The sequence below is a fragment of the Methylibium sp. Pch-M genome (assembly GCF_004136295.1).
Taxonomy (GTDB): Bacteria; Pseudomonadota; Gammaproteobacteria; order Burkholderiales; family Burkholderiaceae_C; genus Methylibium; species Methylibium petroleiphilum.
In genome coordinates this window covers 2,842,236-2,955,345 of the sequence record NZ_CP029606.1, presented here as the reverse complement: position 1 = coordinate 2,955,345, position 113,110 = coordinate 2,842,236, and the positions used below count along the sequence as shown (strand labels likewise).

Sequence of the window (113,110 nt, the reverse complement as noted above, 5' to 3'; positions counted from 1 at the left end):
GCCGCACATGATCGACCCGAGCACACTGGTCGCGGGTGCCAGCGCGGTGTATGGGGCCGAGGAAGTGGCCCGTACCTACGGCACGGTGCAGCCGGTGCCGGCCGAGCGCGTGCTCGCCAGCCACGACGGCATGGTGCTCGACCTGGCGGGCCGGCCGCTGCTGCTGATCGAGACGCCCGGCCACGCGCGACACCACCATTGCATCTGGGACGAGCGCAGCCGCGGCTGGTTCACCGGCGACACCTTCGGCCTGTCGTATCCGGAGTTCAGGACCCCGGGCGGTCGTTACGTCCTGCCGACGACGACGCCGGTGCAGTTCGAACCCGGGCCCTTGAAGACCTCGATCGCGCGCATGCTCGAGAAGCGCCCGGACTGCATGTACCTCACGCACTACAGCCGCATCGAGGAGGTCGAGTCGTTCGGGGTCCAGTTGTTCGAGCAGATCGATGCGATGGTCGCGCTCGCGCGTCCCCTCGCGAGGGCCGACGATCGCGATCGGCGACTACGCCACGGACTGGCGCAGCTCTATCGCCGGAGACTCCGGGCGGCCGGCAGCGTGCTTTCCGATGCGCAGATCGACGAGTTGCTGACGGTGGATGTCGAACTCAACGCGCAAGGCCTCGGCGTGTGGCTCGATCGCGAAGCGCGCAACGCACAGGCGCCCGCCCCCGGCGCACGCTGAACGCCGGCGGCAGCCCCTCCGTGACGGACCTCACGGAGGCCATGGGGGCAACGCTCCCCATATTGCGCCGCATCAAATGGCGGAGGCGACGCACTGCCGATGATCCGGTGCACACATCGATGCGCCAGAGGATCCCATGCGCCTGAACACCCCCGTGACCGCCAGCGAATACCCCTTCCCGGCCGGCGAGACCCTGGTCTCGACGACCGACCTGAAGGGGCGCATCACCTACTGCAACCCGGCCTTCATCACGGTCAGCGGCTACGCACGGGAAGAACTGCTCGGCCAGCCGCACAACATGATCCGCCACCCCGACATGCCGGAGGAGGCCTTCCGCGACATGTGGGCCACCATCGCCTCCGGCCAACCGTGGTCGGCGCCGGTCAAGAACCGTCGCAAGGACGGCAGCTGCTACTGGGTGATCGCGAACGTCACGCCGCTCATGAGCGGCGACCAGCCGACCGGCTACATGTCGGTGCGCACGGCCCCGGATCGCGCCGATGTCGAGCGTGCCGAGGAACTCTATGCAGTGATGCGTGCCGAGAAGGCCGCCGGACAACTGGTTCACCGTTTCGACGCCGGCCGCCTGCAGGTCGACACCTGGGTGGGCCGCCTCTCGAATGTGCTGCGCCTGCCGGTTCAGGTGAAGCTCGGTGTCGTCGCCGCGCTGCTGGGATCGGCCGGCTTCGTGACGGGTGCGGCCGTCACCGGCGGCAGCCTGCTGCAGTGGCCTGCGCTGGGCCCGGCGCTGACGGCCACCGCCACGCTGCTGCTCTGCTCGGTGGCCGCCGCCACCTACTTGAACCGGATGACCATCGCTCCGCTCGCACGGCTGGTGCAGTTCGCCAATCGCATGGCCGCCGGCGACCTGACGCAGAAGATCGACAACGAACGCCACGACCTCGTCGGCCAGCTCACGAAAGGGCTGAACCAGTTGAACGTGAACCTGCAGTCCATCGTGCGCGACGCGCGCAACGAGATCGAGCAGATGCGCGTCGTCACCGGCGAGATCGCCTCGGGCAACCAGGATCTCTCGGGACGCACCGAATCGCAGGCGAGCAGCCTGCAGGAGACCGCCGCCTCGATGGAACAGATCACCGGCACCGTGCGACAGAGCGCAGATTCGGCTGAGCAGGCCACGCGCCTGGCCACCCAGGCCACGGCCGTGACCCAGCGCAGCAGCGACGCGGTGCAGGACGTGACCCGCACGATGGGCGAGATCAGCGCATCGTCGCAGCGCATCGGCGAGATCATCCAGGTGATCGACGGGATCGCGTTCCAGACCAACATCCTCGCGCTCAACGCCGCGGTCGAGGCCGCCCGGGCCGGTGAGCAGGGACGCGGCTTCTCGGTCGTGGCCTCCGAGGTGCGGGCGCTCGCGCAGCGCACTTCGTCGGCGGCGAAGGAGGTCAAGCAACTGATCGAGGACTCGGCCGCCAAGGTCGACACCGGCAGCCGCCTCACCGACGCGGCCCGGTCGACGATGGACGACGCCTTGCGCACGGTGCAGCAGGTCGGCCAACTGATCAGCGAGATCAGCCACGGCGCGCGCGAGCAGCTGACCGGCATCTCGCAGATCAACGAAGCGGTCACGCAGCTCGACACGATCACGCAGCAGAACGCCGCGCTGGTCGAGCAGATGGCAGCCTCGGCGGTGTCGCTGTCGCAGCAATCGGGCACGCTGGCGGAAACGGTGAAGGTGTTCCGCCTCGATGGGAGCGCATCGGCCACCCCCGACGCGGTGGCGTTGCGCCGCTCGATGAAGCAAGTCGCCCGCGCCGCCTGATCCGCGCGCAGTCGCCGCGCTGTGCCGCAGCGTCGGCCGGCACTAGGGCCTGTTGACGCTACCGGAGGGCTCACGTGACCCAGGAAACGGACGCCTTCAAGGCGCACAGCGCAGCCGAGGTCGGCCCCCGGCGAGCATGGGCAACGCCGAGGGCGCCCGTTTCCTGGGATCACCCTTCGGGCCCGTGCCGCGCAGGCCGCAGGGCGGCGTTGCTCAGTCGTTGCGTGCAACAGCACGCCGCCTCCCTCGCGCCTACCCCTGCGGCCTGCGCGGCACGGGCGCGAGCCCTCCGGTAGCGTCAACAGGCCCTAAACTGCCTTCACGGAGAGCCCGCCCTTTGCGCGGGCTCTCGGCATTCGGGAGCCGGAATGAACACCGTGAACTTCGCGCTGTCGGGCCGTGTGACCGTGGTCACCGGCGCCGCTCGAGGCATCGGCGCGGCCTGTGCGGAGCGCTTCGCGCGCGAGGGCGCACCGGTCGCGCTTTGGGACGTGGACGACGAGCGCGGCCAGACGATGGCCGCGCACCTGGCCGCCGCCGGCGTGCAGGCGATCTACCGGCACTGCGACGTGTCGCGCGCCGATCAGGTACAGGCCGCGCACGCCGCCACGCTGGCGGCCTTCGGCCGGATCGACGTGCTGGTCAACAACGCCGGCATCTTCAGGGCGGCCGACTTCCTCGACGTCACCGAGGCCGACTGGGACGCGGTGATCGGCGTCAACCTCAAGGGCGCCTTCCTCGTCGGCCAGGCCTGCGCTCGCACGATGGCGGCCCAGGGCCGTGGCGTCATCGTCAACATGAGCTCGGTCAACGGCCTGATGGCCATCCCCACGATCGCCAGCTACAACGCCAGCAAGGGCGGCATCAACCAGCTCACTCGCGCGATGGCACTGGCGCTGGCCGACCGCGGCGTGCGCGTGAACGCGGTGGCGCCCGGCACGATCGCCACCGAGCTGGCCGCGCAGGCCGTGCTGACCAGCGACGAGGCCCGCCAACGCATCCTCGGGCGCACCCCGTTGAAGCGGCTGGGCGAGCCAGCCGAGATCGCCGATGTGGTGGCCTTCCTGGCCAGCGACGCCGCCAGCTACCTCACCGGCCAGATCGTCTACGCCGATGGCGGCCGGCTTGCGCTGAACTACACGGTTCAGGCCTGAACCGCGGCGGCGGCGCGGGTCGCCGGACGCGGCTCGCGAATCGGCAGGTGCACCAGCGCTGCTCCGACCGCCAGCAGGATGTCGACGATCCAGACGGCATCGTAGGCACCGGTCCACTCGAAGGCCTTGCCGCCGAAATAGGCCCCGAGGAAGCCGCCGAGCTGGTGCGCCAGCATGACGATGCCGAACAGCGTGGCCATGTGAGCCGGCCCGAAGAACTTCGCCACCAGGCCCGCGGTGGGTGGCACGGTGGCCAGGAAGGTGAGACCGATCGCGGCCGAGAACACCAGCATCACCGCCTCGGTCTTCGGTGCGATCAGGAACAGCAGCACGATGACCGCGCGGGACGCATAGAGCATCGCCAGCATCGATTTCATGCGCCAGCGCCCGCCACCGTGGCTCAGTGCCCAGCCCATCGCGACGCTGCCGACGATGTTGAACAGGCCCACCACCGCCAGCGACCACGCCCCGATCGACGGCGGCAGCTGGCAGGCGGCCACCACGCCCGGCAGGTGGGTGGCGATGAAGGCGACGTGGAAGCCGCAGATGAAGAAGCCCGCGCTCAGCAGCCGGTAGCTCGGGTCGGCCAGCGCGCGCCTGACGGCCACGCGGGTGCCTTCCACCGGCGCGCTGCCGGCCGCGGCGAGCTGACGGGCATTGCCGCGCAGCACCCAGGCCGCCGGCAGCGCCAGCAGCACCGCCAGCGCCAGGCCCTGCATCGCCACGGCCCAGCCGGCGATGGCGGTGAGCCCCTGGGCCACCGGCGCGAACACGAACTGACCGAAGGAGCCACCCGCGTTCACGATGCCGGCCGCCAGGCCGCGGCGGGCCGGCTCGATCAGGCGCGTGGTCGCCGCCATCAGCACCGCCGGCCCGGCCATGCCGGCGCCGCCGGCGGCCAACACACCGATCGAGAGGATGAGGCCCGCCGTCGTGTCCATGAAGGGCGTGATCGCGGTGCCCAGCGTGACCAGCAGGACGCCGACGAAGATCACGCGCCCCGCTCCGATGCGGTCGGCCACCATGCCGGCGAAGGGCTGCGTCAGCCCCCACCACAGCTGGCCGCAGGCAAAGGCCAGGCTGATACTTCCGATGCCCAGGCCGGTGTGGGTGTTCAGCGTGCCGAGGAACAGGCCCATCGACTGGCGCACGCCCATCGTCAGCGCGAAGGCGCCGGCCGCGGCCAACAGCACCAGACCGAGGTGTGGCAGCGCACGGGGCTGCGCGACGGCAGCGGCACTTGCGGGCTCAGGCATCGCCGTCATCCTCCTCGGCATCGTCGAGCCGGGCCAGGCAGTCGTCGATCAGCGCATGCAGCGCCACCACCTGCGCCGGACCGAGCCGCGCGTTCAGCGCCAGCTGCGCCTGCTTCCAGGCGCGCTGCGCCTCGGCGCGCTTGGCCTGCCCGGACTCGGTGGCCTCGACGAGCCGGCTGCGCGCATCGTCGCCCGGCCCGAGCGCCACCCAGCCCTGCGCCAGCAACGGCTGCAGGTTGCGCGTCAGCGTCGAGGCATCCAGGCGCATATGGCGGGCCAGGTCGCCGGGCCGGATCGGTCCCAGCCGGACCACGTGCGACAGCAGCGAGTACTGCGTGTTCTTCAGCCCGAGCGGCGCCACGTAGGCGTCGTAGTGGCGCGTCACGGCGCGACTGAGCTGCCGCAGCTTCAGGTTGGTGCAGCCCTGCGGGGCTGCGACTGCCGGACGTGAGGGTGGAGGAGGCGTCATGATTTTATTGTAGCTACAATTATTGTATCTGCAATAAAATGCACGACACCATGCATCCAACACCCTCCAACGACGACGACGCGGCCACCCTGGCGCGCTGGCAGGCCGACGAAGCCACCGTCCGCGAACGCAACCCGCGCTACGGCCTGAGCCGGCCGGAACAGGTGGCACCGCTGAGCGGCCAGCAGTTCTTCGACGCCGTGTTCGCTGGCGAGCTGCCGCTGGCACCGATCTTCGAGACCCTGGACTTCGTGCCCATCCACATGACGCGCGGCGTGGCGGTGTTCCAGGGCCGGCCGCTGGCGCGCCACTACAACCCCATGGGCACGGTGCATGGCGGCTGGTTCGCCACGCTGCTCGACTCGGCCGTGGCCTGCGCAGTGCACACGGCGCTGCCGGCCGGCAAGATCTACACGACGGTGGAGCTGAAGATCAGCCTGGTGAAGGCGCTGACCGCGAAGGTACCGCTGGTACGCGCCGAGGGCCGGCTGATCCATCTGGGCCGCAGCCTGGGCACTGCCGACGGCCGCCTGGTCGGCCCCGACGGCACGCTGTACGCTCACGCCTCGACCACCTGCTTCGTCCTCGACCGGCCCCCTTCCCCATGAGACTGCTCCACACCATGCTGCGCGTCGGCGACCTGCCGCGCTCGATCGACTTCTACACCCAGGTGCTCGGCATGACGCTGCTGCGCACCACCGAGCGACCGGCGCAGAAGTACAGCCTCGCCTTCCTCGGTTACGGCAGCAACCCCGAGCACGCCGAGATCGAGCTCACGTACAACCACGGCGTCGACCGCTACGAACTCGGCACCGCCTATGGTCACCTCGCGATCGGCGTGCCCGACGTGGCGGCCACCTGCGCCGCGGTGCGCGCGAAGGCGCAGGCGCTCGGCGGCGCCATCACCCGCGAGCCCGGTCCGGTACAGGGCGGCAGCACGGTGATCGCCTTCATCACCGATCCCGACGGCTACAAGATCGAACTGATCGAACGCGCGTAAATTGGCCGGCTTCGGCGTGGTTTTTCCCGCGATCCGCCGGCCCACCGGCGCTTGACAGGAGCGGGCTTCAGGCGGCAATCTTGTTGCCGTGCAGCAAGCCCTGGATTACGACCCCGAGCCCGCCTCCTGCGCCGTCGAATCCGGCGTCGCTTCGGTCGTGCCGCTGCGCGATCCCCAACAGATGCTCGAACGCACGCTGGCCGAGCGGCCGGCGCGGCGCGACCTCTGGATCTTCGGCTACGCATCGTTGATCTGGCGCCCGGAATTCGAGGCCGCCGAACAGCGGCTGGCCCGCGTGCACGGCCAGCACCGTGCCTTCCGCATGCGCTCGCGCATCAACCGCGGCACACCGGAACGCCCCGGTCTCGTGTGCGCCCTGGTACCGGGCGGCTCCTGCTCCGGCATGGTCTACCGGCTCGAGCCGTCGCGGGCCGACGCGGAACTGCGCCGCCTGTGGGACCGTGAGATGTTCTCCGGCGTCTACGACCCGAAATGGCTGCAGTGCCAGACCGCCCATGGTCAGGTCACGGCGCTGGCCTTCACCCTCAGCAAGCGCAGCCCCAACTACATCGGCGAGCTGGATGACGACACGCTGATCGGCATCCTGCGCCATGCGCGCGGCCGCTTCGGCAGCACGCTCGACTACCTGGTCGAGACGGCGGCCTGCCTGCGTCGCTGCGGTATCCGCGACCTCGCGATCGAGCGACAGGTGGCGCTGGCGCAGCGCGCCGGGCTCACGGCCTAGTCCGGCCCGCGCCACCGCCAGGCAAGCCTGCGGGTCGGACGCAGGCCGAAGGTGCATCATCGTGGCCCCGCAGGCACCGCCGGCCCCACCGGCCCGTTTCCGATGCAACACGATCCCGCGATCGACGACGGCTCTCCGGCCCAAGCGCCGCCTGCGACGGTGAGCCCTGCCATTGCACGACCGGTGCCGCTGCACATGCCGATCGGCGTACGCAGCCTCTCGCTGGCCGTGCTGGCGGTGCTGGCCTGCCTGGTCGCGCTGCGTTGGGCCAGCGCGGTGTTCATCCCGCTGTTGCTGGGGCTGATGTTCAGCTACGCGCTGTCGCCGATCGTCGATCGGATGGTGCGTTGGCGCATTCCGCGCTCGCTGGCCGCGGCGGTGCTGCTGCTGGCCATCCTGGCCGGCGTGGGCAGCACCGCCTACTCGCTCGGCGACGACGCCAGCGAGCTGATCGAGAGCCTGCCGGCCGCCGCCCAGAAGCTGCGCCAGGCCGTGAGGGCGGCTCGCAACGAGCCGACCAGCAAGATGGAGACGATGCAGAAGGCCGTCACCCAGCTCGAGCAGGCCGCCGAGGAGGCCGCCGCCTCGGCGGCGGGCCAGCGCGGCGTGCAACGGGTGCAGATCGAGCCTCGCAAATTCAGCATCCGGGACTACCTGTGGAGCAGCACGCTGGGCCTGGCCTGGCTGATCGGGCAGGCCACCGTCGTCTGCTTCATCACCTACTTCCTGATCGCCTCGGGCAACAGCTTTCGCCGCAAGATGGTGAAGATCGCGGGCCCGACCTTCGCGCAGCGACGCGTCACGGTGGAGGCACTGGACGAGATCACCGAGCAGATCCAGCGCTACCTCCTGGTGCAATTGCTCATCAGCGCCCTGGTCGGCGTGGCGACCTGGCTCGCCTTCCTCTGGATCGGCCTGGAGCACGCCGCCGTCTGGGGCATCGTGGCCGCGGTGCTGAACCTCGTGCCCTACATCGGCTCGATCGCGGTCACCGTCGGCTCGGCCCTGGTCGCCTTCCTGCAGTTCGGCACGCTCGACATGGCGCTGGTGGTGGGCGGCGTTTCGCTGGTGCTCCACTGCATCAGCGGCTACCTGATCACGCCCTGGCTGACCAGCCGCACCAGCCGCATGAGCCCGGTGGTGGTGTTCGTGGGCGTGCTGGCCTGGGGCTGGCTGTGGGGCATCTGGGGGCTGCTGCTCGGCGTGCCGATCCTGATGGCCGTCAAGGCCGTGTGCGACCGCGTCGAGGACCTCAAGCCGCTGGGAGAGCTGCTGGGCGACTAGTCGCGACCGCGCACGCGGCGGTGACCACGTGGTCAGTCCACCGCGGCTTCGCCGGCGTGCGCAGCGTGCAGACTGCGCAGCCTCTCCAGATCCTGCTCGGTGTCCACGTCGAGCAGCACGCCGCCGTCAGGCACCTCGACGCCGAAAGCCGGATAGCGCGCCACCAGCCGCCGCGCGCCCTCGTCGCCGCTGAGCCGCGCCAGTTCGGAGTACAGCTCGGCGGCGAACGCCACCGGATGGCCGCGCCGCCCGCGGTGCTGGGCATACACCACCGGGTGGTGCGGCATCGCGGCCGCCACGGCGCGCAGGGTGGCGGGCTGCACCAGCGGCATGTCACCGGGCAGCACCATCCAGCCGCTGGCATTCGAACGGGCCGTGACGCCAGCGGCGATCGAGTCCCCCATGCCGAACGGCTGTTCGTCGCCGCTGCCCGGCAGCACGACCACATCGCGTGCCGCAATGGTGGCGGTGACGCGAGCGTGCAGCGCCTCGGTCGTCACCACGACCACTGGCAGGCGGCTCTGGATCACGTGCGCGAGCGTCGTCTCGAGCACCGTCGAGTCGCCGAACGGCTGCTCGAGCTTGTGAGCACGCGCGCTGCGCCCGCTGCGGAAGCGCACGCCGCGCCCTGCCGCCAACACCACCACCACCGGCCCTTGTCGCACCGACATCCCCCCAGCTTGCGTTTTGCCGTCGCCAGCATTGGCGCGGTCTGTGCTGCGATCAAACCGCGACCCCGTGCAATCCGGAAGTGGGAGCTCTACCTAAGGCCTCACCCGCGGCCGGCGCGCCAGAGTGCTCCACCCGCCGCGTCTCGGCGCTCCACGGCCGGCCAACCCGGGGGCTAACCCGGACGCTTGAACGCCCACCCAGAAGGTGATCGGCCTTGCGTGCTGCTGGTCAGGCCAGCGCCTCGAACGGCAGCTTGCGCAAGCGCTTGCCGGTCAGAGCCGCGACGGCGTTGGCCACCGCCGGCGCGATCGGCGGCACGCCGGGCTCGCCCAGGCCGGTGGGCGGGTCGTTGCTCGGCACGAAATGCACCGCCACCGGCGGCGCATCGGTGATGCGCGGTGGTGCGAAGTCACTGAACTGGCTCTGCTCCACGACACCGTCCTTCAGCGTGATCGCGAAGCCCGGCTGGATCATCGACAGCCCGAATACAGCGCCGCCCTGGATCTGCGCCTCGGCCGCCGTCGGATTGACCACCTGGTTGGCATGTACGCCGGCCGTGACCGCATGCACCTTCGGTCGGCCCTCAGCGATGGACACGTCGACCACGTAGGCCACCACCGAGCCGAAGGACTCGTGCACCGCCACGCCCCAGGCATGGCCAGCCGGCAGGGACTTGCCGTAGCCCGACCGCTCGACCGCGAGCTTCAGGGCCGCCACGTGGCGTGCATGCTTCTTCGGATCGAGCTTCGCGAGCCGCCAGGCCACCGGGTCCTGGCCCGCTGCACGCGCCACCTCGTCGGCCAGCGTCTCCATCACGAAGCCGGTGTGGGTGTGGCCGACCGAGCGCCACCACAGCACCGGCACCGCGACGTCCGGGTGCGTGACGCGCAGTCGCATCGGCATCCCATAGGTGTTCTCGACCACGCCCTCGGTCATCGTGTGGTCGATGCCATCCTTGACCAGGAAGGACTCGAACGGCGTGCCCTTCACCAGCGACTGGCCGACGATCACGTGGTCCCAGCCCTGCACCTGCCCCTGCGCGTCAAGCGCGATGTCGACACGGTGCAGGTGAGCCGGCCGGTAGTAACCGCCCTTGATGTCGTCCTCGCGGCTCCACATCACCATCAACGGCGATTTCGGATCCTTGGCGTGCCAGGCCTTGGCGATGCCGGCGGCCTCGCGCAGGTAGTCCGAGCTCGGGACCGCGCGCCGCCCGAAGCCGCCGCCGGCCGGCAGCGTGTTCAGCGTCACCTGCTCGGGCTTCAGGCCCAGCGTCTGCGCGATCGCCATCTGGTCGACGGTCTGGAACTGCGTGCCGGCCCACACGGTGGCGCGATCGGCCTTCAATTCGAAGGTCGCGTTCAGCGGCTCCATCGGCGCGTGTGCGAGGTAGGGAAACTCGTATTCGGCGCTGATCTTCTTCGGCGCCGCCTTCGCGGCGGCCTCGATCGCCGCGCCGTCACCGGCGAGAGCCGTGTGCTTCGGCGCCTTGGCCTCGTCGCGGTACTGGGCCAGCAGCTTGTCGCTGCTGACCGTGCCGCCGACACCGGCCTTCCATTTCACCTGCAACGCCTCGCGGCCCTGCTTGGCAGGCCAGTAGCCGTCGGCGATGACGGCCAGCCCACTGCCGCCGCGGTCGGTCGGCACCTGGAACACATCGATCACGCCCTTGATCGCCTTCGCCTTGCTCGCGTCGAAGCTCTCGACCTGGCCCCCGAAGGTCGGCGCCCGCTGCAGCAGCGCGACCTTCATGCCCGGCAGACGGTGGTCGATGCCGTAGCGCTTCTTGCCCGACACGGAGGCGACCGCGTCGATGCGGCCCTTGCCATGGCCGATGATGCGGTAGTCGGCCGGCGCCTTCAGCGCCACGCTCGACGGCACCGGCTGCTTCGCCGCTGCGGCAGCCAGCGAGGCGTAAGTCGCCCGCTTGCGGCCATGGCGCACCACGCCGGCCTCGGTGCTGCAGGCCTCGGCGGGCACCTTCCACTGCGCGGCGGCCGCTGCGACCAGCATCATGCGGGTGACCGCGCCGACCTGACGGTACTGCAGCCAGGAGTTCGGTACCGCGCTGGAGCCGCCGGTCATCTGGATGCCGAACAGCGGATCCTTGTAGGCCTCGCCCGCCGGCGCGAGGCTGGCGCGCACCTGCTTCCAGTCGACGTCGAGCTCCTCGGCTACCAGCATCGGCAGCGCGGTCAGCGCGCCCTGGCCGAAGTCGAGCCGGTTGACGCGGATCTCCACCGTGTTGTCGGGATGGATCTTGATGAAGGGGCTGGGGTCGACCGGCTTCTTCGGCACAGCGGGTGCGCCCTCCTCGGCCGCCAGCGCGGCCGGTGCCGACCAGGTGACGGCCAGCCCGCCGCCCCCGAGCGCGCTGAGCTTGAGGAAGCCACGGCGGTCGAAATCGCCGGCGCGGCTGTCGGTGAGGGTGTCGGGGGCCGGCGACTGGCCAGCGAGGCGTTTGGCGACAAGTGCGAAGTCCATCGGGGCGTCCTCAGGCGATGCGCTTCGCGGCGTCATGAATGGCGGCGCGGATGCGTTGGTAGGTGCCGCAGCGGCAGATGTTGCCGGCCATCGCGGCGTCGATGTCGGCGTCGCTCGGCGCCTTGTTGCTCTTCAGCAGACCGGTCGCGCTCATGATCTGGCCGCTCTGGCAGTAACCGCACTGGGCGACGTCGTGCTCGATCCAGGCCGCTTGCACCGCCTTGCCAACCTTGTCGTTGCCGACGGCCTCGATCGTCGTGACCTTCTTGCCCGCGACCATCGACACCGGCGTGATGCACGAGCGCGTGGGCTGCCCGTCCACGTGAACGGTGCAGGCGCCGCAGGCGGCGATGCCGCAGCCGAACTTGGTGCCCGTCATCGCCAGGTCGTCGCGCAAGGTCCACAGCAAGGGGGTGGCCGGGTCGACATCGACGCTGGTCGCCTTGCCGTTCAGTGTGAAGCGCGTGCTCATGGTTTCTCCCGATTCTGGAAGTCACGGACTGTGCTCCGTGATGCCGGACGCATCGCGGCGGTGCGCGGAATCCTGACCGAAAGCCAAGGCCAAGTTGGCCTTCCACCAGCCGCCTACACTTTTGTGCATGCGACCCGACATTGCCGACCTCCGCAAAAGCTACGAACAGGGTGAACTCGACGAAGCCCATTCGGCCGCCGACCCGCTGCAGCAGTTCGAGCAGTGGCTCGATCAGGCGCTGAAGGCCGAGTTGCCCGAGCCCAACGCGATGACGCTCGCCACGGTCGGCGCCGACGGCCGCCCGTCGACGCGCGTCGTGCTGATCAAGGGCTGCGATGCGCGCGGCATCGTCTGGTACACCAACTACGAGAGCCGCAAGGGCCGCGAACTGGCCGCACACCCGTTCGCTGCGCTGCAGTTCCACTGGGTCGATCTCGAGCGCGTGGTGCGCATCGAAGGCCGGGTCGAGAAGGTCAGCGACGCCGAGTCGGACGCCTACTACCGCTCCCGGCCCCTCGACTCGCGCCTCGGCGCCTGGGCTTCGCCGCAGAGCCAGGTGATCGCGTCGCGGGCGGTGCTGGTGGCCAACGCGGCGAAGGTCGGCGCGCAATTTCTGCTGAACCCGCCGCGCCCACCGCACTGGGGCGGCTTCCGGCTGCGGCCGGACCGCTGGGAGTTCTGGCAGGGCCGCAAGAGCCGGCTGCACGACCGGCTGCGCTACACGCAGCAGCCCGAGGGGGGCTGGCTGCGCGAGCGCCTGGCGCCGTAGCGCCAGGCACACATCAGAACGCGACGCGCAGGCCGGCGCTGAGGCTGCGCCCCGGCAACGGCGCCAGATCGCGCACTGTCGCCACCGAGCCGGCGTTGTAGGCCAGCCGGTCGGACAGGTTGTCGAGCTTGACGAAGAACAGCGCGTCGTTGCCGTCCCAGGCCAGCCGCTTGCTGAGGGCCAGGTTGATCAGCGTGTAGCCGGCGGTGGGCTCGTCGTCATCCGGCACGCGGTCCTGCTTCTGCGCGCGCACCACCTCGCCGCGCAGCGTCCAGCCCTCGAGCCCATAGGCCGCGCCGAGCTTGACGCGCAGCGGCGCGATGCGCGGCAGGGGCTCGCCGGTGCTGCGGTTGGTGGCCCGCACCGCATCGAGCTGCGCCTCTAGGTCGACCGTCCGGGCGCCTTCCAGCACGCGCCAGGCGCCTTCCAGCTCGAAGCCGCTGAGCCGCGCCTTGACGCCCTGGAAGGCGTAGACCGGGAAGGCCTCGCCCTCGTCATTGACGAAGTCCGGCTCCCCCGTGCGCAGCAGCGCGATGTAGTTCGAGAAGTTGCTGACGAAGGCGCCGGCCCGCAGCCGGTCGTGCCCGGATTTCCATTCCAGCGCCACGTCGAGGTTGCTGCCCTTCTCCTTGCCCAGTTCCGCATCGCCGCGCTCGAAGGCGGCGGTGGCGATGTGCACGCCGTTGGCGAACAGCTCGTAGTTGGTCGGCGCGCGCTCGGTGTAGGCGAGGTTGCCGTTGAGCTGCCAGCCGCTGCCGAACGCCGGGGCCAGGTCCCACACGCCGCCGACGGCCGCGCTGCCGGCCGTGTAGCGGCGGCTCTGCGGGTCGCCGAACTTCGGGTCGGCGGCGCCCGCATCGCCTTCGGACTCGATGCGATGGCGCTCGACCCGCGCGCCGAAGCTGAGGCGCGACGCCCCCTGCAACTTCAGTTCCTCGTGCGCGAACAGCGCGAGCTGATCGCTGGTCGTGCTGGGTACGAAGGCCTCTTCGCCCAGCGCCTCGAACTTCGCGTGCTCCGCCTGAAGGCCGAACACGCCCTTCAGGTCGCCGAGCGGCGCGTGCTCGAACTCCAGCCGACCGTCGCTGCCCTTGTTCTTGAAGGTAGTGCCAACCTCGCCGGTGCCTTCGACCTCCTGGTGCTGGTAGTCGGTGGCCTGCAGGCGCGCGCGCACGCTGCGGATCGGGCCGCCGAGGTCGCGCCACTCGCCGGCCAGCGCGAGCTTGTCGCGCCGCATGCGGATCAGCACGTCGTCCTCGGCCACGATGCCGTAGTCGTTGCGGTAGGTGTCGACCGACGCGCCCAGGTAACCGTGGTCCCACTGCATCGACGCCCCGAGGGCACCGCCCTTGGCATCGCTGGCCGAGTTGACGATGCGGTCACGCCGCTCGGTACCGCCGCCGTCGACGGGGCGGTCGAAATCGGGCACGCGCAGGTCATCGGTCTTGCGTGCGAACACGTCGGCGTGGATCGCCAGGCCGTTGCCGCCGGCCTCGACCAGCGCGCCGGCCGAGCGCTCGCGGGCCGCGCCGCCGCCGCGCAGCTCGAGCGCACCGCCCACGCCGTCGATCGCGGCCTTGGGGATGCGGTTGTCGATCGCATTGACCACGCCACCGACCGCACTCCCGCCGTACAACAGTGCGGCCGGGCCGCGCAGCACCTCGAGCCGTTCGACCACCAGCGGATCGATCGGCACCGCGTGGTCGAAGCTCAGCGCCGAGGCATCGAGCGTGGCGCCGGCATTGCTGAGCACGCGGATGCGGTCGCCGTCCTGGCCGCGGATCACCGGCCGGTTGGCGTTGGGGCCGAAGTAGCTGGACGACACGCCGGGCAGGCCCGACAGCGTTTCACCCAGGCTGCTGCCGCGCCGGAGCACGAGGCCCGGGCCAGCGAGCACGCTGTTGGGGGTGGCGATGCCGTCGCTGTCGAGCGGGTTGCCGGTGACGACGACCGGCGGCAGCGTCGTGTCCGCCGGCGGCGCGGTCTGCGCCAGCGCCAGCAGTGGCGTACCGAGCAACGGAAGAAAGGCGGCGCGGAGCGCCTGGGAGAGGGAGGTGGGTGACGAGCGCATGCGTAGGCCCGCGAGACGCGGGCTCCATTCAGGAAGACGGGAATGAACAGCGCCGGCGCGGACCGCAGCCCGAACCGAAGCGCCGATGACGCAGGACCGTTCTCAGCGGCCACGGCCGCGGACGGAATCCCTGCGAACAATCGATCAGGCGATCGTCGGCGGCGGCGCGCGGGCGCGGTAGGCGAGCCGGACGGTGCCCGAGGGCAGCGTCGGCACCGGTGCCGCGAGACGGCACGGCGGCAGCGCCGGTACGGCATCGACGCCGCTGGCAGAGGCGGCATCGCCCAGCGAGAGCTGGTCGTAGAGATGACAGGCCGGCGTGCCGCGCTCGTGGCCGAACAGCGCCTCGATGCCATGCGCCGCGAACTCCCCGCCGTGCGCTCTGACTTGCACCGACGCGACGGCGAGTGCGGCGCCCGAGCCGGGCACCGCCCCGTGCACGCTGCGGTGCGCCAGCCCCAGCGCCTGGGCCCACAGCAGCGACGCGCACAGCAGCACGCCGAGCCAGAGGCGCGGGGCGGCAGGTGAACGGCGAGCGCGGACTTTCACGGAGGCAAGGAGCCGGAGCAGCGAAGACCCGTCAGTATGCGGCAGGCACCCCGGATCAAACCTTGCGGCGCGACGCGAAGGTCTTGCGGAACTTCTCCACCTTGGGCGCCACCACGAAGGCGCAGTAGCCCTGCCCCGGATGCTGGACGAAGTAGTTCTGGTGATAGGCCTCGGCCGGCCAGTAGTTGAGCTCCGGCTTCACCTCCGTCACCACCTTGCCGCGCACGCCGCCGCTGGCCTGCAGCTCGGCAATGACCTCGTGCGCGATGCGCGCCTGCTCGTCGCTGTGCGTGTAGATGCCCGAGCGGTACTGCGTGCCGACGTCGTTGCCCTGGCGGTTGGGCGTGGTCGGGTCGTGCACGACGAAGAAGATCTCGAGCAGCTCGCGGAAGCCGATGCGCTGCGGATCGAACTGCACGCGGATCACCTCGGCGTGGCCGGTCTCGCCGCTGCAGACCTGCTCGTAGCTGGGGTCGTTCAGGTGGCCGTTGCTGTAGCCGGACTCGACGGTGACGACGCCGTCGACCTCCTGGAACACGGCCTCGGTGCACCAGAAGCAGCCACCGCCCAGTGTGGCGGTCTCGAGATTCGCGGAGGTGTTCATCGCAGGACTTCCTTGCAGGTCGGCAGGCTCCGGGGCGGAGCACGGTGGAACGGCGGGGCGACGCGTGACAAATGCCCGAACCGCAGCACTAAGACAAATCCCGGCCATCATGCCGCAGAGCGGTGCGGCCCCGGCTCTCCACAATGCGTCGTCCCGACCGACGACAACTTACATGACCGGACTCGAACCCTTCAAGCCTCTGCTCACCGCGCTGGCGCTGCCACCGGTGCCCTGGCTGCTGCTGATGCTGCTCGGTGGACGCCTGATGCTCTGGCGCCCGCGCGTCGGCATGTTGCTGTTGCTGCTGGGCGCGGCCCTCATCTGGCTGAGCGCCTGCCAGGGCAGCGCCCATTGGCTGCAGTCGACCCTGCTGCCGGCTCCGCCGCCTCTGAGCGACGCTGATGTCAGCGGCCTGAAGCCGCCCAAGGCCGAGCCCGCGCCGACGACCGCGATCCTGGTGCTCGGCGGCGGCCGCATCCCGCGCGCACCGGAGTCCGGCACGGCCGACCTGCAACCCACCTCGCTGGAGCGCCTGCGCTATGCGGTGAGGCTGTCGCGCGAGACCGGCCTGCCGCTGGCGTTCAGCGGCGGCCTCGGCTGGGGCCAGCACGACGACGGCGGCCTGTCGGAAGCCGAGATCGCGCAACGCATCGCCGAGCGCGACTTCCTGAGACCGATCAAGTGGGCGGAAACCGCTTCGCGCGACACCCGCGAGAACGCCATCCTGAGCGTCAAGCAGCTGCACGCAGCGGGCATCCGCCACATCGTGCTGGTGACGCACGCCTGGCACATGCCGCGCGCACTGCGCGCCTTCCGGCAGGCCGGCGGCGACTCGGTACAGATCACTGCCGCGCCCATGGGCTACTTCGTGCCGGCCGACCGCGGCGTGCTCGAATGGCTGCCGAGCAGCGCCGGCTTCGGGGAAGTGCGCGCGGTACTGCGCGAGTTGCTGGCGCGCAGCGTCGGCTACTAGATCACCACGCCAAGAAGCAGAAACCCCTCTCCACCATCGCGGCGAGAGGGGTTAGGTGGCAGCACCACCTTTGGAGATCCGGAGGAATAGGGTCCGGGGCTCCTGGTACGCAGAGACTGCGTCCTGAGATTTACCTGCGTTGCAGGCCCCTGAAGACTAGGCGCCCGATGGGCGGGATGCAAACCGCGAGGCTCTATGACCCGGGCGCACCTGATTGCTGCCCGATGGACCGTGGGCTTCCTCAGCGCGAGCCGGCCGCCGGCATCAACGCCTCGACGATGGCCGCCACCCGCTGCTCGACCGCTGCGTCCATCCGGATCGGCCGGCCCCATTCGCGGGCCGTCTCGCCGGGCCACTTGCTGGTGGCGTCCAGTCCCATCTTGCCGCCCAGGCCGGAGACCGGCGAGGCGAAATCGAGGTAGTCGATCGGCGTCTGGTCGACCAGCGTGGTGTCGCGCACCGGGTCCATGCGCGTGGTGATCGCCCAGATCACGTCTTGCCAGCTGCGGATGTCGACGTCGTCGTCGGTGACGACGATGAACTTGGTGTACATGAACTGCCGCAGGAAGCTCCACACACCGAACATCACCCGCTTGGCGTGGCCGGGGTAGCTCTTCCTGATGCTGATGATCGCCATCCGGTAGCTGCAGCCTTCGGGCGGCAGGTAGAAGTCGGTGATCTCCGGAAACTGCTTCTGCAGGAGGGGCACGAACACCTCGTTCAGCGCCACGCCCAGCACGGCCGGCTCGTCGGGCGGCTTGCCGGTGTAGGTGGAGTGGTAGATCGGATCGCGGCGGTGGGTGATCCGGTCGATCTGGAACACCGGGAACCAGTCCTGCTCGTTGTAATAGCCGGTGTGGTCACCGAACGGGCCTTCGAGCGCGTGCAGGTAGCCGCCGCGTTCCTCCAGCGGCACGCCGAGCGCGCTGGCGCCCCGGTACCCCGGCGCCGCGACCGGGATGTGCCCCTCCAGCACGAGCTCGGCGCCGGCCGGGACCTGCAGCTTCACATCGCCCTCGCCCACGCCCGAATCGACCACCTCGGTCCGGCTGCCGCGCAGCAGGCCGGCGAACTGGTACTCGCTCAGGCTGTCGGGCACCGGCGTCACCGCGCCCAGGATCGTGGCCGGGTCGGCGCCCAGTGCCACGGCGATCGGGAAAGGCTGTCCGGGGTGGGCCAGCGCGAAGTCACGGAAGTCGAGCGCCCCGCCGCGGTGGGCGAGCCAGCGCATGATGGTCTGCCGCGGCCCGATGACCTGCTGGCGATAGATGCCCAGGTTCTGACGGCTGCGCGGCGCCGGCACCGACTGCGGTCCGCGCGTGATCACGAGGCCCCAGGTGATCAGCGGCCCCGCGTCGTCCGGCCAGCAGGTCTGCACCGGCAGCGTGGCGAGGTCGACGTCCGCGCCTTCCAGCACCACCTCCTGACAGGGCGCGCTGCGCACGCGCGCGGGCTTCATGTCCCACAGGGCCTTGCCGAGCTGGACCAGTCGACCGGCATCCTTCAGGCCCCTGGGAGGCTCCGGCTCCTTCAGGCTCGCGAGCAGGCGACCGACGTCGCGCAGCTCGGAGGCGTCTGCCGCCCCCATGCCGAGCGCCACCCGGCGCGAGGTGCCGAACAGGTTTGTCAAGACCGGAATTTTGTAACTGACTCGATCCGATACCGGATGTTCGAACAGCAGGGCCGGGCCGGCACGGCGCAAAAGCAAGTCACTGACCGCTGTCATCTCAAGCCGCGTGGAGACTGGCTCCGCGATGCGGCGGACTTCCCCTTGCTGCTCCAGGCCGTTCAAGAACTCGCGCAGATCCCGGTATTTCATACTTAATGGCTATTAAGGATCGGTTTGATAGTCTTGACTGGTTATTTGAAGCCTTCCTACACTCCGGCCCGTTCCCGTGAGGGATAACCCGCCCCGTTGGCGCGGACCCTGAATACAGGGTGGCGCCAATGCGGTGACGGGCGAATTATCGCCGTGGGGTTCGTGCTCGTTGCGAAGCCCAGCGCTCTTTGAAAGGAGAGGCATGACAGCACTCCCGTCCCACCAGTCGCTGCGCCATCTGGCCGCGGCGCTGGGCCGCCCGGTGGCGGTGTTCTTCAAGGATGCAGGCCACGGCCTGCTCGAGGTCTGCCACAACTCGCTCGCGCTGGTGGGCCTGGTGGTGGTGGCCCTGTCGCTGTTCTTCGCCGGCCGTGCCGACCTGCGGCACACGCTGGAAGAGCACGCGCTGGGCTGGCTGCAGAACCGGCAGGTGGCCCGTGTGGAAGCCGACACCTCGCTGGCCGGCCTGGCGGCCGCCCTGGTCGAGCGCGACGCGGTGGCGCGGGCGACCGCGGCCGACCCGAGCAACCTCGACCGCCAACAGGCCGCAGTGGCATCCTGGCTGGCGCGCCGCTACCGCGTCGCGCCGGAACCGGTGAGCCGCCTGGTGCAGGAAGCCTGGCAGGTCGGGCAACGGGCCAAGCTCGACCCGACGCTCATCCTGGCGATCATGGCCATCGAGTCGAGCTTCAATCCGTTCGCCCAGAGCCCGGTCGGCGCGCAGGGCCTGATGCAGGTGATGACCCGCGTTCACGACGACAAGTACGAGGCCTTCGGCGGCAACCACGCGGCCTTCGACCCGGTGACCAACCTGCGCGTCGGCGTGCAGGTGCTGAAGGAATGCATCGCGCGCGCCGGCAGCCTGGAGGGCGGCCTGAAGTACTACGTCGGCGCCGCCAACCTCGCCGACGACGGCGGCTACGCCGGCAAGGTGCTGGCCGAGCAGAGTCACCTCCGCTCCGTGGCGGCAGGCCGCAACGTCGCGGTCACGGCGCCGATCATCGTGGCGCCGACGGCTCTGCCGGTCGCGGCACCCGCAGAGGCCGCCGCATCCGCGGCGCCGGCGGGCGGCGGGGAGCCGTTTCCCGCGGCACCCGCCCAGCAGGTCGCGCTGCGCTGATTGCTTGCCTGCGTTCCGGCACGTCGTTGCCGGAGCTGCCGGCAGGGCTCCGGTAAACTGCCGCGGCAGCGCAACCGGCGATACGGCCCCCGGGGGCCCGAGGTGGATCTCCACCAGGAAGCGCTGCCGGAAGTTCTGCCTGCTGCAGACCCGTTCCGCCGCGCGCCTGGGCAGCCCCCGGCTGCATCCGCCTCCCGGATGCGCTGTACTGGGGTCTTCCTGATCGATGAGAACCGCCACCATGTTCGACCGCCAGCAATCCACCGTCGCGAACGTCGACGCCGAGCTTTGGGCCGCCATCCAGGCAGAGAACCGCCGCCAGGAAGAACACATCGAGCTCATCGCGTCCGAGAACTACGCCAGCCCGGCCGTGATGGCCGCGCAGGGCACCCAGCTGACCAACAAGTACGCCGAGGGCTACCCCGGCAAGCGCTACTACGGCGGCTGCGAGAACGTCGACGTGGTAGAGCAACTGGCGATCGACCGACTCAAGCAGCTGTACGGTGCGACCTTCGCGAACGTGCAGCCCAACTCCGGCTCGCAGGCCAACCAGGGTGCGTTCTTCGCGCTGCTGCAGCCGGGCGACACCATCATGGGCATGAGCCTCGCCGAGGGTGGCCACCTGACGCACGGCATGGCGCTCAACATGAGCGGCAAGTGGTTCAAGGTGGTCAGCTACGGCCTCGACGCCAAGGAAGAGATCGACTACGACGCGATGGAGCGGCTGGCCCACGAGCACAAGCCCAAGCTCATCATCGCCGGGGCGTCGGCCTATGCGCTGCGCATCGACTTCGAGCGCTTCGCCAAGGTGGCCAAGGCGGTGGGGGCCTACTTCATGGTCGACATGGCGCACTACGCCGGCCTGATCGCCGCAGGCGTCTACCCGAACCCGGTGCCGTTCGCCGACGTGGTGACCTCCACCACGCACAAGAGCCTGCGCGGACCGCGCGGCGGGATCATCCTGGCGAACAACGAAGACATCGCGAAGAAGATCAACAGCGCGATCTTCCCCGGCCTGCAGGGCGGGCCGCTGATGCACGTGATCGCGGCCAAGGCGGTGGCGTTCAAGGAGGCGCTGCAGCCCGAGTTCAAGGCCTACCAGCAGCAGGTGGTGAAGAACGCCGACGCGCTGGCGCGCACGCTGACCGAGCGCGGCCTGCGCATCGTGTCGGGCCGCACCGAGAGCCACGTGATGCTGGTCGACCTGCGCCCGAAGGGCCTGACCGGCAAGGAGGCGGAGGCCATCCTCGGCCAGGCCCACATGACCTGCAACAAGAACGGCATCCCGAACGACCCACAGAAGCCGATGGTCACCAGCGGCATCCGCCTGGGCAGTCCGGCGATGACGACGCGCGGTTTCGGAGTGGAACAGGCGGTCCGGACCGCGCACCTGATCGCCGACGTGCTCGACCGGCCGCACGACGAGAGCAACCTGGCCGACGTGCGTGCCAAGGTGGCTCTGCTGACACGCGAGTTCCCGGTCTACCGTTGAGCCTGCCGGCGCCGCGCGGGCTCCCCCCTTGCCGTCCGGCCTGAGCTGAGTGCGCTGCCCCTTCTGCGGCCACGAGGACACCCAGGTCGCCGAGACCCGGGAGTCCGACGAAGGCGACGTGATCCGTCGCCGGCGTCGCTGCCCGTCCTGCGACAAGCGCTTCACGACCTACGAGCGCGCCGAGCTGGCGATGCCGGCGATCGTGAAGAAGGACGGCAGCCGCAGCGAGTTCGACCGCAGCAAGATCCGCGCGTCGATGATGCTGGCGCTGCGCAAGCGGCCGGTGAGCATCGACCAGGTCGAGGCCGCCCTCGGGCGCATCGAGGAGAAGATGCTCGCCACCGCCGCCAACGAGGTGCCGTCCGCGAAGATCGGCGAGATGGTGATGCGTGAATTGAAGAAGCTCGACAAGGTGGCCTACGTGCGCTTCGCGTCGGTGTACCGGAGCTTCGAGGGCGTCGACGAGTTCAGCCGCCTCATCAAGGACATTTGAAGCCCCGCGCCTGTCACAGCCTCTGAGGCAGCGGCGGCAGCGCTTCCCTCCCCGCTTCCCCCGACCGGGCGACGCGCCACCCAGGCCGCGAGCCTAGATTCGCCTGCATCGTCACCACGATGTCCAGGAGAGGCCATGCGAACGCCGCAACGGGGATTCACCTTCATCGAGACGGGCGCCACGCTCGCCATCCTGGCGATCGCTGCGACCCTCGCGATCCCTGGCTTCCAGGACCTGCTGCAGCGAAGGCACACGGAAGGCGTGGCCACCGAGCTCGCCACCGACTTGCAGTTCCTGCGCTCCGAAGCGGTCGCCCGCAATCAGACGCTGCGCGCCAGCTTCTCCGCTTTGCCCAGCGGTGGCAGCTGCTACCTGCTGCACACGGGTGCCGTGGCGGCCTGCCGTTGCCAGCCCGACGGGAGTCCGTCCTGCAGCGGCGACGCGCAGCAGATCAAGGCGGTGCCCTTGCCGGCCGGCAGCCGCGTCAGCGTGCAGGCCAACGTGGGCTCCATCGTCTACGACCCGCGGCACGGCACCAGCACGCCGGCCGCGACGATCCGCGTCACGGGTCTGGACGGCCGCGCGGTGCATCACGTGGTGAACATCATGGGCCGAGTGCGCTCGTGTTCCCCCCGTGCCGAGTTCGGCGGTTACCGCGCCTGCTGAGCCATGGCGCCCCGCCCGGGCCTGAACGCCGCACGCGGCCTGAGCCTTGTCGAACTGGTGATCGTGCTGCTGGTCGTCGGCATCCTCGCGGTGATCGCCTATCCCAGCTTCATGGCGCAGTTGCTCAAGACCCGCCGCATCGAGGCCATCGCCGCGCTGGCCCAGGTGCAGCAGGCGCAGGAGCGCTGGCGCGCGAATCACACCGCGTACGCCGACACCCTCGCGACGCTCGGCCTGTCGTCGCCTGCATCCGGCCGCTACCTGATCACGATCGACCACGGCGCGGTCGACGGCTACACGGCCACGGCCCGTGCCGTCGGTGCGCAAGCGGTCGACACGGCCTGCACCAGCCTGAGTCTCACGCTGGGCGGCGGCACCACCCGCCACGCATCGACCGGCTCCGCGCTCGCAAGCGTCTGCTGGAACCGGTGAGCCCGCATGGCCGATACACGGATGTCCCGGCGGAGAAATCTCGCGTCCCAGCGCGGCCTGTCGCTGGTCGAACTGCTCGTCGGCTTCGCGGTCGCGCTCTTCGTCGTCATCGGCAGCATCGCCCTGCTCGTCGACCAGTTGCGCGACAGCCGCCGCCTGTTGCTCGAGGCGCGCGTTCACCAGGATCTGCGGGCCGCGGCTGACCTGATCACGCGCGATCTGCGTCGTGCCGGCTACTGGCAGCGCGCGCCAGCCGGCGGGCCGAATCCCTACGAGGAAGTCGCGACGGCCGGTCCCGAGGCCGCAGCGAGCGTGCGCTACAGCTTTTCTCGCGACGCCCTCGAGAACGACAGCGTCGACGCAGCGGAGTCCACCGGTTTCCGACTCGGCAGCGACACGTTGCAGACGCTGAACGGAGGCAGCTGGCAAGCGATGACCGACCCCGGCACCGTGCGCATCACGCATTTCTCGATCAGCCCGCGGGTCAGCGTCGTCCCGCTCGGCCAGTTCTGCATGCCGGCCTGCGCGGTCGGCATGGCGGGCTGCCCCGTACTGTCGCTGCGCAGCTACGTGATCGAGTTGCGCGGGCGCTCCGCGACCGACGCCGCCGTGCAGCGCGAGATCCGGCAGACCGTGCGCGTTCGCAACGATGCGCTGCCGATCGGGTCCTGTCCCGCCCCGGCCACATGAAGACCAGCCGCACACCCCAGCAAGGCGCCGCCGCGCTGGCCGTCGTGATGATCCTGTTGCTGGCGATGACCATCCTGGCCGCCTTTGCGAACCGCAGCCTGATCTTCGAGCAGCGGAGTTCGGCCAACCAATACCGTTCCACGATCGCTGCCGAGACCGCCGAGGCCGGGCTCGAATGGGCGCAGGCCCTGCTGAACGACGGTCGCCGCGTCGATGCGCACTGCCGCCCGGCCGCGGACCAACCCACCTCGTTCCGTGAACGCTATGTCCCGAAGTCGTCACCCGATGCCGCCATCGCGCCCGTCACCACCGTTCGTCCCGGGTGCAGCCTGGGCGCGACCGGCCTGGTCTGCCATTGCCCGGACGCCGGCGGCTCGGCCGAGTGGACCCGCAACGACCCCAGCTTCACCGTCGAGTTCGCAGTCGTCACCGGCGATCCGGAGGCCCTCCGAATCACCGCCCGCGGCTGCTCGAGCCGCGGCCCGCAGTGCGTGCCGGGCAGCGACGCTGCACGTGCCGATGCCTCGGCGGCGGCGCAGGCCATCTTCAAGCGCCGCCCGACCCTGCGGACAACGCCGGTCGCCGCGCTCACCACCGGGGGCGTCGTGGCCCTCGACGGTTGGCAATTGCTCAACACCGATTACGCCACGCAAGGCCTGCTGATCGATGCGGGTGGCGCCATCACGCTCGGCGACACGCCGCCGCTCCTGAGCACGCTGCCGGGCAGCCCGGTCGAGAACGCGCTGATCGAAGGCGACGACGCCCTGGCGCGGCTTGCATCGGCCGATGCGTCGGGCGCGGCCTTCTTTTCCGCGCTGTTCGGCAGCACGCCTGCGCAGTTCGCGGCGGCTCCTGCGACCCGGCGCATCGCCGGGTGCACGGCCATCTCCTGCGGCGCCGCCCTGCGAACGGCCTACGCAGAAGGCGACACGAGCTTCTTCGTCGATGGCGATCTGCAACTCGACGCCGCCGGCTGGCCCGGCGCTGCGGTCGGCAGCGCGGACCGGCCGCTGCTCCTGGTGGTGGGCGGGGCGCTGCACTTCAATGGCGGCTTCCCCGCCCACGGCCTGATCTACGCAGCCGAAAGCAGCTTCGACCCTGGTGGTGCCATCGATCTGCAAGGGGCGCTCGTGACACGCGGCAACCTCGCAGGCCGCAGCAACGGCCGTGTCACCTACAACGCGCCGGTGCTGCGGCAGCTGCGGTCCGCGGCCGGACCGTGGGTGCGCGTGCCCGGCAGCTGGCGCGACGGTCGGTGCGCCGACGGCGATCCCGCCCAGCCCTGCGACCTGCTGCCCTGAAGCGCCATGCGCACGCTCGGAGCCCGTCATCAGGCCGCCGGCTTCACCCTGGTCGAGGTGCTGATCGCCGTCGTCGTGGTGTCGATCGGTGCGCTCGCCCTCGGCAGCCTGCAGGTCGCACTGTCTCGCCATGCAGACGCCGCCCGCCAGCGCACCGAAGCCACCCAGCTCGCCATCTCCAGGCTGGAGGAGTTGCGCGGCTTCGAGCAGGTGCTCACCGAAGCCGGCAAGCAGGCCTATGCCGATCTCCTCAGCGGCAGTGACCAACCGCTCCTCGACAGCAACACGCGCTTCGAGCGCCAATGGCAGGTGCAGGGCACGGCCGACGATCCCTATCGCCGCGTCGACGTGCAAGTCACCTGGACCGACCGCAGCGGCGACACGAACCAGACCTTCGTCAGGCTGGGCTCGCTGATCGCTCGCGCGGAACCTGCCGACGGCGGCAGCCTGGGCCTGCCCCGGGTCGACGTCGCCGCACTGCTGCGCCCGAAGGGCCGGGCACTCGACATCCCGATCGAGGCCGAACGACTGACCGGCGCGAACCGCGGCCGCAGCGTTCTGCGCTGGCAAGGTGCCAGCGGCGGCGTCCTGGTGTTCGACGACAGCTCCGGCGCGGTGCTCGCGCAGTGCACGACGGCGCCGGACGACCACACCGACATCGCAGCCACCTGTACCCCGCTGCAGGCGCTGCTGCTGCGCGGCGATCTGTCGGGCTCCTGGGCCGCCGCCGTGACCGGCCTTTCATTTACCGCCACGCAGCATCTGCTGGCGGTGCCCGACTGCCATGTGGCCGATGCCGTCAGCCACAACGACGGTCGGCCCATCGCCGGCGTGCGCTCCTATGCCTGCCTGATGCGTCCGGGCGACCACGACACCGATCCGGGCACGCCACGCGCGTGGTCGGGGCAGTCCCGCATCGCGCCCGAGCCCGCCGGCACGCAGGTCGTGTGCCGCTACACCACCGCGCCCTCGACGACGCTCAACGAGGAGCATCCGGCCCTCTACAGCCTTGTGACTCGTTCGCTTCACCACCAGAACTTCCTGCTGCTGGACACCGGGGCCTGCCCGGCCGGGACCGCACCGCACCAGCCGTGAAGCCGAACGCGAGTGACGCCGGGTCTGCGTCACCCGACCGGCCTCGCGTATCGTCGAGGGCGTGAAGCTCACTCCCTCCGAATCCTGGGCGCTCGCGCTGCGCAACGCCAACGAAGCCATCGGCCTGTCCGACCCCAACCCCCGCGTCGGCTGCGTCATCACCGCCCCCGACGGTCGCCTGCTGGCCAGCGGACACACGCAGCGCGCCGGCTCGGCGCACGCCGAGGTGTCGGCACTGCGTGCGGCCCAGGCCGCGGGCCACACGGTGCTCGGCGGGACCGCCTGGGTCACGCTCGAGCCCTGCTCGCACCACGGCCGCACCCCGCCCTGCTGCGACGCGCTGGTCGAGGCCGGCGTGGCCCACGTGATGGTGGCGCTGCAGGACCCGAATCCGCTGGTCGCCGGTCACGGCATCGGCCGGCTGCGGGCGGCCGGCATCGACGTGACGGTGCTGGCGACCGGCGACCCGGTGGCGATCGCCGCACGCGAGCTGAACATCGGCTTCCTCTCCCGCATGCTGCGCCAGCGGCCGTGGGTGCGCCTGAAGATCGCCGCCTCGCTCGACGGACGCACGGCGCTCGACAACGGCCTGAGCCAATGGATCACCGGCGACGCCGCGCGCACCGACGGCCATGCCTACCGCAAGCGGGCCGGGGCGGTGCTCACCGGCATCGGCACCGTGGTCGACGACGACCCGCGGCTCGACGTGCGGCTCGTCGACACCGTGCTGCAGCCGTGCCGGGTTGTCGTCGACTCCAAGCTCGACATCGCGCTCGACGCCCGCATCCTCGCGCCGCCGGGCGAGCGGCTGGTCTACACGGCCAGCGCCCTGGCGCGCCATGCGGCGCCGAAGGTCCGCGAACTGGCCGAACAGGGCGTGTCGGTGCTGGCCTGCGCCAACGCCGACGGCAAGGTCGACCTCGGCGCCATGCTCGACGACCTGGCGCGGCGCGAGATCAACGAGCTGCATGTCGAGGCGGGCAGCAAGCTCAGCGGCTCCTTCGTGCGGGCGGGCCTGGTCGACGAGTTCCTCGTCTACCTGGCGCCGCTGATGCTCGGTGCCGGCCGCGAGATGGCGCGCTTCGGTCCGCTCACCGCACTGACCGAGGGCCTGGCGCTCGAGTTCGTCAGCGTCGAGCGTGTCGGGGCCGATCTGCGCCTGATCGCCCGGCCGCCGGGCCGTGCCGATTTCTGAGCGTCGGCCTGGAGCTGCGCTTGCCCCCGCCGCGGCGGCAGGGCTGCGACGCTGAGACAATCGGGGCCATGTTCACCGGCATCATCAGCGGCCTGGGCCGCCTCAGCAATGTCGCGCCGCTCGGCGCCGACCCGTCCCACGGCAAGCGCCTCACCATCGCCACGCCGCCGGGCTACCTGGCCGACGTGCAGCTGGGCGACAGCATCGCGCTCAACGGCGCCTGCATGACCGTCACGGCCTTCGACGCGGAGGCGGACTGGTTCACGGTCGACATCTCGGCGGAAAGCCTGGACAAGACGGCCGGCCTCGCCGACCCCGGACCGCTCAACCTCGAGAAGGCTCTGCGCGCCAGCGACCGGCTCGGCGGACACCTGGTATCGGGTCACGTCGATGGCGTCGGCACGGTGACGAAATTCGCCCCGGTCGGCGAATCCTGGGAGCTTTGCATCGCCGCACCGCAGGCGCTGGGCCGCTACCTCGCCTACAAGGGCTCGATCACCGTCAACGGCGTCAGCCTCACGGTCAACCGCGTCACCGACCAGGCCGAGACCACCGAACTCGGCATCAACCTGATCCCGCACACGCTGGAGCACACGACGCTCGGCACGCTGAGCGTCGGCACCCGCGTCAACCTCGAGATCGACCTGATCGCGCGCTACGTCGAGCGCATGCTCGGCAGCCGCTGACGCCGCCGCGCGCCGGCAAGTCCCCGCGCCGAGGCGACGCGCTCCCGCCCGCGCCGCTCCGACCCGCCACCTACAATCCTGCCATGGCCCTTTCCCCTGTTCCCGAGCTGATCGCCGAGCTCGCCGCCGGCCGCATGGTCATCCTGGTCGACGAGGAGGATCGCGAGAACGAGGGCGACCTCGTGATGGCCGCCGAGCACGTCACGCCCGAAGCCATCAACTTCATGGCGCGCTACGGCCGCGGCCTGATCTGCCTCACGCTCACTCGCGAGCGCTGCGAACGGCTGCAGTTGCCGCCGATGGCCGCACGCAACGGCACACAGCACGGCACCGCCTTCACCGTCTCGATCGAGGCCGCCACCGGCGTGACCACCGGCATCTCCGCGGCCGACCGCGCCCGCACCGTGCAGGCCGCGGTGGCGCGCGACGCGAAGGCCAGCGACCTGGTTCAGCCCGGCCACATCTTCCCGCTGCAGGCGCAGGACGGCGGCGTGCTGATGCGCGCCGGTCACACCGAGGCCGGCTGCGACCTCACGCTGATGGCCGGCCTGACGCCGGCGTCGGTGATCTGCGAGATCATGAAGGACGACGGCACGATGGCCCGGCTGCCCGACCTGGTGCTGTTCGCCAGGGAACACGGGCTCAAGATCGGCAGCATCGCCGACCTGATCGAGTACCGAAGCCGCAACGAATCGCTCATCACGCGCGTCGCCCAGCGCGTGCTGGTCACGCCACAGGGCCCGTTTGATTGCCAGGCCTTCCGCGACCGCTCGGGCGCCGTGCACCTGGCGCTGAGCGTGGGGCAATGGAGTGCCGAGGACGAGGTGCTGGTGCGCGTGCACGAGCCGTTGTCGGTGCTGGACCTGCTCGACGCCGGCCGCTGCGGCCATTCGTGGCCGCTGCCGCGGGCGCTGGCCGCGCTGCGGGCCGCAGAACGCGGCGTGGCGGTCCTGCTGAACTGCGGCGAGGCGGGCAACGGCCTACTGCAGCAGCTGACCGTCGGCCCCGACGCGCCGCCGACCCCGCGCGGGCAGATGGACCTGCGCACCTATGGCGTCGGCGCGCAGATCCTGCGCGAACTCGGCATCGTCCGCATGAAGCTGCTCGGCAGCCCGCGCCGCATGCCCAGCATGGTGGGCTACGGACTCGAGGTCACCGGCTTCGTCGCCGCCGAATGACACCGCGGCACGCCCTTCCACTTCGAGGTTTCGATGCAAGACGCTGACACCCAGACCACGATCTTCGGCAACACCGTCGCCGAACTCGTCGGCGAGAACCTGCGCATCGGCATCGTGCAGGCGCGCTTCAATGCCGCGCTCACCGACCGCCTGGCCCAGGCCTGCCTGGCCGAGCTGGAGCTGCTGGGCGTGTCGGCCAAGCACATCGAGCACGTGTCGGTCCCCGGCGCGCTCGAGATCCCGATCGCACTGCAGGCGATGGCGCGGCGCAAGGACTTCGATGCGCTGATCGCGCTCGGCTGCATCATCCGCGGCGAGACCTACCACTTCGAGCTCGTCAGCAACGAGAGCGGCGCCGGCGTGACGCGCATTTCGCTCGATCATGCGATCCCGATCGCCAACGCCATCCTCACCGTCGAGAACGAGGACCAGGCCTGGGCCCGCGTCGACGACAAGGGCCGCGATGCCGCGCGCGTCGCCGTCGAGATGGTCAATCTGATGGAAGAGCTTTCGTGACCCCTCAAGACACCGACGGCAGCGTGCCGTCGCCCGCTCCGGCGTCGACCGCCGCCCGCCCCGGCGGCCGCAAGCCGGCGCAGAAGTCCTCGCGCCGGCGTTCGCGCGAGTTCGCGCTGCAGGGCCTGTACCAATGGCTGGTGTCGGGCAGCGACGCCAGCGTGATCGAGGCCCACATGCGCGAACTCGACGGTTTCAAGCAGGCCGACGCGGCGCACTTCGACGCCCTGCTGCACGGCTGCGTGGCCGAGGCCGCCGCCCTCGACGCGGTGCTGGCTCGCCACGTGGACCGCAAGACCACCGAGCTGTCGCCGATCGAGCACGGCGTGCTGATGATCGGTGCCTACGAGCTCAGGCACTGCATCGACATCCCCTACCGCGTCGCGATCAACGAGGCGGTGGAACTCGCCAAGAGCTTCGGCGGCACCGACGGCCACAAGTACGTCAACGGCGTGCTCGACAAGGCCGCTGCCGACCTGCGCCCGCTCGAAGTGCAGGCGCGGCGCGCGGCCCCGCCGCGCGACTGAGCCGCGGCGCCCGCCGCCGGCCCCTGCCCTCTCGTTCCGCTGCCGACACGGATGAAGCTCGCCCGGCGCCTCGACCGCATCGAACCGTTCTACGTGATGGAGTGCGCCAAGGCAGCGGCGCGCATCGCGGCCAGCCCGGCCTGCGACCCGGCACACGGCGGCGAGCCGATGATCTACCTGAACATCGGCGAACCCGACTTCACCGCGCCGGCGCCGGTGCTCCAGGCGGCGCAGCACTGCCTCGCCGAGGGCCGCACACAGTACACCCAGGCCACCGGGCTGCCTGCGCTGCGCGAGGCGCTGTCGCGCTGGTATGCGCAGCGCTTCACGCTCGACATCGACCCGCAGCGCATCGTCATCACTGCCGGTGCCTCGGCCGCGCTGCAGCTCGCCTGCCTGGCGCTGTTCGAGGCCGGCGACGAGGTGCTGATGCCGGACCCGAGCTACCCCTGCAACCGCCACTTCGTCGCGGCGGCCGATGCCACGCCGGTGCTGCTGCCCTGCGGCCCGGCGCAGCGCTACCAGCTCGACGCCGCCGGCGTCGAACAGGCCTGGAACGAGTGCACCCGCGGCGTGCTGCTGGCGTCGCCGTCCAACCCCACCGGCACCTCGATCGCCGCCGACGAGATGCAACGCATCGCGCAGGCGGTGCGCGCTCGCGGCGGCGTCACGCTGGTGGACGAGATCTACCTCGGCCTGAGCTACGACGCCGCCTACGGCCGCTCCGCGCTCGCCCACGGCGACGACGTGGTGTCGATCAACAGCTTCTCCAAGTACTTCAGCATGACCGGCTGGCGGCTCGGCTGGCTGGTGCTGCCGCCCGCGCTGGTGGCGCCGGTCGAGAAACTGGCGCAGAACCTGTTCATCTGCCCGTCCAGCGTCGCGCAGCACGCGGCGCTGGCCTGCTTCGAGCCCGCATCGATCGCCGAGTACGAACGCCGCCGCGCCGCCTTCCGGGCCCGGCGCGACTACATCGTGCCCGCGCTCGCGTCGCTCGGCCTGCCGGTGCCGGTGCTGCCCGACGGCGCCTTCTATGCCTGGGCCGACTGCTCGGCCCACGCCGGCAGCAGCTGGGACCTGGCGTTCTCGCTCATGGAGTCGGCTCATGTCGCGCTGACGCCGGGGCGCGATTTCGGCCGGCACGGCACCGAACACCACCTGCGACTGTCCTTCGCCAGCGGCTTGCCGCAGCTCGAACAGGCCGTCAAGCGCCTGCGGCGCGTGCTGGCATGAGGGGCGCAGCGTGAGTTGCGTCACACCCTCGGCCCGGCACGTGACACGCGGTTACCACGCCGCCCTGTGCCCCGTGCCTGCCTTGGTTGAGGGGCTCCATGGCATCGTCTAAGCTCCGCGTCGTGGAAAGCGCTTCAACTCTCACGCCGCCCCCCGGCACGCTGCAGGAGGCGATCGACAACGCCGAGATCGAAGACACCGTGCTGATGGCGGAGCTGCCGTCCGAGGACGGCGCGAACCGAGGGCCGCTGCCCACCATCGGCCAGATCGGCCGCTACGCACTGAAATACCGCATCGGCGACGGGGGCCTCGGCACCGTGTATGCCGCCGACGACCCGCTGCTGTCGCGTCGCGTCGCGATCAAGACGCTGAACCTGATGCCGGCCGGCGCGCGCACCCCGCTCGAGACCGACGCGCGCGAGCCCTTCAACGCGATCTTCCTGCACGAAGCGCGCGCCGCCGCCCACCTGAGCCACCCGCACATCGTGACGGTGTTCGACGCAGGCCTGAGCCCGCAGGGCGCCTATATCGCGATGGAGCTGCTGAAGGGCAAGGACCTGCGCGCGCTGCTGAGTGACGGCTGGCGGCCGACGGTGGGCCAGGCGGTGCTGATCATCCGCCGCGTCGCCGACGCACTGGCCTATGCGCACAGCAAGGGCATCGTCCACCGCGACATCAAGCCGGCCAACATCTTCATGGTCGGCCGCACCCAGCCCAAGGTGCTGGACTTCGGCATCGCCAGCGTCGCGCACGCGCGCGACAGCGGCGGCGCGGTCGGCGGCTCACCGCACTACATGGCCCCGGAGCAGGTGCGCAACGAGCCGACCGACCGGCGCACCGACGTGTTCTCTCTCGGCGTGGTGCTCTACGAGTTGCTGACCGGGCACCGCGCCTTCGAGGGCGACTCGCTGGCTGCCATCACCGGCGCGGTGTGCAGCTTCACGCCGCCCTCGGCCGACGAGGTGAGCACCACCGTGCCGCCGGCGCTGGCCTCGATCGCCGCGCGGGCCATGGCCAAGCGCCCGGAGGACCGTCCGCGCTCGGCCCGGACGTTGTCGCGAGATCTGCACGAATGGCTGCAGGCCCACCCCGAGGCGCTGCAATCCGGTGAGGATGACGCGCCGACGGCCGAGCGCCGCTGGCCCCAGTGGGCCTTCGGCAGCCTGGCCCTGGTCGGCGCGGGCCTGATCGGCTTCGGGATCTGGCACGGCCTCGCATCGGCGCCGACCGGCCAGAGCCTGACCGAACCGACGCCCGCCGCGCCGCCGGTCCAGGTGGCCATGGCGCCGGCCGAGCGCACGGCGCCGGTCACCCCACCACCCGCATCGACGGCCGCCGCGGCCAACCCGCCCGCGACGACCATCGCCCCACCGGCCGCCGCCACGGCCGCCGCCGGGAGCGGCGTGCTGCAGCTCGCCATCAGCCCGTGGGCGGAGGTCGAGGTCGACGGCAAGGTGCAGGGGCTCACCCCGCCGCTCAACCAGCTCAGCCTCCCCGCCGGCCGCCACACCGTGACCCTGCGCAACAGCGGCTATGCGGCCCACGCCATCGCCGTCGACATCGAGGCGAACGAGAGCGTCCTCGTCAAGCACCGTTTCGGACCCTGATGATCCCTGCTGCCCCCACACGCCGGCTGCTGGCCGCCACCACCGTGCTGGCGCTGCTGACCGGCTGCGCCCAGCTGTCGCCGCCGCCCCCTCCGCCCGCACCGGCGCCGGTGCAGGCGCCGATCCAGCCGCCTCCGCCCGCGCCGCCTCCGCCCCCCCCTCCTCCCGCGCCACCGCCGCCGGTGAGCGTGGTCGAACTCAGCGCACGGCCGGCCGAGCAAGCGCTGCTCGCGGGCCTCCGCGCCTACGACGATGGCCAGTACAAGCTCGCCGAGCAGCGCCTCGGCGGCGCGCTGAAGGCCGGTCTCGCAGCCCCCAAGGACCGCGCGGCCGCCCACAAGACCCTCGCCTTCATCTATTGCACCAGCCAGCGCACCAAGGCCTGCGAGAACGCGTTCCGCGCTGCACGCAGCGCCGACCCGGCCTTCACCCTCAGCAAGGCCGAGGCCGGCCACCCGCTCTGGGGACCGGTCTACCGTCGCACGCTGGCCGCACCCTGAGTGCCTGACCGATCTTGCCGATCTCCTCACTGCCCCTCGCGTTCCGCTTCCCGGTTCGCGTGTACTGGGAAGACACCGACGCCGGCGGTGTGGTGTTCTACGCCAACTACCTGAAGTTCTTCGAACGCGCCCGCACGGAGTGGCTGCGCGGCTTCGGCTTCGAGCAGGAGATACTGCGCACCCGCGAGGGCGTCATGTTCATCGTCAGCGAGACCGCGGTGCGCTACCTGCGCCCGGCCCGCCTCGACGACCTGCTGCAGGTGAGCGTGACGATCCGCGAGGCCCGGCAGGCCAGCCTGCAGCTCGCGCAACAATGCTGGCGCAGCGATCCCGACGGCGAGACGCTGCTGGCCGAAGGCACGATCCGCATCGGCTGTGTGGACAGCGGAACCTTCCGCCCGCGTCGCATTCCGATCTCTCTCCTCGAAGCCCTGGCATGAACTCACAAGACCTCTCGATCTTCCAGCTGGTGCTGCACGCGAGCCTCGTCGTGCAGCTGGTCATCGTCGCGCTGCTGGCGATGTCGCTCGCGAGCTGGACCGTGATCTTCGGCAAGCTGTTCGGGCTCAAGCGCGTGCGCGCGCTCAACGAAGGCTTCGAGCGCGACTTCTGGTCGGGTCAGAACCTGCAGGACCTGTACGCCGACGCCGCCAAGAAGGCCGACCGCTCCGGCCCCATGACGCGCATCTTCGCCTCCGGCATGCGCGAGTTCATGAAGCTGCGCGAGCGCCGCGTGGCCGATCCGGGCGCGCTGCTCGACGGCTCGCGCCGCGCGATGCGCGCGAGCTTCCAGCGCGAACTCGACACCGTGGAATCGCACCTGAGCTTCCTCGCCTCGGTGGGCTCGGTGTCGCCGTACGTCGGCCTGTTCGGCACCGTGTGGGGGATCATGCATGCCTTCACCGGCCTGGCGAACCTGCAGCAGGTGACGCTGGCCACGGTCGCGCCCGGCATCGCCGAGGCGCTGGTGGCCACCGCGATCGGCCTGTTCGCGGCCATCCCGGCGGTGCTGGCCTACAACCGCTTCGCGCGCGACATCGACCGCATCGCGATCCAGATGGAGACCTTCATCGAGGAGTTCTCCAACATCCTCCAGCGCAACATCGGCCAAGGGCACTGATGGACGACCCCCGTTGCGGCCACGCCGCGCCCCCTCGAGGGGGCGCCGCTGGCGGACCGGCGGAGCCGGATCCGCGGCGGCCACTCGCCGGTGCGGTGACGCCGGCACGGGCACCGCGTCCTGCCGGAGAGCATTGAACCATGGCACAAGTCACTGCACGGCACGGCTCGCGCCGCCGCACCATCAACGAGATCAACATGGTGCCCTTCATCGACGTGATGCTGGTGCTGCTGATCATCTTCATGGTGAGCGCGCCGCTCATCACCACCGGCGTGGTCGACCTGCCCTCGGTCGGCCAGGCCAAGCGCCAGCCCGACAAGGTGATCGAGGTCGTGGTCGGCACCGACGAGAGCCTGAAGCTGCGTGTCGACGGCAAGGATGCGGCACGCACCTCGCTGCGCGAACTGGCCGGCCGCGTGACGGCGCTGCAGAACGGCAGCGCCAACACGCCGGTGATCATCGCCGCCGACCGCAACGTCAAGTACGAGCAGGTCGTGAAGGTGATGGACACGCTGCAGAAGGCCGGCGTGCAGCGCGTGGGCCTGGCGGTCAAGGCCACCGGGGCCTGACGCCGCGATGAACGCGACCACGCTCGACGACCTGCGCCCGCGCAAGCCCGGCGGGCTGCCGCGCGCGGCGGTGCTGGCGCTGATCGCGCACGGGCTGCTGGTGCTGGCGCTGAGCCTGAGCGTCAACTGGCGCACGTCCGAGCCGGCCGGCGTCGAGGCCGAGCTGTGGGCGGCCGTGCCGCAGATCGCTGCGCCCCGCGCCGTGCCGCCCGAACCGACACCCACGCCGACCCCGCCGCCCAAGCCGGAGCCGCAGGCCAAGACCGAGCCTCCCCCGCCGCCGCCGAACCGCGATGCCGACATCGCGCGCGAGAAGCGCGAGCAGAAGGAGAAGCTCGAGAAGCAGCGGCTCGAGGAACAGCGCAAGGAAGACGCGCTGCGCAAGAAGAAGGAACGCGAGCAGGAAGAGAAGGCGCAGGCCGAAGCCGACAAGCGCGAGGCCGAGAAGAAGAAAAAGGCCGAGGCCGAACGCCAGGCCAAACAGGAAGCGATCCGCCGGCAGCAGCTCGACCGCGTGATGGCCGAGGCCGCCGGTACCGGTGCGCCGGGCAGCACCGGCACCGCGGCGCAGAGCGCCGGGCCGTCGGCCAGCTATGCCGGACGCATCAAGGCGCGCATCAAGCCCAACGTCGTGTTCGGCGACGAGGTCGACGGCAACCCGCTCGCCTCGGTGGAGGTGAAGGTGGCCCCCGACGGCACGATCGTCGGCCGCCGGCTCGTCAAGTCCAGCGGCGTCCCGGCCTGGGACGAGGCCGTGCTGCGCGCCATCGACAAGACCGAGGTGCTACCGCGCGACACCGACGGCCGCGTGCCGTCGGCCATGCTGCTGGATTTCCGGCCGCGCGATTTCTAGCGGCGCGGCGAGCCGCCCACGCGCGGCCACCACCACGCATCGAGCGACCACTTGCCGGGGCCCCACAGGGCCAGCGCCGCCAGCAGGCTGCCCCAGAACACATGCTGCTGCAGCGCTGCCGGCGCGATCTCCTCGAGGCTGAGAACCGCCACCACGTTCATCACCGACAACCCGAGCGCGCCGAAACGGCCGAACAGCCCGAGCACCAGCAGCACCGGCAGCACCAGCTCGCCCCCGGTGCCCATGACCGCGGCCAGATGCGGCGGCAGCAGCGGCACCTTGTACTCGTCCTGGAACAGCGCGAGCGTGGTGTCCCAGTCGGCGATCTTGGTCAGCCCGGAGCGAAAGAACGCCGCGCCGACATAGACGCGTGCGGCCAGTTGGGCCGCCGGCTGCAGCGCCTCCAGCACGCGGGTGCCAGTGCGGCACAGCGCCAACGGGGTTTCAAGCCAGGTCTGGGTCATGGTGCTTCTCCTCGATATCGGCGACGAGCTCGGCCTTCCACAGCCAGCCTCGTTGCAGGGCCTGGAGCAGCCAGGCGTTGAAATCGAACTCCGGGCCGGCCCGCTGCAGCGCCTCGGCCAGCGTGCGGCGCGCTTGCAGGGCCTGCATCCAGGCGAACACTGGGGCATCGACCGGCGTCACCTCGGCCCGCCAACCGGTGCGAGCGACCACCACCGACTCGGCGTTGCCCGCCGCGAGCGCCTCGCGCACGGCGGCCACGGCGGCATCACCGTCGTGCCGATGGGCGGCATGCAGCGCAGCCACCGGCCAGCGGCTCGCAAGCAACTGCACCGCCGGCGCCAGGCGGAGCCGCAGGGTGTCGGGCGCGTGCTCGGCCAGCCAGCCGAGCGTGTCGCGATCGAGCACGGCGTCAGCCGCGCCTTCGCAACGCACGATCGCGGCGTCGAGGCGCGCGCAGTCGCCCAGGTAGGGCCATTCGGCGAGGTCCGCCTGCGCCTCGACGAAGGTCGGCAGATCCTGCCCCCATTGCGCGAGATCGCCACGCCGTGGCGGCGCATCGCGCCACAGTGCGCGGGCCAGCCGACCGAAGTCCTCCGCGCCCACCAGGGCCAGCAAGGTCGGATAGGCCGCGGCCAGCGCGCGTTCGGCGGTGGCCGCCGCATGGGCCCGGTAGGCCTCGAGCCCGAGCTGCAGCCGCGCGCCGTGCTCCGCGAGGCGCACCGATGGCACCGGCGCGGCGCCGCGCAGCGCCGCCAGCAAGGCGCTCTGGCGTACGGCCTCGGTTTGCCGTTCTGCGGAGCACGTCATGCCGCGCTCCGCAGGCCGGCGACCTCGTGCTGGCAGCGTGCCGCCTGGGCGGCTTCATCCAGCAGCACGTCGAGCGCAGGCACGTCGGTGTCCCATTCGATCAGCGTGGGCAGTGCGCCCAGGCGCGCCACGGCATGCCGGTACACGGCCCACACCGGTTCGTGCACGCGGCTGCCGTGGTCGTCGACCACCAGCGCGCCGGCGTCGCAGTAGCCGGCCAGGTGGATCTCGCCGACCACGTCGGCCGGCAGCGCGTCGACGAAGGCGCAGGCCGAGGCCACCGGATCACCGGCCGCCGGATCGGCGCGCTGCGCGTTCAGTGCGTTGACGACCAGGTTGTTGACGTCGAGCAGCAGCTGGCAGCCGGTGCGGCGGGCCAGTGCCGCCAGGAACGCGGGCTCGGACATCTGGTCGGCATCGTCGAAGGAGAGATAGGCCGACAGGTTCTCGACCAGCAGCGGACGACGCAGGCGCTCCTGCACCTGCTGCACGTTCGTGCACAGGATGTCGAGCGAGGCCGGAGTGAAGGCGATCGGCAGCAGGTCCGCAGCATGCAGCACGGTCGCCGCATCGCCCGGCACCGATGCCCGTGCGAAGCAGGCATGGTCCGACACCCGTACCGGCGCGATGCGATCGACCAGCCTGGCCAGCCGTTCCAGATGCCAGGCATCGACGCCAGCCGCGGAACCGAGCGCGAGCCCGACGCCGTGCAGGCTCACCGCATGGCGATCGCGCACGTCCGCCAGCACCGCCAGCGCAGCCCCGCCCTCGGCGAAGAAATTCTCCGCATGGACCTCGACGAAGCCGAGCGCCGGGCGGCGCTCGGCCCACTCCCGGTAGTGCGGCTGGCGCAGACCGATACCGACACCGGCCGGGGTCGAATGCGCGTCCATGGTGAGCGACGGAGAGGATCGCTGCGTCCGGTGCCGCGCGTCCTGTGTCCGTTACTTCTTCTCGGCCAGCTTGGCCTTGGCTTCGGCGGCGCTCAGGCCGCCGGCGGCCTTGCAGGTGCCCTTGGCGACGTACTTCCATTCGCCGGCGTCGCCCGCTGTCGCCTGGCCCGCACACGAGTGGGTTCCCGACAGGTTGGCGCAATCGTTCTGCCCGGCCTTGGCGATGCCGTAGCACTTCTCCTTGCCCGAGTCCTGGGCGGCGGCCGGGCCGACCAGGCCCAGCGCGAGGAGGGAAGCGAGGGCGGACGATGCGATCAGATGCTGGTTCATGCAGGGCTCCTGGAGGGTGGTTGAATGGGCCGCCGCGGAGGCGACGTGCATGTGTCGCGAAGACCGGAAGATTCTTACACTGCCCCCTGCCTCCGCTCGTTGAAACGGCCCTTCATGACCGACGTGTCCGCCTTGCTCGAAACCTTGCGCCCGCAGTTGCTGCGCTATGCGCAACTTCAGTTGCGCAACCCGGCCTGGGCCGAGGACGCGGTGTCGGAGACGATGCTGGCTGCACTCGAGAAGCCGGAGGCCTTCGCCGGCCGCGCCGCGCCCAAGACCTGGCTGATCGGCATCCTGAAGCACAAGCTGGTCGACCAAGTGCGTCGGCATGCGCGTGAGTGCTCGATGACGAGCGACGAGGACGACGGCGCCGCGCTGGAAGACCAGCTGTTCGACGAAACGGGCCACTTCCGCGACGCCCCGATCGAATGGGGCGACCCGCAGGCGATCGTGGCCCAGGATCAGTTCATCAAGGTGCTCGACGCCTGCATCGAGAAACTGCCCAACCAGCTCGGCCGCGTGTTCCTGATGCGCGAGTGGATGGAACTCGAAACTGACGAGATCTGTAAGGAACTGTCGGTCACGCCGACGAACCTCTGGGTCATGCTGCACCGGGCCCGGCTGAGGCTGCGGGAATGCCTGCAGCTCAACTGGTTCGGCGAGCCCGCCCTCGCTCTGTCTTCTGTCCCGCCCGCCCCGAAGCGCCGATGAAGCTGCCCTTCCTCATTTCATGCCGTCAGTCCGCGCGCCTGCTGTCCGGCCGCCTCGATCGCCGCCTCTCGCCGGCCGAGCGGGTGACGCTGCGCATGCACCTCGCGATCTGCAAGGTCTGCCCGGTGTTCGACCGCCAGCTCCGGCTGATGAGCCGTGCCATGGGGACGTGGAGCGCGTACTCCGAACAGGAGCGTGAGCGCTGAAGCGCCTCAGGCGCCGATCATGTGGCGCACGGCATCGCGCAGGCCGCGCTTGAGGGCCTGGCGATCGATGTCGGGCTGGCGCAGCGTGCGGAGCATCAGCCCCTCGAACAAGGCCAGCAGCAGCTCGGCGCGCGCCACCAGGTCGGCCTCGTCGACCGGCCCGCGCGCTGCGGCCCGCACCAGCTCGATGAGCCGCCGGCGCACCGTGGCGTCGGCCCGCCGCACCATGTCGGCGATCTTCGGGTTGCGCGAGGCCTCGGCCACGATCTCGATCTGCAGCGACGCGTGGTCGGCGTCGAGCCGGCGGTCGGTGCCCTCGTCGACGCGCTCGACCATCTCGTGCCGCAGGTCGGCCTCGCCCTGCATCTGCGCGGTCAGCGTGAGGAACTCGTCGATGTCGCGCGCGACGATCGCCTCGATGATCGCTTCCTTGCTGTCGAAGTAGTTGTAGATGTGGCCGGCGCTCATACCGAAGGTCTTCGCGATCTCGGCCATGCTCGCCGCATGGAAGCCGCGGCGGCGGAACACCTCGACCGCGGCATCCAGGATCTGGCGGCGGCGCACCTCGGCGTGCGCCACCTCCTCACCGTCGATCAGGCTGCACCGTGCCATCGCCGCTCTCCGCTCCGCCGGCCTCAGCCCGTGACCGCGTCGGCGCGCTGCCATCCGCCGCCGAGCACCTTGTACAGCGTCACGAGGTTGGCACTGCGCGAGAGCCGCAGCGTGATCAGCGACTGCTGCGCCGCATACAGCGAGCGCTGCGCGTCGAGCACCGCCAGGTAGCTGTCCACGCCGCTGCGGTAGCGCGCCTGCGAGAGGCGGTAGGTCTCGCCGGTCGCGTCGACCAGCGCCTGCTGGGCGGCCAGCTGCGCGTCGAAGGTGCCGCGCGCTGCCAGCGCGTCGGCCACCTCGCGGAACGCCGACTGGATGGCCAGTTCGTACTGCGCCAAGGCGATGTCGCGCTGCGTCTTCGACACTTCGAGGTTGGCGCGGTTGCGGCCGGCGTCGAAGATCGGCAGGCTCACCTGCGGCACGAAGCTCCAGGTGCGCGCGCTGCCCTGGAACAGGTCGGACAGCGAGCTGCTCGCCACGCCGGCCGAAGCCGTGAGCGCAATGCGCGGGAAGAAGGCCGCGCGTGCTGCACCGATGGTCGCGTTGGCCGCCTGCAGCTGGCGCTCGGCCTGCAGCACGTCGGGGCGGCGCTGCAGCACCTCGGACGGCAGGCCCGACGGCAGCTCGGCCAGCCGATCGATCCAGCGCAGGTCCTCGGGCTGCACGCTGCCGGGCCGCAGCTCGGCCGGCAGTGGCCCACCGACCAGCAGCGCCAGCGCATTGAGGTCCTGCGCCAGCGCGCGGGTGTAGCGTGCCACGTCGGCGCGCGCCACCTCCACGCTGGTCTGGGCCTGCCGCAGGTCGAGCGCCGACGCGACACCCAGCTCGTGGCTGCGCTGCGCCAGCTTGTACGAGGACTCCTGGCTCTCCAGCGTGTCGCGCGCCAACCGCAGCAATTCGCCGTCGGCGGTCGCCGTGAGGTAGACGTTGGCCACCTCGGCCACCAGGCTGATCTGGGTGCTGCGGCGCGCCTCCTCGGTGGCGAAGAACTGCTGCAGCGCCTGCTCGTTGAGATTGCGCACGCGCCCGAACAGGTCGAGCTCATAGGTCGAGAAGCCGATGCCGGCGCTGTAGGTGTGGCTCGTGACGGCACGGCCCGCCTGGCTCAGGTCGGCCGGCGTGCGCTGGTGCACCGCCTCGCCGCTGGCCGCGACGGTGGGAAACAGGTCGGCGCGCTGGATCTGGTACTGCGCGCGCGCCTGCTCGATGTTCAGCGCCGCGACACGCAGGTTGCGGTTGTTGCTCAGCGCCAGCTCGATCGTGCACTGCAGCGGCGCGTCGACGAACACCTCGCGCCAGGCCAGCTCGGAGGCGGCCACGCCACCGCCGGTGCCGGGTTCACCGTAGGCCTCGCCCTGCGGCCACGCGGGGGCCACGGGGGCCGCGGGGCGCTCGTAGGTCGGCGCCAGGTTCATGCAGCCCGCCAGGGCCGCGGTGGCCAGCAGCGTCAGGCGGCCGCGGCAGTGGTTCATCTTGGCGGTCCTCATGTCACCGTCCCTCCGCGACAGCCGGCGCACCCTGCGGCGCCGGGTCGACCTTGCGTGGCCTGAACAGGCGCCGTACCACCACGAAGAACAGCGGCACGAAGAAGATGCCCAGGAAGGTGGCCGCGATCATGCCGCCCAGCACGCCGGTGCCGATCGCGTTCTGGCTGCCCGAGCCGGCGCCGGTGGCCAGCGCCAGCGGCAGCACGCCGAAGGCGAAGGCCAGCGAGGTCATCAGGATCGGCCGCAGGCGCAGGCGCACCGCCTCGAGCGTCGCCTCGATCAGGCCCTTGCCGTGCTCCATCTGCTCTTTCGCGAACTCCACGATCAGGATCGCGTTCTTCGCCGACAGGCCGATGGTCGTCAGCAGGCCGACCTGGAAGTACACGTCGTTCGACAGCCCGCGCGAACTCGCCGCGATCAGCGCGCCGAGCACGCCAAGCGGCACGACCAGCATCACCGAGAACGGGATCGACCAGCTCTCGTACAGCGCCGCGAGACACAGGAACACCACCAGCAGCGACAGCGCATAGAGCAGCGGCGCCTGCGAACCCGACAGCCGCTCCTCGTAGGACAGGCCGGTCCAGTCGAGGCCGATGCCGGCCGGCAGCTGCGCCACCAGCCGCTCCATCTCCTCCATCGCCTCGCCGGTGCTCCGGCCCGGCGCGGGTTGGCCCTGGATGTTCAGCGCCGGCAGGCCGTTGAAGCGCTCGAGCCGCGGCGAACCGTAGCTCCACTTGGCCGAGGCGAACGCCGAGAACGGCACCATGTCGCCCTGCGCGTTGCGCACGTACCACTTGTCCAGGTCCTCGGGCAGCATGCGGTGCGGCGCATCGGCCTGCAGGTAGACGCGCTTGACGCGGCCCTTGTCGATGAAGTCGTTGATGTAGGAGCTGCCCCAGGCGGCCGACAGCGTGGCGTTCACGTCCGACATCGCCAGGCCCAGCGCACCGGCCTTGGCCGAGTCGATCTGCACGCTGAACTGCGGCGTGTCGTCCTGACCGTTCGGGCGGACGGCCACCAGCACCGGGCTCTTGGCGGCCAGCCCCAGCAGCTGGTTGCGGGCCGCCATCAGCGCGTCGTGGCCGAGCGCGCCGCGGTCCTGCAGGTACATGTCGAAGCCGTTGGCGGTGCCCAGTTCCAGCACCGCCGGCGGTGCGAAGGCGAAGCCCATCGCGTCGCGGAACTGCGAAAAGGCCTTCATCGCCCGCGCCGCCACCGCCTTCACGGTGCGCTCGGCGCCGGGGCGCTCGCTCCAGTCCTTCATGCGGATGAAGCCGAGTCCGACGTTCTGGCCGTTGCCGCCGAAGCTGAAGCCGGCCACGGTGAACAGGCCCTGCACCGACTCCTTCTCGGTCTCGAGGAAGTGATGCTCGACCTGGCGCAGCACCTTCAGCGTGCGCTCCTGCGTGGCGCCGGCCGGCAGCTGGATCTGGGTGAACAGGATGCCCTGGTCCTCGTCGGGCAGGAAGGCGGTGGGCAGGCGCGTGAACAGCCACGCCACCGCCAGCAGCAGCACCCCGTAGATCAGCAGGTAGCGCAGGCTGCGGCCGAGCATGCGCCCGACGATGCCCTGGTAGCCCTTGCTGCTGCGGTCGAACAGGCGGTTGAACGCACCGAAGAAACCGGTCGTCTTGCCGTGGTCGCCCTGGGGGATCGGCTTGAGCAGCGTTGCGCACAGCGCCGGCGTGAGCACCAGCGCCACCAGCACCGAGAGCACCATCGATGCGACGATGGTGATCGAGAACTGGCGATAGATCACACCGGTCGAACCGCCGAAGAAGGCCATCGGCAGGAACACCGCCGACAGCACCATCGCGATGCCCACCAGCGCACCGGTGATCTGGCCCATCGATTTCTTGGTCGCCTCCTTCGGCGACAGGCCCTCTTCGCTCATGACCCGCTCGACGTTCTCGACCACGACGATCGCGTCGTCGACCAGCAGGCCGATCGCGAGCACCAGGCCGAACATCGTCAGCACGTTGATCGAGAAGCCGGCCACCGCCATCACGCCGAAGGTGCCGAGCAGCACCACCGGCACCGCGATCGTCGGGATCAGCGTGGCGCGGAAGTTCTGCAGGAACAGGTACATCACCAGGAACACCAGCACGATGGCCTCGGCCAGCGTCTTCACCACTTCCTCGATCGACAGCTTGATGAACGGCGTGGTGTCGTAGGCGACGATGGCGTCGAAGCCGGCGGGGAAGTAGGGCTTGAGCGCATCGATCCTGGCCTTCACCGCGTCGGCGGTGGCCAGCGCGTTGGCCCCGGCCGCGAGACGGATCGCCAGGCCCGCGGCGGGCTTGCCGTTGTAGAAGGACAGGCTGGTGTAGTTCTCGCCACCGAGCTCGACGCGTGCCACGTCCCGCAGGCGCACGGTCGCGCCGCCGGCGGCGGTGCGCAGGATGATCTGCTCGAACTGCTCCGCGGTCTGCAGCCGGCTCTGCGCGGTGATGGTCGCGTTGATCTGCTGGCCCGGGGCCGCGGGCAGGCCGCCCAGCTGGCCGGCCGAGACCTGGGCGTTCTGGGCCCGCACCGCCGTCGCCACGTCGGCCGGCGTGAGCTTGTAGTTCAGCAGCTTGGCCGGGTCGAGCCAGATCCGCATCGCGTACTGCGCGCCGAACAGCGTGACCTCGCCGACGCCGGTCACGCGGCTCACCGTGTCCTGCACGTTGGCAGCCACGAAGTCGGCCAGGTCGGTGCGGGTCATGCTTGGGTCGTCGGAGACGAAGCCGACCACCATGATGAAGTTGCGCACCGACTTCGTGACCGTCAGGCCCTGCTGCTGCACTTCCTGCGGCAGTTGCGCGGTGGCGAGCTGCAGCTTGTTCTGCACCTGCACCTGGGCGATGTCGGGGTTGGTGCCGGCCTGGAAGGTCAGCGTGATCTGCGCGGTGCCGGCGGCGTCGCTGTTCGACGCGATGTAGCGCAAGCCGTCGAGGCCGGTCATGCGCTGCTCGATCACCTGGGTGACGGTGTCCTCCAGCGTCTTGGCCGAGGCGCCCGGGTAGGTCGCCGTGACGGTGATCTGCGGCGGCGCGATGCTCGGGTACTGGTTGATCGGCAGGCTCAGGATCGAGAGTCCGCCGGCCAGCATGATGACCAGCGCGATCACCCACGCGAAGATCGGCCGTTCGATGAAAAAGCGAGCCATGGTGTGGTCCCCTGTCGCCGCGCTCAGGTGCCGCTGGCCGCCGCAGGGGCCGGCGTCGCAGCGGAGGCCGCGGCGCCGGGCGCCGAAGCCGCGACGGCCGGCGCCGAGGCGCCAGCGCCCGGCACCCGCTCCACCGCCTTCACCTGCGCGCCGGGGCGGGCCTTCTGCAGCCCCTCGAACACCACCTGGTCACCGGCCTTCAGGCCCGCATCGACCAGCCATTCGTTGCCGACCGAGCGCGGCACCTGCACCGCGCGCTGCTCAACCTTGCCGTCGGCCCCGACCACCATCGCGATCGCGTTGCCGCGGTTGTCGCGCGCCACGGCCTGCTGCGGCACCAGGATCGCGTTCTCGCGCACGCCTTCCTCCAGCACCGCCCGCACGTACAGCCCCGGCAGCAGCAGTTGCTTGGGATTGGGAAAGGTCGCGCGCAGCGTCACCGAGTTGGTCTGCTCATCGACCGTCACATCGGAGAACTGCAGCTTGCCGCTCACCGGATACAGCGTGCCGTCGTCCAGCTTGAGTTTCACCGAGGCCTGGTTGGCCGCGTCGGTCTTCAGGCGTCCGGCGGCCAGTTCGCGGCGCAGTCTCAGCAGCTCGGCGCTGGACTGCGTCACGTCGACGTAGATCGAGTCGAGCTGCTGCACCGTCGCCAGCGCCTGCGCCTGGTTGGCGGTCACCAGCGCGCCCGGTGTCACGCTGGACTTGCCGATGCGGCCGGAGATCGGCGCGGTGATGCGCGTGTAGGCGAGGTTGATGCGGGCGGTCTCGAGGGCCGCCTTGGCAGCGGCGACATCGGCCTCGGCCTGCAGGGCGGCCGCAATGGCTTCGTCGGCCGCCTGCTTGCTGACCGCGTCGATCTGCACCAGCTCCTTGTAGCGGTCGGACTTGGCTTGCGCCGCCACCACGTTGGCCTGGGCCCGGGCGAGCGTGGCCTGGGCGCTGCCGAAGGCTGCGCGAAAGGGCGCGGGATCGATCTGGTACAGCGTCTGGCCCTTGCGGACATCGCTGCCTTCGCGGAAGTCACGGGTCAGCACGATGCCGCCGACCTGCGGCCGGACCTCGGCCACCAGCAGCGCGGAGACACGGCCGGGCAACTCGTTCTGCAGCGACACGGTGCGCGGCTTGACGGTCAGCACGCCCACTTCGGCCGGCGGCGGGGCAGCCGGCGCGTTGGCCGCGCCGCCGCGGCTGCAGGCCACCAGGAGGGCCGCCAGGGACAGGACGGCCATCTGCGCCCCGTGGCGCATCGAAACTCGCGGGAAAACCATCTGGCACCTCGTCGGGTCGGGGCGCGCCACGGCAGCGACGGCTCCCAGATTGATGATCAGAACGCTCTGAATAAACGTTCATTCTCACATCGGGAAAAGTCCTCTGCCACGGCTTGGGTATCTGCCGGCCACCGTCCGTGCCGACCGAGCGTCAGAGCCCGGGCGAGCCGTAGCCGCCGCCGCCGGGCGTCTCGATCACGAACACGTCGCCCGGCCCCATCGCCACCGATCCCAGCGGCCCGAGCTCCTCGATCGCGCCACGCCGGCCGTCCATGCCGGGCGCGCGCTCGACCCGGTTGATCCCCAGCGCGCCGGCCTCGCCACCGGCCAGCCCGAAGGCCGGCACGCGGCGGCCGTTGCTGAGGATGCTGGCCGTCATCGGCTCCAGGAAGCGCAGGCGCCGCACGCCGCCGTCGCCGCCCCGGTGACGGCCGGCACCGCCCGAACCGTGACGGATGGCATAGCTGTCCAGCCGCACCGGGAAGCGGAACTCCAGCACTTCCGGGTCGGTGAGCCGGGAGTTGGTCATGTGCGTCTGCACGACGGCCGTGCCGTCGAAGTCGGGGCCGGCGCCGCTGCCGCCAGCGACCGTCTCGTAGTACTGGTGGCGCTCGTTGCCGAAGGTGAAGTTGTTCATCGTGCACTGGCTCGCCGCCATCACGCCGAGCGCGCCGTAGAGCGCATTGGTCACGCACATCGAGGTCTCGACGTTGCCGGCCACCACCGCCGCTGGCGGCCGCGGGTTCAGCAGCGAGCCTTCGGGCACCACCACCCGCAGCGGCTTCAGGCAGCCGGCGTTGAGCGGGATGTCGTCGCCCACCAGCGTGCGGAAGACGTACAGCACCGCGGCCATCGTCACCGACTTCGGCGCGTTGAAGTTGCCGTCGTCCTGCTGGGCACTGCTGCCGCTGAAGTCGATGCAGGCGCTGCGCGTGGTGGCATCGACGCTCACCTGCACCGCGATCTGCGCGCCGTTGTCGAGCGGCAGCGTGTAGCGGCCATCACCGATCGTCGCGGCCAGCGCCGTGACGACGCGGCGCACGCTCTCCTCGGCGTTGTCCTGCACATGCTGCATGTAGGCCTGCACTGTCTCCAGACCGACCTGCGCCACCAACGCGCGCAGCTCCTGGGCCCCCTTCTCGTTGGCGGCGATCTGCGCCCGCAGGTCGGCGAGGTTCTGCGCCGGATTGCGCGCCGGGTGCGGCCCGGCGCCCAATACGGCCAGCAGCTCGGCCTCGCGCAGCTGCGGCGTGGCGCCGCCCTCGACGAGCCGGAAGTTGTCGAGCAGCACGCCCTCGTCGGCGATGCGGCGCGAGAACGGCGGCATCGACCCGGGCGTGATGCCGCCGACGTCGGCATGGTGGCCGCGCGAGGCCACGTAGAACAACGGCCTTTCTCCCTCGCCTTCCGGGGGAAGGTTGGAGTGAGGGTCCAGGAACACCGGCGTCACCACCGTGATGTCCGGCAGGTGCGTGCCGCCGTGGTAGGGATCGTTGAGCACGAATACGTCGCCCGGCAGCAGCCGCGGGTTGCGCGCGATCACGGTCTTGATCGACTCGCTCATCGAACCCAGGTGCACCGGCATGTGCGGGGCATTGGCGATCAGCTCGCCGCCGCCGTCGAACAGCGCGCAGGAGAAGTCGAGCCGCTCCTTGATGTTCACCGAGTGCGCGGTGTTCTGCAGCCGCAGGCCCATCTGCTCGGCGATGTTCATGAAGAGGTTGTTGAAGACCTCCAGGCGCACCGGGTCCACCGCGGTGCCGAGCGCGGTGCGCGGCGCGCGCGGTCGCACGCGCGCCAGCTCCAGCGCGCCCTGCGCCGTCACGCGGGCCTGCCAGCCCGGCTCGACCACCGTCGTCGCGTTGCGCTCGGCGATGACGGCCGGCCCGTCGATGCGCGCGCCGGGCTGCAGCGATTCGCGCCGGTACAGGCCGGCGTCCTGCCAGGCGGCGCCGGCCTCGCCGTCGGTCGCGCCGTGCAGACGCACCATGGCCAGCGGCGTTGCGATGTGGTCGGCGCCCTCGGCCACGACAGGCGTCGGCAGCGGCTCGCCGGCACCCACCGCCTCCACCGACACCGCCTCGATCACCAGCGCCCGGCCCGCCATCAGGAAGGCATAGCGCTGGCGGTAGGCCGCGTCGAAGCGCGCGCGCAGCGCCGCCTCGTCGCCGGCGGCCAGCACCAGCGCCGTGTCGGTGCCTTCGTAGCGCACATGCACGCGGCGCAGCACCTCGATGCGCGACACAGCCACGCCCTGCGCCACCAGCGCGGCTCCCGCCTCGGCCGCCAGCGCATCGAGCCGTTCGCCGGCGGCGGCCAGACCTGCCGCGTCGAGGCGGCGCTCGACCGCCGTCTCGCGCATCGCGGCCTGGTCGGCCAGGCCCATGCCGTAGGCCGACAGCACGCCGGCCAGCGGGTGGATGAAGACGCGTGTCATGCCCAGTGCGTCGGCGACCGCACAGGCGTGCTGCCCGCCGGCGCCGCCGAAACACTGCAGCGTGTAGCCGCTCACGTCGTGGCCGCGCGCCACCGAGATGCGCTTGATCGCATTGGCCATGTTGGCCACCGCGATCTGCAGCGCACCGGCGGCCACGTCCTCCGGCAGGGTGGCACGGCCGGTCGCCACGGCGAGCTGCTGCGCCAGCGCACCGAAGCGCTGCACCACGCCCTCGGCGTCGAGCGGCTCGTCGCCGCGCGGCCCGAACACCGCGGGGAAATGTGCGGGCTGGAGGCGCCCCAGCAGCAGGTTCGCGTCGGTCGTCGTCAGCGGCCCACCGCGGCGGTAGCAGGCCGGGCCGGGATCGGCGCCGGCCGACTCGGGACCGACGCGCAGGCGGCCGCCGTCGAAGCGCACGATCGAGCCGCCGCCGGCGGCCACCGTGTGGATGCTCATCATCGGCGCGCGCAGCCGCACGCCGGCCACCTGGGTCTCGAAGGCGCGCTCGAACTCGCCCGCGTAATGCGACACGTCGGTCGACGTGCCCCCCATGTCGAAGCCGATCACCCGCTGGTGGCCGGCCTCGAGCGCCGTGCGCACCATGCCGACGATGCCACCGGCCGGACCCGACAGCACCGCATCCTTGCCCTGGAAGCGCGCGGCCTGCGCCAGCCCGCCCGAGCTCTGCATGAAATACAGCGGCACGCCGGGCATCTGGGCGGCCACGCGCTCGACGTAGCGGCGCAGGATCGGCGACAGGTAGGCGTCGACCACCGTGGTGTCGCCACGCGACACGAACTTCATCAGCGGGCTGACCTCGTGCGACACCGACACCTGCGTGAAACCCAGCTCGCGCGCGATGCGCGCCGCCGCCGCCTCGTGCTGCGGGTAGCGGTAGCCGTGCAGGAAGACGATGGCGCAGGCGCGCAGGCCGGCGTCGTGGGCCGCCCACAGGCGCTCGCGCAGCGCGGCCTCGTCGAGCGGCTCGACGACCTCGCCGTGCGCGCCCATGCGCTCGGCCGCCTCGACCACGCGCTGGTACAGCAGTTCGGGCAGCATGATGCGGCGGTCGAACAGCCGCGGCCGCGCCTGGTAGGCGATGCGCAGTGCGTCACGGAAACCGCGGGTCGTGACCAGCAGCGTCGGTTCGCCCTTGCGCTCCAGCAGCGCATTGGTCGCCACCGTGGTGCCCATCTTCACGCACTCGACCTGCGCAACGGGGATGGCCGCGCCGGCCGGCAGGCCCAGCAGGCGGCGTAGCCCCTCGACCACCGCGTCGTCGTATTGCCCGGGGTTCTCGCTGAGCAGCTTGGCGGTGTGCAGGCGACCGTCGGGCGCGCGGCCGATCACGTCGGTGAAGGTGCCCCCGCGGTCGATCCAGAACTGCCACCGTCTTGCGTCCATCGCTTCGCGTTCCCTCCAGGCCTCTCCGGGCGCGTGCCGGTTCGCCGCGCCCTCCGGGGCATCCTACCGGCGAGCGGCAGATCTGCCGGCCGGAATGCCCGCTTTTCCGGCGTTCCCGTTCGCAGCGCCTCCTTACGATGCCAGGGCGACCATGCCTGTCGCCTGCACTTGCCTCACCGCCCCGCCGACCCAACGCCATGACCGATCTCTCGCTGCCGCCGATGACGCCGCCCCGCAAGGCAGGCGCTGCAGCGCCCGACAGCCAGCAGGACGCCCCGCGCGCCGGGGCCTTCAGCTGGCCCACGCCGCCGTTCGCCGGCTATCCGCAGGCGGGCGCGCCCGGACAGGCCGAGCCCTGCGCCATCGAGGGACTCAACGGCAAGCTCATCAGCGGCCGGCTGATCAGCTTCTCGCCGGCGGACGAGCTGGCGAGCGTGCAGATCCCCCCGGCACGCTCCACGATGCCGCTGAAGTTCGCGCGCTTCCGTTCGCTGATGCTGACGGAGCCGCTGGTCCCGACCGCACCACGCAGCGACGATCCGCATGCCGCCGTGCTGGCTCACCGCCCGCGCAGCCGCTACAAGCTGGAGATGAAGTCCGGCGGTCCCCTCGTCGGCGAGACCATCGGTCACGTCGAGACTGCCTTCGGCCTGTTCCTGTTCACGCCGCTCGACGACAGCGGCCGCGTCACGCGGCTGTTCGTTCCGAACGATGGCATCGCCTCGCGCGAGATCGGGCCGCGGCTCGGCGACCTGCTGGTCGAGAGCCAGGCCGCCACCGCCGAACAGGTGAACGAGGCCGCCCAGATGCAGCAGAGCCTGCGCAAGCAGAAGCTCGGCGACATCCTGGTCACGCAGCGCAGCGTCACCTCCGACCAGCTGCTCGAGGCCATCGTGCAGCAGAGCCGCATGCCGATGGTGCGCATCGGCGAGGCGCTGATCGCGCTGGGCATGATCGACCACCAGCAGCTCGACGAGGCGCTGGAGCAGCAGAAGGTGGACCGCGGCGTGCCGATCGGCGAGCTGCTGGTGCGCCTGGGCCGCGTGTCGCGCCAGGACCTGCAGACCGCGCTGGCGCGCAAGATGGGCTACCCCATCGTCGACGCCAGCAGCTTCCCGATCGAGGCCGACGCGCTGCGCAAGCTGCCCTTCCCGACCGCGCAGCGCCTCAACGCGCTGCCGCTGCTGCTGCGCGACACGACGCTGGTGGTGGCGGTGGAAGACCCGTCCAAGCGCGGCGCGCTCGACGAGATCGAGTTCGCCAGCCAGTGCAAGGTGGCCCCGGTGCTCGCGCGCCACCACGACATCCAGGCCACGCTGCACAGCGCCTACTCGCGCATCGGTGTCGAGATCGCCGGCCTGGCACTCGACGACGGCCCCGAGCCCGAGCCCGCGGACGCCGGCAAGCTGCTGGAGAGCCTGGAGCGCGAGGGCGCCGACCAGAACGCCCGCGAGAACGAGAAGCAGATCGAGCAGAGCGACAACTCGCTCGTGCGCCTGATCCACACGATGATCATCGAGGCCTACAACCAGGGCGTCAGCGACATCCACATCGAGAACTACCCGGGCCGCGAGAAGCTGAAGATCCGCTTCCGCAAGGACGGCGTGCTCAAGCCCTACCTCGAGCTGCCGCACACCTACCGCAACGCGATCATCGGACGCATCAAGATCATGTGCGACCTCGACATCTCCGAGCGCCGCAAGCCGCAGGACGGCAAGATCAACTTCGCCAAGTTCTCGGCCCAGCACAAGCTCGAGCTGCGCGTGGCCACGATCCCCACCAACAATGGCCTCGAGGACGTGGTGATGCGGTTGCTGGCCTCGGCCAAGCCGGTGCCGCTGGAGAAGCTGGGCTTCAGCGAACGCCACCTGTCGCAGCTCAAGACGGCGATGGAGCGCCCCTACGGCCTGGTGCTGTGCGTCGGCCCCACCGGCTCGGGCAAGACCACCACGCTGCATTCGGCCATCAGCCACATCAACCAGCCGGAACGCAAGATCTGGACTGCGGAGGACCCGGTCGAGATCACCCAGGCCGGCCTGCGCCAGGTGCAGGTGAACCCGAAGATCGACTGGACCTTCGCGAAGGCGCTGCGCGCCTTCCTGCGCGCCGACCCGGACGTGATCATGGTCGGCGAGGTGCGCGACGGCGAGACGGCCCGCATCGCGGTCGAGGCCTCGCTGACCGGCCACCTGGTGCTGTCCACACTGCACACCAACAGCGCGCCGGAGACCGTGACCCGCCTGCTCGACATGGGCATGGACCCGTTCAACTTCGCCGATTCGCTGCTGCTGGTGCTGGCGCAGCGCCTCGTCCGGCGCCTGTGCACCGAATGCCGCGTGAGCCGCCCGATGACCGAGGCCGAGATCGAGGTGATGCTCGACGATCACCTGTTCGTGCAGCATCACGCCGACCCGGAGGCCGTGCGCGCCACCGTGCGCGAAGGCTGGCTGGGCCGCTTCGGCCGCGACGGCCGGCTGATGCACCACCACAGCCCTGGCTGCCCCGCCTGCGGCCACACCGGCTTCCGCGGACGCTGCGGCATCCACGAACTGATGCCGATGTCGCGTGAGCTGCGCCGCATGATCCAGACCGGCGCCCGCGCCGAGGAGCTGCAGCAGTTGGCGCTCAGCGAGGGCATGCTGACGCTGCGGCAGGACGGCATCGAGAAGGTACTGCAGGGCCAGACCTCGATCGACGAGGTGCGCGCCACCAGCAACGTCTGAGGTCCGTCCGGCACGGCTTGCCGCCGCGCTGGAGAGCCCGTCCCCGGGTCAGGCCGAGCTGTCGACGCAGGCCGGCGCTCTGCCGTGCATCACGTCCTTCATGATGCCCAGGCGCGCGAACAAGCGTGCCACATCGAGCACCTGGATCATCAGGCGCCCCTCGTTGGCCTTGATCAGGTGCGACACCAGCACCGGCGCGCCCCCACCGAGCTGCGGCGCCCGAGTGATCTGCTGCGCCGCGAACGCCGGCACGCCGTGAAGCTCGCTGACCAGCAGGCCGATCTCGACCTCCTGGTATCGCAGCACCACGACCTGGCTGGTATCGCTGATCACCGTGGGCAGACCGCCCAGCAACGAGCCCAGGTCGAAAGCCCACAGATAACCCTCGACGTGCCCTTCGCGCCGACGCGCCAGCATGCCGATGCGGTGCGGCACCTCGCCCGTCGACACGGCCGTCAGGTTCCACGCCGGCAGCGCCTCGATCACATGCTCGGCCGGCAAGGCCATCAACGCCGCATCGATGAAGAAGGTGGCGAACTCGGCGCCGCTCGCGATGGTCGATCCCTCGGTCAGCCGCGTGAGCGCCCGGTGGCGCGCGGTGAGCTGCGGGGCGCGCACCTCGCCGAGCGACTGGAAGGCTACCGCCAGCACATCCTCCACGTACCCGTCCGTCCGCTTGAACTCGCGATAGCCGTTGGAAGCCGAGCAGCCGACCAGGGTGTAGCGTCCATCGCGCACGATCACTCGCGACGCACTGCCGCCATTGCCCAGCGTCAGGAACTCGGGCGGCAGGTCCAGCGCGCCGCCGACGGCGACCGACGCGTCGGTGCTGGCGATGACGTGGCCGCGGCGATCCACGAACAGCGCCGACATGTCGGACTGGGCGCCGATGCCGTCGCGCAGCATCGCCTCGAACTCGCCCGCCGAGTTGAAGGCGATGCCGATGCCGCCGACCACCGTGGCCTCGTCGTCCAGTGCACGCACCGCGGCGTGATAGACATAGGTCGGCAGCTCGTCGCAGAGCGCCGACGGACGGAACGGCGTCACGTGATAGGACTGCGAGTCGGGCAGCGCCAGCACGGCCTGCAGTGTGTCGTCCTCGATCCGGCCGTCGACGACGCTGCCCTGCCCGCGCGGCTCGCTCGCGGCGACGATGCGCCCGCGGCTGTCGTAGACGACCAGCCGCGTGTAGACCGTGTAGAGCGCGTGGATGCCTTCGAGCAGCGCGGTGAGTGCGCGGCGTGCTGGCTCGTCGAGCACCGGCCGTGCGAGCGCGCTGCGCAGCTCGGGTGTCATCGCCCACCAGCGGCAGTCGTCGGAGCGCTCGTAGAGGTTGCGGTCGAGCAGCTCGACCAGCAGCTGGGTCGTGAACTCCGCGCTCGCGAGACTGGACGCGAGCACCGTGTCGTAAAGGTCGCGGATGGAACGCGCGAACAGCTCGTTGCTGCGTGCGCCGGTGTCGCTGATCTGCTCCAGCACGGTCTTGAGGCGCTGCAGGTCACCGCCCTCGCCGGCGGCCATCACCTGGCCGTTCCACACCACGCGCCGGATGCCGTCGGCGGCGGTGACGATCTCGTAGAGCGGCGGGCAGAAGCTGCGCGCATGCGACAGCAAACCTTCGGCGACGGCCTCGTCGAGGCGCTCCAGCACGCCCCTGGCCCGGCCGCTGAAGGCGACTTCGAGCGGGACCATCACCTGGCCCTGCCAGCCGGGAGGCCCGGCGTAGCCCTGGTAGCCGTCGGACACGAAGGTCTGGACCAGGTAGGTGCGCCCGGCATGGATGCACAGCTCGGGCTGCGCCGAGCGGTTCACCGGCACCACCGTGCCCAGCGGCAGCCATTGCTCATCGGCCGACGCGATGATGCGGTCGTCGGCGTCGAGCAGCATGATGTTGGAGCGGCCGTCCCGGCCATGGCGCGACGCGAAGATGCTCGCCATTTCCTTCTCGAATCCGAACACCAGGCACAGAACACCGACCGGCTGCCCGTCGTGCGGGTCCAGCATGCGCCGCGAGTAGACGAGCGAGCGCGGCCTGCCCGGCCGCAGGTCGGTCGCACGGAAGCTTTCGACATAGGTGTCGCTCGCCAGCGACTGGGCGATCAGCGGATCGCAGCTGCCTTCGATCGGCGAATGGGCGTCGATGTGGGCCAGCACGCCGCCGCGGGTGTCGAGCAGCACGATCTCGTCGTAGACGGTGTACTTGTCGCGGTACGCGCGCAGCCGCTCGACCACGGCCTCGCGCGTACCGCCGATGCCGGCGACGTACTCGCACAGCTCGCGGTCCGTCGCGAGGAAGCCGACGTCGGCGGTGCGCTCGTAGAGGTTGCGCACGATGATGTCGATCACATGGCGCGCGCGGGTGCCCAGCTCGGCCATCACGTTGGTCACCTTCTGGTGCACGAGGCTGCTGACCAGCTCCGTTTCGAGGCGCTGGAAGCCCTCGCGCGTGGCGGCCATCATCGGCAGGATGCCGCCCGCTTCTTCGGCGCAGTTCATCTTGGCCGACGCCTCGATCATGCGCCACGTCAGGTTGAGTTCACGCAGCGATTCGTCGCAGCGCACCACGTCCCGCATGTGCGGGAGGAACCCATCTATGTCCATTCTTGTGCTTGCTGTCCAGCCCGGCAGGCCGATGCGGCGCTGCAGCAATGTCCATGCCCGGCGCGACGCGCGCCGAGCCGCGCGGGCTAAGCGGCTGCGTCCAGCGGCCGCAGCGCGGCGTCGACCGAGCGTTGCGCCTGCTGCACCGCATGCAGCAGCTCGTTCTGGCCCAGCACCAGCGCACGCGCGTAGCGCTGGCTCACGCGGGCCAGCGCGGCCGCCGCCGAGGCCCCGGCCCGTGCTTCGCGCGAGGCTATCGCGGCCGCGGCCTCGACGGCCGCGCTGGCCAGCAGACGCAGCGTGTCGGCGCGGTGATCGGGGGCGCGCACCGGCGCCTCCAGAGACACACGCCGCATCGCATGCAGCACGGTCTCGTCGAAACCCCAGTGGCGTGCGACGGCCAGGCCCAGCGCGTCGAGCTCCACGCCGATCACGGCGCAGGCCGCCGCCGCTTCGGACATGCCGCGCGCGCCGCCCGGCTCGGGATCGACCAGGCGATGGATCTGTTCGGCTTCCTCGGGAAAGTGGTAGCGCACGAGCAGCATGCCCAGGCTCTGCAGCAAGGCGAGCAGGAAGGCTTCTTCGCCGTCCATGTCGGCCGGGCACAGCGTGCGCGCCACGTGCGCCGCGACGCGCGCCTCGCGCAGGCTCGCCGCCAGCGCGACGGCGTTCGTTTCGGACAACGCACCCGGCCACGGCCGCAGGCCGTTCGCCACCGGCCGCAGGCCCTGCACGCCGAACAGCTGCACCGCGCGCCGCACGGTGGTCACGCCACCGCTCGCGTGCGCCGCGAACTGGGCCGCATTGACCTGGCGCAGCAGCTCGAAGGCCAGCGCCGGGTCCTGGATGATCAGTTCCGCCATCTCGTCGATGCGCTGCTGCTCCATCGCCACCACTGCGGACACACGGCCCAGCAGACCCGGCAGCGCCGGCAGGTGGCCCACGCTGTGCAGGCGGTCGAGCAGGAGGCCGAGCACGCCATCGCCACCGGCCGCCTGCGCGTCCAGCCAGCCCTGCAGCGCGCGCTGGAGACTGCGCGCGCCGAGGTAGCGGCGCTGCGGCTCGCGCTCGGTGGCGCGGTTGGCAATGGCCCGCAGCGCATCGGGCACCGGCTGCGGCGTGGTCCAGCCCAGGCGCACGATCTCGCGGTCGAGCCGCGCCAGCGCCGTGGGCGGGTCGGCCTCGTCGAGCGCCGGCTGGCCGGCGAGCAAGCGATGCAGCAGCAGCCCGCAGGCCTGCAGGTCGCGCGCGCCGGCATCGCGTTGCGTGCGCAGGGCGTCGGGATCGACGGCCAGCGCCGAGCCGCTGGCCGCGGCGGCCTGCGATGCCGAGGCATCGGCGCCGGGCAGCAGCAGCGCACGGCCCTGCGGATCGATGAGCACGCTGTAGCCGCCCACGTCGCCATGCGCCAGGCCGGCTTCGTGCACGAAGGCCAGCCCCTGCAGCAGGTCGCACAGCCATTGCGCGGCCTGCACCGGCGAGGGCATCTCGCCGCCGGCCAGATGGGCATCGAGCGTGAGGCCGGCCAGCGCCGGACCCGCCAGGAAGGGCCAGCGCTCCTCCACGCCGACGTCGACGATGGGCAGCAGTTGCGGATGGCTCAGGCGGGCCGCGTGGCGCGCACCGCGCAACCACGCCTCGAGCGCGGCCACGTCGGCCGGTTGCTGGCGCGGCAGCGTGAGGTAGCGGTCAGCGCCGGCCGCCGGGTCATGAGCCAGCCACAGCATCGTGCGGCTGCTCTTGCCGAGCAGTTGCCGAAGCTCGAAACGACCGAGACGCCGGCTCGTGGACGAGCCGGCCGGCAGGGCGCCGGGCGTGGTGGTCGGGGCAGCGGGCATCGGCATGGGCACAGTGATCACGCGATTGGACCCCGGAGCGCGCGCCGGCGATGCCGCGAACTGCGGGGTGCGGACGGCTCTGTTCGTGGCGCCGGGCCCGCCATTCCTATACTGGCCCGACCTGACCCTGCCCTGGAGTGTTCACCGATGAAGCTTGCCCTGCTGGGGACCGGACTGATGGGCGCGCCGATGACGCGCCGCCTGTGCGCGGCCGGCCTCGACGTGACCGTGTGGAACCGCACGCGCGCCAAGGCCGAGGCCCTGGCGCCAGCCGGTGCCCGCGTGGCCGACACGCCCGAGGCGGCGGTGCGAACGGCCGAGCTCGTGATCACGATGCTCGAGCACGGCGACATCGTGGAGGAGTTGCTGTTCGCGCAGGGTCTGGCCGACACGCTGCCGCGCGGCGCGCTGCTGGTGGACATGAGCTCCATCCGGCCGGCGCAGGCGCGTGCCCACGCCGACGCGCTCGCCGAGCGCGGCGTGGCCCATCTCGACGCCCCGGTCTCGGGCGGCACGGTGGGCGCCGAAGCCGGCACGCTGGCCATCATGGCCGGCGGCGAGGCGGCCGACTTCGAGCGCGCGCGGTCGGCGTTCGCCCCGCTCGGCCGCGCCACCCACGTGGGCCCACACGGCGCGGGGCAGCTGGCCAAGCTGGCCAACCAGATGATCGTGGGCATCACCATCGGCGCCGTGGCCGAGGCCCTGCTGCTGGCCGAACGCGGCGGCGCCGACCCGGCCAAGGTGCGCGAGGCCCTGCGCGGTGGCTTCGCCGACAGCCGCATCCTCGAGGTGCACGGCCAGCGCATGGTCGAGCGCGACTTCGCCAAGCGCGCCGCGATCACCGTGCAGATCAAGGACCTGCGCAACGCGCTGACCACCGGCGCCGAGCTCGGCTTCGACGCGCCGATCACGCAGTTGTTCGAGCAGCTGTACCGCAGCGCCGCCGACCACGGCTGGGCCGACGCCGACCACGCCGGCCTCTGGCTGGAACTGGCACGACGCAACGGCATGAAGTGAGCGGCGATCGGCTACAATCCGCCTCGTCGTGGGGGGGTAGCTCAGCTGGGAGAGCGTCGCGTTCGCAATGCGAAGGTCGGGAGTTCGATCCTCCTCCTCTCCACCATCCACCAAGTCCCGGACTTCCCGCCAAGTCCTCGACGAACACAAAAGCCCTGGAGCGCCGATGCCCCAGGGCTTTTTCATGCCCGGCTTCGCAGCCTCGGCACCCCGCTCACCTCACCGGCATGACCGCCGGCACGCCCTGGTCCTTCAGCAGGAACACGACGAACTTCGCCCGTTCGGTCTGGCTCGCATTGCGGCCCACGAGGTGGATGTCATCCGGCGCCTCGTAGAAGCCTTGCCCGGGCTCGAGCGTTACCGCGGGGCCGCCTTTCACCTGCATCACGATCGCTCCCTCGAGCACATAGACGAAGGCATGCGCTTTGTGCCGATGGATGGCGTCGGCCCCGCCCGGCGGGTAGGTCACGGTGAGCACCAGCCCTTCCTTGCCGGCCAGGTCGGCCAATGGCCTGGACATGACCTGCTCGACGCGGGCAGGCGGGGCAGCCTGGGACCGCGGCGCAGCGAGCACCGCGCTGGTGAGCAGAAGGAAAGCGAGCATCTTCGTCATGAGGAACTCCGGGACGAAATGAAAGGACTGCGCGACGCACTGCCGCGCCTCACGGCACGATGACGTGGTCGGGGTTGGCGATCGCGAAGGCGGCCTCGCGATCCGCCTGGGGCGGATAGATCCACTGCGTGTTGATCGCCTGCTTCGTGGCCTTGCCAACCTCGCGCGTCAGCTTGATCTGGCGGTCCCAGCCTTCGGTGAAGAGGGCGCCCCAGGGCCCCAGATCTAGACAGGTCACGTACTTCGGCTGGCTGTAGGGGTGGGTGGGCAGGCCGACCAGTTCGGCGGCAGCGTTGTGGCCCGCGACGCGGCCCAGGCTCAGCGCGTGCTGGCAGGACATCGCCGCGTGATGGCCCTCGTCGTCGGTGGCCGCCAGCGCGACATCGCCGGTGACGAACACGTCCGGCACACTGCGGGCCCGCAGTTGCGGATCGGCGTGCACGCGCCCAAAGCGATCATGTTCGCCTTCGATCTGCGCGGCCAGCGGGTGCGCTCTGGCACCGGCGGTCCACACCACGGTGTGGGTCGCGATGCGTTCGCCGCTGGAGAGGGTCACGCCGTCGGCGTCGATCGCCACGACCCCCGCGGAGGTCTTCACCTCCACGCCGCACTCGGCCAGGGCCGACTCGATCACCGGGCGCGGCACCGGCCCGAGATCCGGACCGATGACCGGCGCCTGCTCCACCACCACGACACGGATCTTCGCGTCCGGACCGAGGATGTCGCGCAAGCGACGCGGCATCTCGGTCACGGTCTCGATGCCGGTGAAGCCGCCGCCGGCCACCACGACCGTGTTGCGCGCGGCCGTCTCCGGCCGCTCGGCCAGCGAGCGCAGATGGGCGTCGAGGGTCATCGCGCTGGCCAGTTGATCGACGTTGAAACTGTGCTCGGCCAGACCAGGCACGTCGGGCAGGAACAGCCGGCTGCCGGTCGCCAGCACGAAGCGGTCGTAGGGCAGCGTGCTGCGCCGGCCGTGGGCGCCGGTCACCTCCACCTCGTGCCGGTCCGTGTGGACGGCCTCCACCACCCCGGCAAGGTGGCGGACACCGACCGCCGCGAACAGCGGCGCGAGGTCCGGCGCCATCTCCTCGAACGCGGTTTCGTAGAGGCGCGGGCGGATGTGCAGATGGGGCGTGGGCGACACGACGAGGATCTCCACGTCGCGCTCCCGACCGGCCAGCGACACGGCCCGGGCGGCCGACAGCGCCGCCCACGTCCCGGCGAAGCCCGAGCCTGCGATCACGATCTTCTGGGTCATTCGATGCTTTCTTGATGAGGACACAAGTGGCGAGGTTCCGGCGCTCGAAGAAGACGCGCGGGCATGCGGCGGCGCTCCCGATGGGCCGGCAGGCCTCCGGGCAAGCGGTGCCGATCAGGGGGTGGGACGCTCAGTTCACGGGTCGTGATCGCGCCGCAGCGGCGCGATCGGCACGGCCCTGGCGGAGCCGCGCGACTGGCCGCGGTCGCTCAGCCACGCCTGCACGTCCGGGCCGAAACGCGCCGGCGCCTTGCGGCCCAGCGTGAGGGCCAGGCCGGCGAGCGTTTCCTGGGCCAGGGCGTCGCGCATCGACTTCTCCGCGCGCAGCATCACGGCGTGGATCGCGCAGACGCCGCCGGTCGCCCAGCGCGGCGCATCGCCCTCGAAGACGGCGCAGCGGCCGCGGATCTCCTGGCAGTCGAACAGGGGCTTGTCGCCCTCGATCGCATCCACCACGTCCAGCACCGTGATGCGCTCCGCCGGCCGCGCCAGGCGGTAGCCGCCGCGCACGCCGGCACTGGCCGCCACGATGCCGGCCTTCTCCAGCTTCGGGAAGATCTTCGCCACGAAGCTGGGCGAGATGCCCTGCAGTTCCGCCAGGTCGCGGCTGCTCGGTTGCGTCTCGCCGGCGTCCACCAGCCAGAGCAGGCAATGGAGGCCGTATTCGACACTGCTGGTGAGGTGCGCCATAACGCAGACTATATTTGTCCGCGTTCAATGGCGCAAGCGAAATCAGCAGCGCACTGACTGCTCGCCGGAGTGAAGGCTCAACGATCGTCGCCGCGTCGGGCGACTCCCGAGTACAGACTGGTCAGCCATCTCGGCCCGGGCCGGTAGCGGCGCTGCAGGCTTTCGATCCGGAAGCCCGCCGACTCGATCAGCCCCGGCATCTCGCGGTTGAGATGGCAGCCGCCGGCCAGCGGCCTCCAGTACGGCGTGAGGCGGTCCTGCCAGCGCCGCACCGACGCGTCAGGCGCGGCTCCGTGCTCCAGGAACAGCAGGCGCCCGCCCGGCACCAGCACGCGATGGACCTCCTTCAACGCCTGGGCCGCATCGGGAATGGTGCAGAGCGTGAAGGTGGACACCACGCAATCGAAGCTGCGGTCGTCCACCGGGATGCGTTCGGCCGACAACGGCAGCGCCTGGATCTCCAGGCCTGCGGCCTGGGCCCGGCGCCGGGCCAGGGCATGCAGGCCGGGATCGACGCCGCACAGGCATTGCAGTCCGGCAGCGCGGTAGTACGGCAGATTGCGTCCCGTGCCCATGCCGATCTCGAGCACCCGACCCGAGGCCTGCGGGACCAGTTCGGCGCGCCCGCTCTCGAAGCTGGGCAGACCGCAGATGACATCGACCGCGCGCGGCAGGATGTGATCGTTGTAGAAGTTGCTCATCGGTGCGCACCGAGGATTGCGGTGGCGGCGAGCATACGCCGCAGCCCCGGTCTGCCACTACGAAAGGCAACTGACGAACCGGGCCGGCGCGGGCCTGGGCGACACGGGTCGCCGTCCCACCACGGTGCCCACGTTGACGAAGCACACGGCCTGCTCGTGCGGCTGCACGCCGAACAGGCCGCGCAGGCGCGTCGATGCCATCGCACGGCCGCTGGTCAACCCGCTGCCGAAGCCCATCGAGTGCGCCGCGAGCAGCAGGTTCTGGAGCGCCGCGCCGAGCGAGACGAGCCGCTCGGCCGCGGGAACGGCGTCGGCATCGCGCTCGTCGTCTCGCAATCGCGCGATCGCCAGGGCGATCCACGGGGCACGCCAGGCCTTGAGCCGGGCTGCCTCGATCTGGACCAGGGTCGCGCCGGGATCACGGTCGATCAAGGCCAGCGCGAAGGCCTCGGCCAGGCGCGCGCGCTGATCGGCAGGAACGATCACGAAGCGCCAGGGTACGAGCCGGCCGTGGTCCGGCGCCGTCGCGGCCGCGCAGAACAGGCTCTCGACCTGATCCGCGTCAGGACCCGGCGCGACCAGACGCTTCGGAGACGTGTGCTGCCTTGCGGCCATCATCGCCCGCAGCCCGACACCCGCGCGCGACGCGCCGTCGTGTTCGCACGCAGGCAGCGACGGCGTGCTGCGACCCCCGGTTTCTTCAGGCGCGACGAACGTCACTGCGTCCACGTCGGATGGAGACCGGTGCTGCGCCACTCGACCGGCGAGCGTGTCGCGGCCGCTCCAAGAGCCGGCCCGGCACGCATCGCCTCCCAGGCCGCCTCGTCGTCGTCCACGCCCTCGGCGAACCGGCGGCACAGCGCGAAGCGCACGAACCGCTGCCCCCGGGCGAGCGCCGCGGCCAGCGCCTCCTGAAGCTGGGGCCAGGTCTGCTCCTGCGGCAGCACGTCGTCGCAGAACACCGGGCGCATCGCAGGCAACTCCTTGACCACGACCCGTGCCCGATAGACCGAGCAACCGGCATCCGCCACGGCGCTCACCTGGATGCTGTACTCGGCACCGCGTTCGTCGGCCTCCACCATGGCGGGTCTCCTCCGGTCGGTCAGGCAGGCGCCGCCGCGGCGGCGTCTCCGGGGTCGATCAGGTAGCTGTAGCCGTGCTTGCGGAAACCCAGGCCTTCGTAGAAGGCATGGGCCTTCTCGCGATTGACGTGGCTCGACAGCACCAGCTTGTAGCAGTCTCGCGCCGCGCACAGCTTCATCGCGAACTGCATCATCCGCCGGCCGATCCGCTGTCCCTGGGCGTCCGGCGCCACGACCACGTCTTCCACGATGCACGAGTCGCGCGCGCCGTGGGAGATGCCGCCCACGAAGACCACCGAGAAGGTGCCCACGATGAGATCGTTCGACTCCGCCACGTAGATGTGGTGCAGCGGGTTCGCTTCCAGATCGAGAAAGCGCGCCCAGGCGTGCTCGATCGGCATCTCGGGCTCGGGCGTGATGTCGAGCTGCTTGTAGAACTCCAGGAGACGCGGCACGTCGGACAGCCGCGCGGCGCGTATCTCGAGGTCCTTCACGGCGGTTCTCCGGTCCGGGCGGCTAGACGCCGAGCTTCAGCACGCGCTTCGCGTTGCCGTACATCACGTCGTCGATCACGCCCTCCGCGAAGCCGAGGGTGCGGTAGTCGTTGATCGACTGTCCCATCGGCCGGAACGGGTAGGAGCTGCCGAACAGGATCTGGTGGCGCATGCAGCCGTTCGCGGCCTCGACGTAGAGCGAGCCCCCCGGCGCGAAGATGTACATGTCGGGCACGATGAACACGTTCTCCCATCGGAACGCGACGCCGATGATCTCGTTCACGTACGGATAGAAGCCGTGGTAGCAGATGATCGACAGCTTGGGGAAGGCCTTCGCCACGTGGCCTACCGCAGTGGGCGTGACCATGTCGAGGCTCGGCGCCGTGGGGCCGGACATGATGGAGACCGGCACGCCGAGCTGCGCGCAGGCGTCGTAGATCGGGAACAGCATCGGGTCGTCGGCCTTGCAGAGCGGGCTGCCGAAGCCCGGCTCGACGTTGATCGCCTTGAGGTCGAGCTGCCGCACCGCGCGCTCCACCTCGTCGATCGCCGCCTTGACGCCCCAGCGGTGCGGATCGATCGAGCCCACCCCGACCAGTTCCTTGTGGCCGCGGACGAGTTCGTGGATCTCGTCGTTGGAGTGCTTGATGCCGGGCGTGTCGCGCCCCACCACCACTGCCGCCGTGATGCGCGTCTCCTTGATGTCGCGCAGGTAGCCGTCGATGTTCTTCGAATGCGTGAAGTGCTCCAGGTCGCGCGAGCCGACCCGGCCGTTCAGCCACTTCACGACCTCGAACTCCGGCGTGCCGCGCGTCTTGCCGTAGAAATCGTGCAGGAACGCAGGGCGGCTGCGCATGTCGATCACCTTCTTGCTGGCCATGGGGGGTTCTCCTTCTTGGATGGTTCGTTCGTTGGGCGGGTCGGCGGCGCGACGGCGTTCACTCCGGCAGCTTCGCTTCGGCCGGCGCCTTGCCGGTGCGCTTGGCGTAGGCCTCGATGAAGTCCGCCGCGGCGCGGCTGCCGCCCGAGAAGGACTTCATGGCCTCCTCGTGCAGCAGCGACAGCGCCTGCATCTTGATTTCGTTGGCGCGCTCGCTGTCGAAGGCGTTGGCCAGCCTTCGCGGCCGTGGGATGTCGACCTCGAGCGTCGCTCGCACCCGCGTCGGGATGTTCGTCATCACGATCAGGCGGTCGGCGAGGAAGATCGCCTCGTCGATGTCGGTGGTCACGAAGAAATTGGTGCGGTGCGACTCCTCGTACAGGCCGGAGTAGTACTCCCACATCAGCTCCTTCGACATCGCGTCGAGTCCGCGGAACGGCTCGTCGAGGATCATCACGTCGGGGTTGTTGATCATGGCGCGCGCCAGTTCGGCACGCCGCTGCATGCCGCCCGAGAGCTGCGTGGGGTACTTGCGGCTGAAGGCCTTGAGTCCCACCTTCTCCAGCAGGAAGTCGGCCTGCGACTGCGTCTGCCCGTTCTGCTCGCCGCGCGCGCGCGGTCCGTAGAGGATGTTGTCCATGGTCGTCATCCACGGGAACAGCGCGCTTTCCTGGAACACCACGAGACGGTCCTTGCCGGGGCCGGTGATGGGCCGCCCGTCGATCTGGATGCTGCCGCTGTCGGGCTTCTCGAAGCCCGCGAGCAACCGGATCAGCGTGCTCTTCCCGCAACCCGACGGGCCGATCATCACGGTGAGCTTGTTGCGCTCGATCGTGAACGAGCAGTCCTGCACCACGGTCTTGGCGAACGGTCCGGCGCCGTAGGTCTTGGTGACGTTGCGGACCTGGATCTCGCCGCGCGTGCTGCCCGAAGGCTTGTGTTGGGCCATCGTGCACTCCTCAACGCTGTTTCAACCAAGGCGTGACCAGTCCGCCGAGCGCACGCAGCGCCTCGCTGCAGGCGAAGCCCGCGATGCCGATGCTGATCATGCCGACGACGATCTGCTCGTACGAACCGCCCACGTACGAGTTCCAGATGAAGAAGCCCAGGCCCCCGCCTTCGGCGCTCTTGCCGCCGCCGGAGATCATCTCGGCCGCCACCACCACCTCCCAGGTGATGCCCATGCCCACCGCGGAGCCGACCACGATCGACGGCAGCGTGGCCGGCAGCACCACGCGGCGGAAGATGTCCCACTGCGACGCGCCCATCGCCTGCGCCGCCTGGAAGTAGCGCACGTCGATCGACTTGGCCCCCCCGACGACGTTGATGACGATGGTGAAGAAGGCGCCGAGGAAGGTCACGAAGGCGATCGACATCTCGGCCGTGGGCCAGAAGATGATCGAGGCCGGCACCCAGGCCAGCGGCGGGATCGGCCGCAGCAGCTCGAAGCTCGGGAACACGACGCCGTGCACCGCCTTGCTCACGGCCATCATCAGGCCCAGCGGGATGCCGATCAGCATCGCCGCGCCGAAGCCCGCGAGCACCCGGACCAGGCTGAGGTACCAGCTCTCCCAGTAGCCGGCATTGCCCAGCAGGCCCGCCCAGGCCTTGAGCACGCCGCTGGGCGCCGGCACCTGGCCGATCCAGGGCAGCGCGAAGCCCAGCCATTCGGGCGATCGCGCGCCCAGTTCCCACAGGATGACGAAGGCCGTCAAGGCGATGATCGCGCGCAGCGTCGAGCGGCTCAGCACGCGCTGGCGGAAACGGGTGATGCCATGGCTCATGGTTCAGCCCTCCTTCTCGCCGGCCGCGAAGGACTTCTTCGCTTCCTCGTGCACGATCGCACTGGTCTCCTCCATCAGCTCGCGAAAGCGCGGGCTCGTCAGCACGCTGTAGTCGCGCGGGTGGGGAATGTCGACATCGAGGATCTTCTTCGGCCGACACGGCCGCGAGGTCATGATCACCAGCCGGTGCCCGAGGAAGATGGCCTCCTCGAGGTCGTGGGTGATGAAGAAGATCGTGACCTTGTTCTTGTAGTAGATCTCCAGCAGTGCCTCGTGCATGACCGACTTGGTCAGCGAGTCGAGCGCGCGGTAGGGCTCGTCGAACAGCAGCACCTTCGGGTCGTTCATCAGCGCGCGCACGATCTCCACGCGCCGGCGCAGCCCCGAGGACACCTCGCCGGGGTAGTTGTTCTCGGTGCCGCTCAGGCCGGCATCGGCCATCATGCGGCGGGCCTTCTCGTAGATCTCCTTCTTGCCCATCTTCCCCTGCATCAGCGGGCCGAAGGCGACATTCTCGAGATTGGTCTTCCACGGGAACAGCGCGCCGTTCTGGAACACCACGATGCGGTCCGAGCCCGGCTCGGCCTTGGGCTTGCCGGGACCGCACAGCACCTCGCCGTCCATCGTGATCGTGCCCGAGCTGATGCTGTGGAAGCCGGCGATCGCGTTGAGCAGTGTGGTCTTGCCGCAGCCCGATGGCCCGACGATCATGCAGATCTCGCCGGCCGCGATGTCGAGCGTGCAGTGGTCCACCGCCATCACGGCCGCGCCGTCGGGGTCGTAGACCTTGACGACATCGTCGATGCGGATCGCGCCCTGGGTGGCGGCCCGGCCGCCGGACTGGCGCTGTCTTTCCTGGGTGGTGTTCATCTCAGCGTCCTCCCAACGCCAGCTCGCGCACGCGCCACTGCATCATCATGTCGCCCACCACACGCACCATGGCGCTGGTCACGTAGCCCACCGCACCGAGCGTGACCATGCCGATCACGATCGTCGGGTACTGCACCATCGTGTACGAGGTGTTGATCACATAGCCCAGGCCGAACTCGCCCGAGACCATCTCGCCGGCCACCAGCGAGAACCACGCGACCCCGACCGAGATCTGCAGCCCCGTGAAGATGTAGGGCATGGACCCCGGCACGATGACCTCGCGGAACACCTGCCACTTGCTCGCGCCCAGGCAGTAGGCCGCGCGGCTGTAGGACTCGTCGATCGACTCGACGCCGAGCATGGTGTTGAGCGCCGTGGCGAAGAACGAGGCCAGGAAGGTCAGGAAGATCACCGGCGTCTCGGTGCCCGAGAACATCAGGATCGCCAGCGGCACCCACGCCAGGATGGGGATCGGCCGCAGCGTCTCGAAGATCGGGAACACGTATTCGCGGAAGGTCTTCGACCAGCCGAGAAAGAGCCCCAGCGGCACGCCCAGCCCGGTGGCCAGGAAGAAGGCCGTGGCGACCCGCCGCACGCTGGCCCAGATGTGGTCGTAGTACTCCGGCGTGTAGATCGAGAGCCCGTACACCGGATGGCGGTTGAACATCTCGGTGAACACCGTCGTCAGGCCCGGCATGTCCCGAAAGCGCGGCAGCTTCCAGACCTCGACCGTGAAGTACCAGAAGCCCAGCAGCATGGCGTAGCCGGCCAGCATCATGTAGGGCTTGGGGCTCTTGAGCCACTGCGAGAGGCGGAACATCGTGCGCGCCCAGCCATCGCCGCCACCATGACCCTGGGCCGCGCCGGAGTCGGCTGCGCCGAAATGCGGCACCCGCGCCGCGACCGACGGCGGCGCCGAGAACTCGCGGGTGATCATGGTCGCGAAGCGGCTCATCACCACGTCGCCGCGCGCCGGAGACTGCTTGATCAGTGCCATCAGCGCCCCGCCGTTGATGCGGATGGCCTCGGTACGCTCCAGGCACACCGTACGGGCCATGCGTCGATTGCGACCGGTCAGCACGGCCGCCCAGCCGAACACGTCGCCCGGGCGCATCACCTTCTCGAGCAGTTCGCCGCCGGCTTCGCTGCGCAGGGCGTGGTTCACGCTGCCGGAGGCGACGATGTAGACATCGTCGGCCTCTTCGTCGAGGTCGTAGATCATGTCGCCACGCGCATACGACTTCAGCTTCGACAGCTTCACGATCTCCTGAAGCATCTCCGGCGGTACCGTCTGGAACGGCATGGCTCGCTTGAGCACCGCACCGATGTGATCCATGCATCCTCCTGAATGGGGCCGAGTGGCGGCACCGCCTGCGGCCCCGGGCCGCGGCGATGACCGGCTGCTCTCTCTCTCGCTCGGGGCCGAACGGCCGGCTACTTCTTGCCGTACTCGCTGTCGGGCATGGACTTGACCTCACCGATCGGCGAACTCAGGCTGCGCTCCTTGAGCACCTGCGCCGCCATGTCGTTCATCAGCGCGTCGGCGCGCAGCTTCTCGACGTTGATGCTCTTGATGGAGAACAGGAAGGCCGCGGACTGGTTGATCTGCGCCACCACCTCGGGTGTCAGCGTGAAGGGCATCTGCATGCGCACCGGGATCCCGCCGATCTCGGCCGGGTACTGGCCGTAGAGCGAGTGCCACAGCATCTTCTCGGTGAAGCCGGTCGCCTGCTGCGCGGCCATCGCCGCCACCTCCATCGCGTTCTTCGGGTCGGCGAGGAACAGCTGGGCGTCGAGCTCGGCGTTCAGCCAGGCCTTGGCGACGTCGGGACGCTGCTTGATCAGGTCGGCCCGCATGGCCAGGAAGCCGGCGTCCTTCTCGTTGACCGTCGCGCCGCTGGCGATGCGCCGCGCCAGCCCCTCCTCCACCAGCCGCGAGGCGGTGGGCTCCCAGATCGCCGCGGCATCGAGCTTGCCGGCGCGGAAGCCGCTGGTGATGACCTCGATGTTCTGGTTCATGATGGCCGCCGGCGCGACGCCCTCCTTGCGGAAGGCCTCCTTCGCGAAGCGGTCGGCGCAGCTGCCCAGCGGGATGCCGATGCGCTTGCCCTCCAGCCACTTGACGCCCTCCTTGCCGTTGCCGAACTTGGGCGCGTCGTTGCGGGCCAGCAGGATGTTGCACTGGTCGAAGCCGACGCCGAGCGTCGCGACGATGCGGATGTCCGCCACCGATTCCTTGGTGGTCGAGACGATCGCCGGCATGTCGCCCATGTAGCCGATGTGCTGCTTGCCGGCCAGCATGGCGTTGACGATCACCGCGCCCTGCAGCCCGATCGAGAAGTCGACCGAGGAGCCCTTGGGCAGGTATTTCTCGTAGAACTTCTTGCCCCGCATGACCACGCCGGACCACGACTGGGTGTAGTACGGCTGGTAGCCGATCACCAGCTGGACCGGGTCCCCCGGCTTGCCGTAGTCGAGGTCGGCGGCGAGCGCCGTCGAAGGAGCCCCGATGCCGAGGCCGCAAGCCACCGCCATCGCTGCGGCGGCCGCGCGTACACGCTGATTCATCCAGAACGTCATGCTTGTCTCCTTGTTGGTTCATGCGGTGCCCGCGCAGCGGGCCCGGTTTTATCGGACCATTCGACTCCCTCTGCGGGCTTCCTTGTTGTTGCTTGCCTTCCTTATGCGGGTTCCCGTGCGGCGCGGTTCACTTGCCGCCCTGCGTGCGCAGATGCCGCGTGATCAGCGTCGAGAGCTGGCGCATCACGAGGAAGCCTGCCGCCGGCTCCTCCGCCAGCACCTTCAGGACGTCCTCGCCCTTGAGCCTCAGGAACGTGGACGGCTCCATGCAGGTGGCGCGTGCGATGCGGCGCGGCTGGTCCTGCAGCAGTGCGGCCCAGCCGAACATCTCGCCCTTGCGCAGCATGAAGCCCGCCATGCGCGTGCGGTCCTCGCGGCCGATCTCGAACTCCACGCGGCCCGATTCGAGGATGTAGAGGTCGTCGGCCGGATCGCCGATGTCGTAAAGCGCCGCCGCCACACCGTGCTCTTCGCGCCGCGCCAGGGCGTCGAGCCGCCCGATCACCGCATCGGAGATGCCCTTGAACAGCTCGCAGGCCCGCAGCGCACTGGACTGCAGCACGAAGATCTCGCCGCCGACGTGCTCGATCTCGTAGCGCTCCAGCGGCGCCTCGGCCAGCCCGAGCGCCTCGCCCGTCTTCACGTCCCACTGCCACAGGTGCTGGTGGCAGGTGAGCGTGCTGCCGTCGAAGAAGCCCTCGTCGAGACACACGTCCTGGTGCGGGCACAGGCCCTGGAAGGCGTGGAACTGGTCGCCGCTGTTCACCACGAGGACCTTGCTGCCCGTGGCCGTGTCGTAGCACTTCATCCCCTGGCCGGGGATCTCGCTGGCGCTGCAGATGCGGATGCGCTTCATGGGGGACCTGTCGTCAGCTGAACTTGTCGTAGCGGATGTTGTCGGTCGACACGCGTGCCATCAGCAGCATGCGCACGCAGGCGTCCACCGCCGGCGGCGGCCCGGCCAGGTAGGCGCGCACGCCCTGATAGCGCCCCTGCATGCCACGGCCGGCCACCTCGTGCACGAAGCCGGTCTCGAACTGCAGCAGCGGATGGCTCGCCCGCAACGCGTCGGACGCCGGTTCCTCGGAGAACGCGATCGTGACGCGCAGGCGCTCGCCGCAGGCGGCGCGCAGGCGGCTGAACTCGTCGAGGAAGAACGCGTCCTTCATCGAGCGCACGCCGAAGAAGACGTCGCCGTCGTGGCCGGCGAAGTAGTCGGCCCGCGCGGCCCGCTCCAGGATCGACATCATTCCGGCGATACCGCTGCCGCCAGCGATGCAGAGGATGTTCTTGTCGAGCTCCGGATAGAAGGTGGCCGAACCGAGCGGCCCGAACAGCTCGACCGCGGTGCCGGCCGGCGTGGCCGAGAACAGCCAGTCCGACAGCCGGCCGTCGGGCTTCTTCTTGATGACGAAATCGAGCTCGAGGGCGTCCTTCGCGTGGTTCACCATCGACCAGCCGCGGTAGCCGTCGATCCCCGGCACCTGGACCAGCACGAACTGCCCGGCGTCGAACGACAGCGGCGCGGCCAGCGCGATGCGCAGCGACATCACATCGTGCGTCAGCAGCCGGGCGGCGACGATGCGCCCGGACGCGGCACGCGGGATGCAGACGTCGGGCTCGAGGTCCTCGACGAAGCTCGCCACCTCGATCGACAGCGGACCGCGCGCGGCGCACTGGCACATCAGGAACTCGTCGGCCTGCTTCAGGTACTTGCGGCCGGGCGCCTCGGGCCACAGGTCGTCGATCTCGCCCGACAGCAGCCGCGCCTTGCAGGTGCCGCAGGTGCCGCTGCCGCACTCGTAGGGCAGGTCGATGGCCTGGCCGAGGCCGGCGTACAGCACCCGGCTGCCCGGCTCGGCGTCGAACGCATGGGCGCGATTGCGCGCCTTGACTTCGATCTTCATGGGGTGGCTCCGTGGCCGGCGCTCAGATCGGGATGTGGTAGCCGAAGCCGAGCATCCGCGTGTCGAGCCGCACGTTGCGCTCGAGCATCCGCGGTCCCTCGGCGCCGAGCGCGACCCGGTCGTAGATCTTGCCGACCGCGAACAGCTCGGTCGTGCCGCCGTCCAGCGTGGTGCGGTACGCCTGCACGGTGCTCACCACCTCGGCCTGCGCCGCGCCGTCGTCGAACTTCACCGTGTACACGCAGACGTGGCGGGTCATCGGCGACTGGTCGCTGTTGTGCCGCGGCAGGTTGGTGAACAGCGTCTTCAGGCCCGGCTTGTCGTGCTCCAGCCAGGTCATCTCCTTGCGGATCTCGGGGCTGTAGGCTGTGATCCGGTACACGTAGGCCGGATCGCAGAGTTCGAGGTAGGCGTCGAACTTCTTCTCGTCCAGGGTCATGGCCGAGCGGCTGATCAGTTCGGTGATGGCGGTGCGTGTGTCCACGGTGTTCCTCGCGTCGGTGGTCCGGGCTCAGGCGGCGGCCTGGGCCGTGCCGGCCTTGCCGTGCGGGTCATGGGCCATGCGGCCCATGCGGCGGCTCCATTCCGCATAGAAGTGGCGCATGCCGCCTTCGTCGTGGATGGTCATGTTCTCCTCGCGCCCGTGCAGCACCCACTTGCTGTCGGTGCGGTCGCGCATCGCCAGCCCCTGGCCATGCACCCCCAGCAGGTCCTCGTGCAGGTTGCGGCCGAACGGCCCCCAGATGGTGTTGTGGTCGCGGATGCGCTCGGCCCGCTCTTCGGGCGTGTCGCTCTTGAGACCCAGACCGCGGAACTCGATCAGCAGCTTGTTCGGCCCCAGCGGGATCGCCGTGTCCATCCGCAGCACCGAGGTGCGCAGGTTGAAGGTCATGCCCGGGAAGATGTCGATCAGCACCCAGCCGCCGGGTGCCAGGCCGGGCCAGCCCACGCCACGGGCCTTGCTGCCCTCATAGGCGTCGTACTTGATCGCCATCGAACCGACCGAGGCGTGGCCGTTGGGGTAGCCGGTGTACTTCCGATCGAAATAGCCGGGCTGGATCATCCCGGTGATGCGATTGAAGTAGTGCATGTAGTCGTGATAGAACTCGCTGTTCGTGTCGTGCCACAGCTTGTAGTTCGTGTTGACCACGGCCTTGTGATAGTGGAAGACCTCGAGCGGCATCTTCAGCTGCTCGTCGAGCATGCCCATCGAGTCGCCGATGTACTCGCCGAGCGATGAGCACTGGTCATCCACGTTGACCCACACGAAGCCGCCGTAGCCGATCTCGGTCTTCACCTCGCGCAGGCCGGCCTGCTCGCAGCCGTAGCGGTCCTGGTAGCCCTGCTTGCCGCGCGAGATGTCGATGCAGTTGCCCTTCACGTCGAATGACCACGCATGGAAGATGCAGGTGATGCGCTTGGCATTGCCCACCGGCTCGTAGAGCAGCGTGTTGCCGCGGTGCGGGCAGATGTTGTAGAAGCTGCGGACCTTCATGTCCTCGCCGCGCACCACGATCAGCGGCGCGCCGCCCGGGTGGTTGAAGGTGCGGTAGTCGTAGGCGTTCTGCAGCTCGGACTCGTGGCAGGCAATGATCCACACCTTGTTGAAGATCAGCTCCTGCTCCTGCCTGAAGATCTGCTCGTCGGTGTAGATGTCGGTGCTGACGAAGTGGGTGTCGGGGAAGTTGGGGCGTTGCTGCCACTCGGTTGCATTGCGCGACATGCGGCTCTCCGTGAGTTGCGAAGACGGGGATGACGCAGCGCTCGAAGTCACCGCTGCGTCCGTGACGACACCTTCATTGCACGGTCCGTGCCCACGGGATCCATCGCGGTTTCCAGGCGGCGCGGAGGCCGAAATCGCGCTTCGACGAACCGATGCTGCGGTGCTTCCAAGGGTTTCCATCAGCGCACCGGACCGGTCGACGTTTCACAGCGAAACCGGCGGTCGTTTCCATTCGAAACGCGCGCGTGCCGATGCACCCCGATGTCCACGCTGGCGTGCGTGGCACCAACTTTGCTGAACGAGGCGCTGGCGATGCGACAGCGTGCTGCGGCGGCGCGCATCGCACCGCCTTCACGCGCGCCCCAACGAAAGCACCATGGCAACGACCGACCGCTGGCTCGCAAGGCTCCTGCCCATGCTGCAGTGGTGGCCGATGGTGAACCGGCGCAGCTTGCGCGCGGACCTGCTGGCCGGACTCACGGGCACCATCATCCTGGTGCCGCAGGCGGTCGCCTACGCCAGCATCGCCGGGCTGCCACCGGCCTACGGCCTCTACACGGCCATCGTGCCGGTGATCGTGGCCGCGCTGTTCGGCTCGTCGCTGCATCTGGTGTCCGGCCCCACCGCCGCGCTGTCGATCGTCATCTTCGCGACGCTCAGTCCGCTGGCCGAACCGGGCAGCGCGGCCTACATCCAGCTGGCGCTGAGCCTCACCTTCATGACGGGGCTGCTGATGCTGGCGATGGGGCTGGCGCGCCTCGGCGTGCTGGTGAACTTCATCTCGCACAGCGTGGTGATCGGATTCACCGCCGGCGCCGCGGTGCTGATCGCCACCAGCCAGCTGAAGAACTTCTTCGGCATCACCGCGCCGGCCAGCGCGTCGTTCATCGAGACCCTGCGGCTGTTCGTGCAGCGCCTGCCGGACACCAACGTCCACGTGCTGAGCGTGGGCATCGTCACGCTGCTGGCGGCGGTGGGCACGCGCACCTGGCTGCCGCGCGCGCCGCACATGATCGTCGCCATGGCGGTCGGCAGCCTGCATGCGCTGGCGCTGACCGCGCTGTTCGGCCCGGAGACGGGCATCGCGATGGTGTCGGCCATCCCGCGCAGCCTGCCGCCGCTGTCGATGCCGATCCCTTCGGCCGAGACCTTGAGGCAGCTCGCACCGATCGCGCTGGCGCTCGCGATGCTCTCGCTCACCGAGGCGGTGGCCATCGCACGCGCGATCGCGCTGAAGTCGGGGCAGCGCATCGACAGCAGCCAGGAGTTCATCGGCCAGGGCCTCGCCAACGTGGTCGGCAGCTTCGCCTCGAGCTATGTCTCCAGCGGCTCGTTCACGCGCAGCGGCGTCAACCACACGGCCGGCGCGAAGACCCCGCTGGCGCCGGTGTTCTCGGCGCTGTTCCTGGTGCTGACGCTGGTGGCGCTGGCGCCGCTGGTGCGCTACCTGCCGATCGCCTCGATGGCGGCGATCCTGCTCGTCGTCGCGTACTCGCTGGTCGACGTGCACCACATCCGCGGCATCCTGCGGACCAGTCGCGCCGAGGCCGCGGTGCTGGCGGCGACGTTCCTGGCCACCCTGTTCCTGCACCTCGAGTTCGCCATCTACGTCGGCGTGCTGCTGTCGCTGATGGTGTTCCTCGAACGCACGGCCCGGCCGGAGATCCGCGACGCGGTCCCGGCGCCGGGCGCGCACAGCTACCACTTCATCCCGCAGACCGACGAGCCCGACTGCTGCCAGCTGAAGATGGTCTTCATCGACGGGCCCATCTACTTCGGTGCAGTCGATCACGTGCAGCGTCGGCTGCGCGACATCGACGCTGCCGATCCCGGCCACAAGCACCTGCTCGTGCTGGCGCCGGGCATCAACTTCATCGACAGCTCGGGGGCCGAGCTGCTGGGCCAGGAGGCCCGCCGGCGCCGCCAGCTCGGCGGCGGCCTGTACTTCCACCGCCTGCACCCGTCGGCCGTCGACGTGCTGGCGCGCTCCGGCCACCTCGACGCCATCGGCCGCGAGAACCTGCATGCGATCGGCAGCAACGTGATCGACGCCCTCTACCCGCGGCTGGACCCGCAGGTCTGCCGCCACTGCCCTGCCCGCATCTTCAGCCAGTGCCAGCGCACGCTGCCCGACGGCACACCGCGCGAGCCGGCTGGCGCCCCATGATGGCCGGGCTGTTCGCGGTCGCGCTGGTCGTCGGCGTGCTGATCGGCGCCGTGGGGGTGGGCGGCATCCTGCTGATCCCGGCGCTCAACCTGCTGGCGCCGCTGCCCATCCAGGCCTCGATGGCCACGGCCCTTTTCACCTTCATCTTCACCGGCATCGTCGGCACCTGGTTCTTCCAGCGGCGCGGCAGCATCGACTGGTCGGTCACGCTGCCGCTGTGCGCGGGCGGCGCGCTGTTCGGCGCGGTCGGCGCCTGGGCCAACGCCCGGCTCGATGCCCACCTGCTGGGGCTGGTGCTGGCCGTGCTGATCGTGCTGGCCGGCGTCTATACGCTGCTCGGGGGCGGCGCGCGGCGCCGCACCGCCTTCGAGGGTCGGCCGCGGCAGCGGCGCGCGCTGCTGTTCGGCATCGGCGCGCTCACCGGCTTCGGTTCGGGGCTCACCGGCGTGGGGGGCCCGGCGCTGTCGGTGCCGATGATGGTGCTGAGCGGCTTCGCGCCGCTGACCGCGATCGGCGCCAGCCAGGTGGTGCAGATCCTGGCCTCGGTCTCGGGCAGCGTGGGCCACCTGGCGCACGGCATCGTGGACCTCGAACTCGCCGCGCTGCTGACGGTGTTCGAGGTGGCCGGCGTGTGGATCGGCGTGCATCTCGCGCACGCCGTCGATGCCGCGCTGCTGCGACGCGCCGTGGGCGCGCTGTGCATCGCCGTCGGGGCCGGCCTGCTGCTGCGCGCGCTGTAGCGCGCCCGCCGCCGGGGCGCTGCGTCAACCGCCGGCGAAGGCCGTCAGCGTGCCGGAGATGATGCGGTTGAGCTGGGTCATCAGGCGGTAGCCCAGCGTGTGGTCCTGCTCCATCAGACCGAGCAGGCCGTTGCCGTCGATCGCCAGGAAGCTGCAGGGCGTGAGGCAGGTGGCGGTGGCGATGCGCAGGTTGCAGCTCGGCGTGAGCGCCGCCCAGCCGAACACCTCGCCGCGCCGCAGCATGTTGCCGGCGCTGGCGTTGCGCTCGCCGTAGCCCACCGCGAGCCGGACCATGCCGCGCACCAGCACATAGACCAGGCTGGCCGGTTCGCCGACCCGGTAGACCTGCTGCCCCTCGTTGCAGTGCTGCACCTCGCTGAGCAGCGCGATGCGCTCGAGCTGGCGCGCGGTCAGGCCCTGGAAGAAGCCCGTCTGCGCGAGGATCAGGTTCGGTGTCAGCAGTTCGGCGGATTCGTTCGACATGGCCTGCTTTCCGTGCGGTTCACTGAACGCGGTGGAGGTGGTCTAGCTCGTCGCCGGCCGGTGCGCGCTCGCGCTGCCGGTGCAGGCCCCAGTTGCGGCGCCGCATCCAGAGCGCCTTGCGGCCGATGCCGAGCATCGCCGCAAGCTCGGCCTCGCCGTGCCGGTCCTGGTAGAGCAGCACGACTTCCTTGATGTACTCCTCCACCGACAGGGGCAGCCCGCTGCCCAGGGGCAGGTGTGTCTCCTTGGCCGGCAGCGCGAGCGTTTCCTCCAGGTCGGCCGCGCTCAGGATGTCGGCGTCGGCCAGGATCACCGCGCGCTCGATCACGTTCTGGAGCTCGCGCACGTTGCCGGGCCAGGAGTGGCGGTGCAGGAAGTCGATGAAGTCCCGGTCCATGCCGCTGACCCGGCTGCCGAACTTGCGGCTGAACAGCTGCATGAAATGGCGCGCGAGCAACTCGATGTCGGCACCGCGCTCGCGCAGCGGCGGCACATGGATCGTGATGACGTTCAGGCGGTAGTAGAGGTCGGCGCGGAAGCTGCCGCTCTCGGCGCTCTCCTTCAGGTTGCGGTTGCTCGCCGCGAGGAAGCGGGTGTCGGTGATGTAGCTCTGCCCCGAACCGAGCGGTCGCACCTGGCGCTCCTGCAGCACCCGCAGCAGCTTCACCTGCACGTTGAGCGGCATCTCCGAGATCTCGTCGAGGAACAGCGTGCCGCCGCTGGCTTCGCGGATCAGGCCCTCGCTGGCCGAGGCCGCGCCGGTGTAGGCGCCCTTGACGTGGCCGAACAGCTCGGACTCGATCAGCTCGGCCGGGATGGCCCCGCAGTTCACCGCGACGAACGGCCGGTGCGCCCGGTTGCCGCCGAAGTGGATGGCCTGGGCCACCAGTTCCTTGCCGGTGCCGCTCTCGCCCTGGATCAGCACGTTGGCCTCTGTGGCGGCCACGCGCTGGATCATGCCCAGCAGGCGCTTGACGCCGTCGCTCTCGCCGATGATGGCGTTCTGGGAATAGGCCTTGCGCAGGCTGCGCTTGAGGGCCACGTTCTCCATGCGGGTGCGGCGCTCGCCGAGCGCCCGCTCCACCGAGAACAGGAAGTCGTCGTTGTCGAAGGGCTTGATCACGTAGTCGTTGGCACCCAGGCGCAGCGCCTCGATCGCGCTCTCGACCGACGAGAAGCTGGTCATCAGGATCACCTGCGTCTCGGGGTGGGCCGCCTTGCTGGCCGCCACGATGTCCAGCCCGCTGGCGTCGGGCAGGCGCAGGTCGGTGATGACCATGTCGAACTCGCGGCCGCGGAGCTGCGCCAGGCCCTCGCCGCCGGTGCGCGTGATCACGCAGGTGTAGCCGGCGCGCTGCAGCAGCATCTCGACACAGTCGCCGATGCCGTGGTCGTCGTCGATCACGAGCACCTGCTCCGACGGCCGCCGTGCTTCGGCCGGTGCTTCCCTGCGGGGCTGGCTGCTCATGCGCGTTCCCTGGGCAGCGCGACGCAGAACGTGGCGCCCTCGCTGCCGGTGTGTCGCAGCGAGAGGCTGCCGCCGTGCTCGTGGGCGATCTCGGTGCTGATCGCCAGCCCGAGCCCGGTGCCGTGCATGCTGGACTTGGTGGTGAAGAAGGGTTCGAAGATGCGTCCCACGGCCTCGGCCGGCACGCCCGGGCCGGTGTCGCCGACCAGCACCTCGACCATCGGGCCGGCCTCGCGGGTCTCGATGCGTAGCGTGCCGCGGCCGGCCATCGCCTGCGCGGCATTGACGAACAGGTTCAGGAAGATCTCGCGGATCTGCCCCGTGTTGCCGAACACCTTCAGGCCTGCGTCGCGGCGCAGGTACTGCAGTTCCACGTCACGCAGCAGGTCGTCCTGGCGCAGCACGTAGAGCGCCTCCTCGATGGCCTCGTCGACCGCGAAGCCGTAGCGCGGCTCGTCGCCGACGCGCGAGAACTTCACCAGCCGCCGCGAGATGTCGAGGATGCGCTTGACGTTGACCGCGATGTTGTCGAAGCCCTTGTCCAGCAGCGCCGGGCTCGGCTGCTTCTCGGACCGCAGGATCTGCACGATGGAGTGCAGCGAGGTGAGCGGGTTCGTGATCTCGTGGCAGACGCCCGCCACCATGAAGCCCAGCGCGGCGAGCCGTGCCGTCTGCAGGTCGGAGGTCTGGAGCTGGCGCAGGTCGGTCTGGTCGACGATCACGAGGCTGGCTCCCCAGGGCGTGCGGCGCAGGAACAGCCGCTCGTGCACCTGCGCCCCCGAGGGCAGCGTCCGCACGCTGTCGGCCTCCTGCGCAGCCGACCACGGCGGGCCGCCACGCAACGAAGCCAGGTAGTGCGGCGCACGTGCGCGCAGCGGCAGGTCGGAGTCGGCCTCGCCGTGGCCGTATTCGTCGCTCGCGCCCAGCACCGCGGCGTCCTCACCCAGCATCAACATCGGCCACGGCGCGGCCGAGAAGATCTGTTCGAACACCTCGGCAAGATCGTACGTATGGCGCTGGGCTCTCATCGGTATCGGTCAATGGAACAGATGATGGCGGGGGCAGAACAGAGCGTATGGGCACGCAGTGCACGCAGCAATAGAGAGCGACCCCCACGCACCGACCGGCGCGCACGCCGACCCCGTATCGAAGGGTGGAACAAACGGTACAGCGGCCTCTAGAATCCGGCTGTCGATTGCCGATTGCAGAACGACCGATGAACAAGAACAAGACCCCCGCCGAAGCCCCCCAGCGCGAACGCATCCTCAAGACCGCGGCCCAGCTGTTCGCGGCGCGCGGCTTCCACGCGGTCGGCATCGCCGAACTCGGCGACGCGGTCTCGCTCGGGCGCGGCGCGCTCTACCACCACATCCGCAGCAAGGAAGACCTGCTGTACGACATCAGCCGCGAGTACATCGTCGACCTGGCCGCGCACGCCGCCGAGGTGGCACGCAGCGAGCTGCCGCCGGCCGAGCGGCTGGTGCTGCTGGGCGACTACCTGATGCTGAAGATCGCGTCGCACCAGGCCGAGCTGACGGTGTGCTTCCGCGAGGTGCAGTCGCTCACCGGCGAGCGGCACCGCGAGGTGATGGCGCTGCATGCCCGCTACGAGGGTGCGTGGAAGAGCATCCTGGTCGATGGCGAACGCCAGGGCGTGTTCCGCCCCTACGACGCCATCGTGCTCAAGGGCCTGCTGGGCATGTACTTCTACAGCTACCTGTGGCTCAAGCCCTCGGGCCGCGTCGGGCCGCGGCAGATCGCCGAGCGCTTCAACTCGATGGCGCTGCGGGCGCTGGCCGCCTGACACCACGGTCCCGCGGCGCCCGGCAGCCGCCGTTCAGCGCGCCGCGCTCGAGATCGGCGGGCAGTCGCGCATGCACCGAGTGGCCCGGGTGTCGGGCCGGTCGTCGACCAGGAAGCCGTCGCGGTTGGGCATGCGCACCGCCGCCAGCGTCTGCGCGCTCATCACCGCATCGGCCGGCACCAAGCCGTTGAGGTGCAGCAGGTAGCCGCTGACCGCGTAGGTCTCGTCGTTCGTCAGCGACTGCGGCGCGTTCATCGGCATCGCACGTCGCACGTAGTCGAACAGGATCGGTGCATACGGGTACATGCTGCCCGGCGTGAGCACGCGGCGATCGGTCTTGAAGGAGCCGATGCCACCGACCATGGGCCCGAACACCGGCCCACCGGCCGCAGCGGCGCCGTGGCAGGCGGCGCACTTGGCGTCGAACACCGCCTTGCCCGCCGCGACCGAACCCGACCCCGGCGGCAGCCCCGCGCCGTCGGTGCCGCGCACGTCGATGTTCCAGGCCTGCAGTTCCTGCTCCGAGATCGCATGGCCGTGCGGCGAAGGCGCCGCCGCGTTCGGTGCGGCAGCCGGGACCGCGCAACCTGCCAGACAGCACGCGACGACGAGGCCGCACCACGACAATTCAGGCGATCGCATTCTTCACCTCCCCGGCGGCATCGATGGACCACGGGAAGATGCCGTTGTGGTGCTGCACGAAGCCGGTGATCGCGCGGACCTTCTTGATCTCTTCCACGGTGGGTTGCACATAACCCGTCGAGTCGACGGCACGACTGGCGATCGACGTCGGTCGACCGTCCCATTTCCAGCGCAGCCTGAAGCGGGTCAGGCACTTGTCGAGCACCGGCGGCTCCAGCGTGGCCTCCTGCCAGGTGCGACCGCCGTCGAGCGTCACGTCGACGGCGCGGATGCTGCCCTGCCCGGACCACGCGAAGCCGAGGATCTCGATCTCTCCGGGACGCACCGTCATGCCCCCCGACGGCGAGGTCACCACCGACTTGGCCTCCATCGCGAAGCTGAACTGTCGCCACTTCCCGTCCGGCATCGGGTCGGTGTAGCGCGCCGTCTCGCTGCGCAGGTTCCAGGGCTGGTCACCCAGCTTGATGCGGCGCAGCCACTTGATGCTGACATTGCCCTCCCACCCCGGGATGAACAGGCGCAGCGGGTAGCCGTTCTCGGGCCGCAGCATCTCGCCGTTGGCGGCGTAGACGATGAGCGCGTCCTCCAGCATCTTCTGCATCGGGATGCTGCGCGCGTGCGCCGCGCCGTCGGCGCCCTCGGCCAGCGCCCAGGTCGCTCCGGGCATCACGCCGGCCTCCTGCAGCAGCGTCGACACCGGGATGCCCGTCCACTGCGCACACGACAGCATGCCGTGCGTCTGCTGCACGGTCTTCGACGCAGCCTTGAGCCAATCGGTCAGACCGTTGCCGGAGCACTCCATGAAATAGAACTTCGACACCGACGGGTACTTCATCAGGTCGGACATCGTGAACACCAGCGGCTGCTTCACCATGCCGTGGATCGCGAAGCGGTGCTCATCGGGGTTGATCTCCGGAACGCCGTTGTGGTGACGCTCGTAGATCAGCCCATTGGGCGTGACGGTGCCGTGCTGCTGGTGCAGCGGCGTCATGCTCCAGTCCGAGAAGTTCTGCTTGTTGACGAAGACATCGGTCCGGCGACGCTTCACGTGCGCCTCGAACTTCGACGGCATGCCGTACTCGCTCTCCGGCAGAGCCCGCCCCATCGCCAGGTTCGCGGCCGGCACCGTCAGCGGCGCGGCCGCGCTGCGGCCGGCGGCGAGCGCGGTCACGCCGGCCGCCACCGCCGTGGCGGAGCGGCCCAGCAGGGCCCGCCGCCCCGGGTCGTGGGTGAGGGAACTGCCCACCTGCAGTTCGGTCCGGGCGGCCTCCATCAGTCGGGTCGTGTTCGAATTCTTCATGGTCGTGTTTCCTCGTCGATCGCCCGGACGCAAAGGCCCCGGCGGCGGGTCATGGCGCGCGGTGCGCACAGGGGTTCACACAAAAACTGTACCGATCGGTCGGTAGAGTAGCGAGCGCATCGCGCCGCTGTCAAGGCGAACGCGGCCCTCGTTTACCCGGCCGCGACGAGAAGCGTGATACTGTATTTACGAACAGTATCTTTTCGCCCCCTCCTGCTTCCCCTTCCATGGCCGAACCGCGCCTGACACGCCACCACCGTGCCCGCCTGCTGCAGATCTGGCGCTCGGCGGGCTGGCCCTGCCGGGACGGCATCGAGCTCGACCTGCTGGCTGCGCAATGGCTCTGCGTGCACACCACGCCCGAGGGCCGCGACACGCTGCGACTCACCGCCGCCGGCATCGAGGTGCTGGCCGATGCGCGCCGGCGTGGCGCGCGCGAACTCGGCGCGCACGACCGCCTGGCACAGAAGTTCGCCGAGCACCTGATGCGCGCGGGCCGCATCGTCTGGCGCGAGCTGTCCCTGCGCGCCGCCATCGACGCGCCACCGCCCGAGCCGCCCGTGCCGGAGCAACCCCCCGCCGTGCCCACGCTGTGGCAGGACCCCGGCACGGGCCACGCCGCGCCTGCCGGCGTGTGGCGCATCGCGCGGCCCGACCTCTACTCGGTGCGCAACACCAGCGTCGAGGCCTATCTGCAGCCCATGGTCCACGAGGTGAAGGCGACGCGGGCCGATCTGCTGTCCGACCTGCGGCACGCCGCCAAACGGCAGGCCTACCAGTGGCTGTGCAGCGAGTGCCACTATGTGTTCCCGGTGGCGGTGGCGCAGCCCGAGGAAATCCCCGAGGCCTTCGGCGTCTGGGTGCTGCACGGCGACCTGGAAGACGGTCACTTCGAGCAACTGCGCCCCGCGCGCCACGCCCGCTGCACGCTGCCCTTCGCAGTCTGGCTGGCGCTGGCCCGGGCCACGCCGCTGCGCAGCGACAGCGACATCGACGGCGCGCAGGCCCTGCTGGGTGACGCCGGACCGGACCGGTCGTGAATCACCGCTACACCGTCGCGGTGCGCGAACTCTGCGAGTTCGCTGCCAAGCAGGGCGATCTCGACCTGCGCTTCACGCCCGCGCCCAGCGCGCTGGAAGGCATGGCCGGCCACGCGCTGGTGGCCGCGCGCCGCGGCCCGGGCTACCAGACCGAACTCAGCCTGCAGGGCGACCACGGCGCGCTGCGGGTGCGCGGCCGCGCCGACGGCTACGACCCGGCGCGGCAACGGCTCGAGGAGGTGAAGACCCACAAGGGCCGGCTCGACCGCCAGCCGCCCTCGCACCGCCAGCTGCATTGGGCCCAGGCCAAGGTCTACGGCTGGCTGCTCTGCCGACAGCAGAACCTGGCGGCGCTGGACATCGCGCTGGTCTACCTCGACATCGGCAGCCAGCAGGAGACCGTGTTCACCGAGCGCTGCAGCGCCGGCGAGCTGCGGCAGCATTTCGAGCAGCAGTGCGAGCGCTTCCTGGCCTGGGCCGAGCAGCAGCTGGCACATCGCGGCGCACGCGACGCCGCACTGCAAGCGCTGGCCTTCCCCTTCGACGGCTTCCGCGCCGGCCAGCGCCCGCTGGCCGAGGCCGTCTACAAGGCGGCGAACGCCGGTCGCTGCCTGCTCGCACAGGCGCCCACCGGCATCGGCAAGACCCTGGGCACGCTGTTCCCGCTGCTCAAGGCGGCCCCGGGGGCGAAACTGGACAAACTGTTCTTCCTGGCCGCCAAGACCTCGGGCCGCCAGCTCGCGATCGACGCGCTGGCGCGCCTGGCCGTCGGCCCGCTGCGGGTGCTGGAACTGGTGGCCCGCGACAAGGCCTGCGAGCACCCCGACAAGGCCTGTCACGGCGAGTCCTGCCCGCTCGCCCGCGGCTTCTACGACCGGCTGCCGGACGCCCGTGCCGCAGCACTGGCGCCGTGCGGCAGCACGGTGATGCTGCAGCAGGACCGGGTGCGCGAGGTGGCGCGCCAGCACACGGTCTGCCCCTACTACCTGAGCCAGGAGCTGGTGCGCTGGGCCGACGTGGTGGTGGGCGACTACCACTACTACTTCGATCTCGGCGCGCTGCTGCACGGCCTGGCGCAGGCCAACCTGTGGCGGGTGGGGCTGCTGGTCGACGAGGCACACAACCTGGTGGAGCGCGGACGCCGGATGTACAGCGCCGAACTGCGGCCCGACACGCTGGCCGAGGCCCGCCGCTCCGTCACGGCGCAGACCGTCCCGGCGCTGAAGAAGGCGCTCGACAAGCTGCGCCGCTGCTGGGCCGCCCTCGACCGGGACCCATCGCTGCCCTACCAGGTGCATGCCGCCCTCCCTGTGCCGCTGAGGGCTGCGCTGCAACAGGCCTGTGCCGCGATCGGCGAGCACGACGCCGAGCATCCACGGACGCAGGACGCCGCGCTGCGGGCCTTCCACTTCGAGGCGCTGCAACTGCTGCGCCTCGCCGAACTGCTGGACACCCACTCGCTGCTCGATGTCACCCGGCCGCCGGCCGGCGCCGGGGCGCGCCGCGCCGCGCCGTCGACGCTGTGCATCCGCAACCTGGTGCCGGCGCCCTTCCTGGCGCCGCGCCTGGCCGCGGCCCACACGAGCACGCTGTTCTCGGCCACGCTGCAGCCCAGGCACTACTACGCCGACCTGCTGGGCCTGCCGGCCGACCACGCCGTCATCGACGTGGTCTCGCCGTTCCAGCCCGGCCAGCTGCGGGTCGAGATCGCGCGCCACATCTCCACCCGCTACCGGCACCGCGCGGCCTCGCTGGACCCGATCGTGGCGCTGATCGCCCGCGAATTCGAGGCGCGGCCGGGCAACTACCTCGCCTTCTTCAGCAGCTACGACTACCTCGAGCAGGTGGCCGACCGGCTGGCCGTCCGCCATCCTCAGCTGCCGAGCTGGCGCCAGTCGCGGCGCATGCCGGAGGCCGAACGGCAGCGCTTCCTGGCGCGCTTCACCGACGCGGGCCAGGGCATCGGCTTCGCGGTGCTGGGCGGCGCATTCTCCGAGGGCATCGACCTGCCGGGCCGGCGCCTGATCGGCGCCTTCCTGTCCACGCTCGGCCTGCCGCAGGTCAACCCGGTCAACGAGCAGATCCGCGCCCGCATGCAGGCGATGTTCGGCGCCGGCGATGACTACACCTACCTCTACCCCGGCCTGCAGAAGGTGGTGCAGGCCGCGGGCCGGGTGATCCGCACGCCCGAGGACCGCGGCGTGGTCCATCTGATCGACGACCGCTACGCGCGCCGCGAAGTCCAGGCGCTGCTGCCGGCGTGGTGGACACTGGCGCCCGGCGCGCCGCCGCCGCCGCCGCCGCCGCCGCAAACCTATCCTTTCGGGTAGTGCCAATTTCCGTCCGGTGCGGAAAATCGGTCCGCAGACGAACGGGTCGGTGCGCCAGGAGCGCAGCGGCACGGCAAGGCACCGCGCATGCCCGCTGAGATTCGCCTGAACCCGCAACCGAGTTCATTGGTGGAGAACAGCATGGGCCTTCCAACCGCCGTCGTCGTCGGCGTGGGTGTCGAGCAAGGCGTGGGCGGCGCGGTCTGCCGGCGCTTCGCGGCCGAGGGCTACCACGTCCTCGCGGCCGGCCGCACCGCCGCCAAGATCGGCCAGGTGGTCGACGCCATCCGGGCCGCCGGCGGCAGCGCGCAGGCGGTCGTCACCGACACCACCTCGGAGGCCGATGTCGAGCGGCTGTTCGACCTGGCGATGGCCCCGGGCGCGGGCCGCGAGCCGGCCGATCTGGTGGTGTTCAACGCCGGCAACAACCAGGTGATCGATTTCCGCACGCTCACCGCGGCGCAGTTCGAGAGCTTCTGGCGCGTCGGCTGCTTCGGCGGCTTCCTGGTCGGCCGCGAGGCGGCGCGGCGCCTGGCGCCGCTGGGGCGCGGCACGGTGATCTTCACCGGCGCCTCGGGCAGCCTGCGCGGCAAGCCGGGCTTCGCGCACTTCGCCGCGGCCAAGGCGGGGCTGCGCATGCTGAGCCAGAGCATGGCGCGCGAGTTCGGCCCGCTGGGTCTCCACGTGGCCCACGTCGTGATCGACGGCGGCATCAACGGCGAGCGCCTGCGCAGCGTGATGCCGAAGATGGTGGCGCAGCGCGGCGAGGACGGCCTGCTCGACGTCGATGCGATCGCCGAGACCTACTGGCAGCTCCACCGCCAGCCCCGCAGCGCCTGGGCGCAGGAGATCGACCTGCGCCCCTACAAGGAATCGTTCTGAGCCCCCGTGCGCGCACACCCGTGTCGCGCTTGATCGTCAATGTTCGTCACAACAGGAGACCCGCTTGAAACTGCTCAATTCCTTTGGCCCCAATCCCCGCATGGTGCGGATGTTCATGGCCGAGAAGAAGATCTCGATCCCGTTCCAGGACTTCGACATCCTCGGCGGCGAGAACCGCAAGGACCCGTATCTCGCCAAGAACCCGGCCGGCCAGACGCCGAGCCTGGAGCTCGACGACGGCCGCGTCATCGCGGAGACGGTGGCGATCTGCGAGTACCTCGAGGAACTGCACCCGACGCCGGCGCTGATCGGCAACACGCCGGTGGAACGCGCCGAGGCGCGCATGGCCCTGCGGCGCGCCGAGCTCAATGCCTGCGAGCATCTCTACAACGCCTTCCGCTTCGGGCCCGGGCTGCCGCTGTTCAAGGACCGCGTGCGCTGCCTGCCCGACGCCGCCGACGGCCTCAAGGCCAAGGGCCTGGACGGCGTGGCGCTGGTGGATACGCTGCTGAAGGGCAAGTCCTACCTGTGCGGCGAGCGCGTCACGCTGGGGGACCTGGTGCTGTACTGCTGCCTCGACTTCTGCATGTCGACCGGCCTGCAGGTCGACCCGGCGCTCAAGAACGTGACCGCGTGGCTGGCGCGCATGAACGCGCGGCCCAGTGCCACCGCCTCGCTGTCGCCGGGCTGGCAGGAGATCGGCATGCGCGGCTGAAGCGCGCGCGCGAGAAGCAAGTTGCCTGGAGCGGCGGGGGCGTCGCTTCAGGCCGTGCCCGGGGCGGAGACGAGGATGGACTGCGCCATCTTCTTCACCGCCTCGCCGCCGCCGCCGAGCTGCAGCGGCTCGGGAATGACGATGCCGCGCTGCACCGCAGGCCGCGCCGCGATGGTGTCCAGCCAGCGCCGCAGGTGCGGCAGATCGTCGATGCTCACGCCGGCCCAGTCGTACAGCGACACCCAGGACCAGTTGGCGATGTCGGCGATGGAGTAGTCACCGGCCAGGAACTCGTGGTCGGCCAGCCGACCGTCGAGCACACGGTAGAGACGCTTGGTCTCGCTCTGATAGCGCTCGATGGCATAGGGGATCTTCTCGGGCGCGTAGCGGTGGAAGACGTTCGCCTGGCCCTGCATCGGACCGATGCCGCCCATCTGGAACATCAGCCACTGGATGACGAGCGAACGCCCCTTCACGTCGGTAGGCAGGAAGCGGCCATGCTTCTCCGCGAGGTAGATCAGGATCGCGCCGGACTCGAACACCGCGAAGTCACCCGCGCCGCGGTCGACGATCGCCGGGATGCGACCGTTCGGGTTGATGGCCAGGAAGGCCGGCGTCTTCTGGTCCTGCTTCTGCAGCGACAGCGGATGCACCGTGTACGGCACCCCCAGTTCCTCGAGCAGGATGCTGGCCTTCCAGCCGTTGGGTGTGGCCGAGGTGTAGAGATCGATCATGCAGTGCGCTCCGTGCCGCCTAGGGCTGGGTCGGCCGTGAAGTCACGATAGCCTGACTGCGCACGTAGTGCTGGAGCGCCACGAGATCGTCGTCCGTGAGGTCGGGGTATTTCGGCATGCCGTGCTGCACCAGCGCACCTTCGAGTACGGTCCGCAACGCCTTCAGGTCCAGCAGCATCGGCGAGGCACGCAGGTCCGGCGCATAGCCTCCCGACACCGCGCCGGCGCTGTGGCACCAGACGCAGGTGCTGGCGTAGAGCGCACGGCCACGATCGACCTGCTTCTCGTCGGGCTTGAAATCCGCCGGCACGATGGGCTGGACGAACACGGGCTTGCCCACGTCGGGCATCGGCAGCTTGCCGTCGAGCGCGAAGGTCAGCAACTGCCGCGTCTGGCCGCGAAAGCCCCAGCCGTACTGCGCCATCGAGCTGCCGCCACCGAGCGACATGCCGGCGCCGCCCCAGCCGACGAGCAGCGACACGTACTGCCGGCCGCCCACCGAGTAGGTGACCGGCGGCGCGCTGATGCCGGACCCGACGTGCACCGACCACAGCTGCCTGCCGTCGCGCGCGTCGTAGGCGATGAAGCGGCCGTCGATGCGGCCCTGGAACACCAGGTTGCCCGCGGTGGTCATGGTGCCGGGGTTCCAGTAGTTCGGCTGGGCCACCTCCCACGCCTTCTTCTGCTTCACCGGGTCCCAGGCCAGCAGCGAGCTCACCCCGGCGTCCTTGGGGATGTCGCTGCCCAGGCCGACGTCGACCGCGACATCGAGCTGGCCGAAGTTCTCGGGCTTGCGCCAGTCGAGGATGCGCACGCCCGTGTCGCTGAACAGCGCGGGCAGTTCGACCTTGGGGATGTAGACCAGCCCGGTCTTCGGATTGAAGGACATGGCATGCCAGTTGTGGGCCCCGTAGACGCTGGGCCATACCAGCTCCGAGCCGTCCTCGTAGCGCGCGCCCTCGGCCTCGATCGGCCGCCCGGTCTTCATGTCGATGCCGGTCGCCCAGGTCACCTTGGCGATCTTCTCGGCCGACAGCAGCTTGCCGTTCTTGCGGTCGATGACATAGAAGAAGCCGTTCTTCGGCGCATGCAGCAGCACCTTGCGCGGTCCGCCGCCCGGCCGCAGCTTCAGGTCGGCCAGCACCATGTCCATGCTGGAGTTGTAGTCCCAGGTCTCGCCGGGCACGGTCTGGTAGTGCCACTTGTACTTGCCGGTCCGTGCGTCCAGCGCCACGATCGAGCAGAGGAACAGGTTGTCGCCGCCGTCCGGGCTGCGCACCTTCCGGTTCCACGGCCCGCCGTTGCCGGTGCCGATCAGGATCTGGTCGTACTCGGGGTCGTAGGTGAGGCCGTTCCACACCTGGCCGCCGCCGCCGTGCTTCCACCACTCGCCGGTCCAGGTCTTGGCCGCCATCGCCTGGGCCTCGTCCTCGAAGCCGTCGGCGGGATTGCCCGGCACCACGTAGAACTTCCACGCCAGCTTGCCGCTGTCCACGTGGTACGCACTGACGAAGCCGCGGCCCGCGCCGAACTCGGAGCCTCCGTTGCCGACGATCACCAGGTCGCGGAAGGCCTTCGGGTGACCGGAGATGTAGAGCGGTCGCTTCGGGTCGAAGGTCTGGGTGCTCCACAGCTTCTGGCCGGTCTTCGCGTCCAGGCCGATCAGCCGCCCGTCGATGGTCGCGATGACCAGCTTGCCCTTCCAGTAGGCCAGCCCGCGGCTGGAGTCCCACATGGCACGCAGGCGTTCGCCGCCAGCGTGCTTGATCGACTCCGGGTCGTACTCCCACAGCAGCTTGCCGGTCGCGGCGTCCACCGCGCGGGTCTTGCTCCAGCTGCCGGTGAAGTACATGACGCCGTCGACGATCAGCGGCGTCGACAGCAGAGAGCGGTCTTCGGGCAGCGCCATCGACCACGCGAGCCCGAGCCGCCCCACGTTGCCGGCATGGACCTGCGCCAGCGGGCTGTAGCGCTGCTCGCTGTAGTTGCGGCCGTAGGCCAGCCAGTTCGCACCCTGCTTCGGGTCGCTCAGGGCCGCGTCGTTCACCTCGGTGCCGGCGGCTGCCGACGGGGCGGACAGCCCGCAGGCCAGGCTCAGGGTCACGACCAGCCGGGCAACCAGCGCTGCGGGTGAGGGGGCGGGACGTCGGTGCATCGTGCAGGTCTCCTTGGGCGTGCGCGATGATCCCGGCCCGCGTCGCCGCAGGCCACTACCCGCGAGGGTAGTTTTCCACCCGGGTGGGTAGGCTTGAACGCCTGATCCATGGCGACGCGGCGCGCGCGCCGGCGGGCTCAGTGCCGGGCCGCCCAGCGCGCCACGATCGCGTGCAGCGCGTCCAGCCCGTCGGTCAGCGCGGCCGGGCCCGGCTGCAGGATCAGCGGCGACTTGATCTCGTGCAGCTCGCGGTCGCGCACCGCGGGCACCCGGTCCCAGCCGGCACGGGCGGCCACCTTCTCGGGGCGGAACTTCTTGCCGCACCACGAGCCGATGACGATGTCGGGCGCGCGCGGGATCACCTCGTCGGGCGTCGCGAGGATGCGGTCGCGCGCCAGGCTCGCCACGGCGCGCTCGGGAAAGATGTCGTCGCCGCCCGCGATGCCCACCAGCTCGCTGACCCAGCGGATGCAGCTGATCTGCGGCTCGTCCCACTCCTCGAAGTAGACGCGCGGGCGGCGCGGCAGCTGCGCGGCGGCCTGCCGCACGCGCTCCACGCGCGCGGCCAGCGCGTCGGCATAGGCCTCGGCTCGGTGCGCCGCGCCGACCATCGCGCCGAGCCGGCGCACATAACCCAGGATGCCGTCGACCGAGCGGTGGTTGCTGATCCACACCTCCACGCCGCGCCGGATCAGCTCGCGGGCGATGTCGGCCTGGATGTCGGAGAAGCCGATCGCCAGGTCGGGCTGCAGCGCCAGGATCGGCTCGAGCTTCGCGCTGGTGAAGGCCGACACCTTGGGCTTCTCCTGGCGCGCGCGCGGGGGCCGCACGGTGAAGCCGGAGATGCCGACGATGCGGTGCGCCTCGCCCAGCGCGTAGAGCACCTCGGTGGGCTCCTCGGTCAGGCAGACGATGCGTTCGGGAAAGCGGGCGGGCATGAGCCTCATTGTCGCGGCCGGCCCGCGCCGGGCGGCGCGCCGCTCACATGCTGCGCCGGTACTGCCCACCCACCTCGAACAGCGCGGTGGTGATCTGCCCCAGCGAGCACACCCGCACCGCGTCCATCAGCACCTCGAACACGTTGCCGTTGTCGATCACGGTCTGCTGCAGCCGCGCCAGCATCGCCGGCGACTCGGCCGCGTGGCGGGCGTGGAAGTCGGCCAGGCGCTGCAGCTGCGACTGCTTCTCCTCGTCGGTGGAGCGCGCCAGCTCGATGTGGCCGGGCGTCGGGTCGCCGTGCGGGTTGCGGAAGGTGTTCACGCCGATGATCGGGTACTCGCCGGTGTGCTTGAGCATCTCGTAGTGCATGCTCTCCTCCTGGATCTTGCCGCGCTGGTAGCCGGTCTCCATCGCGCCGAGCACGCCGCCGCGCTCGGAGATCTTCTCGAACTCGGCCAGCACCGCCTCCTCCACCAGCTCGGTCAGCTCGTCGATGATGAAGGCGCCCTGGTTGGGGTTCTCGTTCTTCGCCAGGCCCCACTCGCGGTTGATCACGAGCTGGATCGCCATCGCGCGGCGCACGCTCTCCTCGGTGGGCGTGGTGATCGCCTCGTCGTAGGCATTGGTGTGCAGCGAGTTGCAGTTGTCGTAGATCGCGATCAGCGCCTGCAGCGTGGTGCGGATGTCGTTGAAGGCGATCTCCTGCGCGTGCAGGCTGCGGCCGCTGGTCTGCACGTGGTACTTGAGCTTCTGGCTGCGCTCGTTGGCGCCGTAGCGGTCGCGCATCGCCACCGCCCAGATGCGCCGCGCCACGCGGCCCATCACGGTGTACTCCGGGTCCATGCCGTTGCTGAAGAAGAAGCTCAGGTTCGGCGCGAAGTCGTCGATGTGCATGCCGCGCGCCAGGTAGGCTTCCACGAAGGTGAAGCCGTTGGAGAGCGTGAAGGCCAGCTGCGAGATGGGGTTCGCGCCGGCCTCGGCGATGTGGTAGCCGCTGATGCTCACCGAGTAGAAGTTGCGCACGTCGTGGTGCACGAAGTATTCGGCGATGTCGCCCATCACCTTCAGGCTGAACTCGGTGCTGAAGATGCAGGTGTTCTGGCCCTGGTCTTCCTTCAGGATGTCGGCCTGCACCGTGCCGCGCACGTTGGCCAGCGCCCATTCGCGGATCTTGGCGGCCTCGGTGTCGGTCGGCTCGCGGCCGTTCTCGGCCGCGAACTTCTCCAGGTTCTGGTCGATGGCGGTGTTCATGAACATCGCCAGGATCGACGGCGCCGGGCCATTGATCGTCATGCTCACCGAGGTGCTGGGGTTGGTGAGGTCGAAGCCCGAGTACAGCACCTTCAGGTCGTCGAGCGTCGCGATGCTCACGCCCGAGTTGCCGACCTTGCCGTAGATGTCGGGCCGCAGGTCGGGGTCGTGGCCGTACAGCGTGACCGAGTCGAAGGCGGTCGACAGCCGCTTGGCCGGCATGCCCTCGCTCACCAGCTTGAAGCGCCGGTTGGTGCGGAAGGCGTCGCCCTCGCCGGCGAACATGCGCGTCGGGTCCTCGCCCTCGCGCTTGAACGCGAAGGTGCCGGCGCTGTACGGAAAGCTGCCCGGCACGTTGTCGAGCATCAGCCACTGCAGGATCTCGCCGTGGTCCTCGTAGCGCGGCAGCGCCACCTTGCGGATCTTGTTGCCCGACAGCGTGGTGTGGGTGAGCGTGGTGCGGATCTCCTTGTCGCGGATCTTCACCACGTATTCGTCGCCGGCATAGGCCTTCTGCAGGTCGGGCCACATGGCGAGCAGCTTCTTCGCGCGCGGGTCGAGCCGCGCCTCGCGGCTCACGGCCTGTTCCTCGAGCGCGTCGCGCGCCTTGTACTTGTCGGGGATGGCCTCGTGCAGCATGCGCGAGCTCGCCCGCAGCTGCTGGATCTCGCGGGCCAGGCGCGCCTGCTCGCGGGCGTGCCGCTTGTAGCCGCGCACGGTCTCGGAGATGTCGGCCAGGTAGCGCACGCGCGCGCCCGGCACGATCGGCGTCTGGTGGGTGCTGTGGCGCGTGCTCACCGCCGGCAACCGCCCCTCGCGCACCGGCAGGCCCAGGCCGGCCAGCCGCTGCTTCAGCGACTGGTAGAGCGAGGTCACGCCGTCGTCGTTGAAGCGGCTGGCCATGGTGCCGAACACCGGCATCTCCTCGGGCCGCTGCTTCCAGGCCTCCTGGTTGCGCTGCACCTGCTTGGCCACGTCGCGCAGCGCGTCGGGCGCGCCCTTGCGGTCGAACTTGTTGATCGCCACGAACTCGGCGAAGTCGAGCATGTCGATCTTCTCGAGCTGGCTGGCGGCGCCGTACTCCGGCGTCATCACGTACATCGGCACGTCGACCAGCGGCACGATGGCGGCGTCGCCCTGGCCGATGCCGGAGGTCTCGACGATCACCAGGTCGAAGCCGGCCACCTTGGCCGCCGCCAGCACCTCGGGCAGCGCGGCGCTGATCTCGCTGCCGGTGTCGCGCGTGGCCAGGCTGCGCATGAAGACTCTCGGGCCCTGGCTCCACGGCCCGATCGCGTTCATGCGGATGCGGTCGCCCAGCAGCGCGCCGCCGCTCTTGCGGCGCGACGGGTCGATGGAGATCACGGCGACGCGCAGCGCGTCGTCCTGGTCGAGGCGCAGGCGGCGGATCAGTTCGTCGGTGAGGCTGGACTTGCCGGCACCACCGGTGCCGGTGATGCCGAGCACCGGCACGTGGCACGCCTGGGCCTTCGCGTGCAGCGCCTGCACCAGCGCCGGGTCGGCCCGGCCGTTCTCCAGCGCGGTGATCAGCTGGGCCAGCGCGCGCCAGGCACCCTCGGCGTGGCCCTGCAGCGCGTCCAGCGTCTTTGGCGCATGCGGCGACAGGTCGCGGTCGCAGCGCATCACCATCTCGCCGATCATCCCCTGCAGGCCCATGCGCTGGCCGTCCTCGGGGCTGAAGATGCGCACGCCGCTGTCGGCCAGGTCGCGGATCTCGGCCGGCACGATGACGCCGCCGCCGCCGCCGAACACCTGGATGTGCTCGCCGCCGCGCGCCTTCAGCAGCTCGACCATGTACTTGAAGTACTCGACGTGGCCGCCCTGGTAGGAGCTGATCGCGATGCCCTGGGCGTCTTCCTGCAGCGCCGCGGTCACCACCTCGTCGACCGAGCGGTTGTGGCCCAGGTGGATCACCTCGGCGCCCATGCCCATCAGGATGCGCCGCATGATGTTGATCGCGGCGTCGTGGCCGTCGAACAGGCTCGCGGCGGTGACGAAGCGCACCCGGTTCGTCGGGCGGTACTCGGCCAGGGCCTTGAACTCGGCGGACAGGTCGGTCATCGCGGGTCTCCTTGCTGCGGGCGCCCGGCGGGGGGTCCGCGGGCCGGGATCGATGCCTGATTTTCCGCGGGCGGGCGGGCCGGCGACATGCCCCGAGCCGTCAAGTGCCGCGCTCGTTTTTGCCACCCGCGGCAGCGCCCTACACTGGCCCCCGGAACATGGACAAGGACACCGTCTCGATCTATTTCGTGCGGGCCGCGCTGGCGCATCTTGCACCCGAGGCGCTGCCCGCGGTGCTGCGCGCGGCCGGCATCCCGGCTGAGATGCTGGCCCACCGCCAGGCGCGCGTGCCGGCCCGGGCCTTCGCGGCGCTGTGGCTGGCCGTCGCGCACCAGCTCGACGACGAATTCTTCGGCCTCGACGCGCGCCGCATGAAGGTCGGCAGCTTCGCGCTGATGTGCCATGCGGTGCTGCACTGCGGCACGCTCGGCCGGGCCCTGCGCCGCTGCCTGCGCAGCTTCTCGGCCTTCCTCGACAACCTGCACGGCGAGCTGGCGGTGGACGGCGACCGGGCGGTGATCACGCTGCACAACCGCATCGCCGACCCGGCCGACCGCCGCTTCGCCGAGGAGACCTACCTGGTGATGCTGCACGGCCTGATGTGCTGGCTGATCGGGCGGCGCATCCAGCTCGCCCACATCGCCTTCGGCCACGCGCTGCCCGAGGAAGCGCGCGAGTACCGCGTGATGTACGGCGAAGACCTGGCGTTCGGCGCCGAACGCACCACCATCGAGTTCGACGCCGCGCTGCTGGAGGCGCCGATCATCCAGACCGAGGCCACGCTGAAGAGCTTTTTGCGCTCGGCGCCGCAGTCGGTGTTCCTCAAGTACAAGAGCACCGACAGCTGGACCGCGCGCGTGCGGCGCCGGCTGCGCCGCTGCCTCGGCGGCCAGGCCGGCTGGCCGACGCTGGACGACCTGGCGGTCGAGTTCCACGTCGCCCCGTCGACGCTGCGGCGCCGGCTGGAGGCCGAGGGTGGCACCTACCAGAGCGCCAAGGACGACCTGCGGCGCGATGCGGCGATCCACCACCTGTGCCACAGCCGGCTCAGCATCGCCGAGATCTCCACGCTGCTCGGCTTCCAGGAGCCCAGCGCCTTCCACCGCGCCTTCAAGAAATGGACCGGGTCGCAGCCGGGCGAGTACCGCGCGTTGCGTGCCGACGGCATGGCGGCGCCGGGCGCCGACGCCACCGCGCGGCGGCCGGCCGCCGCCCCGGCGCTGCTCAGCGGTTGACGTCGACCACGGTGCGGCCGCGCACCTTGCCGTCCAGCAGGCCGGGCGAATAGGCGATCACCTCGGACAGCCCGATCTCCTGCGTCATCTGCGCCAGCTGGTCGCTGCGCACATGCTGCGCCAGCAGCTCCCAGGCGAGGCGCCGCGTGGCCTCGTCGACGCGCATGCAGTTGATGCCGTACAGCGTGATGCCGCGCAGGATGAAGGGCATCACCGTGCCGGGCAGGTCGCTGCCCTGGGCCAGGCCGCAGGCGGTCACCGCGCCGTGCCACTGCGTCTGCGCGCAGGCGTTGACCAGCGTGTGGCTGCCCACCGTGTCCACCACGCCGGCCCAGCGCTCGCTCTGCAGCGGCTTGCCGGGCGACGACAGTTCCGCCCGGTCGAGGATCGCCGCGGCGCCGAGGAAGCGCAGGTACTCGGCCTCCGCCGGCCGCCCGGTCGACGCGACCACCCGGAAGCCCAGCCCGGCCAGCAGCGCGACCGCCACCGAGCCCACGCCGCCGGCCGCCCCGGTGACCAGCACCTCGTCGGTGCCCGGCTCGAGGCCGTGGCGCTGCAGCGCGATGACGCACAGCGCGGCGGTGTAGCCGGCCGTGGCGATGGCCATCGCCTCGCGTGTGGTGAAGGCCGCCGGCAGCCGCAGCAGGCATTGCGGCGACAGCCGCGCCTTCTGCGCCAGCCCGCCCCATTCGGTTTCGCCCAGTCCCCAGCCGTTGACCACGACGCGGTCGCCCGGCTGCCAGGCCGGGTCGCTGCTGCGCTCGACCACGCCGGCCAGGTCGATCCCCGGCACCAGCGGCCAGTGCTTCACCACCGCACCGCGGCCGGTGACCGCGAGCGCGTCCTTGAAGTTGAGGCTGGAGTACTCGATGCGCACCGTCACGTCGCCGGGCGGCAGCTGCGACTCGTCCAGCTCCACCAGCTCGGCATGGGTGCGCCGGTCCGCCTGCGTCAGCATCAGGGCGCGGAACATGCGGCCGCCCTCAGGCGTAGGTGTAGAAGCCGCGGCCGCTCTTGCGGCCCAGGCGGCCGGCGGCCACCATTTCCTTCAGCAGCGGCGCGGGCCGGTACTTCGGGTCGTCGAAGCCCTCGCTGAACACCTGCATCACCGCGAGCAGCGTGTCCAGGCCGATCAGGTCGGCCAGCGCCAGCGGGCCGATCGGCTGGTTGCAGCCCAGCGTCATGCCCGCGTCGATGTCCTCGGCGCTGGCCAGGCCCTCCTGCAGCACGAAGATCGCCTCGTTGATCATCGGCACCAGGATGCGGTTGACCGCGAACCCCGGGCTGTTCTTCACCGCGATCGGCGTCTTGCCGATGGACCTGACGAAGGCCAGCGCACGCTCGCGCGTCGCCTCCGAGGTCTGCAGGCCGCCGATCACCTCGACCAGCGCCATCAGCGGCACCGGGTTGAAGAAGTGCATGCCGACGAAGCGCTCGGGCGCCTTCACCGCCGCGGCCAGCTGGGTGATGCTGATCGACGAGGTGTTGGTCGCGATCACCGCGTCCTCGCGCACCACGTCGGCGAGCTGCTGCAGGATGCGCAGCTTCAGCGCCAGGTTCTCGGTGGCGGCCTCGATCACGAGGTCGGCCCCGGCCAGCGCCGCGTAGTCGGTCGTGCCGCGCACGCGGGCCAGCGCCGCGGCGCTGGCCGCGGCCGTCAGCTTGTCCTTCTTGACCAGCCGCTCCAGGCTGTTGCCCAGCGTCGCGACGCCGCGCGCGACCGCCGCGTCCGACACGTCGACCAGCGTCACGTCCAGCCCGGCCATCGCGCACACCTGCGCGATGCCGTTGCCCATGGTGCCGGCGCCGATGACGCCGATTGTTTGACCGCTCATGCAGCGACTCCTTCGATGATCTCCCGCCACTGTAGGCCCTGCCGGCCTGCGCATCGATGCCCGAACGCGTCGCAGGGGCTGGCGGGTTTTGCCACTGCACGCGCATCCGATGTCGGGCACCATCACCCCTCTTCCCATCCCCTGCAAAGACCATGCGCGCCACCTTCTACGAACGCACCGGAGCGGCCCGGGACGTGCTCCGGATCGGCGAGCTGCCCGACCCGGTGCCCGGCCCGGGCGAGCTGCGCGTGAAGCTGCAGTGGTCCGGCGTGAACCCCTCCGACGTGAAGTCCCGCGCCGGCCTGCGCAGCCCGGTGATGCCCTTTCCCCGCGTCACGCCGCACAGCGACGGCATGGGCGTCGTCGATGCCGTCGGCCCCGGCGTCAGCGAGGCACGCCTGGGCGAGCGCGTGTGGCTGTGGAACGGCGCCTGGGCGCGCCCGGCCGGCACCGCGGCGCAGTACATCACCGTGCCCGAGCAGCAGGCCGTGCCGCTGCCGGACGGCGTGCCGGGCGAGGCCGGCGCCTGCTTCGGCATCCCGGCGCTGACCGCGCTGCATGCGCTGCTGGTGGACGGCGGCGTGGCGGGCAAGACGGTGCTGATCGCCGGCGGCGCCGGTGCCGTGGGCCACTACGCGGTGCAGTTCGCGCGCCGGCTCGGTGCGAAGCACATCGTCGCCACGGTCAGCAGCGCAGAGAAGGCCGAACTGGTGCGTGCGGCCGGCGCCGACACGGTGGTGGACTACAAGACCGAGAACGTGGCCGAACGCGTGCGCCAGGTCACCGGCGGCCGTGGCGTGGACCGCGTGATCGAGGTCGACGTGGTGGCCAACGCGGCGCTGAACATGGAGGCCGTGCGGCCCGGCGGCGAATGGGTGGTCTACGGCAGCGGCGCGGTGCAGTTCACGCTGCCCTTCTTCGCGCTCGCCGCGTGCAGCCCGCGCATCCGGCTGTTCATCGTCTACCTGCTCGAGGAGGCGGACCGCCGTCGCGCGATCGACACGCTGAACGGCTTCCTGGCACGCGGCGACCTGGTGCACCAGATCGCCGCGCGGCTGCCGCTCGAGCGCATCGTCGAGGCGCACGAGCTGGTCGAGAGCGGGCGCGCGATCGGCAACGTGGTGCTGTCGATCGACTGAACGCGCCGCCGCCGGCCGGCGGCGGCCCGCCTCAGGCGGTCACGAAGCCCTCGTAGCCGCTCGCCTTGACTTCCTCGCACTTGGCACGGTAGGTGCCCACACCGCCGGCATAGGCCAGCAGGCGCCGCGGCTTGCCCTTGACGTTGGAGCCCATGTACCAGGAGTTGGTCTTCGGCACCAGCGTCAGGTTGGCCAGTTCGTCGTGGTGGGCCACCCACTTGGCTTCGGCCTCGGCGCTGGGCTCGATGGAATGGCGGCCCTGCTGGCGCACGAAGGCGATGCAGTCGGCGATCCAGTCGACCTGCTGCTGCAGGCAGGTGGGCACGTTGCAGAACGCCGCCGCCGGCGAGAACGGCGCCATCGTCATGAACAGGTTCGGGTAGCCGTGCACCTGCAGGCCCATGGTGGTGCGCACGCCGTCCTGGGCCCAGGCATCGCGCAGCAGCACGCCGTCGCGGCCGCGGATGTCGACCTTGGTCAGCGCGCCGGTACCGGCGTCGAAGCCGGTGGCGCAGATCAGGATGTCGAGCTCGTGCAGGCCGGCCGCCGTGCGGATGCCCGTCGCGGTCACTTCCTCCATCGGCGTGGCCTTGGTGTCGACCAGCAGCACGTTGTCGCGGTTGAAGGCTTCGTAGTACTTGGTCTCCAGCGGCACGCGGCGCGTGCCGAAGCCGTAGTCCTGCGGCACCAGCTTGTCGGCCACCTTCGGGTCCTTCACGCGCTCGCGGATGCGCTGGCGCACGAAGTCGGAGAACTCGGCGTTGACCTTCTCGTCGAAGAACACCTCGCGGAAGCCGCCGATCCAGAAGTTCAGCGAACCGTCGTCCCACAGGCGCTGCAGGATGCGCTGGCGCTCGGCGGGGTCGACGTCGAAGAAGTTGCGGTCCTCGAAGTCGTAGTCGAAGCCGGCGAAGGTGCGCTGCACGCGCTCCTTCAGCATCGGGTACTGCGCGCGCAGCTCGGCGCGCGCCGCGTCGTCGTACTTCGGGTTGCGCATCGGGATGGTGTAGTTCGGCGTGCGCTGGAACACCGTCAGGTGCCCGACCTCGCCGGCGATGGTCTGGATCACCTGGATGCCCGTCGCGCCGGTGCCGATGATGCCCACCCGCTTGCCCTTGAGGTCCACGCCCTCGCGCGGCCACTGGGCGGTGTGCACGATGCGGCCCTTGAAGTTCTCGATCCCCGGCAGCGCCGGCAGCATCGGCACCGACAGGCCGCCGGTGCCCATGATGAAGTACTGCGCGCTGACGGACTGGCCGTCGTCGGTGGTGATGGTCCAGCGCTGGGACGCTTCGTCATAGGCCGCCGCGGTCACTCGGGTCTTGAACTGGATGTCCTTGCGCAGGTCGAAGCGGTCGGCCACGTGGTTGAGGTAGCGCTCGGTCTCGTCCTGGGCGGGGAAGCGCTCGCTCCAGTTCCACTCGTCCAGCAGCTCCTTGGAGAACCAGTACTGGTAGATGTAGGCCTGCGAGTCGACGCGCGCGCCCGGGTAGCGGTTCCAGTACCAGGTGCCGCCGACGCCGGTGCCGGCCTCGTAGACCTGCACCTTCAGGCCCTGCTCGCGCAGCTTGTAGAGCGAATACATGCCGGCGAATCCGGCGCCCACGACGACGGCATCGACCTGCTTCGGTGCCTGCTGGACATTCGACATCAGGGTCTCCTCTGGAAATGATCGGCCCGATTGAACCCGCCGACATTGCAAATTCCGCCACCCGGTCAGGTAGTTTTGGCCACCCGTTCCCCACCCACCCCCTGGGGGAAGCCCGCAGACCCGTCAGCTGCGCCGCAGCAAACAATCGCCGTTCCGCTGGTTGCCCTGCGAGCCGCATGCCCCCGCCGTCACCCCACCGTCAGCTGCGATCGCACCCGCTCGAGGCCACGACGGACTGGCCCACGCCGCCGGCCGACGAGCCGGCCTCGACCGAACGCGGCTTCCCGTCGGACGTGCGGATGCACAAGCTGTTCACGCCGCCGGTGTACCCGGGCGCCGTGCCGCGACAGGCCATCCTCGACCGCGTGCTGCAGGACGACAGCCTGCGCGTCACGGTGCTGCAGGGCCCTGCCGGCCACGGCAAGTCGACCACCCTGCAGCAGATCAAGACCGCCCACGAGGCCCGCGGCTGGCGCACCGCCTGGCTCACCCTCGACGACGCCGACAACGACCCGCGACGCTTCGAGTCGCACATGGTCGCGGTGATGAGCCTGCTGCACGGCCGTGCCGCATCGCCCGGCGCCTCGCGCAGCGGCACCGGCGACGCGCCGCGCGACCTGGCCGACTGGATGCTCGACACCCTGTCGGGCCGCATCACGCCGGCCTCGATCTTCATCGACGAGTTCCAGGCGCTGCGCAACGAGGCCCTGCTGCGCTTCTTCCGCTCGGTGCTCGCGCGCCTGCCGGCCAACGTGCATGTGTTCATCGGCTCGCGCACGCTGCCGGAGATCGGCCTGGCCACGCTGATGGTCAACCGCGTGGCGTCGGTGGTGCGCGCCGACGACCTGCGCTTCACGCCCGGCGAGGTGACGCAGTTCTTCGCCGATTCGGCCAGCCTGCAGGTCAGTGCCGGCGAGGTGGACGCGATCTACCGCCGCACCGAGGGCTGGCCGGCCGGCGTGCAGCTGTTCCGGCTGGCGCTGGTGAGTCCCGAAGTGCGCATGGCGCTGGACGGCGCCGACGACCACGGGCCGCGCGAGCTGGCCGAGTACCTGGCCGACAACGTGATGTCGCTGCAGTCGCCGCGCATGCAGGAGTTCCTGCTGAAGACGTCGCTGCTGCAGCGCCTGTCGGCACCGCTGTGCACCGCCGTGACCGGCTTCGAGGACGCACAGGAGCTGCTGGTGCGGCTGGAGCGCTCCGGCCTGTTCCTGCGCGCGCTCGACTCCGACAACCGCTGGTTCCGGTACCACGGCCTGTTCTCGACCTACCTGGCCGAGACCCTGCAGCGCAACGGCCCGGAGGAACTGCGGCAGGTGCACGAGAAGGCAGCGCAGTGGTGCCTGGCGCACGGGCTGCCCGAGGAAGCGATCCACCACGCGCTGTGCTGCCGGAACTTTCCGCTCGCGGCTTCCACGCTGACCGACTGGTCGTCGCAGCTGGTGGCCGGGGCCGAGCTGATCACACTGGAGCGCTGGCACGACCGCCTGCCCTTCCACGAGGTGGCGCAGCGGCCGGCGCTGGTGATCCGCGCCGCCTATGCGCTGATGTTCCTGCGCCGCCGCCCCAAGCTGCGGCCGCTGCTGGAGCTGATGGCACCGCAGGCCGGCGGCGGCGACATCCTGCCGACCACCCACCCCGACCTGTGCCGCGCGATGTCCTTCCTGCTGGTGGACGACGACCTGGCGGCTGCGGCCGACACGGTGGAGCAGGCCGGCGTGGTGCAGCGCGAGCTGGAGGGCTTCCCAGCCTTCGAGCTGGGCGCGGCCGCGAACGTGCTGGCGCTGGGCAAGGTGGCCGGCGGCGATTTCGAGGGCGCGCGGCAGGCCCTGGCGCTGGCGCGCGCGCACCTGGGTCGCGGCGGCGGCTCGTTCGTCGGCGGCTACACCGCCGCCATCACCGGCAGCAACCTGCTCGTGCAGGGCCGGCTGCAGGAGGCGCTGGCGCACCTGCGCGACGAGAACGCGCAGGAAGCACCGCTCGACACCTCGGTGGCCGGCGCGGCACTCGCGGCCTGCCACATGTTCGCGCTGTACGAGGCCAACGACCTGGCGACGCTGGAGTCGCTGGCGCACCGTTTCCAGCGCGAGATCTCCGAGTCGGTGACGCTCGACTTCATCGCCGCGGCCCACATCGCCATCTCGCGCATGCACGAGGCGCGCGGGCGCTCCGACGAGGCCGTCGCGGCGCTCGACGAACTGGAGCGCATCGGCCACACCAGCCCCTGGCAGCGCCTGGTGGCGGTGAGCGAGTGGGAGCGCGTGCGGCGTGCGCTGGCGGGCCGCGAGATCGAGCGCGCGGTGGCGCTGGCGATGCGCATCGCCCCGGACTCGCGCGACGACGCGCCGCACTGGATCCACCTGGCCGAGGACGTGGAAGGCTCAGGCTACGGGTGGATCCGCCTCGCCATCGCACGGCACGACCACGCCGACGCCGCGCAGCGCATCGCCCGGGAGCGGGCGCGCCAGACCGGTCGGGTCTACCGCGACATCAAGCTGAGCGTGCTGGAGGCCCTGCTCCAGCAACGCATGGGCGCCCGCAACGCCGCCCATCGCTGCCTGCGCAAGGCGCTGCAGCTGGGCCGCCGAGGCCGCTACGTGCGCTGCCTGCTCGACGAGGGCGACGGCGTCATCGAGCTGCTGCGCGAGGCCTACCAGAACCTGCTGCAGGGCCACGAACCGGGCGGCGGCGGCACCGACCCGGACCGCGACTACATCGAGCTGCTGCTCGAGGCCTCGGGGACCGACCTGGGCCGCCAGGCCGCCGGCAACGCCCTGACCGAGGCGCTGTCGGAGCGCGAGAAGGAGATGCTGCACTTCCTGCTCGACGGCACCACCAACCGCGAGATCGCCGGACGGCTGTTCGTGTCGGAGAACACCGTCAAGTTCCACCTGAAGAACATCTACTCCAAGCTCGGCGTCGGCAACCGGCTGCAGGCCATCAACACGGCGCGGGCGCTGCGGTTGATCGAGTGAACCGGCGGCCTGCCGCGTGTCGACGTCACGAGGCTGGCGGGTGCCACGAGACCTCAGGCCGGCGTGTCGAGCAACTGCTTCAGCGCCCGATCGATCTGCTCGATGTAGCCCGCATCCAGCCCGAACAGCGCGATGTGGCCCCACAGGCTGTCGATCACCTTCAGCTCGCCGTTCGGGATCAGCCGCTGCTCGGCCGCGCAGTCGGCCGGCGGGAAGAACATGTCGGTGCTGATCGGCATCACCACCGTCCTCGCCGTGATGCGCGCCAGCGCCTTCGCGAGGTCGCCGCCGGTGTGCCGGCTCACGTCGCCGCGCTGCCACTTCCAGGCCATGCACAGCAGGTCGTTCGGGTCCATCGGCAGGAAGGTGGCGTCCAGGAAGTTCAGCATCAGGTCGTCGACCGACGAGAAGCCGAACGGCCGCCACAGCTCCTGCTTGTAGAACTCGGTGCTGAAGCCCATCACCGCCCACAGCCGCGCATGCCGCCGCAGGCCCTCGCGCACCGCATGCGGCTGCTCGTACCAGCCGCCGGCCCAGGCCGGGTCGGAGGTGATCGCGTCGCACAGCGATTGCGCGTACAGGAAGTCGTGCGGCGTGTTCTTCGCGGTGCCGGCGATCGGCGCGGCGCGCTTCACCGCGTCGGGGAAGCGCACCGCCCACTCGTAGGTCTGCTGCGCACCCATCGAGCCGCCGACCACCAGCGCCAGCGACTCGATGCCGAACTTGCCCTTCAGCAGTCGCTGCTGCGCGACCACGTCGTCGCCGATGCGCACCTTGGGAAAGTTCGCCATGCCCAGCGGCCAGGCGGTGTTGTGCGGCGAGCTCGACAGACCGTTGCCGATCTGGTTGGCCACGACGATGAAGTACTTCTCGGGGTCGAGCGCGCGCCCCGGGCCGATGTACGCCTGCTCCATGATCTTGCTGGTGCCCGAGAACCAGGTGGGCACCAGGATCGCGTTGTCCTTGGCCGCCGACAGCGTGCCGAAGGTGGCGTAGGCGATCCGGCAGTTGCGGATCGTGCCGCCCTCCTCCAGGACCAGGTCGCCGATGTCGAAGCTCTCGTAGGGACCGTGCACCGCCTGCGAGTAGTACTCGTTGTCGACCATCGGGCGTCTCCTCCTGTCGTTCGTGCTCTCGGGCGCGTTCTCGCCCGGATCAGGCGCTGGCCGTCTCGGGCTGGCGGAACTGGTCGTACTCGTCGATCCGGAACTCGGCGGTGGCCTTGCGATAGTCGATGACGTTGCCCGACCAGTTGTTGCTGATGCGGCCGTCGGCATGCTTGTACCAGCTGGTACAGGAGCCGGCCCACGAGGTCCCCTGCAGGTCCTTCTGCAGCTGGCGGTTGAACGCGGCCATCACCGCCGGCTTGACGTCGAGCGCCGCCACGCCGTGTGCCTTGGCCGCCTGCAGGGCACGCACCGTGTAGTCGACCTGGGCCTCGATCATGTTGAGGATGGAGTTGTGGCCGAGGTTGGTGTTGGGGCCGTACAGCACATAGAGGTTCGGGAAGCCGCTGACGGTGATGCCGAGATAGGCCTCGGGCACCGGCTTCCAGGTCTCGCGCAGCGACTTGCCGCCGCGGCCCTTGATGTCCGACACACCGAGCAGCGTCTCGGTCTCGAAGCCGGTGCCGAACACGATGACGTCGAACTCGTGCAGCGTGCCGTCCTTGGTGCGGATGCCCTGCTCCTCGATGCCCGCGATCGCGGTGGTCTCGAGCGTCACGTTGGGGCGCACCAGGGCCGGGTAGTAGTCGTCGGCAATGATGATGCGCTTGCAGCCGATGGGATAGGTGGGCCACAGCTTCTCGCGCAGCACCGGGTCGGCCACCTGCGATTCCAGCTGGGCGCGCGCCATCGCGGTGAACTCGGCCGCCTTCGGCGTGTCCAGGCGCATCGCGTCGTACCAGCTTTCATGGTCGGCGAAGATCGCCGCCCGGCTGGCGTCGCGCGTGGCCGGCACGGCGTGGAAGATGCGCTGCTCGTCGTCGGTGTAGGGCCGGTCGAGGCGGGGCACCACGTAGTTCGGCGAACGCTGGAACACCGTCAGGTGCCCGGCCTGGCGTGCCAGTTCGGGGATGAACTGCGCCGCGCTCGGACCCACGCCGATGCAGGCGATGCGCTTGCCGGCGAGCGGCACGTCGTGCCGCCAGCCCGCCGAATGGAACTGCGCGCCCTGGAAGCGCTCACGGCCCGCGATGCCGGCGAAGCTCGGCCGGTTGAGCTGGCCCCAGGCCGGCACGAAGTTGCGCGCGAGCACGGTCTCGTTGTTCGCGGTGCGGATGCGCCACAGCAGCCGGGACTCGTCCCAGGTCGCATCGATCACCTCGGTGTTGAAACGGATCTGGGGCTTGAGGCCGCTCTTCTCGGCCAGCAGTTCGATGTTGTGCAGGATCTCGGGCTGGTCGCAGTAGGTCTTGGTCCACTCGGGTCGCTCGGTGAACGACAGCCAGTAGAGATGCGACTTCACGTCGCAGGCCGCGCCGGGGTAGGTGTTGTCGCGCCAGGTGCCGCCGACGCCGGAGGCCTTCTCGAGCAGCACGAAGTCGTTCTCACCCTGCTCGCGCAGGCGCAGGGCCATGCAGAGCCCCCCGAAGCCGGTGCCCAGGATCGCGACGTTGTAGACCTTCATTGCTTCTTCTCCGAATTGTCTCGGCCCCGTTCGGGCCGAAGTTCATGGTTCAAGGATGGGGGTGGCCCGCGCTCACTGCGGATCGCGGGCCGCTGGCTTGGGCGCTCAGGTCGCCGGGGTCTGGTAGCGCAGCCGCAGCTCGCGCTTGAGCAGCTTGCCGCTCGGGTTCTTCGGCAACGCGTCGGTCAGGATCACCGTCTTCGGGATCTTGAAGCGCGCGAGGCGCTGGTCGCAGAAGGCGATCACCGCCGCCTCGGTCAGCGCATGGCCGGCCTTGGGCACGATGACGGCCGTCACGGCCTCGATCCACACCGGGTGCGGCAGGCCGATCACGGCCACCTCCGACACGCCCTCGAGCGCGTAGATCGTTTCCTCGACCTCGCGGCTGGCGACGTTCTCGCCGCCGGTCTTGATCATGTCCTTCTTGCGATCGACGACGGTCAGGTAGCCCTCGGCGTCGAGCACGCCGAGATCGCCGCTGTGGAACCAGCCCCCCTCGAAGGCCGCCCGGGTGCGCTCCTCGTCGCGGAAGTAGCCGCTCAGCAGCTGCGGCGAGCGGTGCACGATCTCGCCGATCTCGCCGACCGCCACATCGCGCATGGCGTCGTCGACCACGCGCGTCTCGACGTTGAGCGTCGCACGGCCCGCCGAGCCGGCCTTGCGCAGCTGGTCCTCGGGCTTGAGCACGGTGGCCAGCGGCGCGATCTCGGTCTGCCCGTACAGGTTCCACAAGCGCACCCTCGGCAGACGGCGCTGCAATTCCTTCAGCACCTCCACCGGCATGATCGAGGCGCCGTAGTAGCCCTTGCACAGGGCCGACAGGTCGGTGGTGTCGAACTGCGGCGCGCGCAGCAGCGAGATCCACACGGTGGGCGGCGCGAAGAACGAGGTGATGCCGTCACGCGCCATCAGCGTGAGCAGGTTGTCGGCGGTCGGCTTGCCGGTGATGACGTTGGTCGCGCCGACATAGATCGCCGGGCCCAGGAAGACGTCGAGCTGCGCGCAGTGGTAGAGCGGCAGCGCATGCAGGATCAGGTCGTGCTCGGCGATCTCGGCATCGACGATGCAGCTCACGTATTCGGCGATCACCGCGTCGTGCGTCAGCATCGCGCCCTTCGGTCGCGACTCGGTGCCGCTGGTGTAGACGATCTGCGCCAGCATGCCGCCGTGCAGCACCGGGCTGGGCACGCGGTCCCCGAATTCGAGCAGCTCGTCGAAACGCGTCAGGCCGGCGGCCGGCTCGCTGGCGTCCTCGCCGGGCAGCCAGACGAGGCTCTCGACGGCGGTGCCGGCACTCGCCTGGCGCGCCAGCTCGGTGAGGCCGCTGTCGGTGCACAGCAGCCGCGCGCCCGAGTGTTCGAGGATGTAGCGCGCCTCGTCGGCGCTCAGCATGAAGTTGATCGGCACCAGCACCGCGCCGAGCCGTGCCACGGCGAAGCGCAGCGCGGCGAAGGCGTGCGAGTTGCGCGCCAGCACGGCGACCCGGTCGCCGCTGGCGATGCCCTGCGCCGCCAGGCCGGTGGCCAGGCGGTTGCAGGTGTCGTCGAACTGCGCATAGGTCCAGGCGGTGCTGCCGCAGCGGATGGCGAGCTTGTTCGGGTGGCGCTGGCGGGTGCGGCGCAGCAGGTCGCCCAGGGTCTGGCGAGCAATGCGGTCGAGGATGTTCATGGTCGCGGAAGAGGGAAAAGGAGGCGTCGGTCCCGGGCTCAACGGCCCTGGAATCGGGCCGGACGCCGTTCGAAGAAGGCCGCCAGGCCTTCGCCGAAATCGGCGGTCGCGGCACTGGCGAGGAAGGCATCGCGCTCGGCATCGAGCTGGTCGGCGAAGCTGCGTTCGAAACTGGTGCGCATCAGGCGCCGCATGTGGCCGTAGGCCAGCGTCGGGCCGCGCGCCAGGCGCTGCGCCAGCGCCTCGGCCTCGGCCTCCAGCGCGTCGGCGGTGACCACGCGGTTGACGAGCCCGATCTCCAGCGCCTTGCGCGCGTCGAAGCTCTCGCCCAGCAGCGCGATCTCCAGCGCGCGGCGCAGGCCCACCAGGCGCGGCAGCGACCACGAGGCGCCGAGATCGCAGCTCGTGGCGATGTTGATGTAGGCCAGGTTGAACTTGGTGCCCTCGGCAGCGATGGCCAGGTCAGCCGCGGCCGCCAGGCTGAGGCCGGCTCCGGCCACCGCGCCGTGCAGCGCGACCAGCACCGGCGCGTCGATACGGCCCAGCAGGTTCAGCGCCTGGTGCATCGGCGTGATCAGGCTGTCGGCCGCCGCCACCGGCGCAGCGCGCATCTGTGCCAGATCGCCGCCAGCGGCGAAGGCCCGGCCCGAGCCGCTGAGCAGCACCGCGCGCACCGAACTGTCGTCGGCGAGGTCGCGGCAGGCCGCGAGCAGCGCCTGGGCCAGGTCGAGGTCGAGCGCATTGAGCGCCTCGGGCCGGTCGAGGCGCAGGCGCACCAGGCCGCCGTCGCGACTGACGCTCAGGCCCTTCATGGTCGGCGAACGAGAAACTGAACAGACATGGGATTCCAGCGTCGATCCGGGATGGGGCGCGTTGCCGCGCCCGCCGCACGGCGACCCATTGCAGCGGCCGCCTGCAGGAATTGGACGCCGGAAGGTCGTGCGCACTCCCACCCGGAAGGGTAGTTGTGTCGTTTCGGCGCGTGACGCGCCCCACGGACCGCCGAGGTCGACACCGGGCGCTCGTGTTTACCCGTGCTCTCGGTAGAACTCCGCTGGCGCCCGCCACCGGCCGCGGCGAACAATCGCTTCCCTTGCAGTTCCCGGCCGGCTTGCCCGGCAATGACACCCATGTCGAAAACCGGTCACTCCGACGCCGGCATCCGCCGTTCGAAGCCCGCCGACATCCCCGACCCGATCGTCGCTGCCCCTGCCGGCTCGGCGCGGCCCCAGCCCGGCGCCGTGCACGCCACGATGGAGGTCAGCACCCACAAGCTGTTCGCCCCGCCGATCTACCCCGGCGCCGTGCGCCGCCGCGTCATCCTCGACCGCGTGCTGCAGGACAACAGCCTGCGCGTCACGGTGCTGCAGGGCCCTGCCGGCCACGGCAAGTCGACCACCCTGCAGCAGATCAAGACCGCCCACGAGGCCCGCGGCTGGCGCACCGCCTGGCTCACCCTCGACGACGCCGACAACGACCCGCGACGCTTCGAGTCGCACATGCGCGCGCTGGTGGGGCTGATGCGCGACGGCGCCGCCCACCCGGAGGCCGCCGCAGCCCGGGTCGGCGAGGCCCCGCCCGACCTGGCGAACTGGATGCTCGACGCGCTGTCGGGCATGGACACGCACGCATCGATCTTCCTCGACGAATTCCAGGCGCTGCGCAACGAGGCCATCCTGCGCTTCTTCCGCTTCCTGCTGTCGCGCCTGCCGGCCCATGCGCACGTCTTCATCGGCTCGCGCTCGCTGCCGGAGATCGGCCTGGCCACGCTGCTGGTCAACCGCATGGCGACGGTGCTGCGCGCCGACGACCTGCGCTTCACGCCCGGCGAGGTGACGCAGTTCTTCGCCGAGTCCAAGGACCTGCGCGTCAGCGCCGAGGAAGTGGGTGCGATCTACCGGCGCACCGAGGGCTGGCCGGCCGGCCTGCAATTGTTCCGGCTCGGCCTCGGCAGCCCGGAGGTGCGCACGTCGCTGGTCGACCCCGAGGACCACGGCCCGCGCGAACTCGCCGAGTACCTGACCGACAACGTGGTGACGCTGCAGTCGCCGCGCATCCAGGAGTTCCTGTTCAAGACCTCGCTGCTGCGGCGGCTGTCGGCGCCGCTGTGTGCGGCCGTGACCGGCTTCGACGACGCGCAGGACATCCTGGAGCAGCTCGAGCGCTCCGGCCTGTTCGTCCGTGCGCTCGACTCCGACAACCGCTGGTTCAAGTACCACGGCCTGTTCTCGAGCTTCCTCGCCGACAGCCTGCACCGCAGCTCCGAGCTCGAGGTGGTCAGCGTGCACGAGCGCGCGGCGCGCTGGTACTTGGCGCAGCACCTGCCCGAGGAGGCGATCTACCACGCGCTGTCCTGCCGCAACTTCTCGCTCGCCGCTGCGATCCTGAGCGAGTGGTCCTCGCGGCTGATCTCCAACGCGGAGCTGATCACGCTCGAGCGCTGGTACGACCGGCTGCCGTTCGACCACGTGGCGAACCGCCCGGTGCTGGCGATCAAGGCGGCCTACTCGCTGATGTTCCTGCGCCGGCGTACCAAGCTGCGGCCGCTGGTGGACCTGATGGACCAGCATGCCGGCTGCGGCGACATCCTGCAGACCACCAGCCCCGACCTGTGCCGGGCCATGGCGCGCCTGCTGTTCGAGGACGACCTCCATGCGGCGCTCGCCATCATCGACCGCCCCGAGGTGCTGCAGCAGGAGGTCAGCGGCTTCCCGGCCTTCGAGCTCGGCGCCGCGTGCAACGTGCTGAGCTTCGGGCGCCTCGCCGCCGGTGATTTCGAGGGCGCGCGCAAGTCGCTGATGCAGGCGCGGGCCCACAGCGAGCGCGGCGCCGGCTCCTTCGTGATGGGCTACACCTCGGCGGTCAGCGGCGCGCGCCTGATCGTGCAGGGCAAGCTGGACGAGGCGATCGAGCGCTACCGCGCCGACATGCTGGCGCAGCACGCGCCGCTCGACAAGTCGTTCGCGCCGGCGGTGATGGCCGCCGCGCAGATCTGGGCGCTCTACGAGGCCAACGACCTGGCGGCGCTGGAGCCGCTGTGCGCGCAGTTCCAGCGCGGCATCTCCGAGTGCGTGACGCTCGACTTCATCGCGCTGGCCTACCTGTCGATCTCGCGCATGCACGACGCGCGCGGCCGTTCGGCCGAGGCGGAGGAAGTGCTCGACGAGCTCGAGCGCATGGGCCACGACAGCCACCTCGACCGGCTGGTCTCGCAGGCCGACTGGGAGCGTGTCCGCCGCGCGGTGCTGGCCGGCGAGCTCGACCGCGCCACGGCGCTGGCCCAGCGCATCGCTCCGGTCTGCCCGCCGCTGGATCCGCACTGGATCTACATGGCCGACGACATGGAGGGCGAGGGCTTCGGCCGCATCCGCCTGGCGATCGCCCACCACGACCATGCGCTGGCCTCGCAGCTGATCGCACGCGAGCGGGCCCGCCAGACCGGCCGCGTCTATCGCGACATCCGGCTGCACGTGTTCGAGGCGCTGCTGCTGAACGACAAGGGCTCGCCCAACGGCGCCCACCGCAGCCTGCGCAAGGCGCTGCAGCTGGCGCGGCCGGGCCGCTACGTGCGCTGCTTCCTCGACGAGGGCCGCGCCATCGTCTCGATGCTGCGGGAGGAGTACCAGCACTTTCTGCAGTCCGCCGACGAGGGCCAGGCGGCGCCCGATCCGGACCGCGACTTCATCGAACTGCTGCTGGCCGCGTCGGGCACCGACCTCGGCCAGCCGCGCTGCCGGCACCACCTCACCGACCCGCTGTCGGAGCGCGAGAAGGAGATGCTGCAGTTCCTGGCCAACGGCGTGGCCAACAAGGAGATCGCCTCACGGCTTTTCGTCTCCGAGAACACCGTCAAGTTCCACCTGAAGAACATCTACTCCAAGCTCGGCGTCAGCGGTCGCGTGCAGGCGATCAACGCCGCACGCACGCTGCGGCTGGTGTCCTGAGCGGGCGAGGCCCGGGCCTCAGGCCAGCGCGCCGGTCGCGGCCAGCTGCGCGATCTCCTCGTCGGCCCAGCCCCAGGCCGCGAGCGCGGCGCGGCCGTCGTGCGTGGCCGGCAGCGGGCGCGCGCCCACCGTGGGCGTGCGCGAGAAGCGCGGCGCCGGCCCGGGCTGCACGCGGCCGTCCACCTCGACGAAGCTGCCGCGCGCCCGGTGGTGCGGATGCTGCGGCGCCTCGCCCAGCGTGAGCACCGGCGTGACGCAGGCGTCGCTGCCCTCGAAGACCCGCACCCAGTCGTCGCGCGAACGCGTGCGCAGCACCGCGGCGATGCGCTGCTTCTGCTGCGGCCACAGGCTGCGGTCGTGCTGGGGCTGCAGCAGCGCCTCCCCGGCCAGGCCGGTGCGCTCGAGGAACTGGCGGTAGAAGCGCTCCTCCAGCGCGGCCACCGCCAGGTGGCCGCCATCGGCGCAGGCATAGGTGTCGTAGAAGGGCGCGGCGCCGTCGATCAGGTTGCTCTGCCGCCGGTCCTGCCATTGCCCCATCGCCTGGAAGCTCAGGTTCATCGCCTGCAGCAGCGCACAGCCATCGGTCATCGCGGCATCGACCACCTGGCCCTCACCGGTCTGGCGCGCATGCAGCAGCGCGGCCAGCACGCCCACCGCGAGCAGCATGGCGCCGCCGCCGAAATCGGCCACCAGGTTCAGCGGTGGCACCGGCCCCCCCTCGGCGCGGCCGATGGCATGCAAGGCCCCCGACAGAGCGAGGTAGTTCAGGTCGTGACCCGCGGTGTGCGCGAGCGGGCCGCCCTGCCCCCAGCCGGTCATGCGGCCGTAGACCAGTCGCGGGTTGTGCGCCAGACAGGGCGCGGGGCCCAGGCCCAGGCGCTCCATCACACCGGGGCGGAAGCCCTCGATCAGCACGTCGGCCGCGCCCACCAGGCGCAGCGCGGCCGCGCGGCCCTCGGCCCGCGCGAGGTCGAGCGCCACCGCACTGCGCCCGCGCTGCAGCACGTCGCAGTGAGGATCGAACAGCGCCGCCTGGGCGCCGCCGCCGGGCCGGTCGATGCGCAGCACGTCGGCCCCCAGGTCGGCGAGCAGCATGCCGCAGAACGGCGCCGGCCCCATCGCGGCGACCTCGACCACGCGCACGCCGCGCAACGGGCCGGGGCCCGGACCCGTTGCCGTCATGGCCCCTCCGTCAGGCGGTGCCGAACGCGGCGCGCAGGTTCCTGCCGATGCGGTCGTAGATGCTCTGCGTGTGGCCGATCACGCCCTTCATCCAGAAGAAGCCGTGGATCATCGTCGGGTTGGGCACATGGTCCACCGACACGCCGGCCTTCGCCAGTGCCTTGGCGTAGGCATCGCCCTCGTCGCGCAGCGGGTCGTAGCCGGCGGTGATCACCGTGGCCGCGGGCAGCCCCTTCAAATCGCCCTTGATCGGCGAGACATACGCGTCGCTCGCCTGCGCGGGCTGGGTCAGGTAGTGACCGAAGAACCACTGCATCGCGCCCTGCGTCAGCAGGTAGCCTTCGGCGTTCTCCTTGCGCGAGGGGTAGTCGCCCGCCGCGTCGGTGACCGGGTAGACCAGCACCTGGTGGGCGATCTTCGGGCCCTTGCGGTCGCGCGCCATCTGCGACACCACCGCCGCGAGGTTGCCGCCGGCGCTGTCGCCGGCCACCGCGATGCGGGCCGGGTCGAGGCCCAGCTTCGCGGCATTCTCGCGCGCCCACACCAGGCCGGCGTAGGCATCCTCCGGCGCCGTGGGATAGGGATGCTCGGGCGCCTTGCGGTAGTCGACCGAGACCACCGCCGCGTTGGCGGCGTTGCACAGTGAGCGCGCCACCTTGTCGACCAGGTCCAGGTTGCCGAACACGAAGCCGCCGCCGTGGAAGTACACCAGCATCGGGTGCGGCGCGCTGCCGGCCGGCCGGTAGATGCGCACGGCGATGTCGCCACCCTTCACCGGCACGCGGTGGTTCGACACGTCGGCCACCGCTTCCTCGTCGCCTTCCAGGCCGACGAAGGCCATCGCGGTCTCTCGGGATTCGGGCACCGTCATCTGCTCGAAGCTCTTCAGGCCCTGCGCCTTGAACGCGTCGAGCAATCCTTGTACTTGCGGGTCCAGTGACATCGTTGTCTCCTCGGGGGGTGGTGAACAAGCGCAGTGGTCGGGCTTCAGCTGCCCAGCCGCTGCATCGCGGAAGTGGTGAGGTACTTGTCGTAGACGCTGGGATCGTTGACGCGCATCGAGTGGCCACCGGGCACCTCGCGCACCTGCTCGATGCGGGTCATGCGGCTGGTCTGCACGTTGAAGGCATGCACGGTGGCCCAGGACCAGTAGGGCTCCTTGCCGTCCATCACGCGCGCCTTGCCGTCGTCGTAGTACGCGAAGGACGCGTCGAAGTGGCGGAACAGCTCGCCGCGGCGGTCGTAGGACACCATCTGGAACGGCACCAGCGTGCGCGCGTCGAACCACACGCGCTTGCGCCCGACCGGCGCACGCGGGTAGCGCACCGGCTCGGCCTCGATGACGATCACCTCGGGCACCAGTTCCACCGCGTGGTCCCAGAACAGGTTGCCCTTCGGGCCGCCGTGCGTCGTGTGCTCCCAGTTCGGGTGGGCCGAGCTCCAGCCGCGCGAGACCGCCGCGAGGTGCGGCCCGCGGTGCACGACCTGGTAGTTGCCCCAGGTCAGGAAGGGATCGCCGGC

The 113,110-nt window shown here is 70.4% G+C and carries 100 protein-coding genes, 1 tRNA gene and 1 riboswitch (2 of these 102 only partly in view); of the genes, 45 read left to right on the top strand and 56 right to left on the bottom strand.

Going from position 1 to position 113,110, the window contains the following annotated elements:
• The 3 genes from C1M51_RS14240 to C1M51_RS14230 form a co-directional block, all read left to right on the top strand.
• Window positions 1–682 carry the 3' portion of an MBL fold metallo-hydrolase gene (locus C1M51_RS14240; RefSeq protein ID WP_129450741.1) on the top strand. Its footprint begins 302 nt before the window's first position, so 682 of the gene's 984 nt are visible here — the last part of the coding sequence; its start codon lies off the left edge, out of view; its stop codon occupies window positions 680–682.
• A gap of 136 nt (window positions 683–818) precedes the next feature.
• Window positions 819–2,468, top strand: a complete 1,650-nt coding sequence (locus C1M51_RS14235; protein WP_129450739.1) for a PAS domain-containing methyl-accepting chemotaxis protein — start codon at window positions 819–821, stop codon at window positions 2,466–2,468.
• Between the two features lie 368 nt (window positions 2,469–2,836).
• A complete protein-coding gene (locus C1M51_RS14230; protein WP_129450737.1) occupies window positions 2,837–3,622 on the top strand; it encodes an SDR family NAD(P)-dependent oxidoreductase in 786 nt (261 codons plus the stop codon).
• Here C1M51_RS14230 and C1M51_RS14225 read toward each other — a convergent pair.
• On the bottom strand, window positions 3,613–4,878 hold the full coding sequence (locus C1M51_RS14225) for an MFS transporter (RefSeq protein WP_129450735.1): 1,266 nt from the start codon (window positions 4,876–4,878) through the stop codon (window positions 3,613–3,615). The two genes, C1M51_RS14230 and C1M51_RS14225, sit on opposite strands and share 10 nt — an antisense overlap.
• Entirely contained in the window at window positions 4,871–5,347 is a 477-nt protein-coding gene (locus C1M51_RS14220) for a MarR family winged helix-turn-helix transcriptional regulator (protein ID WP_129450733.1), read from the bottom strand. Before C1M51_RS14220 ends, C1M51_RS14225 begins: the two co-directional genes overlap by 8 nt.
• 50 nt (window positions 5,348–5,397) lie before the next feature.
• Here C1M51_RS14220 and C1M51_RS14215 point away from each other — a divergent pair, with 50 nt between their 5' ends.
• The 4 genes from C1M51_RS14215 to C1M51_RS14200 all read left to right on the top strand — a co-directional run bounded on the left by C1M51_RS14215 (window position 5,398) and on the right by C1M51_RS14200 (window position 8,376).
• Window positions 5,398–5,955, top strand: coding sequence for a PaaI family thioesterase (locus tag C1M51_RS14215; RefSeq protein WP_165349696.1), 558 nt, complete (start codon window positions 5,398–5,400; stop codon window positions 5,953–5,955).
• Window positions 5,952–6,347 (top strand): lactoylglutathione lyase, encoded by a 396-nt coding sequence (gene gloA, locus C1M51_RS14210; protein WP_011830507.1) that lies wholly within the window; start codon window positions 5,952–5,954, stop codon window positions 6,345–6,347. The genes C1M51_RS14215 and gloA overlap by 4 nt, the downstream gene beginning before the upstream one ends.
• A gap of 88 nt (window positions 6,348–6,435) precedes the next feature.
• Entirely contained in the window at window positions 6,436–7,092 is a 657-nt protein-coding gene (locus C1M51_RS14205; RefSeq protein ID WP_129450730.1) for a gamma-glutamylcyclotransferase, read from the top strand.
• Between the two features lie 102 nt (window positions 7,093–7,194).
• On the top strand, window positions 7,195–8,376 hold the full coding sequence (locus C1M51_RS14200) for an AI-2E family transporter (RefSeq protein WP_129450728.1): 1,182 nt from the start codon (window positions 7,195–7,197) through the stop codon (window positions 8,374–8,376).
• Window positions 8,377–8,408: 32 nt separating this feature from the next.
• On the opposite strand, the gene C1M51_RS14195 is transcribed toward C1M51_RS14200, so the two are convergent.
• From C1M51_RS14195 to C1M51_RS14185, 3 genes are all read right to left on the bottom strand, one after another.
• Entirely contained in the window at window positions 8,409–9,041 is a 633-nt protein-coding gene (locus C1M51_RS14195; protein WP_129452214.1) for an NTP transferase domain-containing protein, read from the bottom strand.
• Window positions 9,042–9,276: 235 nt separating this feature from the next.
• A complete protein-coding gene (locus C1M51_RS14190; protein ID WP_129450726.1) occupies window positions 9,277–11,532 on the bottom strand; it encodes a xanthine dehydrogenase family protein molybdopterin-binding subunit in 2,256 nt (751 codons plus the stop codon).
• A 10-nt stretch (window positions 11,533–11,542) separates the two neighbouring features.
• Window positions 11,543–12,004: a (2Fe-2S)-binding protein gene (locus C1M51_RS14185; protein WP_011830512.1), complete on the bottom strand. Its 462-nt coding sequence runs from the start codon at window positions 12,002–12,004 to the stop codon at window positions 11,543–11,545.
• A 127-nt stretch (window positions 12,005–12,131) separates the two neighbouring features.
• Here C1M51_RS14185 and pdxH point away from each other — a divergent pair, with 127 nt between their 5' ends.
• A complete protein-coding gene (pdxH, locus tag C1M51_RS14180) occupies window positions 12,132–12,773 on the top strand; it encodes a pyridoxamine 5'-phosphate oxidase (protein WP_129450724.1) in 642 nt (213 codons plus the stop codon).
• Between the two features lie 13 nt (window positions 12,774–12,786).
• On the opposite strand, the gene C1M51_RS14175 is transcribed toward pdxH, so the two are convergent.
• The 3 genes from C1M51_RS14175 to msrA form a co-directional block, all read right to left on the bottom strand.
• A complete protein-coding gene (locus C1M51_RS14175; protein ID WP_129450722.1) occupies window positions 12,787–14,844 on the bottom strand; it encodes a TonB-dependent receptor in 2,058 nt (685 codons plus the stop codon).
• Between the two features lie 144 nt (window positions 14,845–14,988).
• A complete protein-coding gene (locus tag C1M51_RS14170) occupies window positions 14,989–15,393 on the bottom strand; it encodes a hypothetical protein (RefSeq protein ID WP_129450713.1) in 405 nt (134 codons plus the stop codon).
• 55 nt (window positions 15,394–15,448) lie between these two features.
• Window positions 15,449–15,997 carry a peptide-methionine (S)-S-oxide reductase MsrA gene (gene msrA / locus C1M51_RS14165; protein WP_129450711.1) on the bottom strand — a complete coding sequence of 183 codons (549 nt, stop codon included), beginning with the start codon at window positions 15,995–15,997 and terminating at the stop codon, window positions 15,449–15,451.
• 172 nt (window positions 15,998–16,169) lie between these two features.
• Here msrA and C1M51_RS14160 point away from each other — a divergent pair, with 172 nt between their 5' ends.
• Entirely contained in the window at window positions 16,170–16,970 is an 801-nt protein-coding gene (locus C1M51_RS14160; protein WP_165349695.1) for a YdcF family protein, read from the top strand.
• 241 nt (window positions 16,971–17,211) lie between these two features.
• On the opposite strand, the gene C1M51_RS14155 is transcribed toward C1M51_RS14160, so the two are convergent.
• Window positions 17,212–18,789, bottom strand: a complete 1,578-nt coding sequence (locus tag C1M51_RS14155) for a UbiD family decarboxylase (protein ID WP_129450707.1) — start codon at window positions 18,787–18,789, stop codon at window positions 17,212–17,214.
• Between the two features lie 202 nt (window positions 18,790–18,991).
• On the opposite strand from C1M51_RS14155, the gene C1M51_RS14150 reads away from it, so the two are divergent.
• The 20 genes from C1M51_RS14150 to tolA all read left to right on the top strand — a co-directional run bounded on the left by C1M51_RS14150 (window position 18,992) and on the right by tolA (window position 36,062).
• A complete protein-coding gene (locus tag C1M51_RS14150) occupies window positions 18,992–19,909 on the top strand; it encodes a lytic transglycosylase domain-containing protein (protein ID WP_129450705.1) in 918 nt (305 codons plus the stop codon).
• Between the two features lie 60 nt (window positions 19,910–19,969).
• A riboswitch (ZMP/ZTP riboswitch) is annotated at window positions 19,970–20,088 on the top strand.
• A gap of 62 nt (window positions 20,089–20,150) precedes the next feature.
• Window positions 20,151–21,401, top strand: a complete 1,251-nt coding sequence (gene glyA, locus C1M51_RS14145) for a serine hydroxymethyltransferase (RefSeq protein WP_129452213.1) — start codon at window positions 20,151–20,153, stop codon at window positions 21,399–21,401.
• Window positions 21,402–21,450: 49 nt separating this feature from the next.
• On the top strand, window positions 21,451–21,894 hold the full coding sequence (gene nrdR, locus C1M51_RS14140; RefSeq protein ID WP_011830521.1) for a transcriptional regulator NrdR: 444 nt from the start codon (window positions 21,451–21,453) through the stop codon (window positions 21,892–21,894).
• 135 nt (window positions 21,895–22,029) lie between these two features.
• Window positions 22,030–22,560, top strand: a complete 531-nt coding sequence (locus C1M51_RS14135) for a GspH/FimT family protein (RefSeq protein ID WP_129450703.1) — start codon at window positions 22,030–22,032, stop codon at window positions 22,558–22,560.
• 3 nt (window positions 22,561–22,563) lie between these two features.
• A complete protein-coding gene (locus C1M51_RS14130) occupies window positions 22,564–22,992 on the top strand; it encodes a type IV pilin protein (protein WP_129450701.1) in 429 nt (142 codons plus the stop codon).
• Window positions 22,993–22,998: 6 nt separating this feature from the next.
• Window positions 22,999–23,682 carry a PilW family protein gene (locus C1M51_RS14125; protein ID WP_129450699.1) on the top strand — a complete coding sequence of 228 codons (684 nt, stop codon included), beginning with the start codon at window positions 22,999–23,001 and terminating at the stop codon, window positions 23,680–23,682.
• The gene (locus tag C1M51_RS14120; protein WP_129450697.1) at window positions 23,679–24,983 is read left to right on the top strand and encodes a PilX N-terminal domain-containing pilus assembly protein; all 1,305 of its coding nucleotides are present in this window, start codon (window positions 23,679–23,681) and stop codon (window positions 24,981–24,983) included. The genes C1M51_RS14125 and C1M51_RS14120 overlap by 4 nt, the downstream gene beginning before the upstream one ends.
• A 6-nt stretch (window positions 24,984–24,989) precedes the next feature.
• Window positions 24,990–26,078 carry a prepilin-type N-terminal cleavage/methylation domain-containing protein gene (locus C1M51_RS14115; protein WP_129450695.1) on the top strand — a complete coding sequence of 363 codons (1,089 nt, stop codon included), beginning with the start codon at window positions 24,990–24,992 and terminating at the stop codon, window positions 26,076–26,078.
• A 61-nt stretch (window positions 26,079–26,139) separates the two neighbouring features.
• Entirely contained in the window at window positions 26,140–27,273 is a 1,134-nt protein-coding gene (gene ribD / locus C1M51_RS14110; protein WP_129450693.1) for a bifunctional diaminohydroxyphosphoribosylaminopyrimidine deaminase/5-amino-6-(5-phosphoribosylamino)uracil reductase RibD, read from the top strand.
• Window positions 27,274–27,341: 68 nt separating this feature from the next.
• Window positions 27,342–27,959: a riboflavin synthase gene (locus C1M51_RS14105; RefSeq protein WP_129450691.1), complete on the top strand. Its 618-nt coding sequence runs from the start codon at window positions 27,342–27,344 to the stop codon at window positions 27,957–27,959.
• An 83-nt stretch (window positions 27,960–28,042) separates the two neighbouring features.
• Window positions 28,043–29,137, top strand: coding sequence for a bifunctional 3,4-dihydroxy-2-butanone-4-phosphate synthase/GTP cyclohydrolase II (gene ribBA, locus C1M51_RS14100; protein ID WP_129450690.1), 1,095 nt, complete (start codon window positions 28,043–28,045; stop codon window positions 29,135–29,137).
• 33 nt (window positions 29,138–29,170) lie between these two features.
• On the top strand, window positions 29,171–29,653 hold the full coding sequence (gene ribH / locus C1M51_RS14095) for a 6,7-dimethyl-8-ribityllumazine synthase (protein ID WP_207207755.1): 483 nt from the start codon (window positions 29,171–29,173) through the stop codon (window positions 29,651–29,653).
• Window positions 29,650–30,180 (top strand): transcription antitermination factor NusB, encoded by a 531-nt coding sequence (nusB, locus tag C1M51_RS14090; protein WP_409072610.1) that lies wholly within the window; start codon window positions 29,650–29,652, stop codon window positions 30,178–30,180. The genes ribH and nusB overlap by 4 nt, the downstream gene beginning before the upstream one ends.
• Window positions 30,181–30,231: 51 nt before the next feature.
• Complete coding sequence (locus C1M51_RS14085; RefSeq protein ID WP_129450688.1) at window positions 30,232–31,413, top strand: pyridoxal phosphate-dependent aminotransferase; 1,182 nt, start codon at window positions 30,232–30,234, stop codon at window positions 31,411–31,413.
• Window positions 31,414–31,511: 98 nt separating this feature from the next.
• The gene (locus tag C1M51_RS14080; protein WP_242499778.1) at window positions 31,512–33,020 is read left to right on the top strand and encodes a serine/threonine-protein kinase; all 1,509 of its coding nucleotides are present in this window, start codon (window positions 31,512–31,514) and stop codon (window positions 33,018–33,020) included.
• The gene (locus C1M51_RS14075) at window positions 33,020–33,520 is read left to right on the top strand and encodes a TssQ family T6SS-associated lipoprotein (RefSeq protein WP_129450687.1); all 501 of its coding nucleotides are present in this window, start codon (window positions 33,020–33,022) and stop codon (window positions 33,518–33,520) included. Before C1M51_RS14080 ends, C1M51_RS14075 begins: the two co-directional genes overlap by 1 nt.
• Before the next feature lie 14 nt (window positions 33,521–33,534).
• Window positions 33,535–33,960 carry a tol-pal system-associated acyl-CoA thioesterase gene (gene ybgC, locus C1M51_RS14070; protein WP_129450685.1) on the top strand — a complete coding sequence of 142 codons (426 nt, stop codon included), beginning with the start codon at window positions 33,535–33,537 and terminating at the stop codon, window positions 33,958–33,960.
• The gene (tolQ, locus tag C1M51_RS14065) at window positions 33,957–34,640 is read left to right on the top strand and encodes a protein TolQ (RefSeq protein WP_011830536.1); all 684 of its coding nucleotides are present in this window, start codon (window positions 33,957–33,959) and stop codon (window positions 34,638–34,640) included. Before ybgC ends, tolQ begins: the two co-directional genes overlap by 4 nt.
• Before the next feature lie 140 nt (window positions 34,641–34,780).
• Window positions 34,781–35,209, top strand: a complete 429-nt coding sequence (gene tolR / locus C1M51_RS14060) for a protein TolR (RefSeq protein ID WP_056317498.1) — start codon at window positions 34,781–34,783, stop codon at window positions 35,207–35,209.
• Window positions 35,210–35,216: 7 nt separating this feature from the next.
• Window positions 35,217–36,062: a cell envelope integrity protein TolA gene (tolA, locus tag C1M51_RS14055; protein ID WP_129450683.1), complete on the top strand. Its 846-nt coding sequence runs from the start codon at window positions 35,217–35,219 to the stop codon at window positions 36,060–36,062.
• Here the strand turns inward: tolA and C1M51_RS14050 are convergent.
• The 4 genes from C1M51_RS14050 to C1M51_RS14035 are packed head-to-tail and all read right to left on the bottom strand — an operon-like array spanning window position 36,059 to window position 38,557.
• Window positions 36,059–36,526, bottom strand: coding sequence for a DoxX family protein (locus C1M51_RS14050; RefSeq protein WP_129450681.1), 468 nt, complete (start codon window positions 36,524–36,526; stop codon window positions 36,059–36,061). The genes tolA and C1M51_RS14050 overlap by 4 nt on opposite strands.
• Complete coding sequence (locus tag C1M51_RS14045) at window positions 36,507–37,334, bottom strand: putative DNA-binding domain-containing protein (protein ID WP_129450679.1); 828 nt, start codon at window positions 37,332–37,334, stop codon at window positions 36,507–36,509. The genes C1M51_RS14050 and C1M51_RS14045 overlap by 20 nt, the downstream gene beginning before the upstream one ends.
• Entirely contained in the window at window positions 37,331–38,227 is an 897-nt protein-coding gene (locus C1M51_RS14040; RefSeq protein WP_129450677.1) for a DUF692 domain-containing protein, read from the bottom strand. Before C1M51_RS14040 ends, C1M51_RS14045 begins: the two co-directional genes overlap by 4 nt.
• 51 nt (window positions 38,228–38,278) lie before the next feature.
• Window positions 38,279–38,557, bottom strand: coding sequence for a DUF2282 domain-containing protein (locus tag C1M51_RS14035; RefSeq protein WP_129450675.1), 279 nt, complete (start codon window positions 38,555–38,557; stop codon window positions 38,279–38,281).
• Window positions 38,558–38,671: 114 nt separating this feature from the next.
• On the opposite strand from C1M51_RS14035, the gene C1M51_RS14030 reads away from it, so the two are divergent.
• Window positions 38,672–39,268 carry a sigma-70 family RNA polymerase sigma factor gene (locus C1M51_RS14030; RefSeq protein WP_129450673.1) on the top strand — a complete coding sequence of 199 codons (597 nt, stop codon included), beginning with the start codon at window positions 38,672–38,674 and terminating at the stop codon, window positions 39,266–39,268.
• Complete coding sequence (locus C1M51_RS14025; protein WP_129450671.1) at window positions 39,265–39,474, top strand: zf-HC2 domain-containing protein; 210 nt, start codon at window positions 39,265–39,267, stop codon at window positions 39,472–39,474. Before C1M51_RS14030 ends, C1M51_RS14025 begins: the two co-directional genes overlap by 4 nt.
• Window positions 39,475–39,480: 6 nt before the next feature.
• On the opposite strand, the gene C1M51_RS14020 is transcribed toward C1M51_RS14025, so the two are convergent.
• The 5 genes from C1M51_RS14020 to C1M51_RS14000 form a co-directional block, all read right to left on the bottom strand.
• Window positions 39,481–40,086, bottom strand: a complete 606-nt coding sequence (locus tag C1M51_RS14020) for a TetR/AcrR family transcriptional regulator (protein WP_051512032.1) — start codon at window positions 40,084–40,086, stop codon at window positions 39,481–39,483.
• A gap of 23 nt (window positions 40,087–40,109) precedes the next feature.
• Window positions 40,110–41,573, bottom strand: coding sequence for an AdeC/AdeK/OprM family multidrug efflux complex outer membrane factor (gene adeC, locus C1M51_RS14015; protein ID WP_129450669.1), 1,464 nt, complete (start codon window positions 41,571–41,573; stop codon window positions 40,110–40,112).
• A gap of 1 nt (window position 41,574) precedes the next feature.
• Window positions 41,575–44,724, bottom strand: coding sequence for an efflux RND transporter permease subunit (locus C1M51_RS14010; RefSeq protein WP_129450667.1), 3,150 nt, complete (start codon window positions 44,722–44,724; stop codon window positions 41,575–41,577).
• A gap of 23 nt (window positions 44,725–44,747) precedes the next feature.
• Window positions 44,748–45,956, bottom strand: a complete 1,209-nt coding sequence (locus C1M51_RS14005) for an efflux RND transporter periplasmic adaptor subunit (RefSeq protein WP_242499763.1) — start codon at window positions 45,954–45,956, stop codon at window positions 44,748–44,750.
• Between the two features lie 190 nt (window positions 45,957–46,146).
• Complete coding sequence (locus C1M51_RS14000) at window positions 46,147–49,836, bottom strand: hydantoinase B/oxoprolinase family protein (protein WP_129450664.1); 3,690 nt, start codon at window positions 49,834–49,836, stop codon at window positions 46,147–46,149.
• A gap of 197 nt (window positions 49,837–50,033) precedes the next feature.
• Here C1M51_RS14000 and C1M51_RS13995 point away from each other — a divergent pair, with 197 nt between their 5' ends.
• Window positions 50,034–52,559 (top strand): GspE/PulE family protein, encoded by a 2,526-nt coding sequence (locus tag C1M51_RS13995; RefSeq protein WP_207207754.1) that lies wholly within the window; start codon window positions 50,034–50,036, stop codon window positions 52,557–52,559.
• Window positions 52,560–52,607: 48 nt separating this feature from the next.
• Here the strand turns inward: C1M51_RS13995 and C1M51_RS13990 are convergent, their stop codons facing one another.
• Both C1M51_RS13990 and C1M51_RS13985 read right to left on the bottom strand, forming a co-directional pair.
• Window positions 52,608–55,160, bottom strand: a complete 2,553-nt coding sequence (locus C1M51_RS13990; protein ID WP_242499757.1) for a chemotaxis protein CheW — start codon at window positions 55,158–55,160, stop codon at window positions 52,608–52,610.
• A gap of 86 nt (window positions 55,161–55,246) precedes the next feature.
• On the bottom strand, window positions 55,247–56,998 hold the full coding sequence (locus C1M51_RS13985) for an HDOD domain-containing protein (RefSeq protein WP_129450662.1): 1,752 nt from the start codon (window positions 56,996–56,998) through the stop codon (window positions 55,247–55,249).
• Window positions 56,999–57,145: 147 nt separating this feature from the next.
• Between C1M51_RS13985 and C1M51_RS13980 the strand changes: the two genes are divergently transcribed.
• Both C1M51_RS13980 and C1M51_RS13975 read left to right on the top strand, forming a co-directional pair.
• Window positions 57,146–58,015, top strand: a complete 870-nt coding sequence (locus C1M51_RS13980; RefSeq protein ID WP_129450660.1) for an NAD(P)-dependent oxidoreductase — start codon at window positions 57,146–57,148, stop codon at window positions 58,013–58,015.
• Between the two features lie 30 nt (window positions 58,016–58,045).
• Window positions 58,046–58,121: transfer RNA gene (locus C1M51_RS13975), tRNA-Ala, on the top strand.
• A 108-nt stretch (window positions 58,122–58,229) separates the two neighbouring features.
• On the opposite strand, the gene C1M51_RS13970 is transcribed toward C1M51_RS13975, so the two are convergent.
• From C1M51_RS13970 to C1M51_RS13890, 17 genes are all read right to left on the bottom strand, one after another.
• Window positions 58,230–58,628 (bottom strand): cupin domain-containing protein, encoded by a 399-nt coding sequence (locus C1M51_RS13970; RefSeq protein WP_129450658.1) that lies wholly within the window; start codon window positions 58,626–58,628, stop codon window positions 58,230–58,232.
• Between the two features lie 49 nt (window positions 58,629–58,677).
• The gene (locus C1M51_RS13965; protein ID WP_129450656.1) at window positions 58,678–59,886 is read right to left on the bottom strand and encodes an NAD(P)/FAD-dependent oxidoreductase; all 1,209 of its coding nucleotides are present in this window, start codon (window positions 59,884–59,886) and stop codon (window positions 58,678–58,680) included.
• Window positions 59,887–60,021: 135 nt separating this feature from the next.
• Entirely contained in the window at window positions 60,022–60,576 is a 555-nt protein-coding gene (locus C1M51_RS13960) for an Rrf2 family transcriptional regulator (protein ID WP_129450654.1), read from the bottom strand.
• Window positions 60,577–60,653: 77 nt separating this feature from the next.
• Complete coding sequence (locus tag C1M51_RS13955; RefSeq protein WP_129450652.1) at window positions 60,654–61,277, bottom strand: class I SAM-dependent methyltransferase; 624 nt, start codon at window positions 61,275–61,277, stop codon at window positions 60,654–60,656.
• 57 nt (window positions 61,278–61,334) lie between these two features.
• On the bottom strand, window positions 61,335–62,006 hold the full coding sequence (locus C1M51_RS13950) for a nitroreductase family protein (RefSeq protein WP_310733931.1): 672 nt from the start codon (window positions 62,004–62,006) through the stop codon (window positions 61,335–61,337).
• On the bottom strand, window positions 61,994–62,359 hold the full coding sequence (locus tag C1M51_RS13945) for a hypothetical protein (RefSeq protein WP_129450650.1): 366 nt from the start codon (window positions 62,357–62,359) through the stop codon (window positions 61,994–61,996). Before C1M51_RS13945 ends, C1M51_RS13950 begins: the two co-directional genes overlap by 13 nt.
• Before the next feature lie 20 nt (window positions 62,360–62,379).
• The gene (locus C1M51_RS13940) at window positions 62,380–62,853 is read right to left on the bottom strand and encodes a GNAT family N-acetyltransferase (RefSeq protein WP_129450648.1); all 474 of its coding nucleotides are present in this window, start codon (window positions 62,851–62,853) and stop codon (window positions 62,380–62,382) included.
• Between the two features lie 22 nt (window positions 62,854–62,875).
• Window positions 62,876–63,733 (bottom strand): amidohydrolase family protein, encoded by an 858-nt coding sequence (locus C1M51_RS13935; RefSeq protein WP_129450646.1) that lies wholly within the window; start codon window positions 63,731–63,733, stop codon window positions 62,876–62,878.
• 58 nt (window positions 63,734–63,791) lie between these two features.
• Window positions 63,792–64,682 carry an ABC transporter ATP-binding protein gene (locus C1M51_RS13930; RefSeq protein ID WP_129450644.1) on the bottom strand — a complete coding sequence of 297 codons (891 nt, stop codon included), beginning with the start codon at window positions 64,680–64,682 and terminating at the stop codon, window positions 63,792–63,794.
• A gap of 10 nt (window positions 64,683–64,692) precedes the next feature.
• On the bottom strand, window positions 64,693–65,517 hold the full coding sequence (locus C1M51_RS13925) for an ABC transporter permease (protein ID WP_011828526.1): 825 nt from the start codon (window positions 65,515–65,517) through the stop codon (window positions 64,693–64,695).
• Window positions 65,518–65,520: 3 nt separating this feature from the next.
• Complete coding sequence (locus tag C1M51_RS13920) at window positions 65,521–66,387, bottom strand: ABC transporter ATP-binding protein (RefSeq protein ID WP_011828525.1); 867 nt, start codon at window positions 66,385–66,387, stop codon at window positions 65,521–65,523.
• Between the two features lies 1 nt (window position 66,388).
• The gene (locus C1M51_RS13915; RefSeq protein WP_129450642.1) at window positions 66,389–67,723 is read right to left on the bottom strand and encodes an ABC transporter permease subunit; all 1,335 of its coding nucleotides are present in this window, start codon (window positions 67,721–67,723) and stop codon (window positions 66,389–66,391) included.
• Between the two features lie 98 nt (window positions 67,724–67,821).
• Window positions 67,822–68,967: an ABC transporter substrate-binding protein gene (locus C1M51_RS13910; RefSeq protein WP_129450641.1), complete on the bottom strand. Its 1,146-nt coding sequence runs from the start codon at window positions 68,965–68,967 to the stop codon at window positions 67,822–67,824.
• 127 nt (window positions 68,968–69,094) lie between these two features.
• A complete protein-coding gene (locus C1M51_RS13905) occupies window positions 69,095–69,823 on the bottom strand; it encodes a cyclic nucleotide-binding domain-containing protein (RefSeq protein ID WP_129450639.1) in 729 nt (242 codons plus the stop codon).
• A 13-nt stretch (window positions 69,824–69,836) separates the two neighbouring features.
• The gene (locus C1M51_RS13900) at window positions 69,837–70,874 is read right to left on the bottom strand and encodes a 2Fe-2S iron-sulfur cluster-binding protein (protein WP_129450637.1); all 1,038 of its coding nucleotides are present in this window, start codon (window positions 70,872–70,874) and stop codon (window positions 69,837–69,839) included.
• 22 nt (window positions 70,875–70,896) lie between these two features.
• Entirely contained in the window at window positions 70,897–71,358 is a 462-nt protein-coding gene (locus C1M51_RS13895) for an aromatic-ring-hydroxylating dioxygenase subunit beta (protein WP_129450635.1), read from the bottom strand.
• Between the two features lie 27 nt (window positions 71,359–71,385).
• Window positions 71,386–72,597 carry an aromatic ring-hydroxylating dioxygenase subunit alpha gene (locus C1M51_RS13890; protein ID WP_129450633.1) on the bottom strand — a complete coding sequence of 404 codons (1,212 nt, stop codon included), beginning with the start codon at window positions 72,595–72,597 and terminating at the stop codon, window positions 71,386–71,388.
• A 376-nt stretch (window positions 72,598–72,973) separates the two neighbouring features.
• Between C1M51_RS13890 and C1M51_RS13885 the strand changes: the two genes are divergently transcribed.
• Window positions 72,974–74,764 carry a SulP family inorganic anion transporter gene (locus C1M51_RS13885; RefSeq protein WP_165349694.1) on the top strand — a complete coding sequence of 597 codons (1,791 nt, stop codon included), beginning with the start codon at window positions 72,974–72,976 and terminating at the stop codon, window positions 74,762–74,764.
• A complete protein-coding gene (locus tag C1M51_RS13880; protein WP_242499738.1) occupies window positions 74,764–75,504 on the top strand; it encodes a sulfite exporter TauE/SafE family protein in 741 nt (246 codons plus the stop codon). The genes C1M51_RS13885 and C1M51_RS13880 overlap by 1 nt, the downstream gene beginning before the upstream one ends.
• Before the next feature lie 24 nt (window positions 75,505–75,528).
• Here C1M51_RS13880 and C1M51_RS13875 read toward each other — a convergent pair whose 3' ends face one another.
• From C1M51_RS13875 to C1M51_RS13865, 3 genes are read right to left on the bottom strand one after another with little or no spacing between them, the layout of a single operon-like run.
• Window positions 75,529–75,987: a cyclic nucleotide-binding domain-containing protein gene (locus tag C1M51_RS13875; RefSeq protein WP_129450631.1), complete on the bottom strand. Its 459-nt coding sequence runs from the start codon at window positions 75,985–75,987 to the stop codon at window positions 75,529–75,531.
• A gap of 19 nt (window positions 75,988–76,006) precedes the next feature.
• A complete protein-coding gene (locus C1M51_RS13870) occupies window positions 76,007–77,455 on the bottom strand; it encodes a sigma-54 dependent transcriptional regulator (protein WP_129450629.1) in 1,449 nt (482 codons plus the stop codon).
• Window positions 77,452–78,483, bottom strand: coding sequence for a sensor histidine kinase (locus C1M51_RS13865; protein WP_011828514.1), 1,032 nt, complete (start codon window positions 78,481–78,483; stop codon window positions 77,452–77,454). The genes C1M51_RS13870 and C1M51_RS13865 overlap by 4 nt, the downstream gene beginning before the upstream one ends.
• 188 nt (window positions 78,484–78,671) lie before the next feature.
• Here C1M51_RS13865 and C1M51_RS13860 point away from each other — a divergent pair, with 188 nt between their 5' ends.
• On the top strand, window positions 78,672–79,259 hold the full coding sequence (locus C1M51_RS13860; protein WP_129450627.1) for a TetR/AcrR family transcriptional regulator: 588 nt from the start codon (window positions 78,672–78,674) through the stop codon (window positions 79,257–79,259).
• 33 nt (window positions 79,260–79,292) lie between these two features.
• On the opposite strand, the gene C1M51_RS13855 is transcribed toward C1M51_RS13860, so the two are convergent.
• On the bottom strand, window positions 79,293–79,901 hold the full coding sequence (locus C1M51_RS13855) for a c-type cytochrome (protein ID WP_129450625.1): 609 nt from the start codon (window positions 79,899–79,901) through the stop codon (window positions 79,293–79,295).
• A complete protein-coding gene (gene soxC / locus C1M51_RS13850; protein WP_129450623.1) occupies window positions 79,888–81,201 on the bottom strand; it encodes a sulfite dehydrogenase in 1,314 nt (437 codons plus the stop codon). The genes C1M51_RS13855 and soxC overlap by 14 nt, the downstream gene beginning before the upstream one ends.
• 227 nt (window positions 81,202–81,428) lie before the next feature.
• On the opposite strand from soxC, the gene C1M51_RS13845 reads away from it, so the two are divergent.
• The 4 genes from C1M51_RS13845 (at window position 81,429) to C1M51_RS13830 (ending at window position 86,168) form a co-directional block, all read left to right on the top strand.
• Window positions 81,429–82,241: a hypothetical protein gene (locus C1M51_RS13845; protein WP_129450621.1), complete on the top strand. Its 813-nt coding sequence runs from the start codon at window positions 81,429–81,431 to the stop codon at window positions 82,239–82,241.
• On the top strand, window positions 82,238–84,571 hold the full coding sequence (locus C1M51_RS13840; RefSeq protein WP_129450620.1) for an ATP-dependent DNA helicase: 2,334 nt from the start codon (window positions 82,238–82,240) through the stop codon (window positions 84,569–84,571). The genes C1M51_RS13845 and C1M51_RS13840 overlap by 4 nt, the downstream gene beginning before the upstream one ends.
• A 141-nt stretch (window positions 84,572–84,712) precedes the next feature.
• Window positions 84,713–85,453: an SDR family NAD(P)-dependent oxidoreductase gene (locus C1M51_RS13835; RefSeq protein ID WP_129450618.1), complete on the top strand. Its 741-nt coding sequence runs from the start codon at window positions 84,713–84,715 to the stop codon at window positions 85,451–85,453.
• Window positions 85,454–85,517: 64 nt separating this feature from the next.
• Window positions 85,518–86,168 carry a glutathione S-transferase family protein gene (locus tag C1M51_RS13830; RefSeq protein WP_011828507.1) on the top strand — a complete coding sequence of 217 codons (651 nt, stop codon included), beginning with the start codon at window positions 85,518–85,520 and terminating at the stop codon, window positions 86,166–86,168.
• A 47-nt stretch (window positions 86,169–86,215) separates the two neighbouring features.
• On the opposite strand, the gene C1M51_RS13825 is transcribed toward C1M51_RS13830, so the two are convergent.
• The 4 genes from C1M51_RS13825 to icmF form a co-directional block, all read right to left on the bottom strand.
• A complete protein-coding gene (locus C1M51_RS13825) occupies window positions 86,216–86,902 on the bottom strand; it encodes a glutathione S-transferase family protein (RefSeq protein WP_129450616.1) in 687 nt (228 codons plus the stop codon).
• A 19-nt stretch (window positions 86,903–86,921) separates the two neighbouring features.
• The gene (locus C1M51_RS13820; protein ID WP_129450614.1) at window positions 86,922–89,057 is read right to left on the bottom strand and encodes a PQQ-dependent dehydrogenase, methanol/ethanol family; all 2,136 of its coding nucleotides are present in this window, start codon (window positions 89,055–89,057) and stop codon (window positions 86,922–86,924) included.
• A gap of 137 nt (window positions 89,058–89,194) precedes the next feature.
• Window positions 89,195–90,004: an ABC transporter substrate-binding protein gene (locus C1M51_RS13815; RefSeq protein ID WP_129450612.1), complete on the bottom strand. Its 810-nt coding sequence runs from the start codon at window positions 90,002–90,004 to the stop codon at window positions 89,195–89,197.
• Between the two features lie 34 nt (window positions 90,005–90,038).
• Window positions 90,039–93,329 (bottom strand): fused isobutyryl-CoA mutase/GTPase IcmF, encoded by a 3,291-nt coding sequence (icmF, locus tag C1M51_RS13810; protein ID WP_011828503.1) that lies wholly within the window; start codon window positions 93,327–93,329, stop codon window positions 90,039–90,041.
• Between the two features lie 158 nt (window positions 93,330–93,487).
• On the opposite strand from icmF, the gene C1M51_RS13805 reads away from it, so the two are divergent.
• A complete protein-coding gene (locus C1M51_RS13805) occupies window positions 93,488–94,564 on the top strand; it encodes an AraC family transcriptional regulator (RefSeq protein ID WP_129450611.1) in 1,077 nt (358 codons plus the stop codon).
• Here C1M51_RS13805 and C1M51_RS13800 read toward each other — a convergent pair.
• Entirely contained in the window at window positions 94,554–95,537 is a 984-nt protein-coding gene (locus tag C1M51_RS13800) for an MDR family oxidoreductase (RefSeq protein ID WP_129450609.1), read from the bottom strand. The genes C1M51_RS13805 and C1M51_RS13800 overlap by 11 nt on opposite strands.
• A 10-nt stretch (window positions 95,538–95,547) precedes the next feature.
• Window positions 95,548–96,399 carry a 3-hydroxybutyryl-CoA dehydrogenase gene (locus tag C1M51_RS13795; protein WP_129450607.1) on the bottom strand — a complete coding sequence of 284 codons (852 nt, stop codon included), beginning with the start codon at window positions 96,397–96,399 and terminating at the stop codon, window positions 95,548–95,550.
• Between the two features lie 152 nt (window positions 96,400–96,551).
• Between C1M51_RS13795 and C1M51_RS13790 the strand changes: the two genes are divergently transcribed.
• Complete coding sequence (locus C1M51_RS13790) at window positions 96,552–97,538, top strand: NADPH:quinone reductase (protein WP_129450605.1); 987 nt, start codon at window positions 96,552–96,554, stop codon at window positions 97,536–97,538.
• A gap of 31 nt (window positions 97,539–97,569) precedes the next feature.
• Here the strand turns inward: C1M51_RS13790 and C1M51_RS13785 are convergent, their stop codons facing one another.
• On the bottom strand, window positions 97,570–99,189 hold the full coding sequence (locus tag C1M51_RS13785; protein ID WP_036233430.1) for an NAD(P)/FAD-dependent oxidoreductase: 1,620 nt from the start codon (window positions 99,187–99,189) through the stop codon (window positions 97,570–97,572).
• Between the two features lie 176 nt (window positions 99,190–99,365).
• On the opposite strand from C1M51_RS13785, the gene C1M51_RS13780 reads away from it, so the two are divergent.
• Entirely contained in the window at window positions 99,366–102,164 is a 2,799-nt protein-coding gene (locus C1M51_RS13780; protein ID WP_129450603.1) for a LuxR C-terminal-related transcriptional regulator, read from the top strand.
• A gap of 53 nt (window positions 102,165–102,217) precedes the next feature.
• Here the strand turns inward: C1M51_RS13780 and C1M51_RS13775 are convergent, their stop codons facing one another.
• The 4 genes from C1M51_RS13775 to C1M51_RS13760 form a co-directional block, all read right to left on the bottom strand.
• Window positions 102,218–103,270, bottom strand: a complete 1,053-nt coding sequence (locus C1M51_RS13775; RefSeq protein WP_129450601.1) for an alpha/beta fold hydrolase — start codon at window positions 103,268–103,270, stop codon at window positions 102,218–102,220.
• Between the two features lie 49 nt (window positions 103,271–103,319).
• Window positions 103,320–104,795, bottom strand: a complete 1,476-nt coding sequence (locus tag C1M51_RS13770; protein WP_036233428.1) for an NAD(P)/FAD-dependent oxidoreductase — start codon at window positions 104,793–104,795, stop codon at window positions 103,320–103,322.
• 105 nt (window positions 104,796–104,900) lie between these two features.
• Window positions 104,901–106,463, bottom strand: a complete 1,563-nt coding sequence (locus tag C1M51_RS13765; protein ID WP_129450599.1) for an acyl-CoA synthetase — start codon at window positions 106,461–106,463, stop codon at window positions 104,901–104,903.
• A gap of 38 nt (window positions 106,464–106,501) precedes the next feature.
• Window positions 106,502–107,275 carry an enoyl-CoA hydratase/isomerase family protein gene (locus C1M51_RS13760; RefSeq protein ID WP_129450598.1) on the bottom strand — a complete coding sequence of 258 codons (774 nt, stop codon included), beginning with the start codon at window positions 107,273–107,275 and terminating at the stop codon, window positions 106,502–106,504.
• A 318-nt stretch (window positions 107,276–107,593) separates the two neighbouring features.
• On the opposite strand from C1M51_RS13760, the gene C1M51_RS13755 reads away from it, so the two are divergent.
• The gene (locus C1M51_RS13755; protein WP_242499729.1) at window positions 107,594–110,407 is read left to right on the top strand and encodes a LuxR C-terminal-related transcriptional regulator; all 2,814 of its coding nucleotides are present in this window, start codon (window positions 107,594–107,596) and stop codon (window positions 110,405–110,407) included.
• An 18-nt stretch (window positions 110,408–110,425) separates the two neighbouring features.
• Here the strand turns inward: C1M51_RS13755 and C1M51_RS13750 are convergent, their stop codons facing one another.
• The 3 genes in view from C1M51_RS13750 to C1M51_RS13740 are tightly spaced (at most 44 nt apart) and all read right to left on the bottom strand, a layout consistent with a single transcriptional unit that may run on beyond the window.
• Window positions 110,426–111,589, bottom strand: a complete 1,164-nt coding sequence (locus C1M51_RS13750) for a CaiB/BaiF CoA-transferase family protein (protein WP_129450596.1) — start codon at window positions 111,587–111,589, stop codon at window positions 110,426–110,428.
• A gap of 10 nt (window positions 111,590–111,599) precedes the next feature.
• Window positions 111,600–112,532, bottom strand: a complete 933-nt coding sequence (locus C1M51_RS13745; RefSeq protein WP_129450594.1) for an alpha/beta hydrolase — start codon at window positions 112,530–112,532, stop codon at window positions 111,600–111,602.
• 44 nt (window positions 112,533–112,576) lie between these two features.
• Window positions 112,577–113,110 carry the final stretch of a DUF1329 domain-containing protein gene (locus C1M51_RS13740; RefSeq protein WP_129450592.1) on the bottom strand. The gene runs 846 nt beyond the window's last position, so the window shows 534 of its 1,380 coding nt (coding positions 847–1,380); its start codon lies beyond the right edge, outside the window — the gene reads right to left on this strand; it ends in the stop codon at window positions 112,577–112,579.

Excerpts from the sequence above, each read along its gene's own strand:
- C1M51_RS13970 (WP_129450658.1), bottom strand. The coding sequence starts at position 58,628 with ATGACGAAGATGCTCGCTTTCCTTCTGCTCACCAGCGCGGTGCTCGCT.
- C1M51_RS14220 (WP_129450733.1), bottom strand. The coding sequence starts at position 5,347 with ATGACGCCTCCTCCACCCTCACGTCCGGCAGTCGCAGCCCCGCAGGGC.
- C1M51_RS13765 (WP_129450599.1), bottom strand. The coding sequence starts at position 106,463 with ATGAACATCCTCGACCGCATTGCTCGCCAGACCCTGGGCGACCTGCTG.
- C1M51_RS14125 (WP_129450699.1), top strand. The coding sequence starts at position 22,999 with ATGGCCGATACACGGATGTCCCGGCGGAGAAATCTCGCGTCCCAGCGC.
- C1M51_RS13885 (WP_165349694.1), top strand. The coding sequence starts at position 72,974 with ATGGCAACGACCGACCGCTGGCTCGCAAGGCTCCTGCCCATGCTGCAG.
- C1M51_RS13915 (WP_129450642.1), bottom strand. The coding sequence starts at position 67,723 with ATGGATCACATCGGTGCGGTGCTCAAGCGAGCCATGCCGTTCCAGACG.
- C1M51_RS13795 (WP_129450607.1), bottom strand. The coding sequence starts at position 96,399 with ATGAGCGGTCAAACAATCGGCGTCATCGGCGCCGGCACCATGGGCAAC.
- C1M51_RS13900 (WP_129450637.1), bottom strand. The coding sequence starts at position 70,874 with ATGAAGATCGAAGTCAAGGCGCGCAATCGCGCCCATGCGTTCGACGCC.
- C1M51_RS13990 (WP_242499757.1), bottom strand. The coding sequence starts at position 55,160 with ATGGACATAGATGGGTTCCTCCCGCACATGCGGGACGTGGTGCGCTGC.
- C1M51_RS13935 (WP_129450646.1), bottom strand. The coding sequence starts at position 63,733 with ATGGCCAGCAAGAAGGTGATCGACATGCGCAGCCGCCCTGCGTTCCTG.
- C1M51_RS13860 (WP_129450627.1), top strand. The coding sequence starts at position 78,672 with ATGAACAAGAACAAGACCCCCGCCGAAGCCCCCCAGCGCGAACGCATC.
- C1M51_RS14010 (WP_129450667.1), bottom strand. The coding sequence starts at position 44,724 with ATGGCTCGCTTTTTCATCGAACGGCCGATCTTCGCGTGGGTGATCGCG.
- C1M51_RS14030 (WP_129450673.1), top strand. The coding sequence starts at position 38,672 with ATGACCGACGTGTCCGCCTTGCTCGAAACCTTGCGCCCGCAGTTGCTG.
- C1M51_RS14000 (WP_129450664.1), bottom strand. The coding sequence starts at position 49,836 with ATGGACGCAAGACGGTGGCAGTTCTGGATCGACCGCGGGGGCACCTTC.
- C1M51_RS13945 (WP_129450650.1), bottom strand. The coding sequence starts at position 62,359 with ATGGTGGAGGCCGACGAACGCGGTGCCGAGTACAGCATCCAGGTGAGC.
- C1M51_RS13905 (WP_129450639.1), bottom strand. The coding sequence starts at position 69,823 with ATGAAGCGCATCCGCATCTGCAGCGCCAGCGAGATCCCCGGCCAGGGG.
- C1M51_RS13745 (WP_129450594.1), bottom strand. The coding sequence starts at position 112,532 with ATGTCACTGGACCCGCAAGTACAAGGATTGCTCGACGCGTTCAAGGCG.
- C1M51_RS13755 (WP_242499729.1), top strand. The coding sequence starts at position 107,594 with ATGTCGAAAACCGGTCACTCCGACGCCGGCATCCGCCGTTCGAAGCCC.
- tolQ (WP_011830536.1), top strand. The coding sequence starts at position 33,957 with ATGAACTCACAAGACCTCTCGATCTTCCAGCTGGTGCTGCACGCGAGC.
- C1M51_RS14135 (WP_129450703.1), top strand. The coding sequence starts at position 22,030 with ATGCGAACGCCGCAACGGGGATTCACCTTCATCGAGACGGGCGCCACG.
- C1M51_RS13800 (WP_129450609.1), bottom strand. The coding sequence starts at position 95,537 with ATGTTCCGCGCCCTGATGCTGACGCAGGCGGACCGGCGCACCCATGCC.
- C1M51_RS14225 (WP_129450735.1), bottom strand. The coding sequence starts at position 4,878 with ATGCCTGAGCCCGCAAGTGCCGCTGCCGTCGCGCAGCCCCGTGCGCTG.
- C1M51_RS14160 (WP_165349695.1), top strand. The coding sequence starts at position 16,170 with ATGACCGGACTCGAACCCTTCAAGCCTCTGCTCACCGCGCTGGCGCTG.
- C1M51_RS14050 (WP_129450681.1), bottom strand. The coding sequence starts at position 36,526 with ATGACCCAGACCTGGCTTGAAACCCCGTTGGCGCTGTGCCGCACTGGC.
- C1M51_RS13995 (WP_207207754.1), top strand. The coding sequence starts at position 50,034 with ATGACCGATCTCTCGCTGCCGCCGATGACGCCGCCCCGCAAGGCAGGC.
- C1M51_RS13780 (WP_129450603.1), top strand. The coding sequence starts at position 99,366 with ATGCCCCCGCCGTCACCCCACCGTCAGCTGCGATCGCACCCGCTCGAG.
- C1M51_RS13965 (WP_129450656.1), bottom strand. The coding sequence starts at position 59,886 with ATGACCCAGAAGATCGTGATCGCAGGCTCGGGCTTCGCCGGGACGTGG.
- C1M51_RS14175 (WP_129450722.1), bottom strand. The coding sequence starts at position 14,844 with ATGCGCTCGTCACCCACCTCCCTCTCCCAGGCGCTCCGCGCCGCCTTT.
- C1M51_RS13815 (WP_129450612.1), bottom strand. The coding sequence starts at position 90,004 with ATGAGGCTCATGCCCGCCCGCTTTCCCGAACGCATCGTCTGCCTGACC.
- C1M51_RS14155 (WP_129450707.1), bottom strand. The coding sequence starts at position 18,789 with ATGAAATACCGGGATCTGCGCGAGTTCTTGAACGGCCTGGAGCAGCAA.
- C1M51_RS13820 (WP_129450614.1), bottom strand. The coding sequence starts at position 89,057 with ATGCACCGACGTCCCGCCCCCTCACCCGCAGCGCTGGTTGCCCGGCTG.
- C1M51_RS13880 (WP_242499738.1), top strand. The coding sequence starts at position 74,764 with ATGGCCGGGCTGTTCGCGGTCGCGCTGGTCGTCGGCGTGCTGATCGGC.
- icmF (WP_011828503.1), bottom strand. The coding sequence starts at position 93,329 with ATGACCGACCTGTCCGCCGAGTTCAAGGCCCTGGCCGAGTACCGCCCG.
- adeC (WP_129450669.1), bottom strand. The coding sequence starts at position 41,573 with ATGAGGACCGCCAAGATGAACCACTGCCGCGGCCGCCTGACGCTGCTG.
- C1M51_RS14075 (WP_129450687.1), top strand. The coding sequence starts at position 33,020 with ATGATCCCTGCTGCCCCCACACGCCGGCTGCTGGCCGCCACCACCGTG.
- C1M51_RS14085 (WP_129450688.1), top strand. The coding sequence starts at position 30,232 with ATGAAGCTCGCCCGGCGCCTCGACCGCATCGAACCGTTCTACGTGATG.
- C1M51_RS13875 (WP_129450631.1), bottom strand. The coding sequence starts at position 75,987 with ATGTCGAACGAATCCGCCGAACTGCTGACACCGAACCTGATCCTCGCG.
- C1M51_RS13785 (WP_036233430.1), bottom strand. The coding sequence starts at position 99,189 with ATGTCGAATGTCCAGCAGGCACCGAAGCAGGTCGATGCCGTCGTCGTG.
- C1M51_RS13825 (WP_129450616.1), bottom strand. The coding sequence starts at position 86,902 with ATGATCGATCTCTACACCTCGGCCACACCCAACGGCTGGAAGGCCAGC.
- pdxH (WP_129450724.1), top strand. The coding sequence starts at position 12,132 with ATGCGACCCGACATTGCCGACCTCCGCAAAAGCTACGAACAGGGTGAA.
- C1M51_RS13845 (WP_129450621.1), top strand. The coding sequence starts at position 81,429 with ATGGCCGAACCGCGCCTGACACGCCACCACCGTGCCCGCCTGCTGCAG.
- C1M51_RS13980 (WP_129450660.1), top strand. The coding sequence starts at position 57,146 with ATGAAGCTTGCCCTGCTGGGGACCGGACTGATGGGCGCGCCGATGACG.
- C1M51_RS13920 (WP_011828525.1), bottom strand. The coding sequence starts at position 66,387 with ATGAACACCACCCAGGAAAGACAGCGCCAGTCCGGCGGCCGGGCCGCC.
- C1M51_RS14045 (WP_129450679.1), bottom strand. The coding sequence starts at position 37,334 with ATGACGTGCTCCGCAGAACGGCAAACCGAGGCCGTACGCCAGAGCGCC.
- tolR (WP_056317498.1), top strand. The coding sequence starts at position 34,781 with ATGGCACAAGTCACTGCACGGCACGGCTCGCGCCGCCGCACCATCAAC.
- C1M51_RS13985 (WP_129450662.1), bottom strand. The coding sequence starts at position 56,998 with ATGCCCGCTGCCCCGACCACCACGCCCGGCGCCCTGCCGGCCGGCTCG.
- ribH (WP_207207755.1), top strand. The coding sequence starts at position 29,171 with ATGCAAGACGCTGACACCCAGACCACGATCTTCGGCAACACCGTCGCC.
- C1M51_RS14080 (WP_242499778.1), top strand. The coding sequence starts at position 31,512 with ATGGCATCGTCTAAGCTCCGCGTCGTGGAAAGCGCTTCAACTCTCACG.
- C1M51_RS13960 (WP_129450654.1), bottom strand. The coding sequence starts at position 60,576 with ATGGCGCACCTCACCAGCAGTGTCGAATACGGCCTCCATTGCCTGCTC.
- C1M51_RS14130 (WP_129450701.1), top strand. The coding sequence starts at position 22,564 with ATGGCGCCCCGCCCGGGCCTGAACGCCGCACGCGGCCTGAGCCTTGTC.
- C1M51_RS13770 (WP_036233428.1), bottom strand. The coding sequence starts at position 104,795 with ATGAAGGTCTACAACGTCGCGATCCTGGGCACCGGCTTCGGGGGGCTC.
- C1M51_RS14040 (WP_129450677.1), bottom strand. The coding sequence starts at position 38,227 with ATGGACGCGCATTCGACCCCGGCCGGTGTCGGTATCGGTCTGCGCCAG.
- C1M51_RS13890 (WP_129450633.1), bottom strand. The coding sequence starts at position 72,597 with ATGTCGCGCAATGCAACCGAGTGGCAGCAACGCCCCAACTTCCCCGAC.
- tolA (WP_129450683.1), top strand. The coding sequence starts at position 35,217 with ATGAACGCGACCACGCTCGACGACCTGCGCCCGCGCAAGCCCGGCGGG.
- C1M51_RS13870 (WP_129450629.1), bottom strand. The coding sequence starts at position 77,455 with ATGAGCAGCCAGCCCCGCAGGGAAGCACCGGCCGAAGCACGGCGGCCG.
- C1M51_RS14120 (WP_129450697.1), top strand. The coding sequence starts at position 23,679 with ATGAAGACCAGCCGCACACCCCAGCAAGGCGCCGCCGCGCTGGCCGTC.
- C1M51_RS14230 (WP_129450737.1), top strand. The coding sequence starts at position 2,837 with ATGAACACCGTGAACTTCGCGCTGTCGGGCCGTGTGACCGTGGTCACC.
- C1M51_RS14105 (WP_129450691.1), top strand. The coding sequence starts at position 27,342 with ATGTTCACCGGCATCATCAGCGGCCTGGGCCGCCTCAGCAATGTCGCG.
- ribBA (WP_129450690.1), top strand. The coding sequence starts at position 28,043 with ATGGCCCTTTCCCCTGTTCCCGAGCTGATCGCCGAGCTCGCCGCCGGC.
- C1M51_RS14215 (WP_165349696.1), top strand. The coding sequence starts at position 5,398 with ATGCATCCAACACCCTCCAACGACGACGACGCGGCCACCCTGGCGCGC.
- C1M51_RS13760 (WP_129450598.1), bottom strand. The coding sequence starts at position 107,275 with ATGAAGGGCCTGAGCGTCAGTCGCGACGGCGGCCTGGTGCGCCTGCGC.
- C1M51_RS14235 (WP_129450739.1), top strand. The coding sequence starts at position 819 with ATGCGCCTGAACACCCCCGTGACCGCCAGCGAATACCCCTTCCCGGCC.
- C1M51_RS13750 (WP_129450596.1), bottom strand. The coding sequence starts at position 111,589 with ATGACGGCAACGGGTCCGGGCCCCGGCCCGTTGCGCGGCGTGCGCGTG.
- C1M51_RS13865 (WP_011828514.1), bottom strand. The coding sequence starts at position 78,483 with ATGAGAGCCCAGCGCCATACGTACGATCTTGCCGAGGTGTTCGAACAG.
- C1M51_RS13925 (WP_011828526.1), bottom strand. The coding sequence starts at position 65,517 with ATGAGCCATGGCATCACCCGTTTCCGCCAGCGCGTGCTGAGCCGCTCG.
- C1M51_RS13930 (WP_129450644.1), bottom strand. The coding sequence starts at position 64,682 with ATGGCCCAACACAAGCCTTCGGGCAGCACGCGCGGCGAGATCCAGGTC.
- C1M51_RS14005 (WP_242499763.1), bottom strand. The coding sequence starts at position 45,956 with ATGGCCGTCCTGTCCCTGGCGGCCCTCCTGGTGGCCTGCAGCCGCGGC.
- glyA (WP_129452213.1), top strand. The coding sequence starts at position 20,151 with ATGTTCGACCGCCAGCAATCCACCGTCGCGAACGTCGACGCCGAGCTT.
- C1M51_RS14190 (WP_129450726.1), bottom strand. The coding sequence starts at position 11,532 with ATGGACTTCGCACTTGTCGCCAAACGCCTCGCTGGCCAGTCGCCGGCC.
- C1M51_RS13790 (WP_129450605.1), top strand. The coding sequence starts at position 96,552 with ATGCGCGCCACCTTCTACGAACGCACCGGAGCGGCCCGGGACGTGCTC.
- msrA (WP_129450711.1), bottom strand. The coding sequence starts at position 15,997 with ATGAACACCTCCGCGAATCTCGAGACCGCCACACTGGGCGGTGGCTGC.
- C1M51_RS14150 (WP_129450705.1), top strand. The coding sequence starts at position 18,992 with ATGACAGCACTCCCGTCCCACCAGTCGCTGCGCCATCTGGCCGCGGCG.
- C1M51_RS13955 (WP_129450652.1), bottom strand. The coding sequence starts at position 61,277 with ATGAGCAACTTCTACAACGATCACATCCTGCCGCGCGCGGTCGATGTC.
- gloA (WP_011830507.1), top strand. The coding sequence starts at position 5,952 with ATGAGACTGCTCCACACCATGCTGCGCGTCGGCGACCTGCCGCGCTCG.
- C1M51_RS13855 (WP_129450625.1), bottom strand. The coding sequence starts at position 79,901 with ATGCGATCGCCTGAATTGTCGTGGTGCGGCCTCGTCGTCGCGTGCTGT.
- C1M51_RS13775 (WP_129450601.1), bottom strand. The coding sequence starts at position 103,270 with ATGGTCGACAACGAGTACTACTCGCAGGCGGTGCACGGTCCCTACGAG.
- C1M51_RS14020 (WP_051512032.1), bottom strand. The coding sequence starts at position 40,086 with ATGGCACGGTGCAGCCTGATCGACGGTGAGGAGGTGGCGCACGCCGAG.
- C1M51_RS13805 (WP_129450611.1), top strand. The coding sequence starts at position 93,488 with ATGGACAAGGACACCGTCTCGATCTATTTCGTGCGGGCCGCGCTGGCG.
- C1M51_RS13835 (WP_129450618.1), top strand. The coding sequence starts at position 84,713 with ATGGGCCTTCCAACCGCCGTCGTCGTCGGCGTGGGTGTCGAGCAAGGC.
- C1M51_RS13910 (WP_129450641.1), bottom strand. The coding sequence starts at position 68,967 with ATGACGTTCTGGATGAATCAGCGTGTACGCGCGGCCGCCGCAGCGATG.
- C1M51_RS14185 (WP_011830512.1), bottom strand. The coding sequence starts at position 12,004 with ATGAGCACGCGCTTCACACTGAACGGCAAGGCGACCAGCGTCGATGTC.
- C1M51_RS14115 (WP_129450695.1), top strand. The coding sequence starts at position 24,990 with ATGCGCACGCTCGGAGCCCGTCATCAGGCCGCCGGCTTCACCCTGGTC.
- C1M51_RS14035 (WP_129450675.1), bottom strand. The coding sequence starts at position 38,557 with ATGAACCAGCATCTGATCGCATCGTCCGCCCTCGCTTCCCTCCTCGCG.
- soxC (WP_129450623.1), bottom strand. The coding sequence starts at position 81,201 with ATGAAGAATTCGAACACGACCCGACTGATGGAGGCCGCCCGGACCGAA.
- C1M51_RS14025 (WP_129450671.1), top strand. The coding sequence starts at position 39,265 with ATGAAGCTGCCCTTCCTCATTTCATGCCGTCAGTCCGCGCGCCTGCTG.
- C1M51_RS14200 (WP_129450728.1), top strand. The coding sequence starts at position 7,195 with ATGCAACACGATCCCGCGATCGACGACGGCTCTCCGGCCCAAGCGCCG.